The organism is Parabacteroides faecis (assembly GCF_014647375.1).
GTDB lineage: Bacteria > Bacteroidota > Bacteroidia > Bacteroidales > Tannerellaceae > Parabacteroides > Parabacteroides faecis.
Genome location: NZ_BMPB01000009.1, coordinates 173,015 through 288,357 on the forward strand (window position 1 = coordinate 173,015; position 115,343 = coordinate 288,357).

Annotated in this window: 84 protein-coding genes and 3 tRNA genes (2 of these 87 running past the window's edge); 43 read left to right on the forward strand and 44 right to left on the reverse strand. The window is 42.4% G+C overall.

Annotated elements, in window-relative coordinates:
* The 3 genes from IEY67_RS14750 to IEY67_RS14760 all read right to left on the reverse strand — a co-directional run.
* Window positions 1-286 carry the beginning of a S41 family peptidase gene (locus IEY67_RS14750; protein WP_122353815.1) on the reverse strand. Its footprint begins 1,436 nt before the window's first position, so 286 of the gene's 1,722 nt are visible here — the first part of the coding sequence; the start codon lies at window positions 284-286; its stop codon lies beyond the left edge, outside the window.
* Window positions 287-299: 13 nt separating this feature from the next.
* Window positions 300-734 (reverse strand): dCMP deaminase family protein, encoded by a 435-nt coding sequence (locus IEY67_RS14755; protein ID WP_122353814.1) that lies wholly within the window; start codon window positions 732-734, stop codon window positions 300-302.
* Window positions 735-819: 85 nt separating this feature from the next.
* Window positions 820-2,895, reverse strand: coding sequence for a M3 family metallopeptidase (locus IEY67_RS14760; protein ID WP_183672121.1), 2,076 nt, complete (start codon window positions 2,893-2,895; stop codon window positions 820-822).
* Window positions 2,896-3,494: 599 nt separating this feature from the next.
* Between IEY67_RS14760 and IEY67_RS14765 the strand changes: the two genes are divergently transcribed.
* Genes IEY67_RS14765 through IEY67_RS14775 form a run of 3 tightly spaced genes read left to right on the forward strand, consistent with a single transcriptional unit; the run spans window position 3,495 to window position 8,042 of the window.
* Entirely contained in the window at window positions 3,495-5,429 is a 1,935-nt protein-coding gene (locus IEY67_RS14765) for a glycogen debranching enzyme N-terminal domain-containing protein (RefSeq protein ID WP_122375037.1), read from the forward strand.
* Window positions 5,430-5,441: 12 nt separating this feature from the next.
* Window positions 5,442-6,704: a glycosyltransferase gene (locus IEY67_RS14770; protein WP_122353811.1), complete on the forward strand. Its 1,263-nt coding sequence runs from the start codon at window positions 5,442-5,444 to the stop codon at window positions 6,702-6,704.
* 30 nt (window positions 6,705-6,734) lie between these two features.
* Window positions 6,735-8,042: a glycoside hydrolase family 57 protein gene (locus tag IEY67_RS14775; protein ID WP_122353810.1), complete on the forward strand. Its 1,308-nt coding sequence runs from the start codon at window positions 6,735-6,737 to the stop codon at window positions 8,040-8,042.
* Between the two features lie 118 nt (window positions 8,043-8,160).
* Here the strand turns inward: IEY67_RS14775 and IEY67_RS14780 are convergent, their stop codons facing one another.
* Both IEY67_RS14780 and IEY67_RS14785 read right to left on the reverse strand, forming a co-directional pair.
* Complete coding sequence (locus IEY67_RS14780) at window positions 8,161-9,540, reverse strand: DUF4270 domain-containing protein (RefSeq protein ID WP_183672184.1); 1,380 nt, start codon at window positions 9,538-9,540, stop codon at window positions 8,161-8,163.
* Window positions 9,541-9,554: 14 nt separating this feature from the next.
* Complete coding sequence (locus IEY67_RS14785) at window positions 9,555-10,373, reverse strand: glycogen/starch synthase (protein WP_122353803.1); 819 nt, start codon at window positions 10,371-10,373, stop codon at window positions 9,555-9,557.
* 101 nt (window positions 10,374-10,474) lie between these two features.
* Between IEY67_RS14785 and panC the strand changes: the two genes are divergently transcribed.
* The 15 genes from panC (at window position 10,475) to IEY67_RS14860 (ending at window position 36,949) form a co-directional block, all read left to right on the forward strand.
* Window positions 10,475-11,317, forward strand: a complete 843-nt coding sequence (gene panC / locus IEY67_RS14790) for a pantoate--beta-alanine ligase (protein ID WP_183672122.1) — start codon at window positions 10,475-10,477, stop codon at window positions 11,315-11,317.
* 153 nt (window positions 11,318-11,470) lie between these two features.
* Complete coding sequence (gene panD, locus IEY67_RS14795; protein ID WP_122353801.1) at window positions 11,471-11,821, forward strand: aspartate 1-decarboxylase; 351 nt, start codon at window positions 11,471-11,473, stop codon at window positions 11,819-11,821.
* Between the two features lie 111 nt (window positions 11,822-11,932).
* Window positions 11,933-13,255, forward strand: a complete 1,323-nt coding sequence (locus IEY67_RS14800) for an MATE family efflux transporter (protein WP_183672123.1) — start codon at window positions 11,933-11,935, stop codon at window positions 13,253-13,255.
* A gap of 79 nt (window positions 13,256-13,334) precedes the next feature.
* Complete coding sequence (ffh, locus tag IEY67_RS14805; RefSeq protein ID WP_122353799.1) at window positions 13,335-14,660, forward strand: signal recognition particle protein; 1,326 nt, start codon at window positions 13,335-13,337, stop codon at window positions 14,658-14,660.
* Window positions 14,661-14,678: 18 nt separating this feature from the next.
* Window positions 14,679-15,575 carry a bifunctional methylenetetrahydrofolate dehydrogenase/methenyltetrahydrofolate cyclohydrolase FolD gene (folD, locus tag IEY67_RS14810; protein ID WP_122375043.1) on the forward strand — a complete coding sequence of 299 codons (897 nt, stop codon included), beginning with the start codon at window positions 14,679-14,681 and terminating at the stop codon, window positions 15,573-15,575.
* A 97-nt stretch (window positions 15,576-15,672) separates the two neighbouring features.
* Window positions 15,673-15,749 (forward strand) — tRNA-His (locus IEY67_RS14815).
* A 256-nt stretch (window positions 15,750-16,005) separates the two neighbouring features.
* Window positions 16,006-18,837 (forward strand): hypothetical protein, encoded by a 2,832-nt coding sequence (locus IEY67_RS14820; protein WP_122375044.1) that lies wholly within the window; start codon window positions 16,006-16,008, stop codon window positions 18,835-18,837.
* Window positions 18,838-18,877: 40 nt separating this feature from the next.
* Window positions 18,878-20,089: a hypothetical protein gene (locus tag IEY67_RS14825; RefSeq protein ID WP_183672124.1), complete on the forward strand. Its 1,212-nt coding sequence runs from the start codon at window positions 18,878-18,880 to the stop codon at window positions 20,087-20,089.
* Window positions 20,090-20,733: 644 nt separating this feature from the next.
* Complete coding sequence (locus IEY67_RS14830) at window positions 20,734-23,922, forward strand: SusC/RagA family TonB-linked outer membrane protein (protein WP_183672125.1); 3,189 nt, start codon at window positions 20,734-20,736, stop codon at window positions 23,920-23,922.
* Window positions 23,923-23,941: 19 nt separating this feature from the next.
* Window positions 23,942-25,765 carry a RagB/SusD family nutrient uptake outer membrane protein gene (locus IEY67_RS14835; protein WP_122353794.1) on the forward strand — a complete coding sequence of 608 codons (1,824 nt, stop codon included), beginning with the start codon at window positions 23,942-23,944 and terminating at the stop codon, window positions 25,763-25,765.
* 30 nt (window positions 25,766-25,795) lie between these two features.
* Complete coding sequence (locus IEY67_RS14840) at window positions 25,796-28,888, forward strand: SusC/RagA family TonB-linked outer membrane protein (protein ID WP_183672126.1); 3,093 nt, start codon at window positions 25,796-25,798, stop codon at window positions 28,886-28,888.
* Between the two features lie 11 nt (window positions 28,889-28,899).
* Window positions 28,900-30,723: a RagB/SusD family nutrient uptake outer membrane protein gene (locus IEY67_RS14845; RefSeq protein ID WP_183672127.1), complete on the forward strand. Its 1,824-nt coding sequence runs from the start codon at window positions 28,900-28,902 to the stop codon at window positions 30,721-30,723.
* Between the two features lie 28 nt (window positions 30,724-30,751).
* The gene (locus tag IEY67_RS14850) at window positions 30,752-31,831 is read left to right on the forward strand and encodes a DUF4959 domain-containing protein (protein ID WP_183672128.1); all 1,080 of its coding nucleotides are present in this window, start codon (window positions 30,752-30,754) and stop codon (window positions 31,829-31,831) included.
* A 148-nt stretch (window positions 31,832-31,979) separates the two neighbouring features.
* Window positions 31,980-34,781, forward strand: coding sequence for an alpha-L-rhamnosidase (locus IEY67_RS14855; protein ID WP_183672129.1), 2,802 nt, complete (start codon window positions 31,980-31,982; stop codon window positions 34,779-34,781).
* Window positions 34,782-34,897: 116 nt separating this feature from the next.
* A complete protein-coding gene (locus IEY67_RS14860; RefSeq protein WP_183672130.1) occupies window positions 34,898-36,949 on the forward strand; it encodes a glycoside hydrolase family 71/99 protein in 2,052 nt (683 codons plus the stop codon).
* A gap of 218 nt (window positions 36,950-37,167) precedes the next feature.
* Here IEY67_RS14860 and IEY67_RS14865 read toward each other — a convergent pair whose 3' ends face one another.
* The 4 genes from IEY67_RS14865 to IEY67_RS14880 are packed head-to-tail and all read right to left on the reverse strand — an operon-like array spanning window position 37,168 to window position 43,103.
* Window positions 37,168-37,401, reverse strand: a complete 234-nt coding sequence (locus IEY67_RS14865; protein WP_229801081.1) for a winged helix-turn-helix domain-containing protein — start codon at window positions 37,399-37,401, stop codon at window positions 37,168-37,170.
* A gap of 20 nt (window positions 37,402-37,421) precedes the next feature.
* On the reverse strand, window positions 37,422-38,786 hold the full coding sequence (locus tag IEY67_RS14870) for an efflux transporter outer membrane subunit (RefSeq protein ID WP_183672131.1): 1,365 nt from the start codon (window positions 38,784-38,786) through the stop codon (window positions 37,422-37,424).
* A gap of 11 nt (window positions 38,787-38,797) precedes the next feature.
* Window positions 38,798-41,989 carry an efflux RND transporter permease subunit gene (locus tag IEY67_RS14875; protein ID WP_183672132.1) on the reverse strand — a complete coding sequence of 1,064 codons (3,192 nt, stop codon included), beginning with the start codon at window positions 41,987-41,989 and terminating at the stop codon, window positions 38,798-38,800.
* Window positions 41,990-41,999: 10 nt separating this feature from the next.
* Window positions 42,000-43,103: an efflux RND transporter periplasmic adaptor subunit gene (locus IEY67_RS14880; RefSeq protein WP_183672133.1), complete on the reverse strand. Its 1,104-nt coding sequence runs from the start codon at window positions 43,101-43,103 to the stop codon at window positions 42,000-42,002.
* 211 nt (window positions 43,104-43,314) lie between these two features.
* On the opposite strand from IEY67_RS14880, the gene IEY67_RS14885 reads away from it, so the two are divergent.
* From IEY67_RS14885 to IEY67_RS14905, 5 genes are all read left to right on the forward strand, one after another.
* Entirely contained in the window at window positions 43,315-44,238 is a 924-nt protein-coding gene (locus IEY67_RS14885) for a helix-turn-helix domain-containing protein (RefSeq protein ID WP_122353857.1), read from the forward strand.
* 380 nt (window positions 44,239-44,618) lie between these two features.
* Window positions 44,619-45,443 carry an SDR family NAD(P)-dependent oxidoreductase gene (locus IEY67_RS14890; protein ID WP_122353785.1) on the forward strand — a complete coding sequence of 275 codons (825 nt, stop codon included), beginning with the start codon at window positions 44,619-44,621 and terminating at the stop codon, window positions 45,441-45,443.
* A gap of 93 nt (window positions 45,444-45,536) precedes the next feature.
* Complete coding sequence (locus IEY67_RS14895; protein WP_183672134.1) at window positions 45,537-46,211, forward strand: DUF4476 domain-containing protein; 675 nt, start codon at window positions 45,537-45,539, stop codon at window positions 46,209-46,211.
* Entirely contained in the window at window positions 46,208-47,833 is a 1,626-nt protein-coding gene (locus IEY67_RS14900) for an RluA family pseudouridine synthase (protein ID WP_183672135.1), read from the forward strand. Before IEY67_RS14895 ends, IEY67_RS14900 begins: the two co-directional genes overlap by 4 nt.
* Before the next feature lie 512 nt (window positions 47,834-48,345).
* Window positions 48,346-49,257, forward strand: a complete 912-nt coding sequence (locus tag IEY67_RS14905; protein ID WP_183672186.1) for a GNAT family N-acetyltransferase — start codon at window positions 48,346-48,348, stop codon at window positions 49,255-49,257.
* A 45-nt stretch (window positions 49,258-49,302) separates the two neighbouring features.
* Here the strand turns inward: IEY67_RS14905 and IEY67_RS14910 are convergent.
* Window positions 49,303-49,376 (reverse strand) — tRNA-Pro (locus tag IEY67_RS14910).
* A 186-nt stretch (window positions 49,377-49,562) separates the two neighbouring features.
* On the opposite strand from IEY67_RS14910, the gene IEY67_RS14915 reads away from it, so the two are divergent.
* Window positions 49,563-49,635: transfer RNA gene (locus IEY67_RS14915), tRNA-Phe, on the forward strand.
* Between the two features lie 111 nt (window positions 49,636-49,746).
* Here IEY67_RS14915 and IEY67_RS14920 read toward each other — a convergent pair.
* Together IEY67_RS14920 and IEY67_RS14925 are read right to left on the reverse strand one after the other, a co-directional pair.
* Entirely contained in the window at window positions 49,747-52,194 is a 2,448-nt protein-coding gene (locus tag IEY67_RS14920; RefSeq protein ID WP_183672136.1) for an ABC transporter permease, read from the reverse strand.
* Window positions 52,195-52,311: 117 nt separating this feature from the next.
* Window positions 52,312-54,804 (reverse strand): TonB-dependent receptor, encoded by a 2,493-nt coding sequence (locus IEY67_RS14925; RefSeq protein WP_183672187.1) that lies wholly within the window; start codon window positions 54,802-54,804, stop codon window positions 52,312-52,314.
* Between the two features lie 193 nt (window positions 54,805-54,997).
* On the opposite strand from IEY67_RS14925, the gene IEY67_RS14930 reads away from it, so the two are divergent.
* Window positions 54,998-55,558: a hypothetical protein gene (locus IEY67_RS14930; protein ID WP_183672137.1), complete on the forward strand. Its 561-nt coding sequence runs from the start codon at window positions 54,998-55,000 to the stop codon at window positions 55,556-55,558.
* Window positions 55,559-55,661: 103 nt separating this feature from the next.
* Here IEY67_RS14930 and IEY67_RS14935 read toward each other — a convergent pair whose 3' ends face one another.
* The 7 genes from IEY67_RS14935 to IEY67_RS14965 form a co-directional block, all read right to left on the reverse strand.
* Entirely contained in the window at window positions 55,662-57,302 is a 1,641-nt protein-coding gene (locus IEY67_RS14935; RefSeq protein ID WP_183672138.1) for a hypothetical protein, read from the reverse strand.
* A gap of 19 nt (window positions 57,303-57,321) precedes the next feature.
* Window positions 57,322-59,652, reverse strand: coding sequence for a fibrobacter succinogenes major paralogous domain-containing protein (locus tag IEY67_RS14940; protein WP_183672139.1), 2,331 nt, complete (start codon window positions 59,650-59,652; stop codon window positions 57,322-57,324).
* A gap of 28 nt (window positions 59,653-59,680) precedes the next feature.
* Window positions 59,681-61,066 (reverse strand): hypothetical protein, encoded by a 1,386-nt coding sequence (locus tag IEY67_RS14945; protein ID WP_183672140.1) that lies wholly within the window; start codon window positions 61,064-61,066, stop codon window positions 59,681-59,683.
* A 19-nt stretch (window positions 61,067-61,085) separates the two neighbouring features.
* The gene (locus IEY67_RS14950) at window positions 61,086-62,114 is read right to left on the reverse strand and encodes a FimB/Mfa2 family fimbrial subunit (protein ID WP_183672141.1); all 1,029 of its coding nucleotides are present in this window, start codon (window positions 62,112-62,114) and stop codon (window positions 61,086-61,088) included.
* Window positions 62,115-62,328: 214 nt separating this feature from the next.
* The gene (locus IEY67_RS14955; RefSeq protein WP_183672142.1) at window positions 62,329-63,921 is read right to left on the reverse strand and encodes an Mfa1 family fimbria major subunit; all 1,593 of its coding nucleotides are present in this window, start codon (window positions 63,919-63,921) and stop codon (window positions 62,329-62,331) included.
* A complete protein-coding gene (locus IEY67_RS14960; RefSeq protein ID WP_183672143.1) occupies window positions 63,918-65,471 on the reverse strand; it encodes a hypothetical protein in 1,554 nt (517 codons plus the stop codon). The genes IEY67_RS14955 and IEY67_RS14960 overlap by 4 nt, the downstream gene beginning before the upstream one ends.
* 7 nt (window positions 65,472-65,478) lie before the next feature.
* Window positions 65,479-66,039 carry a DUF3575 domain-containing protein gene (locus IEY67_RS14965; protein WP_183672144.1) on the reverse strand — a complete coding sequence of 187 codons (561 nt, stop codon included), beginning with the start codon at window positions 66,037-66,039 and terminating at the stop codon, window positions 65,479-65,481.
* Between the two features lie 344 nt (window positions 66,040-66,383).
* Between IEY67_RS14965 and IEY67_RS14970 the strand changes: the two genes are divergently transcribed.
* The 6 genes from IEY67_RS14970 to IEY67_RS14995 all read left to right on the forward strand — a co-directional run bounded on the left by IEY67_RS14970 (window position 66,384) and on the right by IEY67_RS14995 (window position 70,750).
* On the forward strand, window positions 66,384-67,361 hold the full coding sequence (locus IEY67_RS14970) for a helix-turn-helix domain-containing protein (protein ID WP_183672145.1): 978 nt from the start codon (window positions 66,384-66,386) through the stop codon (window positions 67,359-67,361).
* 100 nt (window positions 67,362-67,461) lie between these two features.
* Window positions 67,462-68,850, forward strand: a complete 1,389-nt coding sequence (locus tag IEY67_RS14975; protein WP_183672146.1) for an MATE family efflux transporter — start codon at window positions 67,462-67,464, stop codon at window positions 68,848-68,850.
* A complete protein-coding gene (locus tag IEY67_RS14980; protein ID WP_122353771.1) occupies window positions 68,813-69,388 on the forward strand; it encodes a Crp/Fnr family transcriptional regulator in 576 nt (191 codons plus the stop codon). Before IEY67_RS14975 ends, IEY67_RS14980 begins: the two co-directional genes overlap by 38 nt.
* A 307-nt stretch (window positions 69,389-69,695) precedes the next feature.
* A complete protein-coding gene (locus IEY67_RS14985) occupies window positions 69,696-69,965 on the forward strand; it encodes a hypothetical protein (protein ID WP_229801082.1) in 270 nt (89 codons plus the stop codon).
* Window positions 69,966-70,176: 211 nt separating this feature from the next.
* On the forward strand, window positions 70,177-70,452 hold the full coding sequence (locus IEY67_RS14990) for a hypothetical protein (protein ID WP_183672147.1): 276 nt from the start codon (window positions 70,177-70,179) through the stop codon (window positions 70,450-70,452).
* Between the two features lie 133 nt (window positions 70,453-70,585).
* The gene (locus tag IEY67_RS14995; protein WP_229801083.1) at window positions 70,586-70,750 is read left to right on the forward strand and encodes a hypothetical protein; all 165 of its coding nucleotides are present in this window, start codon (window positions 70,586-70,588) and stop codon (window positions 70,748-70,750) included.
* 171 nt (window positions 70,751-70,921) lie between these two features.
* On the opposite strand, the gene mnmE is transcribed toward IEY67_RS14995, so the two are convergent.
* Together mnmE and IEY67_RS15005 are read right to left on the reverse strand one after the other, a co-directional pair.
* On the reverse strand, window positions 70,922-72,313 hold the full coding sequence (mnmE, locus tag IEY67_RS15000; RefSeq protein ID WP_183672189.1) for a tRNA uridine-5-carboxymethylaminomethyl(34) synthesis GTPase MnmE: 1,392 nt from the start codon (window positions 72,311-72,313) through the stop codon (window positions 70,922-70,924).
* A 17-nt stretch (window positions 72,314-72,330) separates the two neighbouring features.
* Window positions 72,331-73,449, reverse strand: a complete 1,119-nt coding sequence (locus IEY67_RS15005; RefSeq protein WP_183672148.1) for a DUF362 domain-containing protein — start codon at window positions 73,447-73,449, stop codon at window positions 72,331-72,333.
* 78 nt (window positions 73,450-73,527) lie between these two features.
* On the opposite strand from IEY67_RS15005, the gene IEY67_RS15010 reads away from it, so the two are divergent.
* Both IEY67_RS15010 and IEY67_RS15015 read left to right on the forward strand, forming a co-directional pair.
* Entirely contained in the window at window positions 73,528-74,712 is a 1,185-nt protein-coding gene (locus IEY67_RS15010; RefSeq protein WP_122353768.1) for an AAA family ATPase, read from the forward strand.
* A gap of 24 nt (window positions 74,713-74,736) precedes the next feature.
* Window positions 74,737-75,483 (forward strand): nitroreductase family protein, encoded by a 747-nt coding sequence (locus tag IEY67_RS15015; RefSeq protein ID WP_183672149.1) that lies wholly within the window; start codon window positions 74,737-74,739, stop codon window positions 75,481-75,483.
* Between the two features lie 102 nt (window positions 75,484-75,585).
* Here the strand turns inward: IEY67_RS15015 and IEY67_RS15020 are convergent, their stop codons facing one another.
* Window positions 75,586-77,931 carry an ABC transporter permease gene (locus tag IEY67_RS15020; protein ID WP_183672150.1) on the reverse strand — a complete coding sequence of 782 codons (2,346 nt, stop codon included), beginning with the start codon at window positions 77,929-77,931 and terminating at the stop codon, window positions 75,586-75,588.
* A gap of 184 nt (window positions 77,932-78,115) precedes the next feature.
* Here IEY67_RS15020 and IEY67_RS15025 point away from each other — a divergent pair, with 184 nt between their 5' ends.
* Window positions 78,116-80,152 (forward strand): hybrid sensor histidine kinase/response regulator transcription factor, encoded by a 2,037-nt coding sequence (locus tag IEY67_RS15025; protein WP_183672151.1) that lies wholly within the window; start codon window positions 78,116-78,118, stop codon window positions 80,150-80,152.
* Window positions 80,153-80,161: 9 nt separating this feature from the next.
* Here IEY67_RS15025 and rpiA read toward each other — a convergent pair whose 3' ends face one another.
* Window positions 80,162-80,869 (reverse strand): ribose 5-phosphate isomerase A, encoded by a 708-nt coding sequence (gene rpiA, locus IEY67_RS15030; protein ID WP_122375077.1) that lies wholly within the window; start codon window positions 80,867-80,869, stop codon window positions 80,162-80,164.
* 243 nt (window positions 80,870-81,112) lie between these two features.
* On the opposite strand from rpiA, the gene IEY67_RS15035 reads away from it, so the two are divergent.
* Window positions 81,113-82,291, forward strand: coding sequence for a glycoside hydrolase family 172 protein (locus IEY67_RS15035; protein ID WP_183672152.1), 1,179 nt, complete (start codon window positions 81,113-81,115; stop codon window positions 82,289-82,291).
* Between the two features lie 92 nt (window positions 82,292-82,383).
* On the opposite strand, the gene IEY67_RS15040 is transcribed toward IEY67_RS15035, so the two are convergent.
* From IEY67_RS15040 to IEY67_RS15055, 4 genes are read right to left on the reverse strand one after another with little or no spacing between them, the layout of a single operon-like run.
* Window positions 82,384-83,253: a nucleoside phosphorylase gene (locus tag IEY67_RS15040; RefSeq protein ID WP_183672153.1), complete on the reverse strand. Its 870-nt coding sequence runs from the start codon at window positions 83,251-83,253 to the stop codon at window positions 82,384-82,386.
* A 4-nt stretch (window positions 83,254-83,257) separates the two neighbouring features.
* Window positions 83,258-84,253 (reverse strand): flotillin-like protein FloA, encoded by a 996-nt coding sequence (gene floA, locus IEY67_RS15045; protein ID WP_122353761.1) that lies wholly within the window; start codon window positions 84,251-84,253, stop codon window positions 83,258-83,260.
* A gap of 10 nt (window positions 84,254-84,263) precedes the next feature.
* On the reverse strand, window positions 84,264-84,752 hold the full coding sequence (locus IEY67_RS15050) for an NfeD family protein (protein WP_183672154.1): 489 nt from the start codon (window positions 84,750-84,752) through the stop codon (window positions 84,264-84,266).
* 14 nt (window positions 84,753-84,766) lie between these two features.
* Window positions 84,767-86,206 carry a tetratricopeptide repeat protein gene (locus IEY67_RS15055; RefSeq protein ID WP_183672155.1) on the reverse strand — a complete coding sequence of 480 codons (1,440 nt, stop codon included), beginning with the start codon at window positions 86,204-86,206 and terminating at the stop codon, window positions 84,767-84,769.
* Window positions 86,207-86,314: 108 nt separating this feature from the next.
* On the opposite strand from IEY67_RS15055, the gene IEY67_RS15060 reads away from it, so the two are divergent.
* The 5 genes from IEY67_RS15060 (at window position 86,315) to IEY67_RS15080 (ending at window position 92,798) form a co-directional block, all read left to right on the forward strand.
* Window positions 86,315-87,064, forward strand: coding sequence for a PP-loop family protein (locus tag IEY67_RS15060; protein WP_183672156.1), 750 nt, complete (start codon window positions 86,315-86,317; stop codon window positions 87,062-87,064).
* Window positions 87,065-87,162: 98 nt separating this feature from the next.
* Window positions 87,163-89,238: a sensor histidine kinase gene (locus IEY67_RS15065; RefSeq protein ID WP_183672157.1), complete on the forward strand. Its 2,076-nt coding sequence runs from the start codon at window positions 87,163-87,165 to the stop codon at window positions 89,236-89,238.
* Window positions 89,239-89,304: 66 nt separating this feature from the next.
* Window positions 89,305-91,302, forward strand: coding sequence for a tetratricopeptide repeat-containing sensor histidine kinase (locus tag IEY67_RS15070; protein WP_183672158.1), 1,998 nt, complete (start codon window positions 89,305-89,307; stop codon window positions 91,300-91,302).
* A 3-nt stretch (window positions 91,303-91,305) separates the two neighbouring features.
* A complete protein-coding gene (locus tag IEY67_RS15075) occupies window positions 91,306-91,677 on the forward strand; it encodes a DMT family protein (protein ID WP_122353755.1) in 372 nt (123 codons plus the stop codon).
* A gap of 197 nt (window positions 91,678-91,874) precedes the next feature.
* A complete protein-coding gene (locus IEY67_RS15080; protein WP_183672159.1) occupies window positions 91,875-92,798 on the forward strand; it encodes an Rpn family recombination-promoting nuclease/putative transposase in 924 nt (307 codons plus the stop codon).
* A gap of 579 nt (window positions 92,799-93,377) precedes the next feature.
* Here IEY67_RS15080 and miaA read toward each other — a convergent pair.
* From miaA to IEY67_RS15130, 10 genes are all read right to left on the reverse strand, one after another.
* Window positions 93,378-94,283 (reverse strand): tRNA (adenosine(37)-N6)-dimethylallyltransferase MiaA, encoded by a 906-nt coding sequence (gene miaA / locus IEY67_RS15085; RefSeq protein WP_122375084.1) that lies wholly within the window; start codon window positions 94,281-94,283, stop codon window positions 93,378-93,380.
* A 3-nt stretch (window positions 94,284-94,286) separates the two neighbouring features.
* Window positions 94,287-94,847 carry an IS1096 element passenger TnpR family protein gene (locus IEY67_RS15090; RefSeq protein WP_122353751.1) on the reverse strand — a complete coding sequence of 187 codons (561 nt, stop codon included), beginning with the start codon at window positions 94,845-94,847 and terminating at the stop codon, window positions 94,287-94,289.
* Between the two features lie 163 nt (window positions 94,848-95,010).
* Window positions 95,011-95,796, reverse strand: coding sequence for an acyl-ACP--UDP-N-acetylglucosamine O-acyltransferase (lpxA, locus tag IEY67_RS15095; protein WP_122353750.1), 786 nt, complete (start codon window positions 95,794-95,796; stop codon window positions 95,011-95,013).
* 14 nt (window positions 95,797-95,810) lie between these two features.
* Entirely contained in the window at window positions 95,811-97,196 is a 1,386-nt protein-coding gene (locus IEY67_RS15100; RefSeq protein WP_122353749.1) for a bifunctional UDP-3-O-[3-hydroxymyristoyl] N-acetylglucosamine deacetylase/3-hydroxyacyl-ACP dehydratase, read from the reverse strand.
* A 9-nt stretch (window positions 97,197-97,205) separates the two neighbouring features.
* The gene (gene lpxD, locus IEY67_RS15105; RefSeq protein ID WP_122375085.1) at window positions 97,206-98,246 is read right to left on the reverse strand and encodes a UDP-3-O-(3-hydroxymyristoyl)glucosamine N-acyltransferase; all 1,041 of its coding nucleotides are present in this window, start codon (window positions 98,244-98,246) and stop codon (window positions 97,206-97,208) included.
* 88 nt (window positions 98,247-98,334) lie between these two features.
* The gene (gene pyrF / locus IEY67_RS15110; RefSeq protein WP_122353747.1) at window positions 98,335-99,177 is read right to left on the reverse strand and encodes an orotidine-5'-phosphate decarboxylase; all 843 of its coding nucleotides are present in this window, start codon (window positions 99,175-99,177) and stop codon (window positions 98,335-98,337) included.
* Window positions 99,178-99,204: 27 nt separating this feature from the next.
* The gene (gene prfA / locus IEY67_RS15115; RefSeq protein ID WP_122353746.1) at window positions 99,205-100,314 is read right to left on the reverse strand and encodes a peptide chain release factor 1; all 1,110 of its coding nucleotides are present in this window, start codon (window positions 100,312-100,314) and stop codon (window positions 99,205-99,207) included.
* A gap of 8 nt (window positions 100,315-100,322) precedes the next feature.
* Window positions 100,323-101,489 carry an AIR synthase related protein gene (locus tag IEY67_RS15120; RefSeq protein WP_183672160.1) on the reverse strand — a complete coding sequence of 389 codons (1,167 nt, stop codon included), beginning with the start codon at window positions 101,487-101,489 and terminating at the stop codon, window positions 100,323-100,325.
* Window positions 101,490-101,534: 45 nt separating this feature from the next.
* Entirely contained in the window at window positions 101,535-102,440 is a 906-nt protein-coding gene (locus tag IEY67_RS15125; protein ID WP_122375087.1) for a glucosaminidase domain-containing protein, read from the reverse strand.
* An 84-nt stretch (window positions 102,441-102,524) separates the two neighbouring features.
* Window positions 102,525-103,256: a class I SAM-dependent methyltransferase gene (locus IEY67_RS15130; protein WP_183672161.1), complete on the reverse strand. Its 732-nt coding sequence runs from the start codon at window positions 103,254-103,256 to the stop codon at window positions 102,525-102,527.
* Window positions 103,257-103,333: 77 nt separating this feature from the next.
* Here IEY67_RS15130 and cdd point away from each other — a divergent pair, with 77 nt between their 5' ends.
* The gene (cdd, locus tag IEY67_RS15135) at window positions 103,334-103,807 is read left to right on the forward strand and encodes a cytidine deaminase (protein ID WP_183672162.1); all 474 of its coding nucleotides are present in this window, start codon (window positions 103,334-103,336) and stop codon (window positions 103,805-103,807) included.
* Window positions 103,808-103,906: 99 nt separating this feature from the next.
* Here the strand turns inward: cdd and IEY67_RS15140 are convergent, their stop codons facing one another.
* The 5 genes from IEY67_RS15140 to IEY67_RS15160 form a co-directional block, all read right to left on the reverse strand.
* The gene (locus IEY67_RS15140; RefSeq protein ID WP_122353738.1) at window positions 103,907-105,655 is read right to left on the reverse strand and encodes a phospho-sugar mutase; all 1,749 of its coding nucleotides are present in this window, start codon (window positions 105,653-105,655) and stop codon (window positions 103,907-103,909) included.
* A gap of 122 nt (window positions 105,656-105,777) precedes the next feature.
* A complete protein-coding gene (locus IEY67_RS15145; protein WP_183672163.1) occupies window positions 105,778-107,463 on the reverse strand; it encodes a M23 family metallopeptidase in 1,686 nt (561 codons plus the stop codon).
* A gap of 7 nt (window positions 107,464-107,470) precedes the next feature.
* A complete protein-coding gene (locus tag IEY67_RS15150) occupies window positions 107,471-108,517 on the reverse strand; it encodes an endonuclease/exonuclease/phosphatase family protein (RefSeq protein ID WP_183672164.1) in 1,047 nt (348 codons plus the stop codon).
* Window positions 108,518-108,529: 12 nt separating this feature from the next.
* Window positions 108,530-110,047: a hypothetical protein gene (locus tag IEY67_RS15155; RefSeq protein ID WP_183672165.1), complete on the reverse strand. Its 1,518-nt coding sequence runs from the start codon at window positions 110,045-110,047 to the stop codon at window positions 108,530-108,532.
* Window positions 110,048-110,197: 150 nt separating this feature from the next.
* Window positions 110,198-111,670: an aminoacyl-histidine dipeptidase gene (locus IEY67_RS15160; RefSeq protein WP_122353734.1), complete on the reverse strand. Its 1,473-nt coding sequence runs from the start codon at window positions 111,668-111,670 to the stop codon at window positions 110,198-110,200.
* A 389-nt stretch (window positions 111,671-112,059) separates the two neighbouring features.
* On the opposite strand from IEY67_RS15160, the gene IEY67_RS15165 reads away from it, so the two are divergent.
* Window positions 112,060-112,665, forward strand: a complete 606-nt coding sequence (locus IEY67_RS15165) for an OmpH/Skp family outer membrane protein (protein WP_122353732.1) — start codon at window positions 112,060-112,062, stop codon at window positions 112,663-112,665.
* Between the two features lie 200 nt (window positions 112,666-112,865).
* Here IEY67_RS15165 and IEY67_RS15170 read toward each other — a convergent pair whose 3' ends face one another.
* Together IEY67_RS15170 and IEY67_RS15175 are read right to left on the reverse strand one after the other, a co-directional pair.
* Window positions 112,866-113,192 (reverse strand): hypothetical protein, encoded by a 327-nt coding sequence (locus IEY67_RS15170; RefSeq protein ID WP_183672166.1) that lies wholly within the window; start codon window positions 113,190-113,192, stop codon window positions 112,866-112,868.
* Window positions 113,192-113,497, reverse strand: coding sequence for an FtsB family cell division protein (locus tag IEY67_RS15175; protein WP_122353730.1), 306 nt, complete (start codon window positions 113,495-113,497; stop codon window positions 113,192-113,194). Before IEY67_RS15175 ends, IEY67_RS15170 begins: the two co-directional genes overlap by 1 nt.
* A gap of 70 nt (window positions 113,498-113,567) precedes the next feature.
* On the opposite strand from IEY67_RS15175, the gene IEY67_RS15180 reads away from it, so the two are divergent.
* A protein-coding gene (locus IEY67_RS15180) for a DNA polymerase III subunit gamma/tau (protein ID WP_122375095.1) crosses the window boundary here: on the forward strand, window positions 113,568-115,343 show its 5' portion. 51 nt of this gene lie beyond the right edge of the window; only the first 1,776 of its 1,827 coding nucleotides appear in the window; it begins with the start codon at window positions 113,568-113,570; the stop codon falls past the right edge of the window.

The window sequence follows — 115,343 nt, forward strand, 5'->3', positions numbered from 1 at the left end:
CGTTTACGATCGTTGCATCTTCGGCAGGGATATAAACGGAGTGGGGGTCTAGCTCACTGAATATTTTAGGTATTGTGCCTTCCACCAACTTACCCATATTCACAGTATCGACATACTGTTCATCGATAATATCGAGTATGGCATTTATTTTATTCCCGCTGGAAAACATCCGGCGTTTACCATGTTGGGTAAGAGAAAGATAGTTGTTCCCGATAAAGATACCGAGAGCAATACTAGCTGCAATGATAACAGGTAACCAAATAGTTAACCTTCTGTTTTTGTCCATAAAAACGTATATTTTATTCGTTTATATCAATATAATCTATGCTAATACCTGCACGTTGCAATAAATTGCATCCGTCTTCCATCCGATACTTCTCTGAATATACAACACGCTTAATACCTGATTGGATAATCAGTTTGGCGCATTCTATACAAGGTGCCGAAGTAACGTAGATTGTTGCCCCTTTGCTGCTGTTTGAAGATGCCGCCACTTTTGTTATGGCATTAGCTTCGGCATGTAACACATAGGGCTTGGTTACATTATTTTCATCTTCACAGATATTTTCAAAACCGGCAGGTGTCCCGTTGTATCCATCGGAAATAATCATTTGGTCCTTAACTATCAGTGCACCGACCTGTCGCCGTTTGCAATATGAATTTTCGGCCCAGACTGCGGCCATTCTCAGATAACGTTTATCTAATTCATATTGCTTTTCTGTTTTTTCGCACATTGTTTACCTGATTTTGTACTTATTATTTTAGCTAGCAAAGGTAAATATAATTGATTTAACTATTGTATGTTTAGCTATTTTTATATCAATTGCTATTTGCTTTCGGTTCAGCCTGTTTAATGCCGTTTCGTATAAGCAGGGCATCGATGGTCGGCTCCTGTCCGCGGAAGCGTTTATACAATATAGCCGGGTCTTCTGTTCCTCCTTTCGACAGGACGTTTTCACGGAATGATCGGGCTGTTTCACGGTTGAATATCCCAGTTGCCTTGAAAACGGAAAAAGCGTCTGCATCCAGCACTTCTGCCCATTTATATCCGTAATATCCGGCTGCATAGCCTCCGGAGAAGATATGACCGAAACTGCTGCTCATCAATGTCCCGGATACTTCCGGAACAATAACGGTCTGTGCCCATGCCTGCTTCTCGAAAGCGATAACATCTCCATCAAATGGTTCTGTCCGGGTATGCCATGCCATATCCAGCATACCGAAACTCAGTTGGCGGCAACAGAAATATCCTGTGTTGAAATTGGCGGCATCGACTAGCTTGCGGATAAGCTCCTGAGGTATCTTTTCTCCTGTCTCGTAATGTACGGCGATCTGATCCAGGAATTCTTTTTCCGTCAACCAGTTTTCCATAAGTTGGGAAGGAAGTTCTACAAAGTCGCGATACACGTTCGTACCGGACAGGCTGGCATATTTCCCTTTGGCGAACATGCCGTGCAGCGCATGTCCGAACTCATGCAGGAGGGTATTCACTTCGTCGAAAGTCAGTAAGGACGGTTTGGTTTTTGTCGGACGCGTAAAGTTCATAACAATGATGATCTGTGGACGGCTGTCGTTACCATCGGCTTCGTTGTATTGCTCTTTGATACTGTTCATCCAGGCTCCCGATTGTTTACCGTCGCGTGGATGGAAGTCTGTATACAGGATAGAAAGAAATTTACCGTCGGCATCATATACTTCGTAAGCATCGACTTCCGGATGGTAAACAGGAATTTCTTTGTTTTCCCTGAATGTGATTCCGTACAATTGTGTTGCAAGTCCGAAGACACCGTTTTTAACATTATTCAGTTCGAAGTACGGACGCGTCATCTCGTCATTTACATTGAAACGGATGTCCTTCAGTTTTTCGGAATAATAACTCCAGTCCCAGGGCATGACGGTGATATTCTCTTTTTCAATTCCCATCGCGAAGCCCTGAACGGCATTGTATTCATTGATAGCAACCGGTTTATAAGCTTTTAGTAATTGTTCCAACAGCCTATATACGTTGGTCGGTGTTTTAGCCATCGTTCGTTTGAGTGAATATTCTGCATAGGTGTTGTGTCCCATGAGCCGGGCTATTTCCAACCGGATGTTGACGATCCGGCGGATAATCTCTTTGTTATCATATTCATCCCCTTTATTTCCGATGCTCATATATTCCCGGTACATAGCTTCACGCAGAGGGCGTAGAGCCGAATAGCGCATGAAGGGAATATAACTGGGGGCAGACAGGTTGAACAGCCAACCATCTTTCCCTTTTTCCTTTGCCCTGTGTGCTGCCGCTTCGCGGATGCTTTCGGGAAGTCCGGTCAGATCTTTTTCTTCTGTGAGGAGCAGTTCGTATCTGTTTTTGTCTTTCAATGCATTCTGGTCGAAGGTTAGCGTCAAGGTACTTAGCTCTGAACTGAGTTTACGATATTTCTCCTTGTCTTCCGGACTTAAATTTGCTCCGCGTACGCAGAATGATTCGAACGTATCTTCCAGTAATTTGGCGTCTTCCGTTGATAAGCTTAGCTGTTCCTTTTGTCCGTAAATATTTTTAATACGTGCGAACAGTTTCTCGTTGAGAAATATATTATTGGAACTTTCCGATAATTTCGGGGAGACTTGTTGTGAAAGATCCATCATTTCATCATTAGCTTCTGCATTAAGCACATTGAAGAATACTGAACTTACTTTTTCAAGTAGCTTGCCACTCCTTTCCAATGCAACGATTGTGTTTTCGAAAGTAGCAGGTTGTTCGTTTTCTGCTATCTCCTGAATTTCTTTTTCCAGTTGTTTGATTCCTTCATCGAATGCAGGTTCGTAATGCTCGATCTTTATGTCGTTGAAAGGAGGTGTTGCAAACGGAGTATTATATTGTTGAAAGAATGGATTATTTACTGTTTGTGTCATATCTCTTATACATTATATATTATATTTCTTGATTATTTCCCTGATATTTCTTTTTAAGGTGCAAATATGGAAAAAATACCTGGGTTATAGAATAATTCCCCTGCAGATTTCCTATTCGATTCGTTATCTGTTTGCCTATCGATAATTGTGGGCAGACTTGTTCATAATTATCGACAAGTTTACCTATAATTGTCGACAGGTTTACCGACAATTATCGACAAGCAATTACAATGTGAAGAAATAGTCTTCATTACATACGATTCTTTGTTTTATAACCCGTAGAATAAATATTTTGTTCTCGTAATCAAGTGTAGTTGTCCGAAAGTAATGAAATTCGAACCTTTTTAGAGCAAGTCTAAGATATTCATAGTGTGGTGTATTTGATGTTTTTAACAACTTAGTATGTGTTTGACAACACATCTCTGGTCGTGCTACATTTTCTAATCTGTTATTTATCAATATCTTCGTTGTTTTAAAAAAATAGAGTTTCTAAATAAATATGAAAGCTAGTTTGTTTTTTTAGTTTTTAAGTGATACATTTGGTCTGGATATCATATCATTTTAATTATATAAGCATAAACTTAAAACCAAATACAAATATGAGTTATCTTAAATTTGACAAAACAGTAATGATAAACCTGGAGGAGTCGTTGACTCGTGAAGTACTCCGAACCAACCGGACGGGGGCTTATCATTGTACGACTGTTGTGGATTGTAATACAAGAAAATACCACGGATTACTCGTTATGCCTGTGCCCGAGATAGACGACGATAACCATGTGCTGCTTTCTTCACTGGATGAAACAGTGATCCAACATGGTGCGGAGTTCAACCTGGGTTTACATAAATACCAAGGGGATAACTTTAGCCCTAAGGGACATAAATATATCCGCGAGTATAGTTCAGATACAGTTCCACGTACACTCTATCGGGTTGGAGGGGTTATTTTTTCAAAGGAAAAAGTATTTTCTTTGTATGAAAACCGCATCATGATCAAGTACACTCTTGAAGACGCCCATTCTGCAACCACCCTCCGTTTCCGCCCTTTCCTTGCTTTTCGTAGCGTAAAATCACTAACCCAGGCTAACGGGAATGTGAATCAGTCGTATACAGAAGTACCCAACGGGATAAAGACTTGCATGTATCATGGATATCCGGAATTATATATGCAGTTCAATAAGAAAGTGAAATTTGTTTATGAACCTTATTGGTATAATGGGATTGAATACCCGAAAGAACAGGAGAGAGGTTATCCGTATAAGGAAGACCTGTATGTCCCCGGTTATTTTGAAATTCCTATCAAAAAGGGAGAATCAATCATATTCAGTGCCGGTGATAGTCCGGTTGCCACTACGCGTTTGAAGAGTTTGTATGAAAACGAGGTGAATGCCCGTACGCCGCGTACCAGCTTCTTTAACTGTCTGAAGAACTCGGCACAGCAATTTTATTTCCGTCCGAAAGAAGACGATGCTTATCTGCTGGCCGGCTATCCGTGGTTCAAAGTGCGTGCAAGAGACTTGTTTGTGGCACTTCCCGGTTGTACCCTGTCTATTGCCGACCCTGTGCGTTTTGAAAAGATTATGCACACAGCCATGCCGGCTGTAAGGGCTTATATGGCTGAAAATAAACCGGATGCAGTTATTCGTGAAATAGATGAACCAGATGTGTTCCTGTGGGCTATCTGGGCTATACAACAGTATGCCAGAGAGGCAGGTATCGAACGTGCCAAAGAACTGTATGGAGAATTTGTGAATGAGATATTAGAGTTTATCTCCGGGCAGAAACATCCGGATATGAAGGTGATGGAAAATGGCCTGCTATTTGCCAATGGCCGCGATAAAGCGATTACCTGGATGAACTCGACCATAAACGGTAAACCTGTTGTACCTCGTTCCGGTTATATAGTAGAGTTCAATGCCCTGTGGTATAACGCTCTTTGTTTCTATACAGAATTGATGGGCGGCGTGCCAATCGAAAAATACGATAAGCTGATCAAGGCAATGGATATTTCTTTCCAGGAAACATTCGTGAATGGATATAACTATCTGTTTGATTCGGTGAATGGTTCTATTGTGGATTGGAGTGTACGTCCTAATATGATCTTTGCTGTTTCTGTTCCTTATTCTCCGCTGACGAGAGTTCAGAAACGCAGCGTCGTAGATATCGTTACGAAAGAACTGTTGACACCTAAAGGACTGCGTTCGCTTAGTCCGAAGAGTGAAGGCTACAGACCTTATTATGTCGGTCCGCAATACGAGCGTGATCAGGCTTACCATCAAGGTACGGCATGGCCCTGGTTATTGGGAGCGTATCTGGAAGCTTATCTTCGGGTATTCGGAAAGAGCGGTGTCTCTTTTGCCGAACGTATGTTGATAAGTATGGAGGATGAAATGTCATTGCATTGCATCGGTACTATACCGGAGTTGTTCGATGGTAACCCACCGTTCACCGGTCGTGGTGCTATTTCGTTTGCAATGAATGTGGCCGCTATTCTCAGGGTAGTGGATTTATTGAAGAAGTATAACGCCGAATAAAACAAGTACCAGATGAAAGCATTGATGTTTGGATGGGAATTTCCTCCGCATATCCTGGGAGGATTAGGAACGGCCAGTTATGGACTGACCAGAGGCATGGCTATGCAGCCGGATATGGATATAACATTTTGTATACCGAAACCCTGGGGCGATGAAGACCAGAGTTTTCTTAAAATCATAGGAGTTTGTAATGTCCCGATCGTGTGGCGCGATGTAGACATGGAACATGTGAAAAATCGCTTGTCCAAGTTTATGGACCCACAGAAATATTTTGAATATCGTGACCATATATATGCAGACTTCAGTTATCGTCATGTGAACGACCTGGGGTGTATGGAATTCTCCGGACGTTATCCGGATAATTTGCTGGAAGAGATCAATAACTATTCCATTGTAGCCGGTGTAATTGCTCGTACAGAGCAGTACGATATAATACATGCACACGACTGGCTGACTTATCCGGCCGGTATCCATGCAAAGAATGTCAGCGGTAAGCCTCTGGTGATTCATGTGCATGCAACCGATTACGACAGAAGTCGCGGTAATGTGAACCCGGATGTATATGCTATCGAAAAGAACGGTATGGATAATGCCGATCATATTATGACTGTTAGTAACCTGACTCGTCAGACGGTAATTGAAAAATATCATCAGGACCCGTCGAAAGTAACGACCGTTCATAATGCAGTGGAACCAATGAGTCCCGAAATCCTGGCTATCCAGGATAAGAAGGGAGTGAAAGATAAAGTAATCACGTTCCTGGGACGTATTACTATGCAGAAAGGCCCTGAATATTTTGTGGAAGCAGCAGCTAAAGTGTTGGCTAAAGCTCCGAAAACACGCTTTGTGATGGCTGGTAGCGGTGATATGATGAATAAGATGATCCGTTTGGCGGCTGAACGCAATATTTCCGACCGTTTCCATTTTACCGGATTTATGAAAGGTAAACAAGTGTACGAAGTGCTCAAGGCTAGTGATGTGTATGTAATGCCTTCTGTATCAGAGCCGTTTGGTATATCTCCGCTTGAAGCCATGCAATGTGGTGTCCCGTCTATAATTTCAAAACAGTCGGGTTGTGCGGAGATTCTGGACTATGCGGTGAAGGTGGATTATTGGGATATTGAAGCGATGGCTGATGCCATGTATTCTATTATTACCTATCCGGCTATGCATGAATTCCTGAAAGTGGAAGGAAAGAAAGAGGTAGATAATATCAAGTGGGAATATGCCGGACAGAAAGTTCGCCGTATCTACGAACAAGTGATTAATAAATAACGACAAGACAAAAATTAAAACAATTATATTATGAAAACGATCTGCTTTTATTTTCAGATACATCAGCCGTTCCGCCTGAAAAGATACCGTTTCTTTGATATCGGAAACGACCATTATTACTATGATGACTTCCAGAATGAAGAAATTATGCGTCGTATAGCTGAACGTTGCTATTTGCCGGCTAACAAGGCAATCCTGGAAATGATCAAAACAAGTGGTGGCAAATTTAAAGTTGCATTCTCTATTTCCGGTTTGGCTTTGGAGCAGATGGAGATCTATTCTCCGGAAGTGATCGATAGCTTTAAGGAGTTGGCAGCTACAGGCAATGTGGAATTCCTGGCTGAAACATATGCTCACTCGCTGGCTTCTTTGGGCGAGAATATCGAAGAGTTTCAGGATCAGGTAAAGAAACATAAGCAAAAGATACACGACCTGTTCGGTGTAAAACCGAAAGTGTTCCGTAATACAGAATTGATCTATTCAGACGATATTTCTGATGCAGTTTATAAGATGGGTTTCAAGGGTATGTTGACTGAAGGTGCAAAACATATTCTGGGATGGAAGAGTCCGAATTATATGTATAGCTCTTGTATACAGCCTCAATTGAAACTGCTGTTGAAGAACGACCGTTTCAGTGAAGATTTATCTTTGCGTTTCAACAACTATAACTGGAATGAATATCCGTTGACTGCAGATAAATATATTTCATGGATCGCGGCTACTCCGGATTCGGAACAGATTATAAATCTGTTTATGAATTATGAAGTGTTGGGTTCTTTAAATCCGGCAGAAACTGGTATATTCGATTTCTTTAAGGCATTGCCTCGTTTTGCAGCTGACAAGGGAATCGGTTTCTCTACACCATCGGAAGTGTTTGCTTTGCTGAAACCGGTTGATTCGATTTCTGTTCCTTATCCGATGTCATGGGTTGATGAAGAAAAGGACTGCAGCTCCTGGTTAGGTAATGTCCTGCAACAGGAAGCATTCCATAAGATTAACAGCATAAGCGAACGTGTTGGCCTGGTAGAAGAACGTCGTATTAAACAAGACTGGAATTATTTACAGAGTAGCGATCATTTCTTCTATATGAGTACGAAGCATGGAAATAGCGGTTTTAGTCCGTATGATAATCCGTATGATGCATTCAATAACTATATGAATGTTTTATCTGATTTCATTGCCCGTGTAAATGCTCAGTTCCCGGAAACAATCGAAAACGAGGAACTTAACTCACTTCTTACAACAATCAAGAATCAGGGAGAAGAGATTGAAGATCTTCAGAAAGAGCTTGAAAAGTTGAAAAAGAAAACAACAACGAAGAAGAAAACGGAAGCGTAATAATACTGAAAAAGACTGATTCGTAGAGTCAGTCTTTTTTTTGTATAAGTTAGTTTAAGCAATAAAAAAGCGGATAATCAAATAAGATTACTCGCTTTTTTATATGATATAAAGTTTATTATTTGTACTCTGTTGTTGTTACAATAATTTTTGTAGCATCTTCGGATTTAAGTAATTTCACTCCTGAAGGTAATAAATAGTTATTTAATGCAGTTGTATATGTTTGAGATTGGCCGTAATAACTATTTGATTTAGCTGTAATACGTTCAACCGGAATCAAAAGTAATACCATATCTTTATCCGGATTGTTCTTTATATGCTCTTGCATTAAATTAGCGATATTTCCGAATGGATAAGACCGACTGCTGGCATTATAGTCTGCACGGAATGCCGTTTTATTATCCTCTATCTTATTATTAACAAAGAATGTTGGCAAAGAATCTTTAGGCAATAATAATAAATTAGCAGGAGCCGGAAGTGCCCATTGCCATTCTTCCTGTGGATACGCTTTCATTGTCAGAGGAATATTGTTGATAACCCGGTCTCCTATTCTATCAACGATATCCTGTGCAGGAATAGTTAACTGGGTATATACACCGGCTGGTGTTTTCAGATAAGCTATTGAATCACTCGGTTCCAATAACGAGTTTAAATCCGTATTCTTGAAACGGTTCAACTGCAATACTTCTTTTGTAACATTGAATGTTTCACTAGCACGTGCAGTCGAATCCTGCCCTTGGCTACCTTTCAAATTGTATTTATAATAAATAGAAATAGCAGAATAGTTGATTTGTAGGATATTTCCGCTACCATATGTGTTGGTAACATACAAACCCTGAAAGAATTTATTGAAATTCTCCTGGCTATTAAATGTACTCGGATTCTTGACTGACTCATCGTAAAACTTCTGACCGAACTCTTTTGGCATTCGGATTGTGATAGTCGGGGTATATAGTGGGTAACCATCACTGTCTTTTGCTCCTCTGATACTATCAGGGATTGAATTGTCATATGCTGTATAGGTCTGCATACCTAGTGATTGCGTCATATCGCAATATTCCAGCGGATCGAAGTTTGTATAGAAATCCCTTTCCAGTTCTTTAGTTACCTGATATATCTGAGCACGCATAGGAGCTAATGAATCACCAACCCAGGCACTGTTCTGATACATGATCTTAAAATCGACCGAGTCTATCTGACCGTTGATAGGTTCCTTTTTAAATTTGAAATCATCCGGACAGTAGAACTGGCAGATGTAATCAGATTTCACATTACCGTACAACGGATCATAAAACTCGCCGAGTAGTCCACTAGTAGTTCTTGCATATACCGAATCCATCAGCAAGGTTGTTGCTTGCATCTGGAACGTATCTACATACACGGGCATTTTGTCTCCGTCAGGCTGAATTGTCGAGCCAACCAGATTCAAATCATCACTACACCCACTCAGGATTGTTATTCCCAAGCCCAGGCCAATTAATAAAGGCTTGATATTCATCATTTTTCTCTCACTTATTTAGAATCTAATACGACATCGTAAAATTCGTTGAATGCATCCATATAAGTTTCCGGCGATTGATAAGGAAGGAACGGAGTGTCCTTTTTAGTGGCGATATAATCCAGGATATCCTGATTGATCGTTTCACTACCTTGTATCACGCCATCTGCCATATCGATAGCCAGTTTAGTCAGGCCGACAAAGCTGGTATCAGCTTTGATGCCTTTCAGGTCACTGTCTTTTGCACCGTCAGTTTTCAGCTTGTGGGCCAATTCTTTTCTTAACGGTGAATTAAAGTCATCATTATAAATAGAGTAGACTATTTTTGCATTTTTAAGACATGGATCGTCTGCATACATTCTTTTTATATATAATGCAGTCAGTGCAGACATCCATCCGTGACAATGTATCACATCCGGGATCCAGCGAAGTTTCTTCACTGTTTCCAATACACCACGTACATAGAAGATAGAACGGTCGTCGTTATCTTCATAATCATTCCCATTCTCATCGCTAACAGTATGTTTACGCTGGAAGAAGTCTTCATTATCAATGAAGTACACCTGCATGCGTGCGGCCTGAATGGATGCTACCTTGATGATCAGCGGGTGATCCGTATCATCAATGATAAGGTTCATACCTGACAAGCGGATTACTTCGTGCAACTGATTGCGTCGCTCGTTGATATTTCCGAATTTAGGCATGAAAGTTCTGATCTCGCGACCACGCTCCTGAATGCCTTGCGGCAGATTCCTGCATATCGTTGCAATCTCAGATTCGGGAAGGTAGGGTGTTATTTCTTGGGCTATAAACAAGATTTTTTTTGCATCCATTCTGTAAACTAGTTTTATAAAGACGGCACAAAGATAATAAATTTCTTTCATTTACGGTAATTATTTATTTGCTTTGCACCGTCAATAAGCATCTAAAAAAGATGAAAATAGTAAACAGCATCCAAGAATTGAAGCGTTATCTTGCCGAAGAAAGGCAGCATAACAGGAAAATAGGCTTTGTTCCCACCATGGGAGCATTACATAACGGACACCTGAGCCTGGTTAAGCGTTGTGTAGAAGAGAACGATGTATGCGTTGTCAGCGTCTTCGTTAATCCGACCCAGTTTAATGACAAAAATGACCTTGCCACTTATCCCCGTACACTGGATAATGACTGTGCATTATTGGAACCGGCCGGTTGTAATTATGTATTTGCTCCTACAGAAGCAGAGATGTATCCCGAACCGGATACACGGACTTTTGACTTTGGAACCGTATCGGCAGTGATGGAAGGTGCTCGCCGTCCGGGACACTTTAACGGTGTTGCCCAGATCGTCAGCAAACTCTTTTATGCCGTGGAACCGGATAATGCTTATTTCGGGGAAAAGGATTTCCAGCAGATCGCCGTGATCCGTGCGATGGTAAAACAGTTGAACATTCCGGTAAAAATTAATGCCTGCCCGATTCTCCGGGAGGATGACGGACTGGCTTTAAGTAGCCGTAATGTCCGATTAACGTCGGAACAACGTCAAAAAGCGCCCCTGATTGCACGTACGTTAAAAGAAAGTACTAACTTTGCAGCCGGAAAAAGCGTACAGGAGGTGATCGAATTTGTTGTGAATACAATCAATGCGGATCCTGTTATGCGTGTTGAATACTACGAAATCGTAGACGGATACACGATGGAATCGATTAAAAACTGGTCGGACGCCGATTATGTAGTGGGCTGTATCACCGTTTATTGCGGTGAAGTTCGGTTGATCGATAATGTAAAATATAAATAGCTGGTAAATAAGGAGATATATCTGTTCGGAAAAAGTCAGGACTTTTGATTATAAAAGTCCCTTATTTTGAAGACAAAAGTCCCTTATTTTAAATGCAAAAGACCCTACTTTTGTTTGAGGGACATTTAATGATAATCAAATTATATAAAAACGATGTTTATAGAGGTAGTTAAATCAAAGATTCACCGGGTGACGGTAACGGAAGCTAATCTGAATTATATCGGTAGTATTACTATCGATGAAGATTTGCTGGATGCCGCCAACCTGATTCCGAATGAAAAGGTGGCTATTGTGAACAACAATAACGGTGAACGTTTTGAAACGTATATCATTAAAGGCGAGCGAGGCTCAGGCGTGATTTGTCTGAACGGAGCGGCAGCCCGAAAGGCACAGCCTGGAGATATCATCATTATCATGTCATACGCCATGATGGATTTTGAAGAAGCCAAAACATTTAAACCGGCTGTTGTGTTTCCTGATACAGCAACCAATAAACTGATATAGAGCATCGAAGCAGCAATTGAAATGTTTTAGAAATAAAAATAAGAAAGCTCGCCGGATGCCGGCGGGCTTTTTTTGTGACCCTATGTTTTCGTTTTGAAATTATTATAGAGTATGTATACAAACAAACAGATCTGGAATGTAAGTTACCCTATCTTTCTGAGTTTATTGGCGCAGAATATTATTAATGTGACCGATACGGCTTTCCTGGGAAGGGTAGGTGAAGTTGAGTTGGGAGCCTCTGCGATGGGTGGGCTCTATTATATATGTGTGTTTACTATTGCATTTGGTTTCAGCACCGGGTCGCAGATCATGATGGCACGAAGGAATGGCGAGCAGTTGTACAAGGATGTAGGGCCGGTCATGATACAGGGGGTATTTTTCCTTCTGGCACTGGCTGCCGTGATGTTTACTTTGTCCCGTTTCTTTGCCAAAGACATTATGCGGGTGATGATCTCTTCCGATACGATCCTGATGGCGACGGAAGAGTTTCTCGACTGGCGTGTGTTCGGTTTCTTTTTCTCTTTTGTGAATGTGATGTTCCGTGCCTTGTTTATCGGTATTACCCGGACAAAGGTGCTGACATTGAACGCTATTGTGATGGCATTGACCAATGTGCTGCTCGACTATCTGCTGATATTCGGAAAAGGAGGTTTTCCTGAAATGGGTATCAAGGGGGCCGCTATCGCTTCGGTGGTGGCAGAAGGTGTGTCGATCGTTTTCTTTTTAGTCTATACCCGTTTGACGGTCGATATAAAGAAGTATGCACTGAATCAATTCCGGTCGTTCGATATTGAATTACTGAAGCGTGTGTTGAATATCTCCATCTTTACGATGTTGCAGTACTTTATATCGCTGAGTACTTACTTTTTGCTTTTTGTAGCAGTAGAACATCTGGGACAACGGCAGTTGGCGATAGCCAATATTGTCCGTAGTGTGTATATCGTTCTGTTGATCCCGGTCAATTCTTTATCGACCGCGACCAATTCTTTTGTCAGTAACAGTATCGGTGCCGGTCATAAAGACCAGGTTATCCCGATCATTCGTAAGATATCTTATATCTCTTTGAGCATTATGGCAGGCTGTGTTTTTATTGCTTGTATTTTTCCTTCGGCCATATTGTCGATTTATACGAATGACATTACTTTAATACATGCGTCGGTTCCTTCGCTCTATGTTATCTCCGGAGCGTTGCTGATAGCTGCTGTTGCCAATATCGTATTTAATGGGGTGACAGGTACGGGAAATACCCGTTCGGCTTTTGCGATGGAGGTGGTGACGCTTGTTTTTTATACGCTGTTTATCTATGTGGCGGGGATGCGTTTGCATCTTCCGGTGGCGATTTGTTTCCTGACCGAGGTGATTTATTATAGCGGTTTGTTGTTGGCTAGTGTAATTTATTTGAAAAAAGCGGCGTGGCAGAATAAAAAGATTTAGAGGATTACATCCTTTTTCTTACCTTTGCACCCTATTACGTTAGAAATTAGAAAGAAAAAAATAAATACACATACAAATTATGTTTGAAAATTTAAGCGAAAGGTTAGACAGATCGTTTAAGCTGTTGAAAGGTGAAGGCAAGATCACCGAGATCAATGTGGCTGAAACACTGAAAGATGTGCGTAAAGCCCTGCTTGATGCCGACGTAAACTACAAGGTGGCTAAGTCATTTACCGATACGGTAAAAGAAAAAGCGTTGGGACAGAATGTACTTACGTCTGTTAAACCCAGCCAGTTAATGGTAAAGATAGTACACGACGAACTGGCCAGCCTGATGGGTGGAACAGCTATCGATATCAATCTGGCCGGTTCACCAGCCATCATCCTTATGTCTGGTCTGCAAGGTTCGGGTAAGACTACTTTCTCCGGAAAGTTGGCGAATATGCTGAAAACCAAAAGAAATAAGAAGCCGTTGCTGGCTGCTTGTGACGTTTATCGTCCGGCTGCTATCGAACAGTTGCGTGTAGTCGGTGAACAGGTTGGCGTTCCTGTTTATATGGAACTGGAAAATAAGAATCCGGTAGAGATCGCTATGAACGCAATTCGCGAAGCCCGTGCAAAGGGTAACGATGTCGTGATTGTCGATACTGCCGGCCGTCTGGCTATCGATGAGCAGATGATGAAAGAGATCGCTGCCATCAAGAGCGCTATTCAACCGGACGAAACATTGTTCGTAGTGGACTCCATGACCGGACAGGATGCCGTTAATACTGCAAAGGAATTTAACGAACGCCTGAACTTCGACGGGGTTGTTTTGACTAAACTCGACGGTGATACCCGTGGTGGTGCCGCTCTTTCTATTCGTACGGTTGTCGATAAACCGATCAAGTTTGTCGGAACCGGTGAAAAGATGGATGCACTCGATACATTCCACCCGGAACGTATGGCCGACCGTATCCTCGGTATGGGTGATATCGTTTCTTTGGTAGAACGTGCACAGGAACAATACGACGAAGAAGAAGCCAAGCGCTTACAGAAGAAGATTGCCAAAAACCAGTTCGACTTCAACGACTTTATCGCCCAGATCCAACAGATCAAGAAGATGGGTAACCTGAAAGAACTCGCTTCCATGATCCCCGGTGTCGGCAAAGCCTTGAAAGATATCGATATCGATGACAATGCCTTCAAGAGTATTGAAGCAATCATTTATTCAATGACTCCGGACGAACGTGTCAATCCGGCTATCCTGAACGGTTCTCGCCGCCAGCGTATTGCCAAAGGTAGCGGTACGACGGTGCAGGAGGTAAACAAACTGATCAAACAGTTCGACGAAACCCGTAAGATGATGCGTATGCTTACTGCCGCTAAACCGGGAAGTAAGAAATTTCCTTCATTAAAGAGATAAACATTAAAGACATATATTATGGAAGACAATCATTATCAATTACTGGACGGAAAAGCGGTCTCTGCTCAGATGAAGAAAGAGATGGCTGAAGAAGTTGCCCAGATCAAAGCGGCAGGAGGTAAGATTCCTCATCTGGCAGCCATTCTGGTGGGTCATGACGGAGGTAGCGAAACCTATGTGGCCAGTAAAGTGAAAACCTGTGAAGAGATTGGTTTTAAATCCACATTGATCCGTTATGAAGATGATGTGACCGAAGAAGAATTACTTCGTCGTGTGGATGAACTGAACAATGACCCGGATGTAGACGGTTTTATTGTACAGCTTCCGCTTCCGAAGCATATCTCAGAGCAAAAGATTATTGAAGCGATCGATTATCGTAAAGACGTTGACGGATTCCATCCGATCAATGTGGGACGCATGTCGATCGGTCTTCCTTGTTTTGTCTCCGCTACTCCGGCCGGTATCCTTGAGTTGCTGAAACGCTATGAAATAGAAACCAGCGGTAAGCATTGTGTTGTGTTGGGACGCAGCAATATCGTCGGCAAGCCGATGGCTATGTTGATGATGCAGAAAAGTTATCCGGGTAACTGTACGGTAACGGTTTGCCACAGTCGTTCAAACAACCTGAAAGAAATGTGTCTGAGTGCCGATATCATTATTGTCGCTTTGGGTGTTCCTGAATTCCTGAAAGCCGATATGGTGAAAGAGGGTGCTGTGATCGTTGACGTGGGTACTACCCGCATGCCGAGCAGTGTTACTAAGAGCGGATATAAGCTGACAGGCGATGTGAAGTTTGATGAAGTAGCACCGAAATGCTCTTATATTACTCCGGTTCCGGGAGGTGTCGGTCCTATGACAATCATTTCTTTGATGCGTAATACGCTGTTAGCCGGGAAGAAAGCAATTTACAAGTAAAATATTTGTATTTTTTCTTTGAAAAACGCTTGCAGAATAATAAAAAACATCTATCTTTGCACCGTCTTAAAGAGAAATACTCAAAGAGACTGAAATGGTGAGCGTAGCTCAGTTGGTTAGAGCATCGGATTGTGGTTCCGAGGGTCGTGGGTTCGAATCCCATCGTTCACCCCAGATAGAATAAAAAGCCATCCTGTTAAAGGGTGGCTTTTTTGTGTTTATCCTATAAATACTCCTAAATACTCCGCCAGAGATTTTCTTCCCTCTTAATAGTAAAAGGCTTGGCTAGTGTGAGTGTTTTTATACAAACATATGCTATGAAAACTTGTGTGTCAATATTGTAGGCATAAATGTCAGAATTGTGAATTGATACAAATAAAGGAATTCTACTTTTGTTGCATAATATTTGAATTACTTAAATTTAGAGATTATGGGAAACACAATAGTAAAATGGACTTTATCTGTGTTTGTAGGAATAGCTTTGGTAACCGGTAATGTAAAAGCACAGACAATTATTCTGACAAGTGATCAACAATTGAATGATTTAACAGATCCTGATAAAAAGATAGATAATTCATTAGGATATGATTCTCGGGTGGAAAGTCTTCGTGATGTTTGTAAACGTGGAAAAAGTTATGGTTCAAAAGAACTGATAGTCGCATTTGATGAATTTTTCCGCCAATATCGTACTGATAAAAATACGGAACGCAATCTGACTCCTGATATGGATGAATATGTTGATAAGATAAGAATTATCAGTGATTTTGTTTCTAAGCAGGATATGGGACTATGTCTGAGTTTACTTAGTCCGCTTGAATTAGGTTTGGCTTATAAGAATCAGACAGGGAATAGTGGGCGCTGGCTTGCTTATAAAGTCGGGTTACGGAATCCTAGGACAGGGCAATTCAGTCTGCAGATGTGGCAACAATTGTTTTGGACAAATAATAAAGGACAGACTCCGGTTAAACTTAAAGGTGTAAAGGCTTATGCTTTTAAAGAAAAGGTTGTATCAACCTCTATGCGGTCAGTAAACCCGGAAGATATTGTTTTATTGAAAAATGTAAAATATGAGGTGATTGATTCTATCGGAGTTACGGAGCAAGGAACGATTCCGATGAAGCGCCTGCGTATCTATGGTGATGGTACACAATGTGTAGGTTCTGACCGGGTCATGGTTATGTTGGAATATGAAACTCAGGAAATGGACTATTTTGATCCGGATGCTCCGGGTTTTCTAAATAATTTATTGAAAAAGTACCATGATAAAAAAGTAAATTTGACTTCTCTCTACTCTGATGAAATGCATATTCAACAGGATTGGTTTTATTTTGGTCATCACGAAGAGGGGCAGTTTGCAGAACGTTATTTGACTGAGAATATGGCACGTCGCTATACGGAGAAATATAACCAGAAGTTTGACGATCGTTACATGCTTTATTTTGCTTATGGAGCTCCGATATTTCGTCCAACGACTGATGCTGTTGTTAATATTCAATATGTTTTGGGAGAAACACCGGAGGCGATACATCGTACGTTCTTGCTGCGTGATCGATATTACCGGATGCTGAATGATGATGTTGTTGATTTATTCAGAAATGCAAAAGAGTATGGTGAAAAGCTATTTGGCCATGAATTGAGTACTTCAGCGCATGCTTCGTGGGCTCAAAGTCCGACTATTGATTACTGGAATTGTGAGAAACTTTATAGCAATCGTTATAAATATGAATATACCTCCAATTTTGTTTGGGGCAATACAGTGCATCAGGCATCTGCTGCTTGCTACGATTATTTTAAATGGAGTGAATATTTGCAACCGACCGGTAATGATTTTGCAGAAGGTGGATGGAGTGACCGTAATTATTATGGGGCGGCAATGGCTGCGTCTATTGGTGTGATCAATAAATATCCGAATGCTTATGCTGCAGCCTGGGGTATGCCGGATAAGGCTTTGGAACGTAAAATGGCAGTGAATTATGCCTATGGAGCCAGTCCGAGTGAGCCGATACGCCTGATGACGGGAAATGTGCACCGTGATACTGAGGTATTGATTCTTTATCCGATGAATTTAGTTGCCGTAGAACCGCGTTTTGGCAGTTGGATGACACAATATGGATATGCTAATTATCTGACAGCCGATAAGCTGCTTGAAATGGGTTCCGTACAATCGGACGGACATATTCAGGTTGCAGAAAAGAAGTACGGAACATTGGTCGTTATGTTTGAACCATTGCCGGAAAGGGGATTGCTGGATATGATGGAGTCTTTTATTAAAGCAGGAGGAAAAGTCGTTTGGTTCAGTACTCCACCTCTGGTTGACAAGAGTGGGGTAAATTGTATTGATCAATGGCAAAAACTATTTGGAGCTCAATATCATCATGATTGTTATATGGGAGAAATAGCATCCGGAAAAATAATTGATTTTTCAGAAAGTTTGTCTAATGTTCCGGAGCAGGCGATTCTGACAGATTTTATTGTCGACCGTATTTACCCTGTAACACCGGCTTCCAATGCGGAGATTGTAGCTCATTCTGATAAGAAAGTGATTGGGACAATGGTAAAATATCCGAATGGAGGGATTGCTTGTTATTGTGGTTTCCGTCCGAGGGATGATCAATCGGCAAGTTTGGGTTATGAAACCCGTACATTGTTTGAAATACTGAATGCTTGCGGAGCTTATCCTTCTACCGGGAAATTCGCGGTGAATGATAATCCGTCATATCTTTCAAGGACAGGTGATTATTTTGTCTCTTCTTTTCCGAATTCAACGACGATGGTGGTAGCACATTACCGTACACATGCTGAAAGTTGGTTTGGCGGATTTTCAAGAAATCAGGAAGACGATGCAAAAGTATTACTCGAAAATCCTCTTCCATCAGATCGGATAAACCTAAAACAAGCGAAAATAAATGGGCATGAGGTGTCATTTGACGGACGTTTATCGTTAGGGTTTCGTTTGGACGGTCAGCAGTTGATCGCATTCTCCGGACAGCAATGTAGTGAAATTACTATTGATGGAACCTATTATAAATTTGCTGATAGTCCGGTGGATCTTACATTCTCGCCTGTAGATGATAATATGTCCTCTTACCAAATATATGTGGCTGGTGAAGGTAAAGTAAGTATACCTCTTCCTGAACAGGTGAAAAAAGCAGATGTTCACTTTAATGGTAAAAAGATCAATTGCTCGGTGATCGGTCGTTATCTGACTATGGCGATTTCACCTGCTTATTCCGGAAAAAAATTAGATGTCGTTTTGAAATGATCGTGTTTTATATTGAAGATAAATAAAAAAATATGTTGTTATGAAGTACTATTGGATATTAGGGATAATGTCTTTGTTGTTACTCGTTCCAGCACAGGGACAGGCGCAGGATAAACTTAATTTGTCTGCACAAATGCCGATAATAGCTTGGTATGGTATTAGAGCAAATGAAGCGACAGTTGAACGTTTTAAGGAGTTGAAAGAGGCTGGGTTTACCATAAACTTTAGTGAATATTCGACTATGGAAGAGGTGGAAACAGCACTTGATGCAGCAAATAAAGTTGGCATTCAATTGATAATTGCTTGTCCTGAATTGCGTAAAGAACCAGAGAAAACTGTTCGGAGGTTTATGAAACATCCGGCTGTTGCTGGGTATTTTTTAAGGGATGAACCTGTTGTAGCTGATTTTGCTGCATTAGCAGCCTGGGCTAAAAGGATACAAGCAGTAGACAACAGTAAATTTTGTTACCTGAATTTATTTCCAACAGGAGGAGAGGAACATTTAAAATTTTTAGGTGTTCAGAATTACCGGGAGTATGTTTCCCGTTTTAATAAAGAAGTTCCTTTACCTTTTCTATCTTTCGACCATTATCCGGTTCTTGGTGATAATGTCTTAAAAGCGGAATGGTATGAAAATCTGGAAGAGTTTTCTGGTGAGGCTGCGAAAGTCGGTAAAGATTTCTGGGCGTTTGCTCTTGCGACCAAACATGGACCGTATCCTATTCCGACACAAGCTTCTTTACGGCTACAATTATACAGTGACCTGGTTTATGGAGCTCAGGGATTGCAATATTTTACTTATTGGACGCCGGCTGGTGACTCTTTCTATGATTATCAACATGGACCGATTGGTCTGGATGGTAAACGGACGGAAATTTATGATTTAGTAAAAGAGATGAATGCAGAGATCAAATCAATTGCCGGAATTTTCTTAGGTGCAAAAATTTTATCTGTTAGACATACAGGAAGTGTGATACCAAGAGGAACGAAACGATTGACTAATCTTCCGGAAAAAGTGAAGGTGCTGGATACACATGGATATGGAGCTATTGTTTCGTTGATTGAAAATGGCGATAAAAAATATCTTACTATTGTAAACAGAAGCCTGAAAGATACGATGGAACTTACTTTTTATGCAGATCCGTCCGTAAAACGTGTATTAAAAGATGGTAGTCTTGTTCAGGCTGACACATATACAGCAACCCTGATGATATCTCCGGGAGATATATTGATTTATTTGTTAGAAAAATAGAAAACAGAAAATATATTTATCAAAATTGAAACTTGAAAAATCATTTTTTTAATATTTAATAAAAAAAGAATTTGTTCCTTTGATATTATTAAAATCTATATCACGTATAAATAAATGAGACAGATGGACAGAGACCTAAAAAAGCAGGTTATAACCTGTATGATTGACAAAAAGATTTGTCAATCATACTATTCTATAATAAAATCTTGTGTCTGGTTAGTGTTATTAAAAGATTCCATTTTGGTTATCCTGTGTAAATCATCCCTGGTAGTAAGTAGGGAAACTGGATAAATAACTATTCTTTCCCGTCCTGGGAATTTTCATTCAACTTTTTGTATTTAAAAAAATCATTCATACGAAGCAAATAATCTGTTTTTGATTCGTGGCAGGATCTTTTTTGTCGTAACTGAAGTACTGCCTAAATAATAAATACTTGCAATTAGTGAATAGAAGTTGTGATTTTTTTGTCATAAAACAAAATGTATATGATTGAAAAAATTAACAAAATATACTGAACTGCCTCGGAAGTGAGTTTTCTCTGTTTTGTTGGGATAGGAGAAACTTATGAATCTCTCAAATACATATATAATGATGTATATGCTTTGTTATCAAACTGCTTATAATTAACAATAAGCTAATCTTTTATGAAAAATGTCAGATTAACAAAATTAGGAGGTAAATCCGCCTTACTGATTACCTCATTGTTGTTAACCCCGCTCTATGGTCATTCCGAAAAATCTTATGTTATACCGGAAGGTCAGGAAAAGACTGGAGTTCTTCAGCAAACATTCCAATTAACAGGGATTGTCTTAGATAAAGACGGTTTCCCGCTTATTGGTGTAAACATCATGGAAAATGCAACCAATGGTGCAATTACCGATGCGGATGGTAGATTTTCCATTAAAGTAACTTCACAGTCCGTATTGCGTGTTTCCTATATTGGATATGTAACGCAAACGATAAAAGTTGGGAATCAGAAAGAACTGTCCATTACATTACTGGAAGATACAGAAACACTTGAAGAGGTGGTAGTGGTTGGATATGGTTCTCAAAAGAAAGTGTCTGTAACCGGAGCTGTAGCTGCGATACAGACAAAAGAGTTAAAACAAAGTTCTGCTGCAAATTTGTCGACAGCCCTGGCCGGACGTTTACCGGGTTTGACTGCTTTACAGACATCCGGACAACCCGGAGGTGATGATGTTACATTCTATTTGCGTGGTGCAAGTACGACAAATGGAGCAACTCCTCTGATTTTAATAGACGGCGTGCCACGCGACAATATTTCTACACTGGATCCGAATGAGATTGCTTCCGTATCCATTTTAAAAGATGCTTCCGCTACTGCTGTATTCGGTGTTCGTGGGGCTAATGGAGTTATCATGATTACTACACGCCGTGGCGAAGTTGGGAAAACTGAATTAAGTATTTCTGCAGATTATAGTTTGCAGCAATTTACCGCACAAGCGGATCGTATTCACTCCTGGGAGTTTGCCGAGTTACGTAATCAGGCATTTCGTAATGATGGGTATTCTGAAGCCGATTTACCTTATACGGACTATATGATTGATATGTATAGGAGTGGCAAAGATCCCGTATTTTATCCGGATAGAGATGTCTATAATGAATTTTTTAAGAAATGGGCTCCTCAAACTCGTGTTAATGTAAATATGAGCGGTGGTACTGAAAAATTAAGCTATTTTATGAATGCGGCTTATTTGGGACAAGGAGGACAGTTCCGTACTGAATCAGAGAAAGATTTAGGATATGATCCAAGTTATAAGTCGGATCGTTATAATTTTCGTGCAAACTTAGATTATAAGGTTGCCTCCAATTTGAAACTCTCTCTGAATCTGGCATCTTATTTGGAAAAAGTAAATACTCCGCAAACAAAAACTCTTTTTGGAGGTAGCGTTCCCGCTATGATTGAAAATATGAGGGCTTATATTTGGGGAACACCTCCAACAGATCCGGGGCCATTGACCGCAGATGGCTATACATTGATAGATGGAACATCTGTTCCGGCTGGTGAGGTCATAAATCAGTCCGGTCAGGATCGTAATACTTACGGGGAAATAAATCGTAGAGGATATCAGCAGGAAACAAATACCAATTTAAATTCCTCTTTAATAGTAGATTGGGGACTGGATTTTATAACGAAAGGACTGAGTACCAAATTTATGATCTCTTTTGATTCAAAAGCCGTGACAACCTTGCAGGGAGTTCGTTCGTATGATGCTTATGGTGTATCGGTCGCTAGAACAGCAGAGGAACAATCTTATTATACAAAAGTAAGAACAAATGAAAATAATGCTATTTCTCTTTCGAAGTCTATGTCGACCAACTATTATATGAATATGCAATATTCGTTGAATTATGTCCGGAAATTTGGGGTACATGATGTAACGGGGATGGCTTTGGTTCAGCGTGATAATTGGCAGGAATATGCAGCGGATCTGCCTTATAATATGTTAGGAGTTTCAGCGCGTGCTACTTATGGATATGATTCTCGTTATTTGGCAGAAGTAAATATTGGGTATAATGGTTCCGAGCAATTTGCCAAGGGACATCGTTTTGGCTTTTTCCCGGCTTTCTCTGCAGGCTGGGTAGTAAGTAATGAAAGTTTCCTGAAAGATAATAAGGTTGTTTCTAACTTGAAGTTACGGGCATCTTATGGTAAAGTCGGTAATGATAAATTGGGTAGTACACGTTTCCTGTATATAAGTAACATTACGAGTGGTGGTGGAGTGATACCTTCTTTAGGACGTGGACAAGCCATATCACAAGGGAAATTAGGAAATACCAATTTGAGCTGGGAAATTGCTTATAAACAAAATTATGGTATTGATATTCAGTTGTTTAATGAGCTTTCTTTTACGTTTGACTATTTTAAAGAAAAACGTGAAGGTGTATTGATTTCCCGTGGTACGGTTCCGGAAATTCAGGGAGTAGCTCTTGGCAATTTACCAAAAGTCAATATGGGACGTATTGATAATCATGGATATGAATTAGAAGCAACTTACAATAAGCGATTAAATGATGATTGGTCATTTACGGTAAAGGGAAATTTTGCGTATAATAAGAATACCCAACGTTTTATGGATGAAGCACAGAAGACTGCTGATTATGCATATCGCTACAGGAGTACAGGATACAGTATCGGACAGTGTTTCGGATATAAAATAGACTATAGTAACGGTAATGGATATATCAATACACAGGAAGAGCTGGACAAAGCTTTGGCTACTTATCAGGTAGGAGGAACTCCTCGTATGGGGGATTTTCTTTATATCGATATAAATGAAGACGGTGTAATTGATGAGAAGGATCAGGCCCCGATCAAGTATAGTGATATACCTCGTATTACATATGGTTTTTCAGGTTCTGTAAATTGGAAAAATTTTGATTTTTCATTCTTATTTTCCGGTATGGCCAAGGCATCCCGTGTATATACTGGTTGGGGAGCTACAGAATTTGGTTTGGTTGGTTTCTATAGTGATTATCATTTGCAGGCCTGGACTCCTGAACGTTATGCAAATGGTGAAGAAATTAAATACCCGGCTTTGGCGTCCTCTCCCGGAACTAGCCAGAAGGCAAATGATTTCTTTATTATGGATCGCTCTTTCTTACGTTTGAAGAATATAGAACTAGGGTATACATTACCTAAAAAGCTTTTGAAGAAAGTCGGAATTAATAGTACACGAATTTATGTAAACGGGAATAACCTATTGACATGGAAAGCCATGAAAACAGATGCAATCGACCCGGAACAAAGTGCAGAGCTAAATTATCCGATTACTAAGATGATGAATTTTGGTATTAATGTGACATTTTAATCATTGAAAGGAGAGTTATATGAAACTAACATATTTCTTAATATCTTCAGTTGTTCTGCTGGGAACATTGAATTCTTGTTCTGATGTCCTGGATGTAGCTCCTGACGGAACGCTCACTATGGAGGAAGTATATGCAGACCCGGATAAAGTAGGGGCTTTATTGAATGCTTGTTATAACAATATTCCTCAAAAGGGGTATGCCTATTGGTTTTTCGATCCTTTATTGACGGCTTGTACTGATGAAGGATGGTCTTCGGAAGAGGTGCAAGGTACAAGTATTCAGGCAATGTATAATGCGAATGAATCGGCTTCATCTCATCCGATAAGAGATATGCACGACGGACATGGTGCTGCCAATAGTGCTTATTGGACCAGATACTGGCAACAAATACGTCTGTGCAACCAGTTTTTGGAAAATATAGGAACGGCGGCTGTTAACAGTGAAACCGAACGTGCTCGTTTTACTGCCGAGGCACATGTTATGCGCGCATTTTTTTATTCCGAGTTGGTTAAATGGTTTGGGAAAGTTCCCATCGTGGATAAAACGGTGGCGTTTGATGCTGATTTTTCTACATTAAGACGCGAAACGGTATATGATGTGGTTAAATTTATTGTAGAAGATTGTGATGCCGGTCTCAATTCTGCAGAACTTCCCTGGCGTATCACAACAGAAGATGAAGCTATGCGGGCAACCAAAGCATTGGCTTGGGCTATTAAATCTAAAATGATGTTGTTTGCGGCCAGTCCTTTGTTTAATGAGGGAGAAGATCATTGGGAAGAAGCTTATCAGATGAATAAGCAAGCAGTGGAGGAATTGAAAGAGAATGGGTATGAATTATTTTCCACATGTACAAATCCTTCTACATTTGGAACATATGGTGCCGCGGCTTTCCATCAACTGGTTTGTCAGAATGCAGACTATTCAGCAGGACCACGTGATAAAGAAACGATTTGGCAACATCGCGCCGGTGGTGTTTTTGTGTGGCATGTCGGTTATATAGGAAGTAGTATGGATGGTACTTACAAATGTGGGACATGCCCTACTCAGGAGCTGGTCGATGCTTTTGAAACAGCAGATGGTCAACCGATACTCGATTTGTCTAAACCTTATTTGGACGACAAACATTTGCAACCGAACTATAATCCTGCAAATAAACTGTATGATCCTAAAAATCCATATAAAAATCGGGATCCTCGTTTGACTGCAACTGTTTTATGTAATGGTGATTCTTTAATATGGAACAATGGAGAAGTTTTTACAGTAGAAACTTATGTTGATGGTCGACATGGGATTAGTCTGGATCCGTCGGACAGAGCTCACAGTCGTACAGGTTATTATCATCGGAAATTAGTTACTCCGCAGGCTTCCAATACGAATCCGATAAATAATTCAAACTGGAAGTTCTTCCGATTAGGAGAAATTATCCTGAATTATGCAGAAGCGGCAGCAGAATCGGGACATATAGCAGAGGCTAAAGCTGCTGTAGATGAGATAAGGGCCCGTGTGAATATGCCAGCTTTACCTGCAGGTTTATCAAAAGATGAAATGATTTTGCGTGTCCGCAATGAACGGCGTGTTGAATTAGCCTGGGAAGAGGTACGATATTTTGATTTGCGTCGTTGGCAGAAGCCGGATGGAAATTTGAATGCTACATGCCGCTGGTTGACAGGAATGAGAATTACAAAAAATAATGATGGCTCATTTAATTACCAACGGTATAACATCTCGTCAAATCCACGTGGTGGATATCAGAATAGAGATTTATTATTGCCATTACCGTTGGACGAGGTGTCCCGTTTAGAGTCAACAACAGGAGTTTCCTGGCAAAATCAGGGATGGTAATATGCTGTATAACTTGAAAAGAATCTAATTATGAGCTACATAAAAAATAAAATATCCATATTGGCAGTTTGTGCTTGCTTGAGTTCTCCGGGAATATTAAGTTGGGCACAGAATGCAGATCCTTCTATTCAATTGAAAGGGTTTGTCATTGATGAGTTTGGAAAGCCGGTTTCCGGAGCTCTTTTAAAGTCGGAAAATGGGAAATGCGAGTATCTGACAAGAGTTGATGGTACGTATGAAATTGATATAAAGGATGGTAGTCGATATATTACGGTTTCATATATCGGTTATGATGATAAAAAGGTTTCTGTTGTAAATTTGGAAGATCAGGAATCTATTCAGTTGTCATATGATGCTGAGAAAATGGATGAGATGATCGATTTAGGATATATGTCGTTACCCCGGAAGGCGGTAACCGGAGCTGTTTCCAGAGCTTTGGGGTCCGATTTGGATAAATCTCCTGAATCGAACTTAACAAAAACTTTTGCAGGTCGGTTTACCGGACTGACGACCATAGAAACAAATTCTGAATTATCCCGAGGAGCGTTGAGTTCTTCATCGACTGGGGTAACGCAACTGATCCGAGGACTTTCGACTATCAACGGACGGGAACCTTTAGTTATTGTGGATGGTATCATTTGTCCTAATACGAATTATACGTATATTACTCCTAAAGAAATAGAATCAATAACTATACTGAAGGATGCTGCGACAACTGCTATTTATGGTATTCAGGGTGCAAATGGTGTAATTTCGATTAAGACCAAGCAGGGACACATCGGAAAAACAAAAGTAGAGGTGAATTTCGACCAGTCATTTCAGCAAATGACGAAAGAACCTCTGTTTATTAATTCTTCTGATTACACAACAATGAGAAATCAGGCTGGATATAATGATGGTTTGGGGGCTTATTCTCAGTTCTCTAAAACAGAGATTGAACAATTTCAGGCTGGAGGCAATGAATTATATCCGAATAATAATTGGTATAAAATGTTTATACGGCCTTTGACTTTAATGTCCAGAGTTGGTGTTAATGTAAAAGGAGGAACCGACAGGGTTCGTTATTTTTCAAATGTGAATTATATGCACCAGCAGTTGCCGTTTAAAACGGCTAATGAAAGTGATTCCAAATATGATCCGACTCCTAAAAATAACTGGTTTAATTTCCGGTCGAATATTGATGTGAAAATAAATGATTATTTAAGTGGCTTCATGCGGTTGTCCGGAAATATTAAAACAGAAAAGACTGCGGGTTATGGAAATGAGACTATTTATAATCATATATTTAATCTGCCGCCGACTATGTATGGTCCGTTGACCCCGGCTGGAGAAGGTCTTAGCAATGGCAATCAGGTCGTAACACATGATAATGAAAAAACTCCTGTATATGGGATGTTGAACCGTTCGGGTTATATTCAGGCTCTTGTCGCTAATATCAACGCACAGGCCGGGTTGACTTTGGACATGGGTTTTCTAACTAAAGGTCTCTCCGTAAGTGGGACAATGGCTTATCAAACGAATTCGGTGAATCAGACGACTACGACTCAGAATTTTGAACGTTATGTTCGTTCAAAGGATTTGTCAAAGTTGGATTTTTCATTATTGGGTTCAGATAGCAATACCCCTCTTTCTTACGGAAAAAGTTCCACTTTCTATTATAATTTGAATCTTTTTGCGAATGTAGATTATAAACGTACGTTTGGTGATCATAGTGTTAGTGCTATGGGATATGTTTTTTATTTGCAACAGGAGAAAGAAGTCTCTTCCGGATCCGGTATGTTACCGTATAAGCGTGAAAGTTTGGGACTTACTGCAACCTATGGTTACAAAGACCGTTATTTTGTAAAAGCAGATCTGGGATATTCGGGTTCTGAGCAGTTCCATCCGGATAACCGGTATATCGTGACTCCGGCTATTTCCGGTGCCTGGATCGTTTCTGATGAAGCTTTTATGGAGAACTTGAATTGGTTAAGTAATTTGAAATTAAGAGCTTCGTATGGTATTACGGCAAATGACCAACTGGGGGGAGAACGATTTTTATATCTGGATTATATCGATGTAAACGGAAATGAAGGGTTAAAAGGTAATCCGGATTTGATGGCAGAGAAGATGAAAAAGCAGAATTATGGTTTTGACCTGGGGGTGTTCAATGAATTAACCGTTTCGTTTGATTGGTATAAATCTTTATGTGATAATATGCTGGTCAGTAGTGCCGGTCTGGTTCCTGAATATCAGGGAACTGTACTTTCCAACTATCCGAAGACAAATACGGGAAAAATGGAAAATCATGGCTTTGAAATAGAGGCGATGTATGATAAAAAGATAAACGAAGACTGGTCTTTTTACGTGGGTGGCGCTTTCAGTTATAATAAGAATAAGGTTATTAATATTAATGAATCTCCTTATTCAAATGAATATGCTTATCCGTATCGTACAGAAGGTTTTAGTTATGGTCAACAGTGGGGATATCTGATTGATTATAGCAATGGCAATGGTATGTTTAATTTTCAGGAAGAATTAGAAAATAGCGGTTTAAAGTATGCATTTGGAACTCCTCGTGTCGGTGATTTTATTTATCAGGATTTAAACGGTGATAAAATAATAGATGAAAAGGATAAGGCTCCAATCTTGAATACTTCAATTCCGCAGCAGTACTATAGCTTCTCCGGAGGTTTTAAATATAAGGGTTTTGAGGTAAATCTATTATTTCAGGGTGTAGGTAAATTTTCCAGAACGATCAGTGGTGTAGGTGCATATGAATCTGAATATCAGGGTGTATTTACTGATCTTCATTTAAAAGCATGGACTCCTGAGCGTTGGAATAATGGAGAAGAGATTACTTACCCGGCTTTGTCGTTGAAAGCATCTACTAATCATCAGCCGAACAGTTTCTTTATTATGGATGCATCTTACTTGCGTTTAAAAAACGCAGAGATCGCTTATACATTGCCTTTGAATACATCAAAGAAAGTTTTTGCAGAAAAAATCCGTTTTTCTTTAAGCGGACAGAATTTGTTTACGATCGATAATATGCGCTCTAAACATATAGATCCGGAAGTGGCCAACATGGGTACTTTCCAACCGTATAGAGTGTATAATATCGGGGTGAGCTTAACATTTTAAATATAGATATTATGAAGAATCTGATTAATATATTGATAGTTGCCGCTTTCGCGTTGTGTTGTTCTTCCTGTGCGGACTTGGATATAGCTTCCGATGGTCGTGTGTCGTTGAATGATATTTTCAATCGGTACGAACGTACATCTGCTTATTACTCCAATTGCCTGGGATATATGCCTCAGGTTGGATTTACGTATGAAAATACCAATACACCCTTGGCTTCTTTTTGTGATGAAGCTCATGATGCGAATGACAATCAGGATGGTCCTGTATCCAAATGGTATAAAGGGTATACAACTTCTGAATATAATCCGTTAACAGCCAGCTATATGGATCCCTGGTCGCATTATTTTGAGGGTATTCGTCGTTGTAATACATTTTTACTTTGTATCGATGATCCGGAAATGGCCACTTATGCTTTTAATGAAGTGGAAAAGAACGGTTGGATTGCAGAGGTCCGTGTTGCACGTGCATTTTATTATTTACAACTGATAAAACGTTATGGGGGAGTTCCTTTAATTGAGACTCCTTACGAGACAAATCATGATTTCTCAACAGACAAACGTTCCTCTTTTGAAGAATGTGCGGATTTTATTATTGCAGAATGTGATAAAGCTTTGGCTACAGCAGAATCTGAGGGACAATCAGTTGGTTTCCGTTGGCAAATTAATGATAATGAAAGAGGGAAACTGACACGGGCTTTTGCTTGTGCTGTAAAATCTCAGACAGCTTTGTATGCAGCAAGTCCTTTGTGGAATGATAACGGTGCTGGTAAATATACCTGGGAAAAAGCAACAGAAATAACAAAAGAAACTTTAGATCTTTGTTTGAAACATGGTTTTGAGTTGTATAGCCAGGCTCCGGATCCTACAATCGCCCAAAATGCATATGCATATTATTTTATTACCCGGTCGGACCCAAGCCGTTCGTGGGATAAGGAAACTATTTATGAAACGACTTCCTGGCGTACAAATGTTTGGAAATTTGCAGGTACTCCTATCACAAGTGGTATGGAGAAGGCTGGTGCCGGACCTTCGCAGGAATTGATAGATAGTTATGAGATGATTGATGGTACTCAACCTATTTTAGGTTATTCGGATGCTGAACATTTACAACCTATTCTGAATACGGCTTCCTCTTATGATCCGAAAAATCCGTATGCAAATCGTGATCCTCGTTTTTATGCATCGATCTATCATAACGGATCAATCCGTTATTTGGATCAACCGAATGGAGATGTTGTAGAAACATATGTGGGTGGAAATTGTGGTATATCTGATAATGTGACAGATATTCGTTATACCCGTACTGGATATTACATGCGTAAATTCAATAATTTCAAATCCGGAATTGGGCAGGATGCAGATGGGCTTATGCGTATTTTCCGTTTGGGGGAATTGTATTTGAATTTTGCAGAGGCGGCTTATCAGGCTGTAGGCCCGGATGTTCAGGTCGCTTCAAAAGTAGGGGCAGAAGCATTGTCTGCCAGAGATGCGGTTAATAAGATCAGAACTCGTGCCGGTATGCCGGTTTTATCTGCCGGTATGTCGAAAGATGCTTTTGAAAAACGTTATAGAAATGAACGGCGTGTGGAATTGGCATTCGAGGAACATCGTTTCTTTGATGTTCGTCGTTGGAAAATTTTAAGTGAAACAGACAATTTTGTGACAGGAATGAAAATTGTAAAAGAAGATGATGGAACTTTCACTTATAATCGAATCAAACTTGCATCCCGCGGAACAAATACTGATAAATATTTGCTTTACCCGATTAAACAAACAGAAGTAGCTAAGATGCTGAAGCATACGGGTACTAACTGGCAGAATCCGGGGTGGTAATTGAGAATATAATTAAAAAAAGCATACAATGAAGAAATATATTCTATTCATAATGTTCATCTCGCTTTTTATATATGGATGCGACGATGATGACAATAATAAGGGAAATATAGATCCTGTCACCAATGTGGAGTGTACACCTTTTATTGGTTCTGTGACATTGAATTGGACGAATCCGACAGAGGCCGATTATTATTATACATTGATTTCTTATCAAAATTCTCAGGGAGAAAATGTGAATAAAAAGGTTAGTAAATATAGTGCTGATACAAGTAATAACGTATCGGTAGTTGTTGGAGGATTTACGGATACGGAAGAACATGAGTTTGTTTTAACCTCTTATGGCTATAGTGGAGCGTCCTCTTCGTCCGTAACGGTGAAAGGCATTCCTCTAGGCATAGAGAAGGCAAAAGATTATGTGATTGAAACTGTTGGAATAGAGTCTGCCAGTGGAGGTGCTAAAATTACCTGGACGAATGAGACATTCGTTGGTGTCGACTTAATAGTTTCATATTTAGATAAAAAGAATGTGGAGCAGGTAGTTACGATTAATGCAACTCAAACAGGGGCATATACTGTTACCGGTTTTATTGCTGAAACAAAATTGACGGTTTGTGCAGTGAATCAGTTAGATGGCAGTAAGTCTGTTGAAAGAGAGTTTATGATCACTCCGACCATAGATCCGGATGATGTCGTTTATCCGGATGTGGAATATGTCACTTTCCAGGCAAATATGAATGATATGACATTAGTTGCTTCTAATCCGGAAAATTCGAATGAATATACAATTGTTACGACCGGAGGGGATCCTTATATTTATTCAAACGGTTTGTCTGCGGCAAAAGAAGGTTCTACTATGGTGTTCCGATATAAGTCTACTAAGAGTATTAAACTTCAGATATTCTGGTGTACTTCATCTTCCGGACCGTCTGAAGCCAATTCGACGACGATAGAGTTTCCGGCAGCAGAGGAATGGACAACATTTGAACAAGATTATACAGCAGGAATGGTTACTGTCGGCTGGGGTAGTTCTGGTGATTATATGCGTTGTGATTTCGGCACTAATGCAGATGTGACAATAAACATCAGAAATATACGATTTAAATGATTTTTCGATAAATCTGAATAGTAGAGGAGGGTGTATGCAGATAATTTCCGAAAAAAAACTTTGTAGCACCCTCATTTATATCTATGAAAAGTAATTTAAATATATCTTTAGATGTTATTTTCATCAGATATAATAAATCAAGGAATATATGAAGTCAAAGAGTGTTTGTTTTTTGTTGTTTTTTATTTCTCTTTTTGGGTTTATGGGATGTACTGAAGGCTATTCCGGAGGTAAAGTGAAAGTGGTGGATTTAAAGTGTCGCGGTTTGGTCAACCCGGAAGGGGTTGATGAAGCTGTTCTTAGTTGGCGCATCGAGTCAGAAGAGAATAATGTTACTCAATCTGCCTGGGAAATAGAGATTGCTTCTTCCCGAAAAGACTTAGAGAAGGGAAATAATATTTGGAGTTCAGGAAAGAGGGAATCGGAGCAACAAGTGAATGTTCGTCCGGATGTCGCTATACTGGAACAAGGATCGCTTTATTGGTGGCGTTTACGTATTTGGGATGGAAAAGGGCAAGTGACAAGCTGGAGTGAACCAGCATCTTTTTCCCTAGGACTAAATACGTCTGATTGGAAAGCGAAATGGATAACTTCTGTTTGGAAGCAAGATGGTCCGATGCCTTATTTTCGTAAGGAATTTAATACAGAGAAGACAGGAACGCAACTACAGAGAGCTGTTGTTTATTTTTGTGGTTTGGGATGTGGTGATCTTTATTTGAATGGTCGACTTGTCGATAAAAAGAGGATTCTCGATCCTGCTCAAACGAATTATGAGCAGTATGCTTTGTATTCAACATTTGATATCACATCCGGATTGGTAAAAGGCGAAAACTGTTTAGGCGTGATGCTCGGTGAAGGCTGGTACGGACAAGACAAAGTCTGGGGGGCCTGGGCGAAGTATGGCGATCCTCTTTTCAGATTGCAAATGGAAATAACTTATGAAGATGGTTCTAAGGAAACGATCGTTTCGGATGAATCCTGGCAATGGATTCCCGGACCGGTATTAAAAGGTAATATTTATGCAGGTGAAGTTTATGATGCAACAAGGGAAATCAAAGACTGGTCAAAGGCTGGAATTTTAGCGGATAATTGGAATGAGGCTGTACTGGCTGAAAGCAATATTCCGATAGATTTATATCCTCAGCTTATAGAACCTATCCGTTTAAAAAATGAGATCAAAGCTGTGAAGAAATGGAAAGATCCTTCCGGTAACTGGGTATTTGATTTTGGAGTGAATATTGCCGGTGTGCCACAAATAAAGGTAAAGCAACCCAAAGGGACGCATTTGAAAATGCGGATGGGAGAACTTCTTCGTGAGGACGGCTCGGTAGAATATAATACGACTGGCGTATTTGCAACAGGTGTCGTACAAACGGACGAATACATCTGTGCCGGAAATGGGCAGGAGGTTTGGAATCCTCGTTTTACATACCATGGTTATCGTTATTTAGAACTTTCCGGTATGGTGACGGAACCCGAATTGGATTGGATAAAAACGATACTTGTACATACCGATGTTAACAAGAGAGGTGAATTTGAGTGTTCGGATCAACAGATCAATAAGTTGCATGAGCTGGCGATCAGGACAATGCTAAGTAATACGCATGGTCTACCGACAGATTGCCCCCATAGAGAACGATGTGGCTGGTTAGGAGATGCACATGCCGTAGCTCCTTTCGAGAATTATAATTTTGACCTGAATAATTTCTGGATGAAATATATGAAGGACATAAGTTCCACCTCTTCCGTTTTTGAAAAAAATACACTTCATCAAAAGCTTTTCAATACGATCTTCTATTTTGCAGATAAAGCACCGGGAATCCCATATATGATCGCTCCAGGAAAACGTCTTTGCGGGGTTGCTTCTCCGGATTGGGGGACAGCTGTTGTTCAATTACCCTGGTATACTTATTTGTATTTTGGAAATGAGGAACCTTTACGTACATATTATCATGAAATGAAACAATGGGTGGAACATGTGGAACATTTGTCGGTTAACGATACGCTTCCAACCAGACATATTGTGCCTTATGGTTTGGGGGATTGGTGTCCGCCGGAAGGAAACAATACGATTGATTGTCCTGTCCCATTAAGTTCTACCGCCTTTCATTATTTAGATGCATCCATTATGGCTAAAACAGCGGCTATATTAGGTAATGATGACGATGCTGAATATTTTAACAATTTGAAAAACAAGATAGCTGCAGCTTTTGTTTCTGAATTTTATGACAAAGAAAATAAAACGTTCGGAAGTCAGACTGCTGATGCGATGGCTCTTGATTTTGGGTTGGTTCCTGCAGGAGATGAGAGAGCTGTTTCTGATGCAATAGCCAGAAATATGAAGGAGAAGTATAATAATTTCATGCATACCGGGATCTTTGGTTTGGGACGTATCGGACAAGCCTTATCGCGTTTTGGCAATGGTAAAGCCGCATGGGATATGTTCACTAAAACAGGCGAAAATAGTTTTGCTTATATGTGGACGGATGCAGATGCAACCTCTCTTTGGGAAGTTCTTCCGATAAACAAGAAGAGTAAGGAGGTATGCTTAACCGGATCTTCACTGAATCATCCCATGCAAGGAGGTTATGATACCTGGTTTTATGAAGATATAGCGGGGATACGTCCGGATATATCAGGACCGGGATTTAAAGTAATACGCTTTGAACCGACAATGACCTCCTTTTTAGATTGGGCGAAGGCATCGATAGATACGTCTTATGGGAAAACAGAAAGCGAGTGGTCTCAGGAAAATGATCGGTTGATCTGGAAAATAACATTACCTCCCAATACTTCAGGTATTGTTGCTTTACCCGATAATAAAAAGATAGATGTCAATAAACGAGTTTTTGATAAAGACGATTATCCGCTTATTGAAAACAGGGGAGATGTCTCTTTTTACAGATTTCCGTCAGGAATATACCGGATAGAAATTTATCAGGAAAAGTAACCCGGATTGCTTTTCCTGGTAATAATCTTTTGTTACCGAATGAATGCGGGATTCGTTTTTGAATCTTGGATCGGTTTTGTTGTGTCTTATTTTTATAAACTTTGAATTTATAGATTATGAAACTTGTTAATGAACTTTGTATAAACCTGCTTGGTGTTTTAGGATTACTAACGACTTTATCCGGATGTGGAAATCAAAAGGATACTATTCAATCGAATATTGATATTGCTGATTCTTACTGGGATATTTATTCTGATACATGGGTGGCGACCGATGCTTTGGGACGGACTATGCCGAGCCAGGAAGAGGTTGGTAATGTTAAGGATGACAAACGTCGTGTAGTCGGTATTTTTTATATTACATGGCATTCGGATAATTTGGCTAATTTGAAATCTCCTTATCGTGCAGATGTCAGTAAAGTATTGGAAGAAGCACCGGAAGCTCGTTTGGATGCTAATCATCCGGCATGGACGGAGGGATCCTACCATTGGGGAGAACCGGAGGTCGGCTATTTTCTGAGCCGGGACGAATATGTGATCCGTAAAGATATGTCTATGTTGGCTGATGCTGGTGTGGATGTCTTAGTTATGGATGTAACAAATGCCGTTCGTTACTGGGACGAATGGGAGACTTTATTTACCACCATGCAAAAAATGAAGGCAGAAGGGAATAAAGTTCCTCAATTTTGTTTCTGGGCTTTTAACGGACCGGTAATTTCGGTTGTGCAGGATTTGTATGATAAAGTGTATAAAGAAAATAAATATAAAGATTTATGGTTTTATTGGGGAGATAAACCTTTATTATTATATAATGGAAAACCGGCAATGGATGCTAATGGCGGCGGTGTAAAGAATCCGAATCCTCATTATGATCCGAAAGCTTTGACCGATTCTTCGCATCCCCATTATAATGATCCGGACTATACGAATGAGTTCTATACAGATTATACACGGGAAGTAAAGGACTTCTTTACGCTTAGAACCATGTGGTGGGGATATTATGAATGGGCTGGCGAACGTTTTGTCGGAACAGAAGGAAACTGGAGTTTCGGTTATGATTTGGGTGACGAACGGGTTTGTAAAATGCATCCGTCTGATTTGGTTGCTACTTTTCAGGGGAAAAATGAACAGGCAGCCGTTACTCCCGCCCAACATCCAACTTCCATTGTTGGAAAATCCTGGACTCGTGATCATAAAGAACCTCGATTAAATGACCATGATATGCCTGAACCAACTTATGTCCCGTGGTTGGGAAAGACAGTGGATGATCCTACTGCATATGGAATCTATTTTCAGGATCGTTGGGAAGAAGCTTTAAAAAACGATCCTCAGTTTCTGTATTTGAATGACTGGAATGAATGGACTGCCGGAAAATACAGCTCAGGAAAAGCGCCGGGATCGGAATTACCGGGACCGACGGAATTTCTGGGACGTAAAAATCCATTTTATTTTGTAGACCAGTATAATGCAGAATTTAACCGTACGATTCAACCGATGAAGGGAGGCTATACCGATAACTACTATATGCAGATGGCACAGAATATCCGTCGTTATAAAGGAGTCCGTCCGATACCTGAGAATAAAGGCTATCAAACGATGCCTGTAAATGGAAAGTTTGATAAATGGAATAAAGTTAAAGTCGAGTATCGTGATACTAAAGGCGATATAACTCATCGCGATTATAAAGGATATGGTGGAAACCATTATGTAAATAACTCCGGAAGGAATGATATTGTCTTATCCAAAGTGGCAGTAGATAAAGAAAATATTTATTTCTATGTGGAAACAATGAATAATATGACTCCTTCAACGGATCCGAACTGGATGTTGTTGTTGATTGATGCGGATAATAATTCTTCGACAGGTTGGTATGGCTATGATTATTTGATAAACAAAACGGTGGTAGATGGGAAATCGACCGAGTTGAAACGGTATGACAAAAAGAGTGGGGAATGGGTGACTGTCGGTGTTCTTCCTTATTGTATAAAAGATAAGTGCCTGGAATTGGCCGTGAATCGTGATGATCTGGGATTGGTCGGTGATACTTTTGTCTTTGATTTTAAATGGGTTGATAACCCGTCGGAATTGAAAGACCCAATTTCTTTGTGTGTGAATGGTGATGCTGCACCGAACCGTAGATTTAATTATCGTTGTATTTGGAAAAAATAATAATATAAAGAATGAAGTATAGCCTTTCCACACATGTTTTATCATCGTGGGAAGGTTATATGGTTTTACTGTTACAGGAATAAAACGGATAATTTGGTGTCGCAAACAGTGCTCCGAAGTACGAAGGTGAAAGGAAAATAAAAAAACGGGACTGCTATCTTTCCCAAGATACAATCCCGCTCCAAATCTAGAATAAATAATAGAGAAGGTTTACGGTTTCAATAAGAATAATGCAAACTCAAAAAAAAATTATCATCTTCTGTTTGGGAATCAGTGAAAAACTCTACTTTATTTTCCCGTGCCAGCCAGCCGACAGCGGCATATAAGTCCATATCCGAAAGACCAGTAGCCCTTTTCAATTCAGAAAAACTCCAGCGTTGCCGTATACGAACTCCATCCATTGTCCTCCAAACTATGCCGGCATTTGTACCTATAACAGCTTGATTCATCATTTTCTGTTCTTAGATAGATGTTACTTTTCTCTTCCACCACCCAGTGCATGATAAAGGTTTACCACACTCTGTATCTCAGAAAAACGGTTAGCCGTTTGCGACAGTTGCGCACTCAGTAAAGACTGGCGGGCGGTCAGGACTTCCAGATAAGTAGAAGTACCGTGCTCCATCAGCAGAGAGGTGCTTTTCAACGCCTTTTCCAGCGAAACGATCTGCTTGTCGAACAAGATCGTTTTCTCCCGGCTTGTCTGATAAGCAACCAACGCATCGTTCACTTCGCTTCCGGCATTCAGTAAAGTCTGCTGAAAAGCCAGGCTGGCTTCTTCCTGTTGTGCCTGCGCAATGCGGTATTGGGCAATGACCTGTCCACGGTTGAACAAAGGCTGTGTCAGCGAGCCGACTGCCGAAGCCAGGAACTTACCCGGATTGACAATCATCGCCCCGGCCGAGTTGGTCCAACCCGCACTCCCGCTCAGCACTACGGAAGGATAAAAAGAGGCACGGGCCTGATTGGTTCCATAGAACGCTGCTTCCAGTGAACGCTCTGCCGAACGGACGTCAGGACGGTTGGATAACATCTGAACAGGAACACCTACCGACAAGTCCTCCGGAAACTGTTGCTCATCCAATGTGCCCCGTTCAAAATAACGGGGCGTCTCGGCTAACAGCAAAGCCAGACTGTTCTCCACCTGATTGATCTGCTCTTTCAGATCGAGGGAGGATGCCTGTACCTGATAATAAGTAGCTTCCATCTGTGATACGGCCGCCTCATCAGCCATGCCCGCATTCTTCAAGGCACGGGTAGAAGAAACCGTTTCACGCCATGCCTCCTCCGTCTCACGTGTGATGGCAAGCTGTTCGTCCAGCATCAACAGCGTATAATAGGAATTGGCGATTCCGGCTACCAGCTGGGTCCGCACGGCCTGCCGGTAATCCTCGCTTTGTGCGTAAACCGCTTTTGCCTGCAGTTTAGCGTTGTGCATACGCCCGAATATATCGAGTTCCCAACTGGCAGTGACAGGCAGCGAATAAGTCTGTGTCGCCTTGCGGGCATCAAAACTGCTCACGGTCCCTTGCGGAGACAAGGCAAAGGAAGGCAGGAACGCCAGACGGGCGGACATCAAAGCCGCTTCAGCCTCCTTCACACGGAGTTGTGCCGACTGATAGTCAGTATTGTTCTGCAATCCCTGTTCGATAAGGGCCTGCAACTTCGGATCGGAGAAAAGCTCATGCCAGTCTCTGTCACCTATTCCGGCAGTGTCGGCCGTCTCTATCCCTTCTCCGTACAAATTGTCGGGTACGGCCATTTCCGGTTTATATTTACTGTATATACCACAACTGCTCAACAGAACAGTAACTGCGGATAACAGGATTATCTTCTTCATATTTTATTATTTTAGTTGTTTATATCAGACGTGCCACGCTCCGCATTACTTCTCTCCTGCTCCAGAGCCACCTGCACATCGGCTTCTTCTTCCATCGGCTTACGGATCTTCTCCTGTAAAAACTCGAAGATAATATAGAACACCGGAACTACGAATAACAACGCCAGCGTTCCAACTGCCATACCACCGACAACACCTGTTCCCAACGAGCTGTTACCGTTGGCACCGGCACCGGAGGAGAACATCAACGGAAGCATACCGAAGATCATCGTAAGCACCGTCATCAGGATCGGACGCAGACGGACCTGGGCGGCAGAATAAGCCGACTCGACGATACCCATTCCTTTACGGCGGCGCTCTATCGCATATTCCGTGATCAGAATGGCCGTCTTCGCCAGCAAACCGATCAACATGATCACCCCTGTCTGCAGGTAAATATTATTCTCCAGTCCGAATATCTTAGCAAACAGGAAACTACCCATCAAACCGAACGGCACGGAGAGGATAACGGCGAACGGCACCAGGAAGCTCTCATATAAACAAGCCAGGATCAGATAAATAAGCAAAATACAAACCACATAGATAAACAGCGTTTTCGCACCACCGCTATTCGATTCTTCACGGGCCATACCACCATATTCATAACCATATCCCGTAGGCAGTGTCTGGACTGCCACCTCTTCAATGACCTTCTGCACCTCACCGGAAGAATAACCTTCAGCCGGATTCACATTTGCCGTGATAGCGCTGTACAGGTTGAAACGGTTGGATACTTCCGGACCAAGCACCTTATTCAATGTCACAAACTGGCTTATCGGCGCCATTTCCGTTCCGTTGCGAACAAACATATTATTCAGCGACTGTTCGTCCAGACGATATTCAGGGGAAGCCTGCATCATGACACGGTACACTTTTCCAAACTGATTGTAATTGGAAATATATGCACCACCGCAATAACTGCCCAGGGCATCGAGTATGGTAGCCGGTGAAATACCTGCACGCTTACATTTGGCCGCATCGATATCGACCGACACCTGCGGGAAGTTCATCGCATAAGAGGTATATGCCATCGCAACTTCCGGACGCTGATTCAAAGCTCCCAGGAACTGCATAGTCGAGTTGTAGAAAGCCGTCATGTCGCCACCGGTCTTGTCCTGCAGGTTCAACTCGATGGAGTTACCCATACCATAACCGGGGATCATTGCCGGTTGGAAACTGAATATCTGTGCTTCCTTTATCGCATAGAACTGGGCATTCAGGCGGCCAACCACGGCATCCGACGAATGCTCTTCCCCTTTTCGTTCGCTCCAGTCTTTTAAACGGATAACGATCGTACCGTAAGAGGTTCCTTGTCCGGACATAAGTCCGTATCCTGCTACCTTTGCATAATGTTCTATTTCAGGTGTATTTTTCAATATATCCTCCAGTTTGTCCATGACCTTTGTCGTTTCACCTAACGTACTACCCGGTGAAGTGCTGACATTTACCATGATCACACCCTGGTCTTCCTGCGGAACGAGCCCTGTCTTGGTGCTCGACATCAGAAATGCCAGCAAAACAATAGCTGCTGCGGTCAGCGTCCATACCATCCAGCGGTGATGGATAAAGAACATGACACCTTTCTTATATTTGCCCAATACGGCGTTGAATGAAGCGTTATAGGCTGCACGAACTCGTCCGTTAAGACTTTTCGCACTCTTATTTCCATCCGAAGGACGCATAAGTATGGCACAAAGAGCCGGACACAGCGTCAAGGCTGAAATCATGGAAAGACCGACTGAAGTCGCCATCGTAATACCGAACTGCGTATAAAAAATACCGGATGTTCCTCCCATGAATGTCACAGGGATAAATACTGCCATAAACACGCAGGTACAGGAAACGATAGCCATCGTTACATCTCCCATCGCATCTTTAGTGGCAAGATAGGAGGATTTATATCCGGCATCGAACTTCGACTGCACCGCCTCCACCACCACGATCGCATCATCCACAACGGTTCCGATCGCAAGCACAAGAGCAAATAAGGTCAGGATGTTGATACTGAATCCGGCAATCATCAGGCAAGCAAATGTTCCGACCAGCGAGACTATAATAGATATGGAAGGAATCAGCGTACTCTTAAAATCCTGCAGGAAGAAATAAACCACGAGGATTACCAGTAAGATGGCAATAACCAACGTTTCCACCACATTATGGATAGATGCGAACAGGAAGTCGTTCGAACTCATCATCGTCACAAACTCCGTTCCCTTCGGAAGATCCTTCTCCATTATATTCATCTGAGCAGTGATCTTCTCATTCACAGCCGTTGCATTGGAACCTGCTACCTGGAATACCATGAACATAACGGCAGGTTTACCGTCCATCTCACTCTTGAAACTATAGGTAAGTGTACCCAGTTCCACGTTAGCCACATCTTTCAGACGGAGTACCGAACCGTCGCTCTGCGAACGGACAACCGTGTTCCTGAATTCATCCACACTCTTCAAACGTCCGCGATACTTCATCGTGAACTGGAAAACATTCATCGAGTTCTCGCCCAACGAACCTGTCGGCGCTTCGATATTTTGTTCACCGAGCACGGCTGTTACATCCGATGGAACCAACCCGTATTGGGCCATCAATTCCGGTTTCAGCCAGATACGCATACTATAGGTATCGCCCAACTCCATGACGTCGCCCACGCCTTCTATACGTTTGATTTGAGGGATCACATTGATGTCCAGATAATTGGCAAGGAATGTCTGGTCATAATTACCATCCGTACAGACAAACGAGTTGATCTGCAGGAAACTGGTTTGACGCTTCTGGGTAGTCACACCGATCTTGGTCACTTCGGCTGGTAACAATCCCTGTGCTTTGGATACACGGTTCTGTACATTGACCGCCGCCATATCCGGGTCCGTTCCCTGCTTGAAATAAACCTGTATGGTAGCCGAACCGGCATTGGTAGCAGTAGACGTAATATACATCATGTCTTCCACCCCGTTGATACTCTCCTCCAACGGCATGATAACGCTGTTCATTACCGCTTCCGCATCGGCTCCTGTATAGTTGGCCGTTACATAGACTGTAGGCGGTGCGATATCAGGATACTGCTCCACCGGCAGCGTAAAAAGCGAAATAAGCCCCACAGCGAGGATAAGCACGGAAATGGATATAGCCATCACCGGCCGTTTTATAAATATATTACCTTTCATAGCTTTACTTTTATTTTACTTGTGTTCCTTCACGTACCAACCCGGCACCTTCAGATACAATTTCATCACCGGCCTTCAAACCGGTCAGCACAACGTACTCGCGTCCGTCATTTATTCCGGCTACGGTAATTAACGTAGAAGTTGCTTTTCCGTCTACAACTTTATATACAAGGGTCTTATCCTGCATCTGAACGGTCGCCCCCTGCGGGATAACGATGCAGTCTTTATAGGTGCTCGGCATGATCACACTACCGGATGCCCCGCTGTGAAGCAGGCGCGACTCATTCGGGAAGACCGCACGAGCCACAACCGTACCGGTCTGCCGGTCGATCACGCCACTGATAGATTCTATTTTACCTTTCTTCCCGTACAACGAGTTATCATTCAACTGAAGATCCACTTCCGGCATATTCGCCAGAGCATCGTCCATCGTCCCGTGCTGCCGGGTCAGAGCCAGAAGCTGGTTCTCGGTCATGGAGAAATAGACATACATATCCGAATTATCAGACACCGTCGTCAACGGCTGTTGGAGGGTCGGTCCGACCAATGCTCCGGCACGGTATGGCAAAGCTCCTACAACACCGTCCGTAGGGCTCTTCACCTCCGTATAAGACAGATTATTACGGGCATTCACGACCTGTGCTTCCGCCTGCACCAATTGTGCCTTGGCTGTGAGAAACGTATTTTCAGCCGTTTTCAGGCTAAACTCCGAGACAACCTTCTGCGCATATAGTTCCTTCGAACTGTCATACGTCAATTCTGCTGTCCCCAATCCGGCTTTTGCCGCTTCCATATTGGCTATAGCCGTTTGCAAAGCTGCCTTATAAGGAACCTGGTCTATGATAAAAAGTACTTGGCCCCGACGCACTTTCTCCCCTTCCGACACGCAGAGCTTCTCAATAGTTCCCGATACTTGCGGATAGATATCGATATCCTGCCGCCCCCGGATAGTCGCCGAGTAGGAAGTTGAAAGTTCTTTATCAGCCAACGCCACTTTCATCACAGAATAAGAAGGTTTCACTTGTACATCCGGTGTTTGCTTACAGGATGTCATCCACATCGTACAACCGACAATCCCTATCAGTCGTATCCAATTCCCATTTACTTTTAACATACTATATTCTTTATAAAAATTGCCTCAAAAGTACGCGATGGGGATAAAAGCGTGATAACACAAAATTCCCGAATACTGTCCCATTTTCTTTATTACACTTTTTTAATAGCCTAAATACCAATCAGTAGACTTTTGGAATAAAAAAGATGAGAAATAGAATATTCCGGTTACTCTTTTAATGCTCATCTTTACACCGATAAAAGCAAACAGTATGGATAATAACGTAATAACAACGATAGACGTTGAGGATTTCAAGGACTTTAGTCACATGATAGATTATGTAGACAAGGATGTTGTGGCTGCCCGCAATCTGGAAGACATTTCTTATAATAATATTACCATCAGATTGAATTTCTTCCTGATTATTTCTTGTGTGGAAGGATCTATTCAGCTAGACATGAACAATAAGACCTATTTACTAAAAAAAGACGACATCATAATCTGCTTGCCGACTACGATACTGAGCCAGACAAAATTCAGTCGCAGCCATAAACTCAGAATTATGGGATTTTCCACCAACTTTTTACAGCGTGTCGTAAAAAGAGAAGAAATTTCCAATAACATATTATCTCATATTCATAAAAATCCCCTGCGGCATATTGAAGAAAAAGATAAATCTCCCATTAAATTATATGAAGACCTTATCATAAAGAAAATAAACGATCCATCTATTCATTATAAGAAAGATGTGTTACATTATTTATTTTCAGCCATATTCTGTGATATGATGGCTGCTATCTACAAGTATTCAGACACCGAACTGGATAATGAAGAGGAGCCGGAAACGGGCATAAAAAGGGCTTCTTATGTTTTCAAATGTTTCATTATGGAAGTATCGAAAGACAACGGATTCCACCGGTCGGTTTCCTATTATGCCGACCGTCTCTGTTATTCACCCAAATACGTTTCCTTTGTCGTCAAGCAGGTCAGCGGACGGACCGCCCTGGAATGGATAAACGACTCAGCCATAGAACAAATAAAATACCAATTGAAACACTCCGATAAATCGATCAAAGAAATTGCGGATGATTTCAATTTCTCCAACTTATCTTTCTTTGGAAAATATGTAAAGAAACATTTAGGTGTATCTCCGACCAAATACCGGGATATACCGGAAAATATCGGAGTCTATTAAGTAAGGAAGAAAGAGGCCGCCTGGTTAATGTGCGACCTCTTAAAAATAAAAGCCGGACTGTTCTAAAATCCCTTTCCAAACACCCCTACAGTTTAATTATGAATAATAAATGCTTAATGATTTATACTCAATAACGGCATATTCTATATTAGTACTTATCATTGCAGCAAAGATAAAGGATAAACTTTCCGGCATAACAACGAATATTTCCTTATAACTGTTCCATTTTCTTCTATTTGAGATTTTTAATAGAAGGTGTCCGATCCGGTTCCGAAGCCGGTTAGCTCTTTTTCAATGTAGAATAGAAATTTATCCGTACCTTTGAAAAGACAATCACGACAACCCCAAAAACTATTTTATCGGATAAATATTATAACATCATGGCAGACAACTATCTTGAAAAAAAATATGAAGAATTTCAGGCTAAAAAAACTTCTTCGGCAAAAAGCAGCTATGGCAAAAAGAAAACAAGTCCTATTCATAAAATGCGAAGAGTTTTCGTAACCGAAGGAGCCGACGGGATCGGTAAAGCCATCGTCAAGGCATTCCGTATGGCAGGCAACCGGGTCGCTTTCTGCGACCGGAATGAGATTTCAGGAAGAGAGACTGCTGAAAAAACAGGTACGACCTTTTATCCTGTTGACATCAGCGACAAAGAGGCTCTTGAAAGTTGCATGCAACATCTCTTTGACGAGTGGGGAGATCTGGATATTATTATCAATAATGCAGGTATCAGCGACTTTTCCCCGATCACGGAAACAAGTGTGGAAGATTTTGACCAAATCTTATCCGTAAGCCTGCGACCGGTGTTTATCACATCGCGGCTGCTAGCCATCCACCGCCAATCATTGGATACTCCCAATCTTTACGGCAGGGTGATCAACATATCATCCGCCCGTAATCCGATGAACGAACCGGGCAGTGAAGGATATGCAGCATCCAAAGGAGGCGTTCGTTCGCTAACCCACACACTCGCCTTGTCATTGGCCCCATGGCATATCACAGTCAATTCCATCGCACCGGGTTGGATACAAACACACGACTACGAACAACTTCGTCCGGAAGATCATGCCCAACAGCCTTCCGGCAGAGTTGGAAAGCCGGAAGATATTGCCCGTATATGCCTGACTCTCTGCCAGGAAGAAAACGACTTCATCAATGGGGAGAACATCACGATCGACGGGGGCATGACAAAAATCCGATAAGTTTGTTCTTAAAGATAAGTCATAATCTGAGAATCCTTTATATATTTGTTTTTCACAAATAAACAACGTTCACGTATATAAAGATTCAAGATCATGAAAACAAAAATATTCATAGCACTGTCACTGGTCATTTGCTCAGTTGTCCTTTGTAGTTGCGGTAGCTATATGACCGGCAAAAGTGCTGTCATGAAAATAGAGAAAGGGATGACAAAAAAAGAAATTGTCAGCTTGTTGGGTGATCCTGATTTTCGCCGGTTCGATGAACAGTATGAAGAGTGGGAATACAAAAAAGTCAATCCGCTAACAGCAGAAACAACGATCATAATCGTCGATTTCATTCATGAAAGAGTCAGTAACATGAACTCCTTCAACGGAGACAGCCACCCCAATCCTCCCGTTGCGGTCTATCCTCCGGGCGATATCGATTACGGAAAGCCGACACCTCCTCATCCAAATGGACACGGGAAACCTTCCAGAGCAGTAAGCGACGGGGAATTTCAACAGCTATACAACAAAGTAAAACAGAAACCGTTTAAAGACGATCAACTGGAGCTTCTTGAAATGGGGGTTAGCAATAAATATTTCACCTGTAAACAGTGCATACGCCTTATGTCTATCTATACGTTCGACGACGATAAACTGGAAGTACTGGAAATAGTAGCTCCACGCATTGTCGATTCCGAAAACTATGAAGACATTATCAAATCGTTAAGTTTCATCTCCAGCGAAGAGAAAGCTGAAAAAATACTACGCCGGGCAAGAAAATGAGTAAGTTCCATCGTATCTCTTCTCCTGCCGCCCATATCCGTCTGCCGGAAAAGTTCACTTATCCGTTCCATTACACGCCTCATCCTTTATGTGTGATGGCTGCGGAAGAAGTGCAGCAATACCTGCAAAGTAAAGAAGAGTGGAAAAACGACCTGCAACAGGGAAAAATGTTCGGAGTCCTGATCGTACGAACACCAACGGGTGAGATTGGTTATCTCGCCGCCTTTTCCGGTATCCTGGCCGGAAAAAACCTGCATGATTATTTCGTTCCTCCCATTTATGACCTGCAACAACCACAAGGCTTTTTCAGTATCGAGGAAGACCGTATATCCGCTATAAATGCCTGCATCAAACGGCTTCAGGCTGACGAAAATTACCTAGCCACCAGACAGAAACTGGCGGACACCGTTGCCCTGGCGGCAAAAACAATAGACACGGTAAAAGAAGAATTTAAGGAAGCTCAGCTAAGACGTGAAGAAAAGCGGCTCGGCAATCCGGACGAAAACGAACTATCAGCCATGATACGTGAAAGCCAGTTCCAGAAAGCAGAATTAAAACGGTTGAAACAACAGTGGAATGATCGTACCGCTGCCATACAGGCTGAGGTAAAGAAATTTGAATCTGAAATCGAACGGCTGAAAACAGAACGTAAAACCCGTTCGGCTGCTTTGCAGCAACAACTTTTCGAACAGTTCAGGATAGTCAATGGTAAAGGTGAAATAAGAGACCTATGCGATATCTTTAAAGATACGGCACAGAAAGTTCCTCCAGCCGGAGCCGGAGAATGTGCTGCTCCCAAGCTTTTGCAATATGCCTACCTGCACCAACTGAAACCTGTTGCAATGGCTGAATTTTGGTGGGGAAATTCACCGAAGATGGAAATACGCCATCACGGATATTTCTATCCTGCCTGCAAAGGGAAATGTGAACCGATATTGAAACATATGCTACAGGGACTGAATGTGGAGGATAACCCGTTACTGACAGACTTACACCGCCATACGGAACTTGAAATATTGTTTGAAGACGACTGGCTGCTGGCTATCAATAAACCGGCAGGAATGTTATCCGTTCCCGGTAAAACCGATGCCGATTCAGTTTATCAACGATTAAAGACACAGTATCCCGATGCTACCGGCCCCTTGATCGTACACAGGTTGGATATGGCTACTTCCGGAATCTTATTGATTGCAAAAACGAAAGAAGTACACCAGAACCTGCAGGCACAATTCAAAAACCGGACAGTAAAGAAACGTTATACGGCACTGCTGGACGGAGTGATCACTGCTGACAAGGGCATTATAGATTTGCCGCTTTGTCTCGATCCGTCAGACCGTCCCCGCCAGATCGTAAACGAAAAATACGGAAAACCGGCAATGACAAGATATCAGGTTCTTTCCCGTAGTAATAATCAAACACGCATTGCTTTTTATCCTCTTACCGGCCGGACACATCAATTGCGCGTGCATGCCTCTCATCCGCAAGGTCTCAACACCCCTATTATCGGTGATGAATTATATGGGAAAGGAGCCGAGCGCCTCTACTTGCATGCAGAATTTCTGGAATTCCGGCATCCAGTCTCCGGAGAAATCATCCGGATTGAAAAGAAAGCTGATTTTTAGTCGGTAAGCAGCCATTCAACACATTACCGATATGCTCTCTATTGACTAAAATCGGACTTCCGTTCTGTGGATTAATTTCGTACTTTTACGAAAAAATTATGTTCAAAGCAAATATGATTGCCCCTTGCGGTCTGGATTGCAATTTGTGCAATGAATCTTTGAAAAGAGAAAATCCGTGCCCCGGATGTAACGGCAGTAATGAATATAAACCTGAGTTTTGTTCCATCTGCTGCAAAATAATCAATTGTGAATTCAGGGGGAGTCTACAAGGTGATTATTGTGACAAATGTCCACAATATCCTTGCGAACACTTACATGAAAGAGAATACCGGTATATGAATCAATATCCTCTTTCTGAATCGCCCATGAACAATTTAAAGATGATCAGAGAAAAAGGAATGGATTACTTTTTAGAAAAACAGAAAGAATATTGGACTTGTCCGGAATGTGGAGGTATTATTTCCGTCCATACAGGTTTATGCAGTAATTGCTCAAAAAACTATCAACATAATATGAATATGGCTTCCGCAAAAGATTACGACGAATTACTCCTGCTATGGGAGGCTTCTGTTAGGAGCACACATCATTTCCTTACGGAGGATGATATACAGTATTACAAACCTTTAATACGTAACGAATACTTCCAGGCTGTAGAACTCCATCTCATAAGAGACGGACAAACCCAACAAATCGTTGCTTTTATGGGGTTAAGTGACGATTTGATCGAAATGCTTTTCGTTCACCCGGCACAACAAGGCAAAGGGTATGGAAAGAAACTGATAGAATACGCCATACATAAAAAGAATATCCGTAAAGTAGATGTAAACGAACAGAACGAGCAGGCTCTACGTTTTTACCGAAACAGAGGATTTGAAGTGATCGCCCGGGATGCCACGGACGGGCAAGGCAAACCTTATCCGATCCTGCATATGCAATTAAAGCCTGTCCGGTTAAGAAAGGCTGAGATTAAAGAGCTCCCGGAACTCCGATGTGTATTCGAAGAAAGTGTCAGAACCTCCTGCCGCAAAAACTATTCGCCCGAACAAATAGATGCCTGGATAAACCGCGCATCACCCGAACGCTGGCAGGAGTTATTCAGCAGTGATCTTCAATTCATCATTGCAGAAGAAACCGAATCTTTCCGGATCACAGGATTTACGTCATTCAACCAGCAGGGATATTTGCACAGTATGTTCCTTTTACCCCAATTTCAGGGACAAGGGATCGCTACGATCTTACTGGACCATGCAGAAGATTTCGCACATCGGAACCATCTCCCATCTCTTTTTGCAGAAGTCAGTCTCACTGCGCGTCCCTTCTTTGAGAAGCACGGATTCATCGTTGAAGAAGAACAATCAGTCAAAATAAAGGACACCGAAATGACTAATTTCAAAATGCGTAAGTTCTTTATCCACGATTTATAAGAATAAAAAAAGAGGTAGATCATTTCTGATTTACCTCTTCTGTAGTCGGGATGAGAAGACTCGAACTTCCGACCTCCACGTCCCGAACGTGGCGCGCTAGCCAACTGTGCTACATCCCGTTTTTGATTACGGCTGCAAAGGTACAACTATTTTTGAACCCACAAATACTTTTGCCGTTTTTTTTCAAAAAAAGTTACTTTCATCCCTTCAAATTCTTTAAATGCATTTTTTTCGACATTTTTTTCAAGAAACATTTGGAGTGTATCATATTTTCCCTACCTTTGCACCCGTTAAACAAAACAAACGGTACCATAGCTCAGTTGGTAGAGCAAAGGACTGAAAATCCTTGTGTCCCCGGTTCGATTCCTGGTGGTACCACTGAAAATCAAGCAGTTATCTAAAAGATGGCTGCTTTTTTTATGTAAAAGAGTAAATACTACAAGAAAAATAAAACCGGGAACTTTATCTATAATACATCTGCATGCAGGATCAATGCCCTAATTTAGAAGCAGGATTTGCCATTGCCGCCCGATAACTCTGGAAAGTAACCGTCAACGCTGTCAACACCACAATGATTACTAAAGCCACCAAGAACACCCATAAATAAACCGGTGTCTTATATGCAAAGCTTTGCAACCACACATTCACTCCATAATAAGCGACCGGGATCGAAATAACAAAACAAACAATTGCAATCCGGAGAAAAGACGAGTTCAGCATCCAAAGAATCTGCCGGACTGTCGAACCCAGTACTTTCCGCACGGCAATTTCCTTTTCCCGTCCCTGTAATTCAAAAATTACCAATCCGAATACTCCTACCAAAGATAAAAAGACAGCCAAAAAACAAAGGATAGTCACCAGAGTTCCTTGCCGTTGGCTTTTACTGTAAAGTTCATCCAACGCTGTATCAAAAAAATGGATATCGACCGGATAGCCCGGAATCAATTCATCCGTGACTTTCCGGATATGTTCAATTGCCGGCCGGGGATTTCCTCCCGCAATCTTAACATAGGAATATCTTTCCGGTACCGAACGGCGATAATGATCTTTAGCCGAAGTCCAGAGCCCCATCGGACGTAACTCTTTATACAGGGATTCATAATGTACATCTTCAAAAATACCGACAATCCGTACCGGAACATCATTATCCATAATACTCGTCCCTACCATTTCCGATATGTCACCCAGTTCTTCGGTTGTAAAACGCGATGCTATCTCCCTCGCAGCTGTTTCACTCAGGATACAAACCGCCTGTGTATTATCAGGAGCCTCATCCGACGGACGGAAATTCCTGCCGGCAATCATTTTAATATCCATTAACTCCGGAAAATCAGTCGATACACCCAGCCAACTCATATAGTAATGTTGTCCTCTGTAATTATATCCGATAAAAGAGCGGGATTCATCCGATACAAATTTAAACTCGCTAAAAGAAACATTACTGATATCAGGACTCTCCAAAAGACGTGATTTGAATAATTCACTTTTTTTCAAAGCCGCCCCCATACTGAGCCTCACTTCCAACACATTCTCCTTATTAAATCCCAGATCCACATTTCCTATATATTTGTTCTGCAGGAAAACGAACAAAACACCCACAACCAACGTAATCGAAATGACAAACTGGAACCCGATCAGTAACTTTCGTGTAATCTTCGCCCGGTCACTCAGGGTAAAAGACTTGTTCAGTGCCATAACCGGAGGGAAAGAGGTTATATAAAAAGCCGGATACATGCCAGCCAGTATACCACTTCCTACAGCAAGAAGGAATGTCCATACAAGAATCTTCCAATTGGAATACAAATCCAACGGATGTCCCAGCATGCCTATAATCCACTGAACATTATTCAAAAGGAATACCAAAAGCAGTGCAAAGAAAAAAGCAAGAATAGAAACACCTAAAGATTCCAAAACCAGATATTTCCGGAGTGTAGCATCCGAACTGCCCAGCACTTTCTGAATCGTAATCGATTTGGTGCGGATCGGAGCCAATGCTATCGACAGGTTTATATAATTGACCAACGCAATACCGATGATCAGGATGGCAATAAAGAATAACATATTCGTTCTCAACTTATTGCCGACAGGAGCCGCATCTGCACGAACCTGCTGACCAAAATAAAGATCGGACAAAGGCCGGAGACGAATATCGTCAATCGCAAAATCCTTCAGAAAATCCCTGCTGTCAGCCATATACTTTTCAGTAGTAACAGACGCTGATTCCGGTGATGACATCAACAGACAACAATAATAAAGACCTGTATTCCAGTCCTCCATCATTTCCTTTTCCATTATCGGAATATACAAGGCATTCTTCACACGGGTATTTTCAGGAAAATCACGGAAAACGCCACCCACTATATATGCAGGTTCAAAACTTAGCCCATAAATGATTGAACCTTCCGCCCCAGCAAATTCAGAGAAATAAACCGGTTTACCGATCGGATTCTCTTCGCCAAAAAGTTTTCTTGCCATACTTTCCGAGACCAGCATTCCCTCCGGACGCTTCAAGCAGTCCGAACTTCCGGCTATTAACTCAAAACCAAAAACTTTTGTATATTCCTGAGTGATTCGTTCCACTTGTTCCATATAACTCAGAGCATCAGGTCCTTTACCGGCTGATACACCAAAACGAATAGAGGAACAAACAAGATTGTTTGTAACGGCAGCAGCTTCTATATAAGGAGAAGCTGCAATAAAACGTTCAAGTTGAGGACGTGAGAAATTAGCCTCCCATATCCCGTCATTACGCATATTTTCCAACTGAAATATCTTTTCCCGGTTTGTCAGGGAGGCATCAAAACTATATTCATGACTGACATGTATGCATATCACGATGAATAACAGAAAAGCAAAACTAAGTCCTAAAAGGTTAGTGACCGTTGCTAATTTATAACGCTTCAGAACGTAAAGTAAATTTTTGAATGTGCTTTGCATATTTGAGTTATTTTAATTTTAAACCCCTGATTCAGAAATACAGAACAAAGCTATTCCTCTCTACATTCTTATACTATTTTTTTTGACAAACGGTCACTTTCTATTGGTGAACTGCAATTATTCCATCTCAAACATTTCTGAATCGTCGCTTCTATCCCTGCTCTTGCTCTTATCTTTCTTCTTGTTCATATTACCGAAGTTGTAAGTCAGGGTAAAGCCGACACGTCTGCCGCCACGCCAGTTTTCAGAGTCTTGCCAGAAACCGTCACCGGAGGTAATCGTACGAAATTTACGAGAATCCAAAAGGTCACGGGCATTAACACTCAATGTCAGTTTATCGTTCAGGAACGACTTACGCAAGCCGAGATCAACCGAGTAATTCGGTTTACGATATCCTTGCGCCATCAGACGTTTGGAATTGTAGTTGCCTGTCCCCTGCAAAGACACTCCCCACGGCAAACTCAAATTAGCGATCATACGAACATCCCAGGCAAAACTCTCGTCCGTTTCTCCGGTAACCGGCGTCGATGCACCTGTCGGAAGATAAGTAAAACCATCCAATTTGGAATAATAGAGATTGATCGTTGTCGTCAGATCGAGTATCTTAAACAATTTGTCTTTACCGACGATCTCCAGACCGCTTGCCTGCGATTTTGCTACGTTCTCACTGGTCGTATACATCACATTATCTTCTGTATTCAGGAAACGGATACGCTGGATTACATCATCTGTCGAACGATAGTAACCGGAGAGTGATAACGTGTGTCCGGATTCCCACGACTTGATATAATTCAATTCAAAAGAGTGGGAATATTCCGGTGTCAGTTCCGGATTACCGAAAGAGATATTGGAAGCATCGGATATATTCCGGAACGAATTCAACTGTCCTCCCCAGGGACGACGCAAACGACGCGTATAATTTACTTGTAATTCATTATTTTTAGGTAAAGAATAAGAAATGAAAGCACTTGGGAACAGCTTAAAATAATCCTTTTCGAAGCTCTCGGAAGGTTTGCCGTTAAACTCCTGGTCAAAATCCAGCGAACGGGTATCCACACGCCAGTATTCTCCACGCAGACCGGCCTGATAACTAAGGTTTTCCCATTTGCCACCATACGTCATATAAAGAGCATGTACATCCTGATTATACAAGAAACGGTTGTATAATGTCTGATCCTGCTGGATATTTTCGGCAGTCGTTCCGGTATAGGTATCTACCGGACTGGCATTACGTTGGAAAGTTCCTTTATAACCGGCTTCAATGCGTGACATATCGGATATCTTATTGCTGTAATCTGCCTGTACTTCCCAGGTTTTATCTTTTATGTCATTCTCCTGGGTCTGATAGATAGGATCTGCAGACTGGGAAGGATCAGTATATTTAGTCGATTGCTGAAAAATGTCCATTCCGTCGCGTTTCCATTGATTGTTACTGACTGTCAGGTCGATATTACTTTTGTCCGAGAACTTATGGACATAATTCAATTCCAGGTTATACATCTTCATATCCGAGTCGCCATTCGTTGTGCGGTCGCTGGTATAAAGTGTATTCCTTTGGCTGTCGGTAGAAATATAATGGATCGTTTCACTATTATCGCCTCCTCCGGTCATACCCGTCACATTAAGCGACAAGTCATCGTTTTTGGTCATATGCCAGGTAGCACCGAAGCGACCAAACCAGTTATTATGCTGCCGCTTGGAATCGTTCGTCTGGTCCAGGAAGCTGTGATCTGTCGTATTCTCCCGGCTGGTAATGCCACCCCCTTTAAATTCACGGTTCCGGTAGTTCAGGTTTGCATAAGCATCTACCTTGCTACTGCTATAATTGATATTGCCACTTGCCTGATAACCTCCATCCGTATCGGCTCCCGCCTTTACACTTCCGTAATAGCCTGGTTTGCGGTCATCTTTTAAAATGATATTGATAATACCCGCCGTTCCTTCGGGGCTGTATTTGGCAGAAGGGTTCGTTATTACTTCTACCTGTTTGATATCTCCGGCAGGCATCATTTCCAGAATATCCGCCTGGTTATCTGAGGTCAATCCTGAGGCTTTGCCATTGATCCAGATCGTTACGCTGGAATTTCCCCGCAATGAAACAGATCCTTCATTATCAACTTCCACGGAAGGAATATTGGATAAAAGATCACTGACAGAACCACCTTCGGAAGCAATATCCTGCGTCGCATCGAACACCTTCCGGTCGATCTCAAAACGCATCTGAGGCCTTTTGGCCACAATCTCCACTTCATTTAACTGGTTAGCATCTTCTTCCAGTGTCAGTTCTCCCAAATTGAGTACCTGGCTATTGGTACCGATTGAAATAGTTTTGGAGACTTCTCCATAGCCGATATAAGAAAAGGTAACGACATATTCCCCTTTCTTCAATCCGCCAATGCTATAATTTCCATCACTTCCTGTAACAGAACCTTGCAGAATTTTATCCGAACCTTTTGCCTTCACCTGAACAGTTACGAACTCCAACGGTCCGCCCAGTTCCCCATCCATTACAGTACCTTTAATTCCTCCGTCTATCGTTGCTCCATTCATCGCCGGTGTCATGCACACAAGCATACCGGCCAGCAAAAAACTTACCTTTTTTTTCATTATTGTCTAAATCAATCTTTTTCCCATTTTGTCAATTGTTCTGTTTGACTAAAATAAAAAGAAATGGTTTATTCAGAAAAATGATAAAATAAGTAAATATTTGCCATCTTTCGATGGTTTTTTTAAACAAATCCTCACTTATGTCCTGGTTTTGAAGATTTAGATTATCTTTGCATCATATCAACTTACTTATGTTATGAAAAAGATCCTCTTTAGTATAGTTATAATAATATTTACATCTGTAAATTTTCATTCGAAGGCTCAAACGCAGAAAATTGATAATTATGATTTTTTTGATTCTGTTGTAAATAATCATAATCAAATATTTCAAACATCTTGCATTCCGTCAGCTGTCGAAATGGTACTAAAGTATTGTAAAGTTGTAGATTTTAATTTTTACGACTTACAAAATGAATGGAAAAACAAAATCGACGGTACTTTCCGTAACTTTGATAATAAAGAATTATACGGCGTTACTTTTTCCCGTAAATTTGATTTACCTCGGGATGCAAACTTTCCGATAGATAGTCTTTTTCTAACTATAGAAAAAGAATTGAAATCCGGGAAAAAAGTGATTATCTCCCTTCCGTCGGACAGCGGTTGGCATATGTATGTCATCTACAAACAAACACCAGATGGAGAATTTATTTCATACAGCAAACAATGGAGTCATACATTAATACTTAGGAATACAAAAGAAATTGTGAAAAAAGTCAACGGGACGGATATCATGACTTACAGTATCAATAAGAAATAGAATAAGAGTACACTAAATGTAAATAAAAATGGCAAGGGACAGTTCAGTTCGTCCCTTTTTAATGTGCCACAGGTTGATATTATGAAACTTCAATATGTGTTTCTCAAGGATATTCATTAGCTAACGTCACCGATATAATCGCCAGGGACGAACGGAATTTTTCTCCATCATAAGGAGATTCCTTCCCTTTGATATCGTACATGATAGAAGCTTCGCCCACATAACCTTTTTCCGGGAAGAACAATGCTTCCGCCGTTGTTTCATCATATACCCACCGGCCCTCACCGTTGACGGTATGTTCAAATTTCCGGTCTCCCAAACAAGTATATTCGTCCGTCCAGAACCTGAAACTGGAAGGATCCAGATACTCTTTATCACCTATCACTCCGCTACCGCTATCGATATATCCCAAATCATTATCCAAAGGTCTTATAGTCACCGGTCCGCGTCGATGGCCCGTTATATCATCGTTCGCCGTATTTGCTCCGAACAAAGGAGTGATACGAAGATTCTTAATAACATTCGTATAGTTTGTTTCCGTACCGGTTGCAGCCATAAAACCAATGACTAATTGATCTGGCGTCTCAACCTCATACGTGATCCGCGGAGGGACAGTAGCTATAAGTGGAAAATCATTATTGATAGCTCCCGGCAAACCATTTTCAATATAAGTAAGTTTTTTAGGGAAAGTAAAATTCTCGATCACAGTCGTCGACTCATTTCCGTGTTGTATAGCAACCGTAATTTTAAAACCACCGACAGAAGAATCGGGATTTGTTTCCAGTTTTATAATCGCTTTCCGGTATTCCGGTTCATCCGGATCGGTAAATGTACCTCCTCCGGCTATGTCAAACCCCTGTGCTATAGGAGGTATTATATTTCCTGCCTGGAAACCACCTTGTAGATATCCTCCGGTATCCGTAGCCAGAATAAAACCAGCCTGATTCCACAAATCTTCAGAGCTACGACTTCCTCCCGTATGCCTTGTTGCCAACACAGGATATCCCCAATCACCTTCATACAACTGATATCTTAACGAACCGCTAGGATGGCGGGAAACGACTTCCCTAAAATCAGGCCCCGCTGCCCCCCGGATTGTCACATTGCTATATGTATTATACTTGTCCGGTTTAGTGCTTGGGGTCTTACGCGGATCATCATCATAAAAAACGCCATTCCGTTGTTCATGCCCTTCCATACGTACCGTTTTAAAATTGTTCTGATCCAAAGCAATCGCCAGATATCCACCGAGAATTCCTTTGATTCGTTGTCCCTCTATATTATTCCCTTCCAACGTTTTATTGGTCCACCTGTAAGTGTAACCAAAACCGGCTCCTTCCGCCCCATATTCCAGTTCACCTGTTCTATCGGCATCCATCAGAAACATAGTAATACCATCGGTTATACCTCCGGTTGAACCCGGAGTCGTGTACATCATATATTCAAACTCAATCTTTAAACCATCATTGGTCGTAAAAGGATAGCCAGGTAGATAGAATGCTCCTACTTCACTTTTAAGGGTAGTAAGCTGCAAACCGAGGTTCTTGACAAGATCCGCTTTATTACTCCTGTCTACTCCCGGTTTTGCCGTTGGATTATTCGGTCCGGGCCTTTCAACCTCATCCATTATTCCATCCAGAAAAGAACGGAAAAAAGGGAAACCTCCTATTCGTGTTTGAGCCGTTCCGGAAGCAGACATCATCGACAGAAGTATTATCAGTATAAGGTAAATATTCTTTTTCATTGTACATTATTTGTAATGGTTAATAATCTCTGATACAACGGATCGGAAAAGCATACGAACGGTCGGCATCATAAAACTCCAGACCTTTACGATAGAGTAAAGGATAATTGACAGTAATACCATCGTATGGAGTTGAAGACCAATAATAACCGTATGCTCCGATATGGACAACATCTCCATCTCCATTCGGATAACGATGTCCTGACACGGGAAGATACACCGTTCCCGAAGGAGGTGTCTTTTTATCCCTGTCCGGAACTATGGAACCCGACGCCCTGGCACCCAATTGCAGTCCGCTGTTCAGAAGGGACTTTCCATCCCTGTGACTATCGGCATGCAAATTGTAGTCGGCTGTTACATTCGCAAAATCGCCACCGGCTGGCAACTGAGGTTTTGTCGGCGTTTCATCATAAAGCAGATCCAAATCCTGATAGGTAGGCAAACGCCATTTACCTTCCACCCAACCCTCTTTGGATGAGATATAGCGGCAGATATCACCGATACCTTCGCTCGCGTTAAAACCTACCTCATCTTCATATTCCCTGAAAGCATCCATATTATCTCCAGTAAGAGGAGGTGTGTCGAAACCGAAGTTATCGTGAGCATAAGGAACCTGATCCCATCCAATAAGACCGCCCCCCAAATTTCCTACCGAAGTTTCCGGCGGATAATAAACAATATGCTTTACCGGATCGTACGGAATACCTGCCGGAGCGAACATGAACAATGATCCCCATTTACAGAACACACCCTGCGAATTTGCCGGGATCGTATTGTTATCTTCTTCGGTAACGGCAAATGTCAGCTTACCGGAACTGAGGACAATATTACTGCGGGCAAACATATCGGCCATCGCTACTCTCCGGACGATCATCGTATCCCGAAGACGTCCGGCAGTAAATACGATCTTTCCACTTACATAATCGTTTCCATCCCAGGGAGAGTCTACTTCCTTCAGATCAAGCTTAAAACCCGAATTTATGTCCGTTCCCTTTTCACTTGCATAGCCATTCGCAAACTTCAGCCAGCCGGTAGTCATAGAATCTATTACTTCCGCTTTCCAGTCGCCGTAATAATCGGAGCTAACCCGGTGATTCAATAATTTATCGATACTCCACGGTATATCGACCATCTTACCTTCCGTTCCCATAAAATACTGTCCGTCGTAAACGATATTCTTTATCCCCGTCATATCCACGATCAGGATCGAGGTTTTCAGGTTGGACAGGACAGATGCGGATTTGAGAGCCTGATCGAAAGTCGTATAACCGATCCCTTCAGCTGCCGTAACAGTTACGATATATTTATGATTACGATATAAAGGGACATCATCGCCTGTCTTAACGCCGGAACCACTTCCCGGATCTGTCTTATCAGAAGTAAAATTGACACGGTAATAGTATTCCGTTCCCTGATAAATCCCTTTCAATATCAAACAGACGCCTGCTACAGAGCCTGCTTTGGGTTCTTCATAAGCATATATTTCGCCTGCCAGAAGCGGTCCGGCAGAACCGGCTTCCTGCATATAGGTATATTTCATGGCTGCATCCTGTGTTGCGTCCGGCTTACCGGCTGCACCCGGGATCCGGGGATCCAGGTTTCTTGAATAGGGATATTTCTCATCCGACTCTTTTAATAAAACTCCGTCCGATTCATTCCATGCCGGAGCGATAAACCCTGCCGTATGATAATTGACCAGATAGATTTCCTGTAGATTGAAAACATCGCTGCTCACCTTATTCTCCACATCGATACGTGCCAACATACGGATCAGCTCAACACCGGTAATACTCATTCCCGGAGTAATGCCACTTACGGAAGTTTCCCCGTACATCGGTATCGGAGTGTATCCCGGCTCCGACACATTCCATTTATAAGAGCCGTCTTTACCGGCAGATGTTTTAAATACCAGCTCCTCCAGAAAATCCTGTTTTTCCGTATCGACCGGATTATCCGGTAACGCTGCTTTCACTTCCCTGGCTGCATTGGCAACGAGTACAACGGAGCCGACATTTTCATCTTTCAACAGATCCAGTTTAAACTCGATCTTGTAGTCATCCCCCGACTCATTCTGAGAGAAATTTTTCACTTCAAGATGTTGGATCAATCTGGCAGGCGCCGACTTGTCGAAGATCAGTAAATCGATTGTCTTCACCACGGCTTCGCCCTTATTCCCTTCCATGGAACGCGTTACGGTCGGTATCTCCAATCCGGGAACGGTCATTTCCATAAAGACCAATCCTCCATGTACTTTTCCGATCTCCTGCTCATCCACGCAAGCTGTTGCATGGAGCAAGAGGAAAAAGAGAGTTGCACTCATTAATGTCAGCCATTTACTATATCGTTCCATATTACATCGTGTATTATCGGTATGCCGTTCAACGTTTCACCTTGATCAGCTTGATCAGGTTGCCGGCTTTGACCTCTGCCGTCGCGTAGCAACCTTTTTCATTTTCATTCAGCGTTCCGGATACGGAAAATTCTATTTCCTGCACAAGTTCTCCCGCCACTCCGCCAAGGGTAACGGACAACCAGCCGTATAAGCTACTTTGAGTATCTTCCTCCGGTTGTCCCGTTTTGTCGTAATATTTGGTTTCTCCCAGGCATATTCCCGAAGGGAAACCTCTGTCGTCATCGATTCGGTCGTAATTGGTGGTTGCCGTAATACTGGTTTTATTACCATCATCCGGCAAGTAGAGATTATCACGGGTCACGGTCAGAAAATACTGAGGGTCGATGATTACTCCCTGTCCGACTTCCGTCCACGGAACTACTTTCTGTTCAAACTCTACTATCTGCTTCCTGACAACTCCTGATATCCTATAGACATTATTACGCCTGATTTCGGTGATATATTGGGGTGGACCGCCTCCGGTAGAGAAAGATGACAAGGTCGATACGGCATTCCTCGTTCCGTCGGAGGTCCCGATTCCCCGGATATCCAGGATCAGTTTATCAGCATCGCCCGGAGCCGAACAGGTTCTTTCCGGTGTATAAAAAGCACAGACAAATTGCAATGTATCGGCCAGTTTCAACGGATCGGAGTCTGTATAACTCCAGGACACCTCTTTATCGGGAGCATCGACCGTCTGCATATATCCGAAATTCCTTGTCACATCAGGAGCCATCAGACAGCCTTCGTCATGCGACTTCAGAAGGTTTACGGCAGTCGATCGGCCAACCTCCGACTGAAACGGCAATTCCGTTCTAAGCCAGAGTTCGACCCGCGCCACGGCACGTTTAACTTCCATTTCCACCCTGGCGGCTTTACTCTCGGTGTCATTTTCCTCCGTAACGGATATATTATAGGAAGCAGCAGTCATGGGAATACCCTTCGTAAGGGTTGCCGTATGATTTTCATTGAATATTTCAGCCATAAGATATGTCACCGTCTCCAAATCTCCGGGAGCAGTCACTGTTTCCAGAAAGCCGGTCAATGTAGCCGGTTCATTCAATATCACGACCAGCATCTTATCCGGATTGCAATGCACCTTCAAAGTAGTCCTGAACTCTTTAGCATCCCGGTCGTCATTCTCCAGTGTCATCATTTTATTGATATCGACGGAAGGAAAGACCGATGCATCATCGAACACGATAAAGCGGGCCGTATGGATATGATCGTCTGCCAGGGCTCCGTCCGTAAGAACTTCCACGGCCATCAGTCCCCGCAATCCGTCGCCACCATCCACCGACTGCTCCACAGAGCAAGCATTCAGAAAAATGGTTGCTATGGATATACTTATCTGGTTCAATATCTTTTTCATTCTTTCTTTATCCAAAAAGTCAGACACCAATATCATTGATCCATATTATCCAGTCGTTCACAATCACTTTAACCGCAATGAATCCGCCGGGATCGCCTCCGGGCTCTTCCTTATACAGCACCACGATATGCCATTCGCTCTGACGGTCAAGATATTCCTGCATGGGTAGCAGGCTGCCGTCAGGACGCGAAGCCGGTTTCGTATGTTCCAGCAGATACATCAGATCGTAATCCCATAAGACTTTTCCGGTCGACGTGCTACGCACAATAAGCCGGTAATCATAATCCTTCATATAAAGCAACCGGTTGGAGTTGATATGGGCTTCGGATAACTCGTCCGCTCCACCGCCTGCTGTCAGAAGATAAGGGCGGAATGTTACCGTCTCCTTCCTTTTCGGCCTATTATCATGTCCATATACAGCACCTTCGGGAGTCACGATCTCGAAAGTATAAGGAACATTTTCCGTATCGGCTGCAGCTCTCGGACTTTCTTCCACCCTCGCCAGTACCAGATCAAAATGATTGGTTTCCTTGACCAGAGGTATCTGATATACCGACAGATCCGCCTGATAACGAATGTCCTGTGTTACGCCTATCCATACAGAAGGAAATTCATGGGAAACGATCTCCGATCCGCGTACCAGCGATAATCGTATATCTTCCAGCTGCGTTTGCCCGGGGATCAGTGTATTACCGCTGCCATCGGAGAGCCGGAAACTATCCGACAGTCCTCCGACAGTCAGTATTTTATAGTTACCGAAAGCGAGGTCGTCCCCGAGGAACATTCTTTTACGTCCGATAAGTTCCTCACGGAGAGACTGCTTCATAAACAGATACCGTCCTTCAGCATTGAAGACAAATATATCGACCGAACCGACCTGTGGCTCGAAAGAGTCGGCATACTCCATATTATATTCATAAATGAATTCGAGATATATACCGCAATCATCCATATTGTCTTTGATCTTCTCACAAGATAGCAGGAATAACGGCATCAAAGCTGTTAAAACCGACCTGACCAAATACCGATATGTTCCTTTCGTATTCATATTTCTGCATCCATCGTTCTCTATCTTATTCCATTTTTCACCAAACACCATAGTGTCCTAAAACAGAAGCGATTGCAGTTTCCTGAATTTTTTTAATAAGGGAACTGGAGTTTCCTACGCGGGGAACTAGCGTTTCCTCCTAGGGAAACTGCAATTTCCTGCCGAGGGAACTGGCGTTTCCTACCTGGGAAATCATTCGCTTCTGCAAACCGCATTAAATGCCTATTTCATTCTCCCAGATAACCCATGGGGCAGTCTTCACCGTTATACCCAGATAACCGGCAGACTGGTCGATCGGATCTTCCGGATCAGGATCGCCGGGCCCCGGATTGTTAGGGTCAGGATACCACGGAGTTCCGGCACCATTCACGGAACCAAGCGTCAGTTGATACCAGTTGTTACGGACAACACCGTATTTGCCGAAATCCATTTCCTTCTCCGTCTTATTATCATGCCGGATTTCATAGTAATAGTAATTCAGACCGTTCTGGTACCAGCGGACAACCTCTTCTTTCTTATTCTTGATCAACTCGCCGCCGTTAGGTACATCTTTCAGCATATTTTCCGTAAGATCCATAAAGTCGGAACCGACATCTACTCCCTTTTTGAAATCGCTTATCTTTCCATACATATTATCGCAAACTTTTTTCAGGTTCGAATCATCTTCAGCTTTATCATAAGCATCCTGCAAATCCTTCAGATTATGATAGTCTTTACCTGCGAAATTGAACCAGTCACCGGTTTTAGTAGTATGCTCTTTAGGGTAATAGGTTCCTTTTATCACGATACGGCTTGCATTACCGAACTTTTGTTCGGCTGCTGCCATTGTATTTTCCAGACAATAGGCAATAGCCGGTTCATCTGATTTTGAAGGTTCCATCCAATCATAAGGATCGAGCAAGACCGGAGCATATGTGTCCGGATCGATGCTGGCAAACGCAAGACCGTCTCCCACCACACCTTCGAAGTTCGGGTCGTGGGTGTAAAAGTTACTTTCATAAAACGGAGTACTGCCAGAATGTGCCACCTCCAGTATAGTCTTATCTGCGCAAGGAAAGAAAGTCGTGTTCACTACATCGAGTGTCCAGCTTTCAAAATCGAATTTTGCGCCTTCGGGAAATGTTTTAATCTCATCTTTCAGCCACAGTTCAACCTTAGAGGTCAGGCGTTCAATCCTGACATCGAACCGGTTGTCCGAGAGCTCGGCTCTCAGTTTGGTGTCTTCATCTTTTTCCCCATCTTTCGGTTTGATCATCTTACCAGTGATATCGATAAGCAGGTCGGTTATTTTCGAACCTGCAGGCAATCCCTCATCATTACCGCTATTGATCATAGCAAATCCTTTTTTGATATCTTTTACATTATCTGTCACCTCGTCTTCTGCCACTCCGGCAATTGCCGCATTTATCGAATTGAAAGTAGAGGTTACCCCCATACCGCTGATCACACCAGCCAATTGAGTTCCCGGATTGGCAACAACCAAAAGCTTCGTGGCATCAGCAGATACCTTAACAGCCTCCAGAGTAGATGATGCCGGGGCTATTTCGATGAAATAAGCACTCGTCGACGGGATGCCCAGCACTTTTCCGGCATTGTCAAATGTGACCAGGTAAAGCTTTTTGATATCACTTTCATCGGCACCAGGGTTTTCACCGGAAGCACGTGTCGTCGGATGTGTCTCGATCCTGATCGACAGATAAGCGACATCCGCATTCGAGACTTCGGTATTTTTATAACCATCGTCGTCATTACAGTTGGTCAGCAAGGCTATCGCCAAGGCTGACATAAACATAAATCTGAGTTTCATTTTATTGTTTTTTTAGTGTTCATATTGATATATTCTTTCAGTTTATCCTGATACTGTTTTTCTTTAACTTTATATTTTTCAATCAAAGCCAGATGCTCTTGTGCATCGGTATTTCCGGACTCTGCTGCCCGCCGGGCATATTGTTCCGCTTTATCCAATTCACCGTTACGGGCATGGAAGGCGGACAGGTATAACCAGGCATCCGGATCGTCTTCCAGCCCGGTGAGATATTCTAATCCTGCTTTCATATCACCGGATAAATAACTGAATACAGCCATAGAGAGACGGTTGATCTTTTCCTCAGGATACATCGCAGCCGCTTTTTTAATCACGTCACTGAACTGCGGGCTTTCCGGTTCATACTGATTCGCCAGCAAATAGAATTCATACAATGAAAGCATATTCGGATGGGTTTGGTAAACCTCTTTTATCGTCTCAACGGAATATTCCGGTACGGTAAAACCGATCCGGTAAGCACAACGGCGAAGCAAAGGAAAAAGACGGGTCAGCATATAACAATAGCTCTGTCCTCCGTTATACTGCATCAGAACCTGTTCACGCCTGTCATTCATTTCTTCTTTACCGATGATACCGAGAGCATATTCTTTTTCCGTAGTTGTCATGACCAGGTCTTCTTCAACCAGTTTCCCCAACCCTTTCCAGTCTTCGCCATATCCTTGTGAAGAAAGAGTGATTCCTTCCAGATCATAATTCCGGCGAAGCCATCCGGTGAGAGAGGCGGCACGACGTTCGGAAAGACGTAAGTTGTTCTGCCATGTTCCCTCAGGAGATGCATAAGCCGATATCTTTATCGTATTTATATCGACACCCTGTACATTCTTTATATCTTCCAGACTGCGTCGTATCTTATCCAGTTCATTCCGGTTATTTCCCATGCCGGGATCGATCTCGGCATTCCCGACCCGATAGATTATCAGGGCTTCACCTGTCTCAATCCGGGTCTTTATCTCTTCACGAGGAGGAACGGGAATTCTGACCGGAAGCACATAAACCAAACTTTGTTCCGGCTTTTCCATGAACCGGATACTGTCTGCTATTATTTCCGTAGAGATACGATGATATTCACCCCGGCAGTTCCGCCGTTCCTGCACCATCGCCACATTTGCATCTTTCATCCATCCTTCCAGAGGTACAATACTGTTATATGTTATTTTCTCATGGATCGCTTTACGCCGCCCTGTACTGAAACAGGCATAAACAGGTTCAACTTCTCCTGAAAGCTTCTCCACCCTGTTTACGACTGCCTGCTGGGTTTTACCACGGATAACAACGGGAAGCAGCTTCTTTTCATTCTCTCCGGAACGAATGACCGGGAAGAAATATAACTGCTCTCTCGGAGTTACGGATATTCCGATGGTTTCGATGTCAAGTATGGCACGCACGCTGTCTTTTTCTTGCCTTATGTCACGTACAACCACACGAACATCAGACACTTTCTGTTGCGCGTTTACGTCGAAGGGAGAGAGAATACAGGATGCAATCCCCGCTAAGAAAAAGATTCTTAATTTTATGTTGTTACAGGTTACCATAATGTGATTATTTTAATAGAAAGACCAGCGTCAGAGCAAACTTCGTCGGTCCGAAATAATGCTTCGTCCGATGGCGGGTCAATGGCTGACATTTCCCGCACGGATATTTATCATATGAGAGATAAGCGTAACCGACTCCTACAGTGGCTTCGATCGACCAGCGGGGAGCCAGTATCCAGTTATAGCCGTAACTGACGCCCGCTCCGGTCAACCATCCTTCGTACCGGTTGTCCTTTATAGTCTTAAAAGGTCCGATACCCCCGACATTATAGGAAGCATAATGGGCATGCACTCCCCAGAAATGTCCAGTAAAAGGCTGGCATAGCCACCAACGGACTTCCGGTTGCACGGCAAAATGTTTGAATTTCTTCGTATCGCTGAAACTCCATAAATTCAGACTGGCAGGAATATCGATCGTCATTCTGGTTCCGGCCTTAAATTCCAGTGAAAGGTTAGGCGATGCCATGGCATCCATCAAAAGGTTGTTCTTTAAAGCAATCTTCTGGGCGCTGGTTACTGCACAGGACAGAACAGCTATCAATACTAATATTAATTTTTGCGTTTGCATAGGATATTCTTTTTCCTAAGGCAAAAGTACGCGACCGAAATACATTGAGAAAGACAACTTTATCCAATCATCCGGTAGCTTTTCTACATTTCAGAGAAATCGGAAAGCCTTCTCTTTTCTCCGGCTTACAGAATAGTTGAAAGGATAAAATAGTCTTGTACTTTTTAGAGAAAATGTTTTTTCATTTTCTCTAAAAAAGAGAAAACAAAAAGATCAATTATCAAAGTTTGCAACAAACGTCATTAATCCATTTCTTTCGGTTCTTCTTTACTGTTTTTTTCTTACATTTCGCCAGGCTAGATTTCGTTTTGATATAAACAGACATCCACAAAAATCTGATAATTATGAAAAAGAGAAATTTACATGATGTATTCATAGAGGTTTTATACAGAAAAGAGGCTAAAAAAGTTAATCTCATAAACCAGATATCGGATATCCTAAAGCTGGAAAAAGAATCTGTCTATCGGAGAATGTCAGGAAAAGTAAACTTTTCTGTCAGGGAAATAGGTATACTGGCAAGGGCCTTCAATATCTCGCTGGATAGTTTGCTGTATAAAGAGATAGAACTTCAATGGCTTCCGTTCGTTTTTGAATCTCCTTCCAAACTTCAGTCGATGGACTCCTTGTATGATATGATAGAATTCAATCTGAAACAGACGGAAGAGATTAACCGGCACGAACCGGGAGAAGCCGGAAATGTGTATAACATATTACCTCCGGAGTTTTACATTCGTTATCCTCTTATAACCAAGTTCATGTTTTTCAAATGGGGAAACTATTTTGTACAATCCGAAGAGTTCAGTAACTTTTCTCAATGGAGAGTCCCTTATCGGCTGAACCAAATCATAGAGAAGTATAATGATGTCTATAAATTCCGAAAAGTATTCTATATCTGGGATCATTCGCTGATCTGGACACTGACCAAAGAAATATATAATTTCTACCGGATGCATATCATTACAACACAGGAGAAAGATGACATCAAAAGTGAACTGAAAGAAATCTTATCCAAAATCGAAAAATCACTGAACGGGACTTATATTCCTTTCATGCCTACTCCACCGGAAATAGCCTTTTATGTATCGTCCATGAATATGGGATTCACAAGTTGCTATTATGTCTCGGGAGATAAACACCTGGCATTGTTCCAGACCAACTTCAGTTTTTCCATGATCGACAATTCGGCAGAAAGTTTTGAAAAAATAAAAGAATGGATCCAGTCGCTCTGCAAAATATCCACATTACTTTCCGGTTGCGGACGTATTGAAAGACGGTTGTTCTTCGAAAAACAGTATGCTATTATCGATGACATTTTAGGCTAAACTGCTCATTTATACCACATATCATTTATTACCAATTGGTAAGTTTATCCGGAATCTAAAGTCCTACCTTTGCGCCCGTCATTATTAAAAACAAATTGATATGCAGAGGGATAGCCTTGATTTTAGAAGAATGGACGTAGGAAAGTTATTTACCAGACTACTCTTTCCTACGATTTTAGGAATGGCCGCATCGGCACTGTTCACTGTTGTCGACGGTATATTCGTGGGGAACGGGATAGGAAGTGACGCCATGGCGGCTGTCAATATCTCAGCACCTATTTTCATGTTCATCGCCGGACTCGGTCTGATGTTCGGTATGGGAGGTGGGATACTCACTTCCATCAACTTGTCACAGGGTAAATACAAAGTAGCCAACATCAACCTGACCCAGTCGGTCATAGCATTGATCGTTGTCAGTTTAATTATAACATTGCTACTGACCTTGTTTCCTGGGCAGATAGCAACTATTTTCGGTTCTGACGAATATTTGAAGGATATGGTCGTAGAGTACCTCTTCTGGTTCTCCATCAGCCTTCCATTTACCGTACTCGTTGTTGCTCTGCCGTTTTTCACACGGCTTGCCAACCCGAAAATATCCATGTGGGCGATGCTTGCGGCAACAATTGTGAATATCGTGTTGGACTATCTGTTCATTTTTGTATTTAAATGGGGATTGTTCGGTGCGGCGATAGCAACCGATATCGGTGAGTTTGTTGGGGCAGCAATCATGCTTATCTATCTGTTCGGACGTTCACGTTTGGTAACTGTGAAATTCGTCTGGCTGAAAATGAGTGTCAAAAGTTTATTACTGACACTCCGGAATGTAGGATATATGATCAAACTGGGTTTCTCTGTGTTCATTAGCGAAATCACATTATCGGTCATGATCATCGCAGGTAATTATGTCTTTATGGATCACCTCGGGGCAAACGGCGTAGCGGCTTACAGTGTTATCTGCTATTTGTTCCCGATCATTTTCATGGTGTTCAATGCGACGGTACAATCGGCACAGCCCATTATCAGCTATAACTACGGATGCGGACAGATGAAACGGTCGGACAACGCGCTGCGTTTATCCATGACGTTCACGTTGATATTCGCATTAGTCATCACTGCTTTGTTCGCTTGTTTTTCCCGTAGCATCGTTTCGCTTTTCATTCCTGATACGGTGAGCGATGCATGGAAATATGCGGTAACCGGTCTTCCGTTATTCGCAACGGATTACCTGTTTTTCGGCATCAACATCATCATGATCGGGTATTATACGAGTATCGAACGGCTGAGACGGGCCATTTCCCTAACTATCCTGCGAGGGATATTGCCGGTGGTATTCTTTTTCACATTACCTTTGTTGATGGAGGTCAAAGGGATCTGGCTAGCGGTAGCAGCCGGTGATATCGCTACGACACTGGTAATCGTTTGTTTATTAATCATGGATAAAGTACGTGACAATGGAAACATTTATAGAAGGAATCTGCAAACAGTGTGAACTGAAAGAAACGGAAATAACTCTGCTCCGGCAGACTCTCCGTACGTTACATTTTCCGAAAGGGAGTACGGTTATCGGAGAAGGAAAGACGGACGATTCGATCTACTTTATACAGAAAGGTGTATGGAGGGCTTACATCGAACGCGACGGAGAACAGCAAACACTTTGGTTCTCCATCCCCGGAGAAACGGTGTTTTCTTCCTGGGGATATTTTCGAGGACATCCTTCCCGCTATACGATCAGCTCGTCCAGTGACAGTATAGCAATTGAGATGAGAAACAGTACCATACAAAAACTGTCTGATTCATCTCCGGCTTTCCTGAAATGGATGCAGGAGCTTTTGGTGAATATACTCATCAATGAAGATGATCTGCTTATCGACCTGTCGAGTCCCAAAGCCGAGAACCGGTATCTGACTTTTATAAAAAAGATGCCAGAGCTATTCAATAGTGTCCCTTTAAAAGAGATTGCCGGATATATAGGTGTCACTCCGCAATCTCTTAGCCGTATCAGGGCCGGACTGAATAAAAAAAGTTGAGATACGAAAAACAAAGTTTCCCTGATTACAAAATGCAGATTATCTATAAACTCTACGAATTATTATTGAGAGCTTGTTTAAATTTTAAATATCGAGTTAAAAAGGATATTTCTTATTATTATCTACAATAGTAAGACCATATCTGCCACTATTTACTACTTTACAAGTACTAAATACAACTATCCTACACTTATAGGTTACAACAATTCGCTCTATGTCTACCACCTGTTACCTGACATGATTTGTTTGTTTTTCGGCGGAAAAATAAATCTATGTCAGCTAATAACTCTTTCAAACAACATATGAAATGAAGAAAACCAAGCAGACTGTCTATCGGAATCATGTCGCGCAGCGGGCGATGAGTATGAATGAAATTGTAACATGGGTAAAGGACGAACAGACGCGGGAGAAGCTGACGCTTTTTCGTGAAAAGCTGAGGAGGGCTTATCCTGACAAACGTTATGCGTTTACAAAGAAATTACCTCAATTGCTCTTTGCCGGAACTTTCCGGAAAGGCGAATTGAAAGAGTATAACGGATGGGTGTTGCTTGTGAGTAGTTGTAGATATTGTAGATAATTCATTATTGAAATTGGGTTTGTAACAGAAGCAAACTTTTGGATAGTAGTCATGTTTTGAATCCCCAAAGCAATAAATAACATCTTTTCTGATATGATTTCCGATATTTTCTGTAATATTGCACTAGCGATAAATAAAATACTGATTATGGATACATCAAGTCTCACGAAAGCAACATCATTGTTCATCCTAACTTTAATACAAAGAGACGATGGACAAAAGAACAAAACTTTGGAGACGCCTACAAATGGCACGTGTGTTTAAAGCTCGTATGATTCTTTATGCCGCTTATGGGTATTGCATTATCCGTGAAGATGGTAGCTATTATGAGCATCCTCATTGGTTTGAATTGGCAAAGGATAGATGGGCGCAGGTTTATAAAACTACGGGAACTCCGTGTAGTTGCTGGATCTGTAAAGGGGAGGAGTACGACCGTAAGGTATATAAGAAAGAGACTCTGCGTATCATCAAAGAATCAGAAGATTAAATGTTTAATGAAAAGAAAATGATGTTGAAAGGTAAAACAATTCTTGACGGTTTGTAAGTGTATAATAGAGCCATACATCAAAACTCCTGCGAGTACAATTGCGTGTTGTAAATCGCAAAAGAAGGACAAGCAAATGTGCAATCGTCTATTTCGTAGTAAGTCCAAACAATATATTCGTGAGGGTAAGGAACCTCCTTACAGGCTCCGTGAAGTGATGAATGTTTGGAGCTTTGTCGGTGACGGAAAAGTTTATTGGGGATATGATTGGCAAGGTGTTAAGAATTTGATGAGAAAGTAATTAAATATCTTCCCCTTTGTGTCTCCATGCAGAGGGGGGAAGATGTTTTGAATAATTCCCTGAAACATACAAAGAAAGCCTTGTTTTTCTATTAAAAAAGAAGTAGCCTAAATTTGTTAGACAGCCTCTGATGATCATTGATTACATATGCTAATCGTCGGTAATCACCATCTATTTCCCGATGCAAAACTTCCCAAAGATATTCCCCAATATCTCATCATTACTGATCTGCCCTGTAATTTCTCCCAGATAATGCATGCACTCCCTGATATCCTGGCTCAGAAAATCCCCTGAGATATTCATTTCCAATCCATTGATTACACGGCCGATAGCTTCGTGGGCTTTTGTTAAGGCTTCATAATGGCGGACGTTGGTGACGATCACATCGTTTTGAGATACTTCGGGTAAGGTGGCGGCCTGAATCAAGTGCTGTTTCAATACTTCTGTATTGGACTGCTGTTTAGCTGAAATATATAACCTGTCAACAGGGATTTTACCAAGTAATTCTTGTTTGATTTCCAGTTCGGCTGGCGAAAGCAAGTCTGACTTGTTAAATACAAGAATCACTTTTTTACCCTCTGTCTGCGGGATGATCGTTTGTGCTAATTCCTCGATCTGCTTTGCAGGGCTGGTCAGGTCGATTACCCAAAGTACGATGGATGCCTGGCGGAGTTTCTGGAAAGTACGTTCGATACCCAGGCTTTCGATCGTATCGCTGGTTTCACGGATACCTGCCGTGTCGATAAAACGGAATGTGATGCCTGATAGGTTGATCGTGTCTTCTATTACGTCGCGGGTTGTTCCGTGGATGTCGGAAACGATGGCACGCTCTTCTCCGACCAATAGGTTGAGTAAAGTGGACTTACCGGCATTCGTTTCGCCGATGATGGCTACAGGAATACCGTTTTTAATGGCATTGCCCACACTGAATGAATCGGCTAATTTGTGTATCAGCTGTTCTATGTTTGTAGCCAGTTGCTTCAGATTGGTACGGTCGGCAAACTCGACATCTTCTTCGCTGAAATCTAGTTCCAATTCGATCAATGAAGTGAAATCGAGCAGTTGACTGCGTAGCTTGGTCAATTCATTACTGAAACCGCCACGCATCTGGTTTATAGCCAGTTTGTGCATGCCGGCTGATGTGGAGGCGATCAGGTCGGCAACAGCCTCTGCCTGGCTCAGGTCCATTTTTCCGTTCAGAAAAGCGCGTTGCGTATATTCTCCGGGAAGGGCAGAACGACATCCCTTTTCGATCAGTAACTGAAGGATCTGTTGCTGGATGTAAACCGAACCGTGGCAAGTGATCTCGACGGTGTCTTCTCCTGTAAACGAATGAGGGGCGCGGAAGAGGGCGACAAGTACATCGTCGATCAACTCTTCCCCGCGGCGGATACTACCGTAGCGTAAGGTATAAGCCTTCTGACTCTGAAGATTCTTCCCTTCGGTCTTGGGAGCGAAGATAGTGTCACAAATTGTTATGGCGTCAGTGCCGGATACACGGATGACAGCTACGCCTCCGGCTCCGGGGGCTGTCGATACGGCACAGATAGTATCCTGATTGATCATAAATGAATGTGTACTTATACGGTTATTAGTTCATATTCCTGGGTTCCCAATCCGATCTTTTCGGCATGCTCCAGACCTGCCTGCCAGTTGGTATCCGGATGGATCAGATGGAATTTATCTTCCCCTTCCAGATGTTCGTGTGGATGAGCTTCGGCCAGTTTGTTGCCTCCGATCAGCGGAGCGTTGATTACCATATCGGCACATGCCTTGTCCAAAGCGACCGGGTCGAAAGACGCTGCAATGCCAAGGTCTGGAACAATGGCTGCATCATTATGATTCCAGCAATCGCATTCTGGTGAGACATTCATAATAAAGCTGATATGGAAATTAGGCTTGTCGAGTAATACGGCCTTTGAATATTCTGCGATTTTATAGTTGAGGCGTTTGGATGTATCGCCTTCACCCATAACGGCTGCATCGTACTGGCAAAGAGCCACACATTGTCCGCAACCAACGCATTTATCATAGTCGATAGTGGCTATTTTGTCTGTATCCAGGTGAATCGCGTCATGTGCGCAATGTTTCACGCAGATATTACAGCTTTTACAATTATCACGGTCGACTACCGGCTGTGAAGCCGAATGCAGTTCCAGTTTTCCTCCGACACTGGCACAACCCATGCCCAGGTTTTTCAATGCGCCGCCGAAGCCTGTCTGCTCATGACCTTTGAAATGATTCATTGTCAGTATAATATCGGCATCTGCAATGGCTGAACCGATCTTCGGTGCTTTGCAGTATTCTCCGTTTATGTCGATTTCCCGGTAGTCGGTACCTTTCAGACCGTCGGCAATGATCACTTCACATTTGGCGGAAATAGGGTTGAAGCCATTTTCCATCGCACTTTCCAGATGGTCTACAGCATTGGAACGACGTCCGGAATACAAAGTGTTACAATCAGTAAGAAAAGGCTTTGCTCCCAAAGAACGAAGCAACGTAGCCATACGGGCTGCATAATTAGGACGGATATAAGCCAGGTTTCCCGGCTCTCCGAAATGAATTTTAATCGCTGTGAATTGATTCTTAAAATCAATGTTTGCAATGCCTGCACGTTTAACAAGACGTTCCATTTTATCCAGTAAATTGCTGGAAGGTGTTGTGCGCAGGTTTGTAAAGTAAACTTTCGATTTGTCCATTCTCTTATTGGTTTTTGTCATGCAAATTTACGTGATTATTGTCATAAAGTATTACATTTGTATCAAATAGTTTAGTTTATGGACATATACCGGGTAAACCATCAGCAATTGCTGAAAGGGATAAGATGCAATTTTCAGCGATATCTTTATAAACAGATACAGTGGGATGATCGTCTGATTGGAATTTTTGGTTCGCAAGGTGTCGGGAAAACAACCTTATTACTGCAACGGATCAAGTTGGCTTTTGATGATTCCGACAAAGCTTTATATCTGGATCTGGATAGTATTCTTTTTCAACGGGAAAAGATGGTCAACGTGGCTATGCAGTTCTATAAAGAGGGAGGTACGCATCTGTTTCTGGATAGCGTGCACCGTTATTCCGACTGGATGAGTGAGACCAGAAAATTACTGGATCGTTGTCCGGATCTGCATATCGTTTTCGCTACATCTTCATTACTTCCGGTCTCGAAAGTAATGAGAGGGTTTAAGAACCAAGTGTCTTGCCATATATTGGGTACGATGTCATTCAGGGAATATCTTTCATACGAGTGCGTATTGGATTTGCCTCCGATCTCGTTGGACGATTTGCTGGAGAACCATGCGGAGGTCGCGAGGAATGTGAATGACCAGATTGTTGTAGCTCCTATTTTCCGTAACTATCTGGAACATGGCGAATATCCGTTTTATTGGGATGATCCTGATGCTTATCCGTACCGTTTACAGGACCGGGTGAGGGATACGATTGAAATAGATTTGCCTGCCATTTACCCTGTCGGCTACCAGGTATTGAATGAGATCAAGAGGTTAATGATGCTGGTTTCGGGGCAGATTCCCAATGTGTCCGATATCGCGGATCTGGCAACACAGTTGAAGTTGGAGGCAACGGATGTAAAACGGTATTTGGATTATCTGAAAGATGCGGTTTGTTTGAGATTCTACCAGTCGAATAAGAGTGCAAACCATCGTTATCAGAAAACTTATTTAGGTAATACGAATTTATTGATGGCCTTTGAAGAGGACGTGAATGACCGTGTTGTGCTGGGAGAAACTTTCTTTGTCGACCAGCTATCGAACTTTGCAACGGTGGAGTTGCTCGGGAACAATGACTTTCTGGTAAATGACAAATATACATTTATGGTGGGTGATCCTTTGATGGATTATGAGCGGATCAAAGAGGTGGAAAATGCCTATGCCGCTATTTACGGCCAACCGAAAAGTCAGAACAATAAACTTCCGATCTGGTTACTGGGACTTTGTTATTGATAGACTTCTTATACAAATATAGATATGATAGATAGATTGAAAAATCGCAGGACTATCCGCAAATATACAGAGCAGGATATTCCCGGGCAATTGTTGAATGAATTACTGGAAGTGGCAGCCCGTGCGTCTAACACCGGTAATATGCAGTTGTACAGTGTAGTTGTTACCCGCGACAAGGCAAATAAAGAGAAACTGTCTCCGGCTCACTTCAACCAGCCGATGATCAGGACTGCTCCGGTTGTGCTGACTTTCTGTGCAGATGCCAACCGTTTTGTCAAGTGGGCTGAACAGCGTAAGGCTGAGGCTGGATTTGATAATCTGCAGACTTTTATTGCTTCGACTATCGATGCGATGTTATTTGCCCAGGCTTTTTGTGATGCCGCAGAAGAAAAGGGGCTGGGGATCTGTTATCTGGGAACTACGGCTTATAATGCCGATAAAATCATCGAGGCTTTGTCACTGCCCCGTTTAGTTGTCCCTATTGTTACGGTGACGGTCGGTTATCCGGCTCTGCCGCTACCGGAACAGGTGGAACGCCTACCTCTGGCCGCAGTGGTTCATCAGGAGACTTATGTGGATTATACTCCGGAATCGATCGATGAATTGTATGGTGAAAAGGAAGCGCTTGAAGTCAATAAGCAATTTGTAAAAGAGAATAACAAAGAGACGCTGGCACAGGTATTCACAGATGTCCGCTATACGAAGAAGAATAATGAATATTTCTCTGAAGTACTATTGAAAGTACTGAAAGACCAGGGATTTATGAAGTAATTCATCCTTTATATAGATGAAGAAAGCCTCTTGCTTTTCGAACCGTTCGTCAGCAAGAGGTTTTCTTTTTTACAAAATGGTCAGAGAGATCAAACGGCAGTGTTAGTCTGTTTTCAAACTTTTCACCGGATTTTCATTCGCTACCCAATAATTTTGAAATGTTACGGTAATGACTGTAATCACCGATACTATAGCGAATGCGATGAGAAACACCCACCAGTACATCGGTGTTTTATAGGCAAAGTTATCCAGCCAGCGGACAACTACATGATAAGCAATAGGAACAGCCAGGATAAAACAGAGGCAAAGGATGTGCAGATAAGTTTTGTTAAACATGATTATTATCTGCAATGTGTTGGAGCCTAGCACCTTTCTTACTCCTATCTCTTTACGGCGATATTCGCTGTCGAAAACAACTAAACCGAATACGCCGACAATGGATATAAAGATTGCCAGCATACTGAAAAGAGTTATTAAAGTGGTTGTCTTTTGTTCTTTCTCGTAAAGCCGGTTTAATACTTCGTTGAAAAAACGAATATTAAAAGGATAGGCCGGATCGAAGGATTGAGCGGTTTTTTTTATATGTTCCATAGATTCCTTCAGGTTTGCACCGCTTTTTACTTTGATATAAGCATATAGTGGTGTTATACCCCAATTATCTGTCCCCCAGATATAAAAAGCCATCGGCGCTATTTCCGAGCGAAGAGAGGCGAACTTGATGTCGGGAATAAACCCTACGATTTCTCCGTTCTCCACTTTTTCACCAATCTCCAACTCGTATTGTCCGCGGGCTTTTTCATTGAATATATAAACTCCGTTTACCGTGTTCTTGTCTTCTTCCCTGAAGTCACGTCCTTCCGGAACATCAATACCCATCACTTTTAGAAATGACACATCGACTGGCAAGCATTGAAATCCGATATCCTTATTTTTGTATTTACGCATCCAGCTCATGTATTGGTCGGAACTGGATAATAACACTTCTGCATAGGTTACGTTTTCTATACCTGAGAATGTTTTTAATTGGTTTGTAAAGGCTTCACGGCTTTTCTGTACCGTATTATTCAGATCCATCACGATTAATTCGCCTTTTTCATACCCTAACGGAGTATTCATCATATAATGGTTTTGCAGATACATGAACAAAGTCGTGATAATTAAAGCGAATGATGTGATAAACTGTACACTGATAAGTGCATTGCGTAGCTTCCTCCCTTTGGGCGACAGCCCGAAACTCCCTTTCAACACGAGTGCAGGCGGGAACGAGGTAACATAAAACGATGGATATACCCCGGCAAGAGTACCTGTACAAACGGCTATCAGAGCAGTAACTCCCAATAAAGGGAAGTGTGCGCTCAATGATAAGTCGGCATCCAATAATGTAGTTACGGATGTGAACGACAAAATATGTATCCAAATCAAAGACAACAAATAAGAAACGATGCTAACGGAAACAGCCTCCGTCAATAACGATAGGCGTAATGTGCTTTCTTCGGCACCTAGTACTTTCCGCGTGTTGATATTTTTGATACGCGCAGGTGTTAAGGCCATGGTGAAGTTGGTGAAATTTATTGCGGCAATAACGATAATGATGATTGCTATGGCAAATAAAACCGCCAGTGTATTCTTGCTCGCTTTAGGTGTGGTATCGTATGTCGTGTCTGTTGTAAAGTGAATCTTTCTGAGAGGTGTTAACCGTAATCCGACGGAACTGATCCAGATATAATCGTCGCCCAGCGTGGATGTGTCGAAATTCTTTTTAAAGTTTTCTACCAGGTCCTCACTGTTTTCCGGGGCATCCACCCTTATGTATAACTCATAGTTGTTATTGTTCCATTCATGCGCATTTTCATCTTTGGGTATAGGAAAATAAATATTGTTCGTCACCACTGTATTGGATGGGAAATCTTTGTATACTCCGCCAATAGTATAATTAATGTCGTTAGCTTGTAATTGCCTGTTTAGAGCGGATTCGTTTCCGAACAATTTATTCGCTATACTTTGCGGTATTAATACATGCTCCGGTTGTGACAAAGCATTTGCAGATCCTTCAACCATATCGAACTCGAAAACGTCGGTGTACTCGGGATAAACTCTGATCATTGGTTCCAGATAACTGACCTTTTCTCCATTCTTGTCGATGGTAAAATAGATTTCCTTTAGCCAGGGAGAAACCAATGCACCTGCTTTAATATGTGGGGATGATTGAAAAAAGATATCCGCCAGCGGACGGTTCGTAGGAATGGTTACTCCGTCGCCAAACGTTCTTTCCACACGGTAGATGCAATCGGCTTTTCTGTGAGACTTGTCGAAACTCCAGTCATAATCCAACTGCATCAAAATGATCATAAAAGCGGTAAAGGCTATCGATAACCCTAATATATTGAGTATAGTCGCCATCTTGAAACGGCGTAATACACTGAAAAAGTTCTTTATTAAAGTTTTCATGGCTCTGTTGACTTTTGCTTATTAAATGAAATGATTGAATATTAATTACGGTGCAAATGTATTTAAGTCTTTGACATAAAAAAAGCAGGAGCATTTATGATATATGCTTTGGCGCAAATGGTAACATAAATGTCACTCTCCGTTACATTTTATAGTCTGATATTTATATACATTTGTAGAAAATATGATACTCTACTTTATGCCTGATATACGGAAATGGATTTTGCCGATTCTTTTGGCTGTTATCTGCCAGCAGTCGATACATTGGGTGATCGGCTTCTCATTGAACAAGCTGGAGATGATCTCGGTTCAACACTTGAAGGAACTGATCGTTGCTATTCCTATATTATATTATGGAAACTGGCGGATGCATGCCTATATAGAGAAAGAAATATATTATGATAAGTTTTATAACGGTCTTTTGAAAGAGTATCTTTTGTGGACATTCTATTTCGTGTTAGGCATAATCGTTTATGTTTTCTATACGTATCGACTGTTAGATGTACCGGATTATTTCATGAATTACCTGGTTTCCGTGATAGCATGTCTTCCCATCCTGTTGTTTTATTATACACTTATACGGGCCGAATATAATAAGAGGAAATTCGAGTCTCTGATCCTGGAACTGAAAAAAGTAAATACAGCAAAGGCTGAAGCCGAACTGAAAGAACGCTTATATGAGTCCAAGCTTGACTTTTTTACAGATATCGCCCATGAGTTCAGTACACCTCTGACACTTATTTCTGGACCCTGTAAACTGCTCCTGGAACAAAAGAATGTAAGTCCTCAGGCAATAAAATACGTTCATGTCATTAACCGGAATGCAAAGCGTATGAATTCGTTGATCAGTGATTTGATGGATTTTAAGCAGATGGAATCAGGCTATAAACAGGCAGAGGTAACTGGCCTGAATGTTTCAGAGATTACAGACCGGGTGATCGAGGCCTTTAAGGTTAACACATCAGGCTCGGAAATAAGTGTGATAAGGCAGTATGAACCTAATCTCTTTTGGAATTCCGATGAGAGATTTCTGACTACGATTCTGATTAACCTGGTATCAAATGCCGTAAAATATAGTAATGAGGAACCGGTAACAGTCGATATTTCTACAAAAAACGGAAATCTCAGGATCTTAGTAATAAACAAAGGGAAAGGCATCAGCGAAGAGGACATCGGGCATATCTTTAACCGGTTTACGATTCTGGATAACTATGGGAAGCAAAAAGGGTGGAGGCGGAATGGATTGGGATTGGCCATTACAGCCAGTATGGTGAAACTTCTCTCGGGAAAGATTAATGCCCGGAGCATTCCCGGTGAAACAACGACTTTTACAGTTGATTTGCCTCCGTTGCAAATTACTAAAACTGAAAAAGATAATGGGATAGGTACGGTCAGTAACTTTCTTATTCCCGAATTTGTTTTACCTTCGATAAAATACAAATATATAGAGGACCGGCCTACTGTCACTGTAATCGATGATGATCCGGAAATGCTTTGGTATATATGTGATCTCCTGTCTTCTGATTTTAATGTATTACCGATAAACAGCTCTTCTAAGGCGATTGATCTCCTGTCTAAAAATCATACTGATATCATATTATGTGATATAATGATGGAAGAAATTGACGGAATTACGCTGGCTGCCTTGTTGAAATCGGATAAAAGTACCTCTCATATCCCTTTGATCATAATCTCTGCCGTACATGATATTGAGACACAGACAGAAGCGATTCAAGCGGGAGCTGAGTTCTATATCACAAAGCCTTTTGACAGCGAATATCTTAAAACGACAATAAGAAGCCATCTGAACCGTAAAGAAGATTTGAAAGATTACTTTGCTTCTCCGTTAAGCGCTTATGAGTTGGATATGGGCAAACTGCAACATACGGAAGACCGAAAGTTTTTAAAGAAAATACATGCAATTATCAATAAAAACATACAAAACGAGAATCTGTCTCCTGATTTTATCGCTAGTGAATTAGGGATGAGCGTGCGTAGCCTGTATCGTAAATTAAAAGAGGTGACTGATAAAGGTCTGCAGGAAATTATATATGACGGAAGACTTGCAGTAGCAGAAAACTTACTGTTGAAATCCAAATTTACCATTCAGGAGATTGTCTTCAAATCAGGCTTTTCTAACCGCACGAGCTTTTACCGGGCTTTTCTGAAAAAGAATGGCTGTACTCCGAAAGAGTTCATCGAGGTAAATAATAAAAGGTGATCACCTGGCTTATAGTTCCTCGCTACTCAATATCAGAACTTCATAATGCATGAAAAGTCCGCTTTCTATCACACCCGTAATAGATTTGATGGCATTTTCCAGGTTATCCGGGATATTGTCGAAGCGGACATCGAGTATCAGGTTTCCATTTTCTGTGATGACCGGACCGTCTTTGCCTTGTGCCATCCGGAGTTTTATTTCTACAGGGCTTAATGACTGTAAAGCCTGGTCTACATGGACCAGTGCATCCGGAAATATCTCAACCGGAACCGGGAAGCGGGAGCCTAGTTTCGAGACCATCTTGGAAGAGTCTGCTATAATAAATGTCCGCGGACTGGAACTGATCAGCAGCTTCTCTTTGAACATGGCACCGCCACGTCCCTTTATCATATTATGGCTGAAGTCTATTTCGTCTGCCCCGTCAAAAGTCCAGTTGGGTTTATGTTCAAGGAGACTTGTTAGAGGTATGCCGAGTTTGGCGCAGGCCATCTTTATCTCCTGGGAAGTCGGAATTGCCCGGATATGGAGTTGTTCGTTCCGGATACGTTCGGCAATCTTTAACAGGGCCAGATAAGCAGTCGAACCTGAGCCTACACCGATAATATCATTGTCAGTTACCATAGAGGCAATCTTTTCGGCGACCTTTTCTTTCTCTTCCCGGTTGGAAATCTCTTTACCCCATTCCAACGAATTAATTATTGTTTTCTCCCTTTCCATGATATTCTTTTTTTATGAAACAATATGATTCGTGATTTAGTTGCTTTCTCTTAATTTTTATTTTAAATATATGATAGAATAGGCTGTTTCTTGATTTATAACGATTGGCTTATACTTAAACGTTTTATTTGTTATATTTGCTATATTGAAAAGACAGGGAATCGTTTTTTTATGTTATTTGTTTGATTTTTTGCCTTGAAAGGTCATAAACTTTGAGATATCAATAATTTAAATACTACGAAAATGAGAAAATTAGGTGTTTTATCTTATGTTTTGTTTATGCTGACGTGTGCTGTCCATGCACAGAACTATTCTTTCAACGGATTAGATATGAATATGGGAAATTTATCCAGATTATCAAATGCGAAGACTCGTTCCATAAGCCCTGAGAATTATACAGGAGCAAAGGGTAATGGAGCTACCGCCGATCCTTTGAAAGATAAAGATATTATTAATAAAGCGAATGCCTGGGCTGCTTCTAAGGATTTAGGTAAAGGATGGAAAGTAAATCCTTTTATTATAGTAAAACCGGGAGAAACGATAACTATAGCTGAGATTGAAGGTTCAGGAGCCATTCAGCAGATTTGGATGACCCCGACAGGAAACTGGCGCTTTTCCATTATCAGGATGTATTGGGATGATGAGACGGAACCTTCTGTAGAATGTCCGGTAGGTGATTTTTTCTGTAGCGCTTATAGTGAATATGCACAACTATCATCTTTAGCTGTATGTGTAAATCCGGGAAGTGCCTTTAATTGTTATTGGAAAATGCCTTTTAGAAAGAAAGCACGGATTACTTTGGAGAATATCAATAATCGTGATGAGATGAGATTGTATTATCAGATAAACTACACTTTGACAGATGTGCCTGAAGATGAAGCTTACTTTCATGCTCAATTTCGTCGTTCAAATCCCACGGAAGGCTCGTTGCATACTTTGTTGGACGGAGTGAAAGGGAAAGGACAATATGTTGGAACTTATCTGGCGTGGCGTGTAAATGATAATTGTTGGTGGGGAGAGGGTGAGATTAAATTTTATATGGATGGAGATAAGAATAATCCGACGATTTGTGGAACGGGGACGGAAGATTATTTTTGCGGATCATATAATTTTGAAAATCCTAAGACGCATCAATATCAGGAATTTACGACTCCTTATGCCGGGATGCACCAGGTAATCCGGCCTGATGGCTTATATCGTGCGGTTACGGCTTTTGGACTTTATCGCTGGCATATTCTGGACCCGATCCGGTTTGATAAAGATTTGAAAGTAACAATACAAGATTTGGGTTGGAGACATGACGGACGCTACAATAACCAAAAATCGGATATTTCTTCCACTTCTTTTTGGTATCAGGCAGAGCCGCATGCTAAATTTCCATCTTTACCCAATAAAGATAATCTGGAGATTCCCAAATGGTAGAAACTTATGAAATATGAGAAAAGCGTCAATTAAAGATATTTAAAGAGAGAGCAGGCGTTTCTAATTAAATAATGTGGCAATTGCCACATTATTTATATTCTGTCCAGTACAGTTTCTATCAGTCTGGTTAAAGAACCTTTATAGTTTGTGTTCATATTCTTGTCTACGCGGCCTGCAATGATACAGCAGACTGTCATAGCGCGGTGTCCCATCAGGGCGGCGAGACCGGCCAGAGATGAACTTTCCATTTCAAAATTGGTAATTTGCCGTCCGTTGTAATTGAATGCTTCGATCTTTTCATTCAATTTCGGATCAGCAAGAGGCAGACGCAATTCGCGTCCCTGCGGACCGTAAAAGCCGTTTGCTGCAATCGTGACGCCACGGATAATATCGTTCCCTGTGATCTGTTCTATCAGAGAATGGTCGGCTGAGACGACATAAGGTGAAAGACCGGAAAGTTTCCAGTCTAGTTGTTCTTTCAACGCTGCTTCAAAAGCCGTATCCCTGACACGTTCGGTATCTGCATAGAAATAAATAACCCCATCAAAACCGATGGATTTCTCCGCAGCAACATAAGTACCGACAGGAACGAATGGCTGAAGACCTCCCGACGTTCCTACACGTACCAACGTCAATTGTTTGAATGCCGGTTTTACTGTTCGGGTTGCAAAGTCGATGTTTGCCAGTGCATCCAGTTCATTCAGAACAATATCTATATTGTCCGTACCGATACCATGGGAAACAACGGTAAGACGTTTCCCTTTATAAGTCCCTGTGATAGTATGAAACTCCCGGCTGGAAACCTCGCACTCCTGCGTGTCGAAGTAAGAAGCAACGGTTGAAACCCTGTCAGGATCACCGACCAGGATCACTTTGTCTGCCAGCTGTTCCGGCTTAAGATGCAGATGGAAAGCGCTTCCATCTGCATTTATAATTAATTCGGATTCGGGAATAACTCTCATCTTTTTAGTCTTTAAGCGGTTTTGAAGGTGCATTAACGGGCTTTGCTATGGCTTCGCGCATAGAAGTGTCCGCATCGATGTTCTTCATTTTATAATAATCCATGATACCCAGATTCCCTGAACGGAAAGCTTCTGCCATTGCTTTCGGAACTTCCGCTTCCGCTTCGATCACCTTCGCACGGGCTTCCTGGGCTTTTGCTTTCATTTCCTGTTCCAGGGCAACTGCCATTGCACGGCGTTCTTCGGCCTTAGCCTGGGCGATATTCTTATCAGCCTGTGCCTGGTCCATCTGAAGGAATGCACCGATATTCTTACCTATGTCGATATCCGCAATATCAATGGACAGGATTTCAAAAGCTGTACCCGCATCTAATCCTTTACGAAGCACCAGCTTAGAGATCGAATCAGGATTCTCCAATACTGTTTTATGGCTTTCGGAAGAACCGATAGACGATACGATACCTTCACCGACACGGGCCAGGATCGTTTCTTCACCGGCGCCACCCACCAACTGTTTGATATTGGCGCGAACGGTAACACGGGCTTTAGCTATCAACTGGATACCGTCTTTCGCAACAGCGGTCACCGGAGGCGTGTCGATCACTTTCGGATTAACCGACATCTGAACGGCTTCGAATACGTCACGACCGGCAAGGTCGATAGCGGTAGCCATCTGGAATGGCAGATCTATATTAGCCTTAGAGGCTGAAACCAGTGCGTGAACCACTTTCTCGACATGTCCGCCAGCCAGGTAATGCGCTTCCAGTTCATCACGGGTCAGAGTTTTCAAACCGGCTTTATGCGCTTCAATCATGGCACGGGCGATAACATAAGGAGGAACATTACGGATACGCATCAGAAATAGCTGTATCAACGAAATGTTTACACCCGAAACCTTGGCCGAGATCCATAGCAGGAACGGCACATAGTAAAAGAAAATTGCCAGCAGCAATACCGCTGCACCCAGTAGGATAAAAGGCAAATAGTTCAATTCTTCCATATAAATTAAATTAAGCGTGAATATCTGTTTGTTCTTTTCTCTTTACCAATACGTTGTAGCCGTCTACGCGCAGCACTTCGATCGGTGTATTTTCATCTATCAACTCGTCCAACGACTTGGCTTCGACCGTAATACCTTTGATACGCGCTTTCCCGATAGGGGCAAGGCGGGAGAGGGTGATGCCTTCATCGCCCGGTTCGATACCCAGGTCACGGCTCGACGTCAGTTTGGAGTCGACATCTGTTTTCAGGGCAACCTTGTTGAACGACCTGGCGCGTAATAACCACACAAAAGCTGCGGCAAAAGCGGTTAACGACAGGAACAAGGTGATATGTCCCGCCATTTCACCGACAGTATAGGCGTAAATCACACCTGCTGCAGCGAAAAGGAATCCTCCGACACCGGCGATCGTTATCCCCGGCAGAAGAAATATTTCCAGCAAGATAAGCACGATGGCTACCAGCATTAAGAAGACAATAATGGTTATTTCCCAGATCATAATAGTTGCGTGTTCTATCTGTTACTTTTTAAATAATTAATTTCGATGTTACGAGCTTTCTTTTCCAATTCTTCCGGCTGATCGAGCAAGCTGTTCAATTGTTCTTCCGCTTCCAGAATGGACGGTTTCAGCTGTTCCTTTTTAGCACTATTCCCGGAAGAATAGGAGGCTCTGAGGTCTGCCAGCTTTTCATTCAGTTCTTTTATTTGTTTGTTCAGTGCAACAACTTTGCCGTAGTAACTTTTGGCTTCCGGACTCTTGATCTCATCCAGTTTGTAGTAAACCAGGCTGTTGTTTATCACGAATTCGAAATCTTTCTCGATCTTCACTTCACCGTAAGGGATCTCCTTATGGGCCAGTTCTACCAGGTTACTGTAATCGCTTCCCGGTTTCCATGAATCCTGTATGGAAGTGATGGCGGCACGGGCGCGCTTCATCTCGATGTCTTCACTTTCTACACGGCTGTGTTCGTTGTTCGGGATGAACAGGTAGACACAAACTTTGTCTTCCGGTTGGAAGCGGTCTGAAACGAACCATCCCAATTCTTTTGTCTCGTCATACACCATCATGTAGTCGTTGAACGGTGAGTTGAAAGGCATACTCAACTGTTCCGGAGCCAGGTAAGTGTCCGAATTGATGTTATAACGGGTTACGAACAAGTCATATCCTCCCAACGATCCGTTTCCTTTGGATGCATAATAGATCGTAACGCCATCCGACAAGACAAAAGGATAGTTATCGTCTTCTTTGCTGTTGATATTCATGGGTAACTGTTTTTCATCTCCCCATTTGTCCATCAGTTTGGATTGGGTGAAAAGACAATAACGGTCGTTATCCGTAGCATGGGCATAATAAATCTTGTCACCTTTCTGATTCATATAAACAGAAGAAGCGACAGGTTCGTTTGTCTGGAAGAAGTCTTTAAAAGAAACCAGTGTTCCGCTTTCTTCGCTTAATGTATAGGCTGCCAGGAAATCATCTTTGTCGACAACGATGCTGTCTATAATCTGCACATCTTCCGTTTTTTCCATCATCCGGTGAGCGTTCTCTGCCAGGTTGAGTTTGGTTTCAAAAGCCTGCGTATCCTGTTTCTTCTTTGTCAGCAGGTCGATGTATTCTTCCAGCATTTCGGCAGCTTCATCAAAGCGGTAGGTTTGATAATAAACGTCTGCCAGGTAGCGGTAAGCATCCTGTACTTTGCGTTTCACTGCAACTTTCAAATGTTTTTCCGCACCGGCGATATCTCCGGTCTCATAGCAGCAAACACCGTACCAAAGGTTATAGGAAGAGTTGCTGGGAGCTTGCTTCACCAGTTTCTCAAAGGCAGGTTTAGCCTCGGCGTATTGACCTTCGTTGTATAGTTTTTTTGCCTGGTCCAGGCTCTGTGCCTGCAGGCTGCAGCAAAGTAATGTAATTCCAATTGTGTAAAACAGTTTCTTAGATAACCGGCTCATGTCTCTTATTATAATATAATTATACTGATTCAAAGATAATAATATTTTTAGTTAAGCATACAATTCATTGGATAAATATCTATTTTTGTGCCCGATTTAAGAATAGATATGGCAAAATTGACAGTAGAAGAGCTCCTGTTCCGGAAAGTAGAAGAGAAGGTGAAAAAGGCTATTTATGAATATGGCCTGATTGCTGACGGCGACCGTATCCTGATCGGATTGTCGGGTGGAAAGGACTCTTTAGCCCTTGTCGATCTGCTGGGACGGCGTTCCAAAATATATCATCCCCGCTTCGAAGTGGTTGTCGCACATATTGTAATGACCAACATCCCTTACAGTTCGGATTTGGAATATCTGAAAAGCTGTGCCGACGAACATGGATTGCCTTTTATCATTCATGAAACAAGTTTCGACGCTTCTACCGATACGCGTAAATCGCCTTGTTTCCTTTGTTCCTGGACACGCCGGAAGGCTTTGTTCGATATTGCGAAAAAACAGAACTGCAACAAGATAGCTTTGGGACACCATCAGGATGATATTCTTGAAACATTGCTGATGAATATGACACATCAGGGGGCGATCGGGACGATGCCTCCGCGTTTGAAGATGGATAAATTCGCCATGGAGATCATCCGTCCGATGTGCCTGGTCGAAGAGAAAGAGCTGATCCGTATAGCGGGATGGAGGGGATATCGCAAACAGATCAAAAACTGCCCGTATGAATCGGAGTCCAGCCGTTCGGATATGAAAGAGGTCCTGGCACGCCTGGAGGCTATCAACCCGGAGGCACGTTACAGTATTTGGAACAGTATGAACAATATTCAAAAAGAGTATCTTCCACAAAAAATAGATAAGTAGAATTTTGTTATCATCTTATTGCGTATTCTTTCTGAAAATCATCAATATTTGAAATTATCTCATATCTTTGCGACTATTAATAAGGTCTTGAATTCCAAATGAAAAAGGAAAGAATTTATATATTTCCGTTATTGTTTTTGATGCTATTTATGCAGCTATATGGGAAGGATAGCCATAAATCGGATAGTTTGATAAACATCCTGCATGAAGATCGTGATCCGGCAAGCGTGTTAAAGGCTCTGAAAGAACTGGCGGCAATGAATCGTGATAAAGCAGTAGAAGTTCAATATCTTACAGCGATGTTGGATAAGGCGTCGTCGGTCGATTCTATCTCTATGGTTTACGATGCTTTATCGAATTTATCCCGTTATTATTATAACATTCCGGATATGGATAGTCTGCAGTTGTGGGCGCATTATATCGATTCTCTGATTTTGAAAAGAAAGGATAATCCTGATGTATATTATGATGTTCATAGTTTTGTAAGCAAGCAGTTTTTATATCAGGGGGATGGAGAGTTATCGGTCGATGAAGCTGTCAGAATGCAGAACAAGGCAAAAGCGAGCAGGCAGGTATATGGACAAATCTGTAGTTCCGAAACATTAGGAATCATTTACCAGACAAGCCAGCAGGATAGTCTGGCTTTCTCTTTCTTCCAAGAAGCTTTGCGCTTATTGGAAGAATCGAATGGGGATTTGCAGTACCGTATTTATATTCTTTCCAATATGATAAGAACCGCATTATCCTCCAATCGATTGGAGGAGGCACGGGAGGCTTTGGATAAATATGAGATCAGTTTGGATCTGCAGGATGAGATAAATAGAAAAAATCAGATAGTCAATCGTTCTAACTGGCATCGTTGGATGTCGTATGCTTTTAATGTGGATCTGTTTTTAAAGAAGGGGGAGATGCAAAAGGCCAGACAAAGCTTAGAACAGATGGTGGAGTATGGAAGTCAGATAGAGCGTGCAGGAAAGTTCAATATTGCCGTTTTATCCTATTTTAATGAACTGGCTTATTTCCATTGTGAGAACGGTGCATATTCCTTAGCTTTGGCTGCGGTCGATTCTATTCTTTCCCAACATGACGACCCCAATGTGATCCGTCAGAAAATAGATATTTTATCTCATTTAGGCAGGCATGAAGAAGCGGTCGGTTTGTATAAAAAATATCTTCAGGGTGTTGATGAAAGGAATGACAAAGCTTTTATCAGACAGGTGGAACAACTCCGTACCCTGCATAATGTGAACGATAAAGATATTCAGGATAAAGAACTTCAAATCAGTCATCTGAAAGTGAGGCAGAATCAGCGGTTGTTCGTTATTTCCTGCTGTGTGTTAATACTTTTGGTGATACTTATTATTATTTTACTCCAGTTCTTAAGACGTTCCCGCCGGTTGAAGAACGAATTGCTGGATGAGAAGCAATTATTGATAGAATCCCAGAACGATTTATTTAAAGCGAAAGTAAAGGCTGAAAATGCCAGTCATATGAAAAGTGCTTTTATGGCTAATATAAGCCATGAGATACGCACGCCGTTAAATGCGATAGTCGGTTTTTCCTCTTTGGTTATCGACCCGGATTGTGATGAAGACGAAAGGAGAGGATATTCATCGATCATCCAGAATAATTCCGATTTGTTATTGAATCTGATAAATGATGTGTTGGATCTTTCACATATGGAGTCCGGTAATTTGGTCGTGTCTTTGAAGCCTTGCAGGTTATACTCCATTTGTAAAGATGCCATAGATAGTGTGTTGCACAGGGTCGAGCAGGGGGTAAGTCTTACTTTGTCGATGCAGGATGAGTCATTTGTTTTGAATACAGACCCTGTTCGCTTCCAGCAAATGTTACTGAATCTTTTAACGAATGCGGCCAAGTTTACCCATCAGGGGAAAATTGATTTGGCAGTCTATATAGATGAAGAACAACGACAGGTGCGGGTTGAAGTGACCGATACCGGTTGCGGCATTCCACCGGATAAGCAGGAGAAAGTTTTCGGACGCTTTGAAAAACTGGATGATTATGTTCAGGGAGCCGGTTTGGGGCTTGCTATTTGTAAAATGATTGCCGAGCAACTGGGTGGCTCTGTTTATATTGATTCGGCTTATACTGATGGAGCGCGTTTTGTTTTCATTCATCCGTTCGATGTTCCCGAAATCAATAAAGTATAGATTATGAGAAGTTCCTGTACATATATAATATTCTTATTGATGTTTTTTTCTCAAACCGCATTTGCTGTGATAGAGGAGGAAGGATCGGAGGACGATTTGCGTTTACAAAATACACGCTCGGTAGCTGGTTCTGCAAAAACGCTGACAGAGCTTGAAAACTATATAAATAAATATTACGACCAGCCTGAGGTCATTGTTTATATCGAGGCTTTGTTATCCGAAAGCTTTCAGGCAGACTCCCTGACGTTTAGTTTTAAGGCGCTCTCGGAGTTGATGATCTATTGTCATAATCATGGAATGACGGATCGTTATAATTATTGGGTAGACCATATAGACTCATTGGTTGAAGAGAAAAAAATAAATCCGGATATCTCTTATGATGCCCACCTGAATAAGGCGAATATGATGTTGGAGAGCGGCCAGTATGAGCAGGTTATTGCCGACGCAATATCTTTATATGATAAAGCTCACAAAAATGACCATGTTTATGGGATGATCTGTAGTTCGGATATTCTTGGATTGATTTATTTGTACAGCCGCCGGGATAGTGCTGCCCTTGTCGCTTTCCGGGATGTATTGTCCGGATTGGAAAAATTGGGTGAATATCCGGGCTATCAGTTGAGAGTTTTATCTTATCTGATCGATTTGAATTTATGTTTAGGGAATATAGATGAAGCAAAAGAATATTTGGCCAAATATGAGCAGGTTCTGAGTTGGAGGGATGAAGAAAATAAGAAAAAGAATATCGTTTACGAAATAAACTGGTATGAGTGGTTAATGTCTTCTTTTCAGGTGAATCTATACTTACATCAGGATAAACTGGAGGAGGCAGAAAAAGAATTGGCTATAGCATCTTCTTTTTATAAAGAAGGAATGTTTCCTCATGAAGATTACTCAGTCTACTATTTCCTATATACAAAAGCTTTTTATTATAAGAAATTGAAAAAATATGATGAAGCACTTGCTTTAATAGATTTCATTTTAGCTGATAACCCCGAATTTGAAGTAATGAAACTTAAAGTAAATATTTTATCTGAAACGGGAAGATTTGAAGAAGCGTTGGACGTATATAATCAGATATACCAAATCACAGAGAAAGATAATAATGAGTCGCTGATACGGCAGATCAATAACTTAAGGCTTGCGTATGACATCAATGAACAGAATGTCCGTGAGAAAGAACTGCAGATAAACAAAATACAGGTAGAAGAGAAGCAGCGTCTTTCAGCCTGTGTGATTCTTATTTCTTTGGTTCTTCTGATTCTGTTCATCGTTTTATTTTTGTATTACCGTCGTATTCAGAAGTTGAAGGATGCTTTGATCGTGGAACGCAATTCATTGATTATATCGAGAGAGAATCTGAATCAGGAGAAAAAGAATGCAGAGATAGCCAATCAATTGAAAAATGCGTTCATAGCAAATATCAGCCATGAGATACGTACTCCGTTGAACGCAATTGTCGGATTTTCCTGCTTGTTGTCAGATCCTGTAACGGAAGAAGAAGAAAAGGTCGGATTTGTCAATCTTATCAGTAAAAATACAAACCTTTTGCTCAACCTCGTAAATGATGTGCTGGATCTTTCGCGTCTGGAAGCCGGAACGGTCAAGCTGGCTATCGAACCTTGTGAGTTGGTAGGATGCTGCAGGGAGGCTTTGAGTAATATCCGTTATTATTTGTCTTCAGATATAAAGTTAACATTCGATACTTCTGTAGGTTCTTTTACGATAATGACCGCATCTCAACAACTAAGCCAGCTGATATCACGCTTATTGGATAACGCTGTCAAGTTTACGAAAGAAGGCGAGATCAACTTGTCCTTATTTGTAGATGAAGAGGCCCGTATCGTTCGTTTCACTGTTACCGATACAGGGCCGGGGATTCCTTTGGATAAACAGGAAAAGATATTTGAACGTTTTGAAAAGCTGGATGAATTTTCACAGGGATCTGGCTTAGGGCTTACCATTTGCAGAATAATAGCGGAACACCTGGGAGGTGAGGTCAATATAGATCCGGAATATACGAATGGTGCACGTTTTGTTTTTACTCACCCTTATATAAATTAGAAAATGCAAGGATTTTATACAATTCTTTTATTGATCGTATCCAACATCTTTATGACATGTGCGTGGTACGGACATTTGAAAATGAAACAACAGTTCAGTTGGTTTGAGCACCTACCCTTGATCGGTGTGATCTTATTCAGTTGGTTTCTGGCCTTTTTTGAGTATTGCTTTCAGGTACCGGCTAACCGTATGGGATTCAGGGAGAATGGAGGACCGTTCAATTTGATTCAACTGAAAGTAATTCAGGAGGTTATTACGCTTGTTGTATTTGTCGCTTTCAGTACGGTTGCTTTTAAAGGAGAGTCTTTTAAATGGAATCATGCGCTGGCTTGCTTGTTTCTGGTAGCGGCCGTATATTTGGTATTTAAGAAGTAAATAAGCAATAGCAAAGGATGAACCCACCTTTGGAATTTATTCGTTGGATGAATATATTTCTGAAGGTGGGTTCGTTGTATGGATAAGATTATTTTCTGACTATCACTTTTTGTTAGTAATTTTATTTTGTCTAATTAGAGATCGTCTATGAATTATGTATATCTTTGTGTATTACGTAACACATAAAACACTTAATTATGAAAAATTCAGATCCGAAAGTCATGGCAGAGAATGAAAGAAAAGAGTTGCAGGACCGGTATATCCGTTTCGATTGGGCCATCAAGCGCTTGTTGCGCCAGAAGGCCAACTTCGATGTGCTCGAAGGTTTCCTGACCGTCATGCTGCGCGAAGAGGTTCATATCCTCGAAATCCTTGAAAGCGAAGGTAACCAGAAGAGTGCCGATGACAAGTTCAACCGTGTCGACATCAAGGCGAAGAACAGCAAAGGCGAGATCATTATCGTCGAAATTCAGAATACCCGCGAAGTGCATTATCTCGAACGCATCCTTTACGGCGTAGCCAAAGCCATCACCGAGCATATCTCGTTGGGTGAAGGTTATCAGAAAGTGAAGAAAGTCTACTCCATCAGTATCCTCTATTTCGACCTCGGTGTGGGAACGGATTATTTTTACCACGGGCAGAATCATTTCACGGGTGTACATACCGGTGACCGCCTGCGAATCAACATGCGCGACCGTGATGCCGTCATCACCCACTTGCCGGCTGAGATCTTCCCCGAATACATCCTGATCCGTGTAAACGAGTTCGACAAAGTCGCTATGACCCCTCTGGACGAATGGATCGAATATCTGAAAGACGGGACGATCCGTCCGGACACGACAACGCCGGGCCTTCGTGAAGCCCGCGAGAAACTGAAATACTACTCGATGTCTACGAGTGAGCGACATGCATACGATGAACATCTGAATGTAATCATGATTCAGAACGACGTGCTCGACACTGCCAAATGGGAAGGCCGGATCGAAGGGTTGGCCGAAGGAAAAGCAGAAGGTGAGGCCAAGTTACAACAAACAGCAGCTAATATGAAACGTTTGGGCATAAGTACAGCCGACATTGCTGAATGTACAGGATTACCGGTAGAGGAAATAGAGAAGTTATAGAGGCTGCTGGTGTCGGACGAGTATATATGATTTCTTATAATAACTAACACAAAGTTTTCAAAATTCATCTGCCATCTGTTACCTTTCTGTGTATCTTATTGGTTATTAGTGTAATAAATGTGGCAGATGCGTTGTTTTATCTGCAACTGCATCTGCCATCATCTGTCACTCTCTCTTTGTAATCTGATTCATATAGGTGAAATTAGTCATTGCATCGTTTAGTAGTAACTGCCTGGTACCTTGAAATTAGTATAAAGGTGCTTGTTTACTAAAACCAGGATGTACAGGGTAATCGTCTAAGGTGTAGAGAATCGTCGACTATGATGTACAGGGTATTCTGCTATCATGTAGAGGGTAAATATGGTGAATAAGAATGATGGTGCTAACTGCTTGTTAATCAATTGCTAAATAGTGGATGTGCAGGGGCTTGTTATTCTGATAGCAAGGTGACAGATGGTGACAGATGCAGTTGCGGATAAAACGAGTCGTCTGCAACGTTTATTGGATTGATAGTCAGTTGGATAATAGAATGTGTGACAGATGGCAGATGGATTTTGAAAACTTTGGTTCTGTGTTAATTCAGAATCGCTTCACTTGTGTTTCAATGAAGTTTATAATCTCTGTTTCCTGTTCCGGATGAAACCATTCTATCTCTTCGTCCCGCTTGAACCAGGTCATTTGTTTGCGGGCATAGACGCGGGAGTTGCGTTTGATCTTTTCAACGGCCAGGTCGAGCGACCATTCGCCGTCAAAATATTTGAATAATTCTTTGTAACCGACTGTATTGAGAGAATTCAAATGGCGGAAAGGATAAACCTTGCGGGCTTCCTCCAATAAACCGTCTGCCATCATCTGGTCAACACGGCGGTTGATACGGTCGCATAGCTCTTCGCGATCGCGTGTCAAACCTATTTTGATGATCCTGAACGGACGCTCTTTCCGGCTGTTCGTACGGAAAGAAGAGTAAGGTTTTCCTGTCATCCGGCAAATCTCGACCGCATGAATGACCCGTTTGTAGTTCATCCGGTCTACTTCTTCATAATGCACCGGGTCTGCTTCCTGCAATTCCTGCAGAATATTTTCCAACCCTTCACGCTTGAACTGAGCGTAAATGGCTTCGCGTATCTCCGGGGTAACAGTCGGAATGTCATCGATGCCTTTACATACGGCATCGATATACATCATAGACCCGCCGGTCATAACGACTGTCGGTGTTGTCTGGTGAAGTGTATTTAAAAGGGAGATAACGTCTTCTTCAAAGTTACTGGCACTGTAATAATCGGTCAGGTTTAAAGTCCCGACCATGTAATGCCTGACTCTTGCCATTTGCTCTGCAGTGGGGGCAGCTGTCCCGACAGGAAGGTCTTTATAGAGCTGACGGGAGTCGGATGAAATAATAGGAGAACCGAAATGTTCTGCTACACGCAGGCTCAATTCGGTCTTTCCGACTCCTGTCGGCCCGAGTAATATGACAAGGGAATTCATTTATTAAAAACGCTCGTCGTCGTACGGGTTATCTATCGGTCCGTCGGCTAAGCCTTCGAAACCTTCTTTATCCAGTTCGTCGATGTCGTATTCTGAATCGCCGTAAAAATCTTCGCCGATCTCTGTGCTTCCGTTCTTGGTCTCGAACTGGTCGAAGTCGATTGTCTGAGCAGGAGGAAGGCCGATCGATTTGCTGACGATCGCTTTGTCGAGATCCTTGCCCGGTTCGATTTCGCGGAGTTCCATGAAGAAAGCACGTTCGGTCATGTAGTCGAAAACGAACATAAGTTTCTGATGCTCGTCTTCAAGCAATTCTTCCAGGCGAGTTTCTTCCATTATATAGTTATCCACTTCCGAAGTGGTGTCCATTTCAACTAATGTAATTTCTGTATTTTTGCTCCAATCGTCGTCACAAATAAAGAAAGAGCACATTTGATCTTTCGTGTAGCCAACCGAGTCCAGGATGGCATCGTGCAGGTCAAGGAAAGTTGCTTCCGCATCAATCTTGATTTCGCGTTTGAAGTCATCTACTTCATCTGATAGAATGAGGAATCTGAATACCATAGTCTTTTTAGTTTTTTGTTGGTTCAAAAGTAGTAAAAAATATCAATACCCATATATAACAGTCTAAAAAAAGAGGCATATTACGTGAAGTAAATAAATACAAAAGGCCGTCAGTCCTGAAAGAAGCTGACAGCCTTTTGAAATAGTTTGTATTTCTTATCGTTTACTCGTCGATGGAACCTCTGACGATACCACGTTCGGAAGTCTTGATAAAGTTGAGTATCAAGTCTCTTTCCTCGCTGGGTTCGTATTCGGTCTCGATAGCTTTCAACGCTTCCGTATTGTTCAAACCGCGGGTATATAACGTACGGTAGATATCCTGGATCAGGAACACTTGTTGATTGGTAAATCCGCGGCGGCGCAATCCTACGATATTGATACCGCAGTAAACGATCGGATCGCGGCCGATCAGTGTGTAAGGAGGAATATCTTTACCGATACGTGAGCCGCCCTGAACCATCACATGTTTCGAAATGCGGGTAAACTGGTGAACTAGGCTACCGCCGCTGACAATAGCAAAATCGTCAATCTCCACTTCGCCGGCTATCTGGGATGCATTCCCGATGATGATATGATCTTTCAGTACGCAGTCGTGTGCAATATGGGAATATGCCATGATCAGGCAATCGTTTCCGACAACGGTTTTTCCCTTCGAAGCAGTTCCGCGGTTGATCGTGACACATTCGCGGATCGTCGTATTGTTTCCGACTTCTGCGGTTGTCTGCTCACCTTTGAACTTGAGGTCTTGTGGAACACCGGCAATTACAGCTCCCGGGAAAATGGAACAGTTGTTTCCTATCCGTGCCCCGTCGAGAATGACTGCATGTGAATATATATGACAATTGTCGCCTATTACTACATCCTTTTCAATCACTGCGAAAGGATCTATCGTTACATTCTCACCGATCTTTGCTTCGGGATGAACGACTGCTAAAGGGGATTGATTCATTGCCTTCTTTATTATTATTTGTTTTTAATGATCTGAGCCATAAATTCAGCTTCGCAAACCAGTTTGTCACCTACGAAGATATACCCCTTCATCGTTGAAATACCGCGGCGGATAGGAGCCAGCAGTTCCAGACGTAGGATCAATGTATCTCCGGGAACCACTTTCTGACGGAATTTCACGCCGTCGATCTTCATGAAGTAAGTGGAATAACGTTCCGGTTCGTCTACTGAATTGAGAACAAGCAAACCGCCTGTCTGTGCCATTGCTTCAACCAGCAAAACACCCGGTGTAACAGGTTCCTGCGGGAAGTGTCCGGTAAAGAACGGTTCGTTTGTGGTAATATTTTTTATTCCGACAATGTAGTTACCGCCGATTTCGATGATCTTATCGACCAACAGGAACGGGTAACGGTGCGGGAGTAATTCGCGGATGCGGTTGATATCCATGATCGGTTCGGCGTTCGGATCGTAAACCGGAGCCTGTACCTCGTTTAATTTGATGTCCTTGCGGATCATGCGGGCCAGTTGATTGTTGATCTTATGTCCCGGACGGGTTGCGATGATACGTCCGCGGATAGGCTTGCCGATCAATGCTAGGTCGCCGAGTACGTCGATCAGTTTATGGCGGGCGGGTTCGTTGTCGAACACCAGAGGTTTATTATTGATATATCCCAGGTCGTGTACATCCTTATGAGGGATACCTACTTCGTCGGCCAGTTTGTCAAGTGTTTCCTGCGGCATCTTCTTGTCGTAGATAACGATCGCGTTATCCAGGTCTCCGCCTTTGATCAGGTTGTTCTGGCGGAGCATTTCAACTTCGCGGACAAATACGAATGTACGGGAAGCTGCAATTTCTTCCGGAAATTCGCTCAGGTCGTTCAGTGTAGCGAACTGGTTGGACAATACCGGAGAATCGAAAGAGATCAGTACGTTTACGCTGAACTTTTCATCCGGAAGGATGATGAGTGAAGAACCGGTTTCTTCGTCTTTAACTTCAATCTTATGCTTTACTATATAGAAGTCTTTCGGAGCGTTTTGTTCAACGATCCCTGCTTGCTGGATTTCTTCGGAGAAGAAGCGTGAGCTGCCGTCCAGGATAGGGAATTCCGGTGCGTTCACTTCAATCAGGCAGTTGTCGATCTCATAGGCATATAAAGCTGCCATAGCATGTTCGACAGTGCTGATCTGAATGCCGTTCTTGGATAGAACGGTACCTCTTTGTGTGCTGGCCACATTTTCTGCCAATGCATCGATAACAGGTTCTCCTTCCAGGTCGACACGTTTAATTTTGTATCCGTGGTTTTCTGGTGCCGGGTTGAACGTGATCTGAATGTCCAGTCCGGTATGCAAGCCTTTGCCTTGCATCGAGAAACTTTTGGCTAGCGTCTTTTGTTTCTGCATATTATATAATTATTTATTGATTTCTTTCTTTAGTTGTTCGATCTCGCGTTGTAACTGTCCCATCGTGCGGTACATATCCGGCAGACGGTTGAATATGGCACTCGAACGCATGAAGTTTTTCGCATCGATAGCAGGAGCACCCAAAACGGTTTTTGCTTCCTTAATGTCGCTGATCACACCTGCCTGGGCACCGAATACTACATGGTCGGCAATATGGATATGTCCTGCCAGACCTACCTGGCCGCCGAACATACAGTGACTGCCGATCTTAACAGAACCGGCTATACCTACCTGGGCCGCCATTACCGTATTTTCTCCAACTTCCACATTATGGGCGATCTGAACCAGGTTGTCCAGTTTCACACCTTTATGAATGATGGTAGAACCCATTACGGCACGGTCGATCGTCGTGTTGGCTCCAACTTCTACGTTGTCTTCCAGTATGACGTTTCCCAGCTGCGGGATCTTCTTGTAATTTTCTCCTTCGGGGGCGAACCCGAATCCGTCCGAACCGATTACCGAACCGGCATGCAGGATACAGTTGCTTCCGATCTTACATCCGTTGTAAATAGTCGTGTGCGGATAAAGAATGCAGTTATCTCCGATAGTTACATTATCCCCGATATATGCGTTGGGATATACCTGACAATTCTTTCCCAGTCTGACATTATCCCCGATATAGGCGAAATTGCCGACAAAGCAACCTTCTCCCAATGTGGCAGAAGCTGCGATAAATGCGGTTGAAGAAACTCCGGTCTTTTTAGGTTTTGACTGTTCTACCAGATTGAGTAACATAGCAAGAGCAGAATAGGCATTTTCTACTTTTACTAAAGTAGCAGTAATCTGTTCAGCCGGAGAAAAGTCGTTATTTACCAGAACAATGCTCGCTTCTGTATTATAGATATAATGTTCGTACTTAGGATTTGCCAGGAACGTCAGTGTTCCGGGTTGTCCTTCTTCTATTTTTGAGAAGTTGCTGACTTTCACTTCCGGGTTGCCATCAACGGTTCCGCCAAGAAAGTCCGCTATTTGTTGGGCTGATAACTCCATTACTTATTTTGTTATATTGTATTTGAATTGAGACTGCTCCACTAAGAACAAAGCAGTTTGCAAAAATGGTGAAAATTATTGGGATAGCCTATGCTTTACAGGGAATAATTCCTTTATCATGCAGATATCCTGCCATTTCACGTTGTACTGCCTGTGCTGCTTCACGGGCAAATGATGCGAAATTTTCCGATTTGTCTACGTAAATGATCGCACGTGAAGAATTAACAAGCAAACCGCACTGATCGTTCATTCCGTACTGGGCAACTTCCTGCAGACTGCCTCCTTGTGCACCGACACCCGGTACCAACAGGAAGTGGTTGGGAGCCTGTTTACGGATATCGAGGAACATTTTCCCCTGAGTTGCACCGACAACGTACATCATCTGTTCGTCGGTAGCCCAATCCTGCGACTTCTTCAATACTTTTTCAAACAGACGTTCGCCGTTGGCATCTTCCGTCATCTGGAAATCCTGTGAACCTTTGTTGGAGGTCAATGCCAGCAGGATCACCCATGCTTCCGGATAGATCAGGAACGGTTTCACGCTGTCTTCACCCATATAAGGGGCCACCGTAACGGCGTCTACCTTGATATGATCGAAGAAAGAGCGGGCGTACATCTCGGATGTGTTACCGATGTCGCCACGTTTTGCGTCGGCGATAATGAACTGGTCCGGATAATTTTCACGCAGGTAAGTGACTGTCTTTTCAAACGCGAGCATCCCTTTAACTCCCAGACTCTCATAGAAAGCCAGGTTCGGTTTGTAAGCTACGCAATAGTCGGCTGTAGCGTCGATGATCGCCTTATTGAAAGCAAAGATAGGATCTTCTTCAGAAAGTAAATGCTGCGGGATTTTTTTTATATCTGTATCCAATCCAACGCAAAGGAAAGATTGTTTCTTTTTAATGTTTTCGAATAATTGTTGCTTGTTCATCTTGTCTTGTGTCAAATAGTGAAATTGTTATAGTTCGGCCTCTTTCAGACGTTCTGCATTTTCGGCAACAGTCAGTTGGTCGATGCAGGATTGTATGTCGCCATCCATGAAAGCTGATAAATTATAGATCGTGTAGTTGATACGATGATCGGTGATACGTCCTTGCGGATAGTTGTATGTCCGGATCTTCGCGGATCGGTCGCCCGACGAAACCATTGTCTTACGTTTGTTGGCAATGTCGTCCAGGTATTTCTGATGTTCTTTGTCGTAGATAAAAGAACGCAGGCGGGTGAGTGCACGTTCCTTGTTTTTCGGCTGGTCGCGTGTCTCCGTACATTCGATCAGGATCTCTTCGCTCACGCCGGTGTTCGGGTTTTTCCAGACATAACGCAAGCGTACGCCCGATTCGACCTTGTTCACATTCTGGCCGCCGGCACCTCCCGAACGGAATGTATCCCATTTAATTTCACCTTCATTAATTTCAACATCAAACTCGTCTGCTTCGGGGAGCACAGCCACGGTGGCTGCTGAAGTATGTACACGTCCCTGGGTTTCGGTGCTGGGCACGCGCTGAACGCGGTGTACACCCGATTCATATTTAAGTGTACCGTATGCTTTTTCACCGCTGACGGTAAAGATAATTTCCTTATATCCGCCCGACGAACCTTCGCTGCAACTCGACAGAGCTACTTTCCAACCTTTGGTTTCGCAGTACTTCATGTACATACGATATAAATCGCCGGCAAAAAGGGCGGCCTCATCGCCTCCCGTTCCGCCGCGTATTTCAACGATGGCATTCTTGTCGTCTTCCGGATCGCTGGGGACAAGCAACAGCTTGATCTCTTCTTCCAGTTCCGGGATACGGGCGTTGCAGGCATCCAACTCATCACGGGCAATTTCCCTCATTTCGGGGTCCTGTTCCGTTTCCAGCAGTTGGCGTGCTTCTTTTATTCCGTTTAAAGTATTGACATATTCGTTGCGGGTAACCACGATTTTCTCCAGATCGCGGTACTCTTTATTGAGTTTTACAAACCGTTTCATATCGGCAATCACTGCCGGGTCGGTGATCAGTGTCCCGACTTCTTCAAAACGGCTTACTAATCCGTCTAGTCTTCCTAATAAATTATTATCGGCCATTTATCAGATTAATATACGAAGCGACCTTTTTCGCTTTCAATGATCAATTCGTTTTTATCTGCTTCTTCCACGAAGCCTACAACCTGTGCGTCGATATTGAAGCTTTTGGCAATGCCGATCACTTCTTCTGCATGTTCGGGCGATAGGTAAATTTCCATGCGGTGGCCCATGTTGAACACTTTATACATTTCGCTCCAGTCCGTTCCGCTCTGTTCCTGAATAATGCGGAAAAGGGGAGGGACAGGGAACAGGTTGTTCTTTGTCACACGTTTGTTTTCTACAAAATGCATCACTTTGGTCTGTGCTCCGCCGGAACAGTGTACCATACCGTGTATCTGCGGACGCAGTTTATCCAGCAACACTTTGATCACAGGAGCATAGGTGCGGGTAGGAGACAATACCAGTTTTCCGGCGTCGATACCCAGTTCTTCGATCTTGTCGGTCAGTTTCAGTCCGCCTGAATAAACCAATTCGTCAGGAACGGCTGCATCATAGCTTTCCGGATATTTGCTTGCCAGATATTTGGCGAATACGTCGTGACGGGCAGAGGTCAGGCCATTGCTGCCGGTTCCGCCGTTATATTCTTTTTCGTAGGTAGATTGTCCGTAAGAAGCCATGCCGACAATTACGTCTCCACCCTGTATATTACTGTTGTCAACCACATCCGACCGTTTCATGCGGCAGGTAACGGTACTGTCCACAATGATGGTACGAACCAGATCGCCCACATCGGCAGTCTCGCCTCCGGTTGCATAACAGCCTACGCCCATTTCACGCAGTTCGGCCAGCAGTTCGTCCGTTCCGTTAATAATGGCGGAGATGACTTCGCCGGGGATCAGTAGTTTATTGCGTCCGATAGTGGAAGAAACGAGTATATTGTTTACTGCGCCTACACACAGCAAGTCGTCGATGTTCATGATCAGTGCATCCTGAGCTATACCTTTCCACACAGACAGATCTCCGGTTTCTTTCCAGTACATGTAAGCCAGGGATGATTTCGTTCCGGCTCCGTCAGCGTGCATAATGTTGCAATATTCAGGATCACCGCCTAGTATATCGGGGATGATCTTACAAAATGCTTTAGGGAATATTCCCTTATCGATGTTCTTTATCGCATTGTGAACATCTTCTTTTGAAGCGGATACACCGCGCAGGTTGTAACGTTGGTCACTCATTGTTTTTACATATTTGGCTGCAAAGATACTATTTTTTTATGTTACTTATCTAAGTTTAAGCACATCTCCTTCTTCAGGAACGTAATCTTTGTCTTTTTTATTCATCTTATACAGGCTCTTAATCTGTATTCCGTATTTCTGTGCAATGCTGTGCATGGACTCTCCGATCTGTACAACATGGTCGTAATTAGGCTTGTCTGCCTTTTTCTTCTTCTTTTCCAGATAGACGATATCGCCTTTCTGCAATGGGAAGTCTTCCGGCACCTCATTGTATTTTTTCAGTTCTCTGACGCTGAAGTCCAGATTGCGTGCGATCTGGTCGAAACTGTCGTTCTCTTTTGCATAGACATACAACAGTCCGAAAGTTCTGTATATCGTGTAGTTGACCGACGGATATTTTTGTTTCTTCTTTTCCTGATGTGTCGTTTTCTGTATTTTTCCGGAATCGTAACGATAAAGTTCGTAATCCTCAATCACTTTGATCAGTTTATTGGCATAGGCACGGTCGGTTGCGTAACCGCATTTCTGCAGGCCTCTTGCCCATCCTTTATAATCGGTGATCTTTAGACGGAACAGAGATTCGTAGCGTGAGCGTTTCAGGAATTTGGAATGGTCTTCATACGAATCTTCCACCCGTTTGTACTTCCGGAAACATTCACCGCGTAAATCATCATCATGATATACGCGTCCGCCACGCCAGTCTGAATGGCATTTGATACCGAAGTGGTTGTTTGAACGGCGTGCCAGATCGCTTTGTCCGGCTCCGGATTCAAGTAATCCCTGTGCGAGTGTGATACTGGCAGGAATCCGGTGTTGCCTTTGTTGTTCCACAGCCAGAGTGCTGTATGTCTTTATATATTTTTCGTAGGAAGGTATTTTCCTCTGGGTTGCTGCTTCCGCAAATGTCGCAATGAAAAATAAAAGGCAAAAAATACGTATCGTTAGTTTCATAAAAGAGCTCTCTAAAGTATTTATTTTCGCAAAGATAATGAAGCTGGATATATTATTCTTCTAAATAATCTATAAAAAGCAGGTTTATATACTGCTAATTTTAGCCAGATAATCATAATGCTCACCTTCCTGTATCTTTTCCGCTTTGAACCCGTTGTTGGCAGCATGTAGGCAGAGCGTTTGAAAATCCAGATATAACCAGTCGAAGCGGTCGCCTTTTATATTCTTATATTGCATACGAAAATCTACTTCACCGTAATAGTCGTCTTCCATATCTATATCGAGATTACCGTCTTCGTCTTCAAAGAGGTAACGCAGGTCGGAGGAATCCATTAACACGTAACCTCCCGGAGCAAGCAGGCGCTTTAACGCGTCAAAGAAAACCGGAAGATTGCTGATCTTTCCAACGATTCCCGAACCGTTCATCAGCATCAGGATCGTATCGAAGGAACCGTGGAACTGTTCGCTAAAAAAATTATCCAGGCTAACCTCTTTTACTCCTCTTTTTTGCATCGTTTCAACTGATAATGGAGATATATCGATCGCTTTGACTGTCTTGTCCATTTCCTGTAATGCCAACGAATGGCAACCGCTTCCGGCTCCGACATCGAGAATGTTACCGTAACTTATCCGGAGGGCTTCCTGTTCGAGTGCGGGCATTTCTGCGAAGTTACGGAATAACTGTTTTACCGGAATCTCATCTTCGTCGAACATGGAAGAGAAAACGCGCAGTTTACTGGCTTTACCGTTAGCAAAATAATCGGCGATAGCCGCACCCATCGGGTCTTTTTGAGGTGTGAGCAGAGGTATTTGCATATACTGATTGGAATTATTCGTATTTTATCGGACAAAGATACAAATTTACTATCTTTGTTTGTCTAATTATTGAGCTTATGAAAGAAATCAAACTGGAAACCCAAATAACAGTATATTCGCTGAACGAAGTCCCGGATGAGGAATTGCCTTTAGTGAATGCTGCCCTGAAAGCAACCGGACAATCGTATGCACCTTATTCGAAATTTCATGTCGGTGCGGCTGCGTTGTTGGCCGATGGGACGATTGTGACGGGCAGTAATCAGGAAAATGCAGCTTATCCTTCCGGCTTGTGTGCCGAGCGGGTTGCCTTGTTTCATGCCGGACATCAGTATCCGGATATCCCTGTAGTAGCCTTGGCGATTGCTGCGTCAACGGGAGGGGAGCAAGTAGAAAGTATTTCTCCCTGTGGTGCCTGCCGTCAGGTTTTGCTGGAAACGGAACAACGTTATAACAGGCCGATGAAGGTATTGCTTTGTGGGACGAAGGAGGTGGTAGTGGCGCCGAGTGCGGCATCTCTTTTACCTCTTTGCTTCGGTAAAGATAATCTTTGATCTTTAAAAGGTGGAGTCTTAATATGACCGGTAGGAAATAAAAACAGGGCAGGAAGTCGAACTTCCTGCCCTGTTTTTTATCTTGATCCGGTTATCCGATCAGATTCCCAGAGAAGCTTTGATCTGGTTGATCTTTTCTTCGGCAGCTTTTTCTGCTTCCGGCAGATCTTCCAGGCTGTTTACTTTGGAATGAACTTCACAGTAGAATTTGATCTTCGGCTCTGTACCTGAAGGACGGATAGATACTTTCGTATTGTCTTCAGTGAAATATTGCAGCACGTTGGATGTTGTCGGCATATCCAAAGTGATTGTCTCGTTATCGCTGTAGCTGTAACCTTTCAGAGATGCATAGTCATAGAACAAAGATACTTTTGAACCTGCGATTTCCTGTAACGGATTTTCGCGGAAGTTCTTCATCATGGCTTCGATCTCTTCAGCACCGCTCTTGCCTTTCTTCACGACAGAGATACCTTTTTCTTTAGAGAAACCGTATTGTACGTAAATATTCTGTAACAACTGATACATGGTGATATTCTGGTCTTTCGCCCATGCAGCGATTTCTGCCAGAATAGCACATGCAGAAACAGCATCTTTATCGCGAACGAAGTCTTCGCAAAGGAATCCGTAGCTTTCTTCACCGCCACCGATATAGTTTTTCTTTCCTTCGTTTTTCTTCATTACATCGGCAATCCATTTGAAGCCTGTGTAAACGTCGTATAGTTCGACGCCGTTACGTTCGGCGATCGTACGGATCAGCTCTGTGGTAACGATTGTTTTTACGATATATTCCTTACCGTTGATCTTACCCAGTTCTTTCCAACGGGTGATCAGGTAATAAACGAACATCAATGCAGTCTGGTTACCATTCAGTAAAACCCATTCACCGTCGTTGTTCTTTACGGCAGCACCTACGCGGTCAGCATCCGGGTCGGAAGCCAGTACCAGGTCAGCATCTGTTTCTTTTGCTTTTTCAACAGCCATGGCCAATGCAGCCGGTTCTTCCGGATTCGGAGAGATTACCGTAGGGAAATCACCGCTTACCACATCCTGTTCGGGAACATGGATGACATTGGTGAATCCGAATGCTTTCAATGTAGCCGGAATGATCTTTACCCCGGTACCGTGGATCGGAGTGTAAACGATCTTCATGTCGTGATGACGTTTGATCGCTTCCGGAGAAAGGGAAATCGTTGTCAAAGCGTCGATGTACAGGTTGTCAATTTCCGAACCGATGATTTCGATCAGCTCTTTATTTCCTTTGAATTTGATATCGCTGGCGTTGCGGATCTTATTTACTTCAGCAATCGTGTTACGGTCGTGCGGAGCGATCATCTGTGCACCGTCGTCCCAATAGGCTTTGTAGCCGTTATATTCTTTTGGGTTATGGGATGCTGTCAGGATGATACCGCTCTGACATCCCAGTTTACGGATAGCGAAAGACATTTCCGGTGTCGGGCGAAGGTCTTCAAACATGTAAACTTTGATACCATTAGCAGAGAAGATGTCGGCCGAGATTTCGGCAAACTTACGGCTGTTGTTACGGCAGTCATGTCCGATAACAACTTTGATCTGATCCAGGTTGGCAAATTCTTTTTTCAGATAATTTGACAAACCTTGTGTAGCGGCACCGACTGTATAAATATTCATACGGTTGGTTCCTACACCCATGATACCTCTTAAACCTCCTGTACCAAATTCAAGGTCTTTGTAGAATGATTCGATCAGTTCTGTCGGATCTTCATTGTCCAGTAATTCCTGTACTTTTGCTTTTGTTTCGGCATCATAACTTTTGGTAAGCCAGCTTTGAGCTTTACTTCTTACCATTTCTAACAGTTCGTTGTTTTCCATACCCAAATATCTTGCATTTATATATGTGTTATTTCTTAATTTATGAGAAAACAAAGATACAAATTAATTGTTGTAAACAATGGCTTGCATCCTTATTTTCAAGAAAAAAGACAAGTTATTTCTTACCATGTAAACGGATAAGTATAAGAGGTTTGATTTCCACAGGCATCTGTTACGACCAGTTCCAATGTGTGTTTCCCTCTCGACAGCCGCTCTTTATCGAAGTGATAAGTGATAACGGATTGGCTGTTCATCTCGAATAAGACGAATTGTCCGTCGATTTCTCCCCGGTATGTTTGTACACCGCTCAGATTGTCCGACAACCTGAATGAAATGGCTTGCTTGCTGACCCATGTGGCGGGATTGAGCGGCGTAATAGTCGGAGGTACAATGTCTTGTCCTGGCGTGTAGCTGCCCATTTCGCGTATATCTGCATCGATCCAGCCATTGCGGTAAACGCCTCCGGTCCATGACCTGCGTCCGTTTTGCAGGCGGACAATTCCGTATTGTTGTTTGTTTTCCAGTGTATCTGTCTGCAGGCGTAGGGAGAGTTTGGCTGATTTGTGTAAGGCGACCGGTTTATTATGCAATGTATGTACGGCTCCCAATGCTGTGCTGTCTTCTTTTACCGAATAGCGGAAATACAGGTCGTCATAGAGATTTCCTTTCGGGATTCTCAGGCGGATTCCTTTGGCTCCGAAACGGTTGTCACTCCACCAATGGAAAAGTTCGGTATTATCCGTGTCGATTTCCGGTATAGGCTGCTCTTTCCCTTCAATCCGAAGGGTTAGCTGGGTGGTGTTGCCGAATGCATCAGCCAGACGGTAGGTTAAATGATACGTACGGGGTTCATCGACCGTCAGGATACCGCGGTTAATACTTTCAATGAACCGCAGGCGGTTACCCGGATCGACAAAGCTTTTCATATAGAAAGAGCGATGTTCTTTCCATTCCTCAAAGTCTGTGAAACTGTTCAGATACCGGGTTTCATCGAAAGCAAAACGGTCCAGGTTGCTATGATAGATGACCTGGCTGTCTGCTGTCAGCGTGATTTCTTTAACACCGTAGATATTGGAGGTATTATCCATATAGTCGTAACCTTTTACCGCCAGTCCTATCTCTCCCCATGCCTCGATCTTTCCTGTCAATGTTTGTTTGCCGTTCTTGGCGGTGACGGGCTTTAGTTCCAGTTTCCGGCGGCTACCGTTTACTACGCCTTTTCCTTCTACAGGACAGATCATGATACCTTGTATCCGGGGAGGTTTGCTGTCCTGTATCAGCTCTTTATAATACTCGATCGGGTCCATCGGTTCCTCTGTTTTCGTGTCGCGCACTTCGAAATGGAGGTGAGGACCGCCGGAGCTGCCGGTATTTCCGCTTAAAGCGACCAGTTCGCCTTCCTTGACCGGCAATTCATCGGGAGTGAGTGCCAGGTTTACATTGAAACTCTCTGATTCATACTGTTTATTTTTAACATAGGCTGCGATCTTCGGGGAGAATTTCTGTAGATGTCCGTAAACAGTCGTTGTACCGTCCGGGTGTGTGATATATAAGCCGTTACCGTATCCCCACGGACTGACTGATATGCGCGAAACATAACCGTCTTGCACGGAATGTATCGGTTTTCCTTCCACTCCTTGTGTTTTGAAATCTATTCCTGAGTGAAAATGATTGCTTCTTAGTTCTCCGAAATTGCCGCTAAGCAAGACCGGATGATCCATCGGTTTGCGAAGTTGCTGCGCTTCGGCTGTAATGCTTGTAATTCCGGCGAAGAAAAGAAATCCAGCCAGTATATGATGTTTCTGCATGTTTGTTTTAATTCAAATCTTTATCAGGCAAAGATAGTAAAAAGTCGGTAATGATCGGTAAATGATCGCTGTAACCGCCTTCATATTTAAAGCCATAATAGGTTCGGAAAGGACGTTTGCCATGCCAGGTCTTATCTTCGGTAAGCAGGAAAGGCGGTATGAATATCCGGTTGCTTCCGGGGGCAACATGCATGGTGGAATTTTTATCAAGCAGATTTCCGGAAACAATGATATGGTCGAGCTGATTCCATTCACCCTGGTATTTGTGTGTTCCCGGATGATTCAGGACGTGGGGATCGGCGAAAAGGTTATAAAGTTTGTTCGCCTCCGTTCTTGTGGTGATTTTTTCGGCAGCCAGTATTTGTGTGATACTGGTATTTTCCGGTGTATCGTTGAAGTCACCCATGATCAGGATTTGAAGATTTGTGCGAATTCTCAGTAAGGAGTCGCAAAGCTCACGTACTGTTCGGGCAGCGTCGAAGCGGTCTGCTTCGCTCTCTTTTTCACCTCCGTAGCGTGACGGGAGATGGCAGACGAATACATCTAAAGTGTCGGAAGTGATGACCTTTCCCCATACATGGAGAATATTACGGGTTTGTTTATGTTTTTTGTGCGTAAAGATAACCGGATGTTCTTTGTGACCGATGTAGCCGAACCGGTCCCGTTGGTAGAGAAGAGCAGAATTTATACCTCTTATATCTGAACCATGTGTCATACAATATCGGTATTGTTGCAGTTTTAATGGTGTCCGGTAGAGCAAATGGGTCAGGACGGAATCATTTTCCACTTCACAGAGAGCGATTAAGGCGGGTGTATCCCATTCACCTGCGGCACTAATCACTTTCGCTACCTGCTGGAGTTTATGATAATACCGTCCGCGTGTCCAGTGATGGTTGCCCGACGGGAGGAAGTCGTTGTCGTTCTTGTCCGGATTGTCTTCTGTGTCGAAGAGGTTCTCTACGTTGTAACTCATGACTCTGAACCCGGATTGGGCATTTGCCGGAAGGGTGAGAAAGGCTAGAACGTAAATGAGTATAGTTAAGGTTCTGGTCATATATACTTGTTTTTATTTTTCATCTTCTTCCAGAGGTACAAACTCGTAAGCTCCGATATCCGGGCCGTTGTTCGTTAACCGGTTGACGCCGTTCCGGTCAATCGGATATTTTTGTGAAATGAATAAGTCTGCTTTACCGACACCCGGAGATGTATCCTTACCGGGGCGGAAGTCATACATGAATTTGTTCGTTTTTCCGCCGGTCATTCTGTATTCCATTTTACTGTCGTCTTTTCCTTTAATAAAAATGACGTCGGTAAAATTTTCACTATCGTTCTGGTCCATCATAACCACACAATGGTTGAAATGATATTTCAGATTGTTATTTCTTAATAAAGTAGTCTTGGTTCCTGATGAAATTTCAATTTCTTTACCGGCTCCCAGACTACCATCGATGATACAATTATCGAAATTGGCCTGCAATAGATCATACGGACCTATTTTATTATCGACAGCATTGTCTATTAATCGCAAAGTAAAACTCGGTTCTCCTTCCTGAACAGTGGAATGCCTGCTTTTGGCAGATATATAGTTAGCCAGCGTGCAGTGAGTAAAACTATATTTGCCGCCATTTAACAGCACGACGTCTACTGTGGCATTCGTAAACTCGCAGTTCGTAGCTTCTATATTACTGTTGATAGCTGTCAAAACATTTCCGTCCATATTGGTGACCTGCGAATTATTGATCTTTAATTTGGACTTTTCGGGATCTGAGGCTTCACACGTAATGCCGTTGTTTCCGTTTCGTACTATTACATTATTAAATACATTGTCAAAACTTTCTTTTTTGAAAATGATGCCTCCCCATTGTCCTGGTGTGCGGTCGTATGGAAGTTGGTCGTCCAGAATGAAGTCAAGACGGTCGCCACGGAAGATGATCGGTTTCTCTATTGTGCCGTTGGCGATAACTGTGCCATCGACTATGATTTTGGCCTTGTCGTGCATATAAAAGATTGTTCCTTCTTCTATATTTACGGTTACGCCTTTATCGATCATCAAACTATCGTATATCAGATACGGGCGTTCTGCTGTCAGTTGGGTATCTTCACTCAATGTCTGGCCACCTTTGATCAGTTTAACATCCTGTCCGCATGCTTCCAATAGCACTGTTTGCGTCACACTATTGTAATTGAATCGTATGGAATCCTGAATTAATAACGGTTGATCTTTGCCGGTAGGGTTGACAGTTACTTCTACAAATATATACATACTGTCCTTGGCGGCAATCCTAACATTGTCAAAATTGTCCCCTTTGCGTCCGTCCACGTTGATACGAAATCCGCTGCTAGCAGGTGAGGCTTGTATTATTCTTTCTATATTCAGTGGTTCGTTGTTTCTGTTGTAAACCATGAATTGTTTTGTAACGGAACCGATCGTTGTAAAGACTGTATCAAAAGATAAGGTATCTGTCGAAAAACTCAACCGGTGATTCGGATTGGTCGAATAATTTTCGTCCAGCCCGTCGCATCCAGCCAACAGGTTGAGTAAAAGAGTACATATGATCAGCAACGGCGCTGTAATTTTTTTCATTTTTCCTAAATGTTAAAATGTATGCCTTTGTGTTCTTGTTTCTTTATAAACAAACGATTTATAAAGAATGTTTTCAGGCCTTAACATAAAAAAAGAGGAAAAACACGATTAAAGTGTTAATCCTCTTTCTATAACGTAGAATATTAAAATTTATTTTGCCGGTACGCTTTTTAATAATTCCAAAAGATGTGCCCACCACAAACCGACGGTTTTAATTTCGATCCGTTCGTTCGGTGAGTGAACGTCTCTTAATGTCGGTCCGAAAGAAATCATATCCAGATTAGGATATTTTTCGAGGAATAAACCACATTCCAGTCCGGCATGGATAGCCATGATTTTGGCATCCTTATTAAATAAACGTTTATAAGTATCTTGTGCTACTTTCAGGATTTTAGAATCCGGATTCGGAGCCCATCCCGGATAACCGTCGCCATGAGTAACGACAGCGCCGGCCAGTTTGAATACGGAAGCCACCTGGTTGGCGATCATATTCTTACATGACTCGATGGAACTGCGTTGGCTGGTTCCTACTGTGATGATGAACATTTCTGATTCCGCATCCTGTTTGATTTTTACGGAAGCCAGGTTGGTGGAAGTCTCTACCAGGCCTTCGATGTCATGACTCATACCGATCACGCCATGAGGACAGGCATGTAATGCCCAGATAACCTTTTCCATATCGAAATTGCTTATGCAGAATTCCGGACGGTCAGTCGATTCCATGGTGATCTGCACGTTCGGATCGACATGTTTCAGTTCATTTTCTATATCGGCAGTATAGTTGTTGAGCAGGACGCGAACCTGTTCTTTATCTTCCGGATACAGACCGATCACTGCGTGTGCTTCGCGGGCAATGGCATTGCGTAAATTTCCTCCTTCGATAGAACATAGGGTGAAATCTGCTTCATTGTTCAGTAAATATAAGAAGCGAACCAATACCTTATTGGCGTTACCCAATCCTTTATGAATTTCACCTCCGGAATGTCCGCCGTTCAATCCTTTAATATTGATTTTGAAATATAACATATTAGGATTGGTTGCACGTTGTTCGCAATGGAACACAGCCTGCGTGTCTTTTCCTCCGGCACAACCCATGAAAATTTCCCCTTCGTCTTCGCTATCCAGGTTCAGCAGGATATCGCCGGTCATGAATCCTTTTTCAAGTGCTTTTGCTCCGGTCAGACCTGTTTCTTCGTCAACAGTGAACAGGCATTCTATCGGTCCGTGCTCGATATCGTCGGAAGCCAGGATGGCGAGTTCGGCAGCTACACCGATGCCGTTGTCGGCACCCAGTGTCGTTCCGTTGGCACGCAGCCAGTCACCGTCAACGATTGTTTCGATCGGATCGTTGTCGAAGTCGTGGACTGTTCCGTTGTTTTTTTCACAAACCATATCCATATGAGACTGCAGGATAACGACCGGCAGGTTTTCATATCCGGGCGTTGCCGGTTTCGACATCAGGATATTTCCGGCTGTATCTTTTTTCAGGACGATTTTATACTCTTTAGCGAACGATTCCAGATACTGGATCATTTTGCCTTCCTTCTTTGAAGGGCGGGGCACTTGTGTTACCTGATGGAAGAACTTCCAAACGATTTCAGGCTTTAAGTCAGTAATCTTCATAATGTTACAATATATTACAGATGTTACTCTATAGTTAATAATGTGATCGTTTTCTGAGTTATGTATGAAAAAAAGTAGAATTAAATACCAAAAAGATACTTTATAATCACTTAAACTCTTATATTTGCGTCCACAAATATAGAGAAAATGCTTACAACGATATTGCTTACGGTCATAATTCTTGTTATTTGTGTTGTGTTACTTGCTATAAAAGTGATATTCAAGAAAGGGGGAAGGTTCCCGAATACGCATGTGGGAGGTAACAGAGCACTAGGTAAAAAAGGTATACATTGTGCCAAGACGCAAGACCGGGAACAGGCCAGGCAAAAGAATCTATATGATAGAGTAAAAGAAACAGAAGAATAAAATAAGGATTTAATTTACACTTTATGAAGAACATTAACTACGTAATTAATGGTGTGCTCGCGGTGGCTGTCGTGATATTGTTCATAATGCAATTTTCCGACAAGAAAGAATCGACAGTAACAAAAACATTTGCATCCGGAGATGGTGATACTACCAGTCTGCTCCCTATCGCTTATGTGAATGTCGATTCGCTTTTGCTTAATTATAATTATTTCAAGGATCTGAACGAACAGCTCCTGAAAAAAGAAGAAAATTCACGTGCAAATGTAACGCAGCAGGCACGTACCTTACAAACCGAAGTGCAGGAGTTCTATCGTAAAATGGAAAATAATGCCTTCCTTACTCGTGAAAGAGCACAACAGGAACAGGAACGTTTGATGAAAAAAGAACAGGAACTGAAAGATCTGGATGCTAAATTATCACAGGATTTATTGTTGGAACGTCAGAAATTGAACGAACAGCTTCGTGATACTGTTGTTTCAAAATTGAAAGTATATAATAAGGATAAAGGATATCAGGTAATTTTCAGCAATACGGCAGAAGATAATATTTTATTGGCCGGCGATGCTTACGATATCACAAACGAATTGATCGACTTATTGAATAAGAGCTATTCCAGCGGAAAGTGAGTAAGAGATTAAAATAATATATAGAAAAAGCTGTTGCATATTGTAACGGCTTTTTTTATGTATTTACGTGTTATTTCTGCTAAGGTAAAGAAAATGTTCCACACATGTGGGGTGTTTCCCCCACTGGGGTGGGGCTTTATCCCCACTGCAGTGGGTAAAAGTCCCCACATGAAAAAATGTTGTGGGGAAAAATTGGAGATTTATTTCTTTTTTCCGGATACGAATGACGAGTAAAGTAACAGGACGGCGGCAATTGTCAGGCAGATCACCCATTCTTTCATATCCTTGAACATTAGCCCGGAGGCGCAGATCATCAGAACGGAAGCTATTATGTTGAAGCGGTGCAGACGACGTTCGCGAAACTCCATTTCTTTAGTGGGCAATGTCAGGAAACAGACCGCCATGCCGGCGGCACCTACAGCGAAGAGATAGGGTGCCAGAAACCACTTGGTGAGGAATAAAACGGCACCTGCCAGTATCAGTAAACCGGCAATATTGAAAATGATTGTTCTTGCTTTTTGATTCATTATTTCTTTTTGATGATATAGACGTCTTCGTTCGGTTTCTTCATGAAATATTCTTCACGGGCGAACCGTTCCAGACCTTCCTTGTCAGTGTGAAGATCGTTCAGTTTCTTACTGTTTATCTCAATTTCTTTCTGATAATGTTTGATCTCTCTTTCCAGGCTGCGGATCTTTTCGTCATACGTATACCGCTTATACAAATTGCTGTCGCCCACCGTAAAAGTGAGGATCAGAAATCCGATGATAACCAGCCAATAGGCATTTATCCTGGATAGATACTTGTTGTAAAAGTCTTTTATGCGTGACATGGAACTTCGTTTTCGCAAAGATAAATGAATTATTTTGTATATCTTTGTGTTGTTAATAAAAAAGCAAAGAATGGACAATTATATTGTATCGGCAAGAAAATACCGCCCCTCTACTTTTCGTAGTGTCGTAGGGCAAAAGTCTCTTACCACTACACTAAAAAATGCAATACAAAGTAACAAGCTCGCTCATGCCTATCTTTTTTGCGGACCGCGTGGTGTCGGGAAAACTTCATGTGCACGTATCTTTGCTAAGACGATCAACTGCCTGAATCCGACAACCGACGGAGAAGCCTGCAACGAATGTGAATCGTGTCAGGCGTTTAATGAGCAACGCTCTTATAACATCCACGAACTGGATGCTGCGTCCAATAACTCTGTGGACGATATCCGTTCGCTGATCGATCAGGTGCGTATTCCGCCCGCTATCGGGAAATATAAGGTTTTTATTATCGATGAGGTACATATGTTAAGTTCGGCGGCCTTCAACGCTTTTTTGAAGACGTTGGAAGAACCGCCTCATCATGCCTTGTTTATTCTGGCTACTACCGAAAAACATAAAGTGTTGCCAACCATCTTGTCGCGTTGCCAGATTTATGATTTTTCCCGTATTTCAATAACGGATATGGTGGAGCATCTCGAATATGTCTCTTCACAGGAAAATGTAACGGCGGAACCGGAAGCATTGAATGTGATTGCCCAGAAAGCTGACGGAGGTATGCGTGATGCTTTGTCTATCTTTGACCAGGTGGTCAGTTTTACCAACGGAAATATTACTTATCAGGCTGTTATCGACAACCTGAACGTGCTTGACTATGAATATTATTTCCGTCTTACCGATGCTATTCTGGCAGGAAATGTCCGTTCATCTATTCTTATACTGAATGAAATATTAAGCAAAGGTTTCGACGGGCAGAATATTATAACCGGTCTGGCGGCTCATTTTCGCGATCTGCTGGTCTGCAAGGATGAAGCGACACTGATATTATTTGAGGTCGGTGCCTCTATCCGCGAACGATATAAGGAGATGGCAAAACGTTGTCCGGATCAATTGCTTTTTAAAGCGATCGAACTGGCAAACTCCTGCGATCTGAATTATCGTGCCAGCCGCAATAAACGTTTGTTGCTAGAACTGACACTTATCCAGCTTTGCCAGTTAAGTTCTGCCGGGCAAGTTGTCGATGATAAAAAAAAAGGAGTAATTGAACCGATCGCTTCCGGTGCTCCCGGACAATCTGTTTCTCAAGGGGCGCAGCCAGTCTCTCAGGGACAGCCGATGCGTCAGCAGGTTCAGCCCGGGCAAATGGCTAATCACATGCCTCAGCAAACTGCCGGAATGAATGGCGGTAATGGGCAGGTGATAACGACGAATATGCCTTCATCGGCAACCATTATTCCGCAAGGACCTTCGGCTTCTTCTCCTAAAAAAACGTCACGTCCGCCTCATTTGAGTACTTCCCTGAAAGAAATCGGTGTTGAAAAACCGAAAAACCAGATGACACAACAAGAGAGCCGGACTGTACAGGAAATGGTAAACCCTTTTTCGCAAGAAGATCTGGTTCATTATTGGGATGCTTATGCTGCTAGCGGGATGATCGATAAGAAGGTGTACCTGAAAAATACCATGATCAATTGCAAGCCCGTTTTGCAGGAGAATTATTTCTTTGAAGTGGGTGTTCATAATCCGGGCCAGCAGGATGAGTTGAGCAATGGCTGTGTGGATCTATTGAACTACCTACGTATTCAGTTGAAGAATACACGTATACAGATGCGTGTACGGATTGTGGAAACCAATGAGAAACATCTGGCTTATACTTCTACTGAAAAATTTGAACATCTGTTAAGCGTG

What these genes read in the sequence shown, in the direction of transcription:
- IEY67_RS14895 (WP_183672134.1), top strand. Translation starts at nt 45,537, where the DNA reads ATGAAAACAAAAATATTCATAGCACTGTCACTGGTCATTTGCTCAGTT.
- IEY67_RS14965 (WP_183672144.1), bottom strand. Translation starts at nt 66,039, where the DNA reads ATGCAAACGCAAAAATTAATATTAGTATTGATAGCTGTTCTGTCCTGT.
- IEY67_RS14885 (WP_122353857.1), top strand. Translation starts at nt 43,315, where the DNA reads ATGGATAATAACGTAATAACAACGATAGACGTTGAGGATTTCAAGGAC.
- IEY67_RS15065 (WP_183672157.1), top strand. Translation starts at nt 87,163, where the DNA reads ATGAAAAAGGAAAGAATTTATATATTTCCGTTATTGTTTTTGATGCTA.
- IEY67_RS15175 (WP_122353730.1), bottom strand. Translation starts at nt 113,497, where the DNA reads ATGTCACGCATAAAAGACTTTTACAACAAGTATCTATCCAGGATAAAT.
- IEY67_RS14755 (WP_122353814.1), bottom strand. Translation starts at nt 734, where the DNA reads ATGTGCGAAAAAACAGAAAAGCAATATGAATTAGATAAACGTTATCTG.
- IEY67_RS15005 (WP_183672148.1), bottom strand. Translation starts at nt 73,449, where the DNA reads ATGGACAAATCGAAAGTTTACTTTACAAACCTGCGCACAACACCTTCC.
- IEY67_RS15040 (WP_183672153.1), bottom strand. Translation starts at nt 83,253, where the DNA reads ATGAGAGTTATTCCCGAATCCGAATTAATTATAAATGCAGATGGAAGC.
- IEY67_RS15020 (WP_183672150.1), bottom strand. Translation starts at nt 77,931, where the DNA reads ATGAAAACTTTAATAAAGAACTTTTTCAGTGTATTACGCCGTTTCAAG.
- IEY67_RS15055 (WP_183672155.1), bottom strand. Translation starts at nt 86,206, where the DNA reads ATGAGCCGGTTATCTAAGAAACTGTTTTACACAATTGGAATTACATTA.
- IEY67_RS15125 (WP_122375087.1), bottom strand. Translation starts at nt 102,440, where the DNA reads ATGAAACTAACGATACGTATTTTTTGCCTTTTATTTTTCATTGCGACA.
- IEY67_RS14835 (WP_122353794.1), top strand. Translation starts at nt 23,942, where the DNA reads ATGAAACTAACATATTTCTTAATATCTTCAGTTGTTCTGCTGGGAACA.
- IEY67_RS14960 (WP_183672143.1), bottom strand. Translation starts at nt 65,471, where the DNA reads ATGGTAACCTGTAACAACATAAAATTAAGAATCTTTTTCTTAGCGGGG.
- lpxD (WP_122375085.1), bottom strand. Translation starts at nt 98,246, where the DNA reads ATGGAGTTATCAGCCCAACAAATAGCGGACTTTCTTGGCGGAACCGTT.
- IEY67_RS14945 (WP_183672140.1), bottom strand. Translation starts at nt 61,066, where the DNA reads ATGAAAAAGATATTGAACCAGATAAGTATATCCATAGCAACCATTTTT.
- IEY67_RS15050 (WP_183672154.1), bottom strand. Translation starts at nt 84,752, where the DNA reads ATGATCTGGGAAATAACCATTATTGTCTTCTTAATGCTGGTAGCCATC.
- folD (WP_122375043.1), top strand. Translation starts at nt 14,679, where the DNA reads ATGGAAGACAATCATTATCAATTACTGGACGGAAAAGCGGTCTCTGCT.
- rpiA (WP_122375077.1), bottom strand. Translation starts at nt 80,869, where the DNA reads ATGGAAAGGGAGAAAACAATAATTAATTCGTTGGAATGGGGTAAAGAG.
- IEY67_RS14765 (WP_122375037.1), top strand. Translation starts at nt 3,495, where the DNA reads ATGAGTTATCTTAAATTTGACAAAACAGTAATGATAAACCTGGAGGAG.
- IEY67_RS14875 (WP_183672132.1), bottom strand. Translation starts at nt 41,989, where the DNA reads ATGAAAGGTAATATATTTATAAAACGGCCGGTGATGGCTATATCCATT.
- IEY67_RS14840 (WP_183672126.1), top strand. Translation starts at nt 25,796, where the DNA reads ATGAGCTACATAAAAAATAAAATATCCATATTGGCAGTTTGTGCTTGC.
- IEY67_RS14830 (WP_183672125.1), top strand. Translation starts at nt 20,734, where the DNA reads ATGAAAAATGTCAGATTAACAAAATTAGGAGGTAAATCCGCCTTACTG.
- IEY67_RS14855 (WP_183672129.1), top strand. Translation starts at nt 31,980, where the DNA reads ATGAAGTCAAAGAGTGTTTGTTTTTTGTTGTTTTTTATTTCTCTTTTT.
- IEY67_RS14920 (WP_183672136.1), bottom strand. Translation starts at nt 52,194, where the DNA reads ATGCAAAGCACATTCAAAAATTTACTTTACGTTCTGAAGCGTTATAAA.
- IEY67_RS14905 (WP_183672186.1), top strand. Translation starts at nt 48,346, where the DNA reads ATGAATATGGCTTCCGCAAAAGATTACGACGAATTACTCCTGCTATGG.
- IEY67_RS14820 (WP_122375044.1), top strand. Translation starts at nt 16,006, where the DNA reads ATGGGAAACACAATAGTAAAATGGACTTTATCTGTGTTTGTAGGAATA.
- IEY67_RS14785 (WP_122353803.1), bottom strand. Translation starts at nt 10,373, where the DNA reads ATGGATGCAAAAAAAATCTTGTTTATAGCCCAAGAAATAACACCCTAC.
- IEY67_RS14780 (WP_183672184.1), bottom strand. Translation starts at nt 9,540, where the DNA reads ATGAATATCAAGCCTTTATTAATTGGCCTGGGCTTGGGAATAACAATC.
- IEY67_RS14930 (WP_183672137.1), top strand. Translation starts at nt 54,998, where the DNA reads ATGAAAAAGATCCTCTTTAGTATAGTTATAATAATATTTACATCTGTA.
- IEY67_RS14775 (WP_122353810.1), top strand. Translation starts at nt 6,735, where the DNA reads ATGAAAACGATCTGCTTTTATTTTCAGATACATCAGCCGTTCCGCCTG.
- IEY67_RS14970 (WP_183672145.1), top strand. Translation starts at nt 66,384, where the DNA reads ATGAAAAAGAGAAATTTACATGATGTATTCATAGAGGTTTTATACAGA.
- IEY67_RS14850 (WP_183672128.1), top strand. Translation starts at nt 30,752, where the DNA reads ATGAAGAAATATATTCTATTCATAATGTTCATCTCGCTTTTTATATAT.
- IEY67_RS15025 (WP_183672151.1), top strand. Translation starts at nt 78,116, where the DNA reads ATGATACTCTACTTTATGCCTGATATACGGAAATGGATTTTGCCGATT.
- IEY67_RS15010 (WP_122353768.1), top strand. Translation starts at nt 73,528, where the DNA reads ATGGACATATACCGGGTAAACCATCAGCAATTGCTGAAAGGGATAAGA.
- IEY67_RS14985 (WP_229801082.1), top strand. Translation starts at nt 69,696, where the DNA reads ATGAAGAAAACCAAGCAGACTGTCTATCGGAATCATGTCGCGCAGCGG.
- IEY67_RS15145 (WP_183672163.1), bottom strand. Translation starts at nt 107,463, where the DNA reads ATGCAGAAACATCATATACTGGCTGGATTTCTTTTCTTCGCCGGAATT.
- panD (WP_122353801.1), top strand. Translation starts at nt 11,471, where the DNA reads ATGTTTATAGAGGTAGTTAAATCAAAGATTCACCGGGTGACGGTAACG.
- IEY67_RS15155 (WP_183672165.1), bottom strand. Translation starts at nt 110,047, where the DNA reads ATGAAAAAAATTACAGCGCCGTTGCTGATCATATGTACTCTTTTACTC.
- IEY67_RS15015 (WP_183672149.1), top strand. Translation starts at nt 74,737, where the DNA reads ATGATAGATAGATTGAAAAATCGCAGGACTATCCGCAAATATACAGAG.
- IEY67_RS15130 (WP_183672161.1), bottom strand. Translation starts at nt 103,256, where the DNA reads ATGCAAATACCTCTGCTCACACCTCAAAAAGACCCGATGGGTGCGGCT.
- IEY67_RS14990 (WP_183672147.1), top strand. Translation starts at nt 70,177, where the DNA reads ATGGACAAAAGAACAAAACTTTGGAGACGCCTACAAATGGCACGTGTG.
- IEY67_RS15080 (WP_183672159.1), top strand. Translation starts at nt 91,875, where the DNA reads ATGAAAAATTCAGATCCGAAAGTCATGGCAGAGAATGAAAGAAAAGAG.
- IEY67_RS15060 (WP_183672156.1), top strand. Translation starts at nt 86,315, where the DNA reads ATGGCAAAATTGACAGTAGAAGAGCTCCTGTTCCGGAAAGTAGAAGAG.
- IEY67_RS14825 (WP_183672124.1), top strand. Translation starts at nt 18,878, where the DNA reads ATGAAGTACTATTGGATATTAGGGATAATGTCTTTGTTGTTACTCGTT.
- IEY67_RS14890 (WP_122353785.1), top strand. Translation starts at nt 44,619, where the DNA reads ATGGCAGACAACTATCTTGAAAAAAAATATGAAGAATTTCAGGCTAAA.
- IEY67_RS14880 (WP_183672133.1), bottom strand. Translation starts at nt 43,103, where the DNA reads ATGTTAAAAGTAAATGGGAATTGGATACGACTGATAGGGATTGTCGGT.
- IEY67_RS15150 (WP_183672164.1), bottom strand. Translation starts at nt 108,517, where the DNA reads ATGACCAGAACCTTAACTATACTCATTTACGTTCTAGCCTTTCTCACC.
- IEY67_RS14900 (WP_183672135.1), top strand. Translation starts at nt 46,208, where the DNA reads ATGAGTAAGTTCCATCGTATCTCTTCTCCTGCCGCCCATATCCGTCTG.
- IEY67_RS14800 (WP_183672123.1), top strand. Translation starts at nt 11,933, where the DNA reads ATGTATACAAACAAACAGATCTGGAATGTAAGTTACCCTATCTTTCTG.
- IEY67_RS15120 (WP_183672160.1), bottom strand. Translation starts at nt 101,489, where the DNA reads ATGAGTGACCAACGTTACAACCTGCGCGGTGTATCCGCTTCAAAAGAA.
- lpxA (WP_122353750.1), bottom strand. Translation starts at nt 95,796, where the DNA reads ATGAATCAATCCCCTTTAGCAGTCGTTCATCCCGAAGCAAAGATCGGT.
- IEY67_RS14845 (WP_183672127.1), top strand. Translation starts at nt 28,900, where the DNA reads ATGAAGAATCTGATTAATATATTGATAGTTGCCGCTTTCGCGTTGTGT.
- IEY67_RS15165 (WP_122353732.1), top strand. Translation starts at nt 112,060, where the DNA reads ATGAAGAACATTAACTACGTAATTAATGGTGTGCTCGCGGTGGCTGTC.
- IEY67_RS14770 (WP_122353811.1), top strand. Translation starts at nt 5,442, where the DNA reads ATGAAAGCATTGATGTTTGGATGGGAATTTCCTCCGCATATCCTGGGA.
- IEY67_RS15140 (WP_122353738.1), bottom strand. Translation starts at nt 105,655, where the DNA reads ATGGAAAACAACGAACTGTTAGAAATGGTAAGAAGTAAAGCTCAAAGC.
- IEY67_RS15075 (WP_122353755.1), top strand. Translation starts at nt 91,306, where the DNA reads ATGCAAGGATTTTATACAATTCTTTTATTGATCGTATCCAACATCTTT.
- IEY67_RS14975 (WP_183672146.1), top strand. Translation starts at nt 67,462, where the DNA reads ATGCAGAGGGATAGCCTTGATTTTAGAAGAATGGACGTAGGAAAGTTA.
- pyrF (WP_122353747.1), bottom strand. Translation starts at nt 99,177, where the DNA reads ATGAACAAGCAACAATTATTCGAAAACATTAAAAAGAAACAATCTTTC.
- IEY67_RS14950 (WP_183672141.1), bottom strand. Translation starts at nt 62,114, where the DNA reads ATGAATACGAAAGGAACATATCGGTATTTGGTCAGGTCGGTTTTAACA.
- ffh (WP_122353799.1), top strand. Translation starts at nt 13,335, where the DNA reads ATGTTTGAAAATTTAAGCGAAAGGTTAGACAGATCGTTTAAGCTGTTG.
- IEY67_RS15100 (WP_122353749.1), bottom strand. Translation starts at nt 97,196, where the DNA reads ATGCAGAAACAAAAGACGCTAGCCAAAAGTTTCTCGATGCAAGGCAAA.
- IEY67_RS14760 (WP_183672121.1), bottom strand. Translation starts at nt 2,895, where the DNA reads ATGACACAAACAGTAAATAATCCATTCTTTCAACAATATAATACTCCG.
- IEY67_RS14860 (WP_183672130.1), top strand. Translation starts at nt 34,898, where the DNA reads ATGAAACTTGTTAATGAACTTTGTATAAACCTGCTTGGTGTTTTAGGA.
- IEY67_RS14995 (WP_229801083.1), top strand. Translation starts at nt 70,586, where the DNA reads ATGTGCAATCGTCTATTTCGTAGTAAGTCCAAACAATATATTCGTGAG.
- panC (WP_183672122.1), top strand. Translation starts at nt 10,475, where the DNA reads ATGAAAATAGTAAACAGCATCCAAGAATTGAAGCGTTATCTTGCCGAA.
- IEY67_RS15160 (WP_122353734.1), bottom strand. Translation starts at nt 111,670, where the DNA reads ATGAAGATTACTGACTTAAAGCCTGAAATCGTTTGGAAGTTCTTCCAT.
- IEY67_RS14980 (WP_122353771.1), top strand. Translation starts at nt 68,813, where the DNA reads ATGGAAACATTTATAGAAGGAATCTGCAAACAGTGTGAACTGAAAGAA.
- IEY67_RS14955 (WP_183672142.1), bottom strand. Translation starts at nt 63,921, where the DNA reads ATGAAACTCAGATTTATGTTTATGTCAGCCTTGGCGATAGCCTTGCTG.
- IEY67_RS14940 (WP_183672139.1), bottom strand. Translation starts at nt 59,652, where the DNA reads ATGGAACGATATAGTAAATGGCTGACATTAATGAGTGCAACTCTCTTT.
- IEY67_RS15170 (WP_183672166.1), bottom strand. Translation starts at nt 113,192, where the DNA reads ATGAATCAAAAAGCAAGAACAATCATTTTCAATATTGCCGGTTTACTG.
- IEY67_RS14870 (WP_183672131.1), bottom strand. Translation starts at nt 38,786, where the DNA reads ATGAAGAAGATAATCCTGTTATCCGCAGTTACTGTTCTGTTGAGCAGT.
- IEY67_RS15035 (WP_183672152.1), top strand. Translation starts at nt 81,113, where the DNA reads ATGAGAAAATTAGGTGTTTTATCTTATGTTTTGTTTATGCTGACGTGT.
- floA (WP_122353761.1), bottom strand. Translation starts at nt 84,253, where the DNA reads ATGGAAGAATTGAACTATTTGCCTTTTATCCTACTGGGTGCAGCGGTA.
- IEY67_RS14865 (WP_229801081.1), bottom strand. Translation starts at nt 37,401, where the DNA reads ATGATGAATCAAGCTGTTATAGGTACAAATGCCGGCATAGTTTGGAGG.
- miaA (WP_122375084.1), bottom strand. Translation starts at nt 94,283, where the DNA reads ATGAATTCCCTTGTCATATTACTCGGGCCGACAGGAGTCGGAAAGACC.
- prfA (WP_122353746.1), bottom strand. Translation starts at nt 100,314, where the DNA reads ATGGCCGATAATAATTTATTAGGAAGACTAGACGGATTAGTAAGCCGT.
- IEY67_RS14935 (WP_183672138.1), bottom strand. Translation starts at nt 57,302, where the DNA reads ATGAAAAAGAATATTTACCTTATACTGATAATACTTCTGTCGATGATG.
- cdd (WP_183672162.1), top strand. Translation starts at nt 103,334, where the DNA reads ATGAAAGAAATCAAACTGGAAACCCAAATAACAGTATATTCGCTGAAC.
- IEY67_RS15090 (WP_122353751.1), bottom strand. Translation starts at nt 94,847, where the DNA reads ATGGTATTCAGATTCCTCATTCTATCAGATGAAGTAGATGACTTCAAA.